Annotated in this window: 101 protein-coding genes and 2 pseudogenes (1 of these 103 running past the window's edge); 23 read left to right on the top strand and 80 right to left on the bottom strand. The window is 39.3% G+C overall.

Annotated features, from left to right (window positions below; genetic code table 11):
• The 8 genes from VRHSUH09_RS05180 to glmS all read right to left on the bottom strand — a co-directional run.
• Window positions 1-152 carry the start of a universal stress protein gene (locus VRHSUH09_RS05180; RefSeq protein WP_105081589.1) on the bottom strand. Its footprint begins 295 nt before the window's first position, so only the first 152 of its 447 coding nucleotides appear in the window; it begins with the start codon at window positions 150-152; its stop codon lies beyond the left edge, outside the window.
• Between the two features lie 170 nt (window positions 153-322).
• Window positions 323-1,594 (bottom strand): hypothetical protein, encoded by a 1,272-nt coding sequence (locus tag VRHSUH09_RS05175; RefSeq protein ID WP_105081588.1) that lies wholly within the window; start codon window positions 1,592-1,594, stop codon window positions 323-325.
• A gap of 8 nt (window positions 1,595-1,602) precedes the next feature.
• Window positions 1,603-2,361: an amino acid ABC transporter ATP-binding protein gene (locus tag VRHSUH09_RS05170; RefSeq protein ID WP_054748040.1), complete on the bottom strand. Its 759-nt coding sequence runs from the start codon at window positions 2,359-2,361 to the stop codon at window positions 1,603-1,605.
• Between the two features lie 47 nt (window positions 2,362-2,408).
• Entirely contained in the window at window positions 2,409-3,065 is a 657-nt protein-coding gene (locus VRHSUH09_RS05165; RefSeq protein ID WP_009352132.1) for an amino acid ABC transporter permease, read from the bottom strand.
• 123 nt (window positions 3,066-3,188) lie between these two features.
• The gene (locus VRHSUH09_RS05160) at window positions 3,189-4,001 is read right to left on the bottom strand and encodes an amino acid ABC transporter substrate-binding protein (protein WP_105081587.1); all 813 of its coding nucleotides are present in this window, start codon (window positions 3,999-4,001) and stop codon (window positions 3,189-3,191) included.
• Window positions 4,002-4,282: 281 nt separating this feature from the next.
• Complete coding sequence (locus tag VRHSUH09_RS05155) at window positions 4,283-4,759, bottom strand: hypothetical protein (RefSeq protein WP_105081586.1); 477 nt, start codon at window positions 4,757-4,759, stop codon at window positions 4,283-4,285.
• Between the two features lie 36 nt (window positions 4,760-4,795).
• Complete coding sequence (gene trpS / locus VRHSUH09_RS05150; protein ID WP_105081585.1) at window positions 4,796-5,782, bottom strand: tryptophan--tRNA ligase; 987 nt, start codon at window positions 5,780-5,782, stop codon at window positions 4,796-4,798.
• 58 nt (window positions 5,783-5,840) lie between these two features.
• Complete coding sequence (gene glmS / locus VRHSUH09_RS05145) at window positions 5,841-7,673, bottom strand: glutamine--fructose-6-phosphate transaminase (isomerizing) (RefSeq protein WP_105081584.1); 1,833 nt, start codon at window positions 7,671-7,673, stop codon at window positions 5,841-5,843.
• Between the two features lie 525 nt (window positions 7,674-8,198).
• Here glmS and VRHSUH09_RS05140 point away from each other — a divergent pair.
• Window positions 8,199-9,704, top strand: coding sequence for a hypothetical protein (locus VRHSUH09_RS05140; protein WP_105081583.1), 1,506 nt, complete (start codon window positions 8,199-8,201; stop codon window positions 9,702-9,704).
• 121 nt (window positions 9,705-9,825) lie between these two features.
• Here VRHSUH09_RS05140 and VRHSUH09_RS05135 read toward each other — a convergent pair.
• The 14 genes and pseudogenes from VRHSUH09_RS05135 to VRHSUH09_RS05070 all read right to left on the bottom strand — a co-directional run bounded on the left by VRHSUH09_RS05135 (window position 9,826) and on the right by VRHSUH09_RS05070 (window position 24,401).
• A pseudogene (locus VRHSUH09_RS05135) lies at window positions 9,826-10,938 on the bottom strand (tetratricopeptide repeat protein).
• A gap of 243 nt (window positions 10,939-11,181) precedes the next feature.
• Window positions 11,182-11,868 (bottom strand): aspartate/glutamate racemase family protein, encoded by a 687-nt coding sequence (locus VRHSUH09_RS05130; RefSeq protein ID WP_276329522.1) that lies wholly within the window; start codon window positions 11,866-11,868, stop codon window positions 11,182-11,184.
• 333 nt (window positions 11,869-12,201) lie between these two features.
• Entirely contained in the window at window positions 12,202-13,554 is a 1,353-nt protein-coding gene (glmM, locus tag VRHSUH09_RS05125; RefSeq protein ID WP_009351949.1) for a phosphoglucosamine mutase, read from the bottom strand.
• A 166-nt stretch (window positions 13,555-13,720) separates the two neighbouring features.
• On the bottom strand, window positions 13,721-15,319 hold the full coding sequence (locus VRHSUH09_RS05120) for an NAD(P)/FAD-dependent oxidoreductase (RefSeq protein WP_105081582.1): 1,599 nt from the start codon (window positions 15,317-15,319) through the stop codon (window positions 13,721-13,723).
• A 275-nt stretch (window positions 15,320-15,594) separates the two neighbouring features.
• Window positions 15,595-16,515: a CdaR family protein gene (locus VRHSUH09_RS05115; protein WP_054748028.1), complete on the bottom strand. Its 921-nt coding sequence runs from the start codon at window positions 16,513-16,515 to the stop codon at window positions 15,595-15,597.
• Window positions 16,512-17,324: a diadenylate cyclase CdaA gene (gene cdaA, locus VRHSUH09_RS05110; RefSeq protein WP_009352084.1), complete on the bottom strand. Its 813-nt coding sequence runs from the start codon at window positions 17,322-17,324 to the stop codon at window positions 16,512-16,514. Before cdaA ends, VRHSUH09_RS05115 begins: the two co-directional genes overlap by 4 nt.
• Before the next feature lie 190 nt (window positions 17,325-17,514).
• Window positions 17,515-17,829 carry an XdhC family protein gene (locus tag VRHSUH09_RS05105; protein WP_009351937.1) on the bottom strand — a complete coding sequence of 105 codons (315 nt, stop codon included), beginning with the start codon at window positions 17,827-17,829 and terminating at the stop codon, window positions 17,515-17,517.
• On the bottom strand, window positions 17,819-18,547 hold the full coding sequence (locus VRHSUH09_RS05100) for an XdhC family protein (protein WP_105081581.1): 729 nt from the start codon (window positions 18,545-18,547) through the stop codon (window positions 17,819-17,821). The genes VRHSUH09_RS05105 and VRHSUH09_RS05100 overlap by 11 nt, the downstream gene beginning before the upstream one ends.
• Window positions 18,531-19,343, bottom strand: coding sequence for a selenium-dependent molybdenum cofactor biosynthesis protein YqeB (gene yqeB / locus VRHSUH09_RS05095; RefSeq protein ID WP_105081580.1), 813 nt, complete (start codon window positions 19,341-19,343; stop codon window positions 18,531-18,533). Before yqeB ends, VRHSUH09_RS05100 begins: the two co-directional genes overlap by 17 nt.
• Complete coding sequence (locus tag VRHSUH09_RS05090; RefSeq protein ID WP_105081579.1) at window positions 19,340-20,062, bottom strand: nucleotidyltransferase family protein; 723 nt, start codon at window positions 20,060-20,062, stop codon at window positions 19,340-19,342. Before VRHSUH09_RS05090 ends, yqeB begins: the two co-directional genes overlap by 4 nt.
• A 6-nt stretch (window positions 20,063-20,068) precedes the next feature.
• Window positions 20,069-20,827 carry a selenium cofactor biosynthesis protein YqeC gene (gene yqeC, locus VRHSUH09_RS05085; RefSeq protein WP_105081578.1) on the bottom strand — a complete coding sequence of 253 codons (759 nt, stop codon included), beginning with the start codon at window positions 20,825-20,827 and terminating at the stop codon, window positions 20,069-20,071.
• 42 nt (window positions 20,828-20,869) lie between these two features.
• Window positions 20,870-23,164: a xanthine dehydrogenase family protein molybdopterin-binding subunit gene (locus VRHSUH09_RS05080; RefSeq protein ID WP_167386477.1), complete on the bottom strand. Its 2,295-nt coding sequence runs from the start codon at window positions 23,162-23,164 to the stop codon at window positions 20,870-20,872.
• Window positions 23,165-23,166: 2 nt separating this feature from the next.
• On the bottom strand, window positions 23,167-23,619 hold the full coding sequence (locus tag VRHSUH09_RS05075) for a (2Fe-2S)-binding protein (RefSeq protein WP_009351984.1): 453 nt from the start codon (window positions 23,617-23,619) through the stop codon (window positions 23,167-23,169).
• The gene (locus tag VRHSUH09_RS05070) at window positions 23,619-24,401 is read right to left on the bottom strand and encodes an FAD binding domain-containing protein (protein ID WP_054748019.1); all 783 of its coding nucleotides are present in this window, start codon (window positions 24,399-24,401) and stop codon (window positions 23,619-23,621) included. The genes VRHSUH09_RS05075 and VRHSUH09_RS05070 overlap by 1 nt, the downstream gene beginning before the upstream one ends.
• Before the next feature lie 166 nt (window positions 24,402-24,567).
• On the opposite strand from VRHSUH09_RS05070, the gene VRHSUH09_RS05065 reads away from it, so the two are divergent.
• Complete coding sequence (locus tag VRHSUH09_RS05065; RefSeq protein WP_105081576.1) at window positions 24,568-25,452, top strand: epoxyqueuosine reductase; 885 nt, start codon at window positions 24,568-24,570, stop codon at window positions 25,450-25,452.
• A gap of 215 nt (window positions 25,453-25,667) precedes the next feature.
• Here VRHSUH09_RS05065 and yfbR read toward each other — a convergent pair whose 3' ends face one another.
• From yfbR to VRHSUH09_RS05050, 3 genes are read right to left on the bottom strand one after another with little or no spacing between them, the layout of a single operon-like run.
• Entirely contained in the window at window positions 25,668-26,258 is a 591-nt protein-coding gene (yfbR, locus tag VRHSUH09_RS05060) for a 5'-deoxynucleotidase (protein ID WP_105081575.1), read from the bottom strand.
• A gap of 26 nt (window positions 26,259-26,284) precedes the next feature.
• Window positions 26,285-27,142 (bottom strand): D-alanyl-D-alanine carboxypeptidase family protein, encoded by an 858-nt coding sequence (locus VRHSUH09_RS05055; RefSeq protein ID WP_105081574.1) that lies wholly within the window; start codon window positions 27,140-27,142, stop codon window positions 26,285-26,287.
• A 24-nt stretch (window positions 27,143-27,166) separates the two neighbouring features.
• Window positions 27,167-28,096 (bottom strand): mechanosensitive ion channel family protein, encoded by a 930-nt coding sequence (locus VRHSUH09_RS05050; RefSeq protein ID WP_105081573.1) that lies wholly within the window; start codon window positions 28,094-28,096, stop codon window positions 27,167-27,169.
• 164 nt (window positions 28,097-28,260) lie between these two features.
• On the opposite strand from VRHSUH09_RS05050, the gene VRHSUH09_RS05045 reads away from it, so the two are divergent.
• Complete coding sequence (locus tag VRHSUH09_RS05045) at window positions 28,261-29,037, top strand: adenosylcobinamide amidohydrolase (protein WP_105081572.1); 777 nt, start codon at window positions 28,261-28,263, stop codon at window positions 29,035-29,037.
• 329 nt (window positions 29,038-29,366) lie between these two features.
• On the opposite strand, the gene VRHSUH09_RS05040 is transcribed toward VRHSUH09_RS05045, so the two are convergent.
• Genes VRHSUH09_RS05040 through VRHSUH09_RS05030 form a run of 3 tightly spaced genes read right to left on the bottom strand, consistent with a single transcriptional unit; the run spans window position 29,367 to window position 32,610 of the window.
• On the bottom strand, window positions 29,367-30,344 hold the full coding sequence (locus tag VRHSUH09_RS05040) for an asparaginase (RefSeq protein WP_054748014.1): 978 nt from the start codon (window positions 30,342-30,344) through the stop codon (window positions 29,367-29,369).
• Window positions 30,345-30,382: 38 nt separating this feature from the next.
• A complete protein-coding gene (gene nadE / locus VRHSUH09_RS05035) occupies window positions 30,383-31,150 on the bottom strand; it encodes an NAD(+) synthase (protein ID WP_105081571.1) in 768 nt (255 codons plus the stop codon).
• An 8-nt stretch (window positions 31,151-31,158) separates the two neighbouring features.
• Window positions 31,159-32,610, bottom strand: coding sequence for a nicotinate phosphoribosyltransferase (locus tag VRHSUH09_RS05030; protein WP_105081570.1), 1,452 nt, complete (start codon window positions 32,608-32,610; stop codon window positions 31,159-31,161).
• 315 nt (window positions 32,611-32,925) lie between these two features.
• Between VRHSUH09_RS05030 and VRHSUH09_RS05025 the strand changes: the two genes are divergently transcribed.
• The 4 genes from VRHSUH09_RS05025 (at window position 32,926) to VRHSUH09_RS05010 (ending at window position 37,906) form a co-directional block, all read left to right on the top strand.
• Window positions 32,926-34,374 carry an aminoacyl-histidine dipeptidase gene (locus VRHSUH09_RS05025; protein WP_043006100.1) on the top strand — a complete coding sequence of 483 codons (1,449 nt, stop codon included), beginning with the start codon at window positions 32,926-32,928 and terminating at the stop codon, window positions 34,372-34,374.
• Between the two features lie 342 nt (window positions 34,375-34,716).
• Window positions 34,717-35,586 carry a CobW family GTP-binding protein gene (locus VRHSUH09_RS05020; protein ID WP_054748012.1) on the top strand — a complete coding sequence of 290 codons (870 nt, stop codon included), beginning with the start codon at window positions 34,717-34,719 and terminating at the stop codon, window positions 35,584-35,586.
• Complete coding sequence (locus tag VRHSUH09_RS05015; protein WP_105081569.1) at window positions 35,583-37,118, top strand: permease; 1,536 nt, start codon at window positions 35,583-35,585, stop codon at window positions 37,116-37,118. The genes VRHSUH09_RS05020 and VRHSUH09_RS05015 overlap by 4 nt, the downstream gene beginning before the upstream one ends.
• A gap of 23 nt (window positions 37,119-37,141) precedes the next feature.
• Complete coding sequence (locus VRHSUH09_RS05010; protein ID WP_054748007.1) at window positions 37,142-37,906, top strand: TIGR03943 family putative permease subunit; 765 nt, start codon at window positions 37,142-37,144, stop codon at window positions 37,904-37,906.
• 185 nt (window positions 37,907-38,091) lie between these two features.
• Here the strand turns inward: VRHSUH09_RS05010 and VRHSUH09_RS05005 are convergent, their stop codons facing one another.
• Window positions 38,092-38,658 carry a biotin transporter BioY gene (locus VRHSUH09_RS05005; protein ID WP_009352175.1) on the bottom strand — a complete coding sequence of 189 codons (567 nt, stop codon included), beginning with the start codon at window positions 38,656-38,658 and terminating at the stop codon, window positions 38,092-38,094.
• A gap of 353 nt (window positions 38,659-39,011) precedes the next feature.
• On the opposite strand from VRHSUH09_RS05005, the gene VRHSUH09_RS05000 reads away from it, so the two are divergent.
• Window positions 39,012-39,599: a PepSY domain-containing protein gene (locus tag VRHSUH09_RS05000; RefSeq protein ID WP_054748005.1), complete on the top strand. Its 588-nt coding sequence runs from the start codon at window positions 39,012-39,014 to the stop codon at window positions 39,597-39,599.
• Between the two features lie 526 nt (window positions 39,600-40,125).
• On the opposite strand, the gene VRHSUH09_RS04995 is transcribed toward VRHSUH09_RS05000, so the two are convergent.
• The 11 genes from VRHSUH09_RS04995 to VRHSUH09_RS04945 all read right to left on the bottom strand — a co-directional run bounded on the left by VRHSUH09_RS04995 (window position 40,126) and on the right by VRHSUH09_RS04945 (window position 51,969).
• A complete protein-coding gene (locus VRHSUH09_RS04995) occupies window positions 40,126-41,397 on the bottom strand; it encodes an O-acetylhomoserine aminocarboxypropyltransferase/cysteine synthase family protein (RefSeq protein ID WP_009352070.1) in 1,272 nt (423 codons plus the stop codon).
• 276 nt (window positions 41,398-41,673) lie between these two features.
• On the bottom strand, window positions 41,674-42,633 hold the full coding sequence (gene metA / locus VRHSUH09_RS04990) for a homoserine O-acetyltransferase MetA (RefSeq protein ID WP_105081568.1): 960 nt from the start codon (window positions 42,631-42,633) through the stop codon (window positions 41,674-41,676).
• Between the two features lie 61 nt (window positions 42,634-42,694).
• A complete protein-coding gene (locus VRHSUH09_RS04985) occupies window positions 42,695-43,879 on the bottom strand; it encodes a MalY/PatB family protein (protein ID WP_105081567.1) in 1,185 nt (394 codons plus the stop codon).
• A gap of 10 nt (window positions 43,880-43,889) precedes the next feature.
• Window positions 43,890-45,023, bottom strand: coding sequence for a trans-sulfuration enzyme family protein (locus VRHSUH09_RS04980; protein WP_105081566.1), 1,134 nt, complete (start codon window positions 45,021-45,023; stop codon window positions 43,890-43,892).
• 151 nt (window positions 45,024-45,174) lie between these two features.
• On the bottom strand, window positions 45,175-45,678 hold the full coding sequence (locus tag VRHSUH09_RS04975; RefSeq protein WP_054747999.1) for an ECF transporter S component: 504 nt from the start codon (window positions 45,676-45,678) through the stop codon (window positions 45,175-45,177).
• Between the two features lie 58 nt (window positions 45,679-45,736).
• Window positions 45,737-46,141, bottom strand: coding sequence for a PACE efflux transporter (locus VRHSUH09_RS04970; protein ID WP_054747997.1), 405 nt, complete (start codon window positions 46,139-46,141; stop codon window positions 45,737-45,739).
• Between the two features lie 329 nt (window positions 46,142-46,470).
• A complete protein-coding gene (locus tag VRHSUH09_RS04965; protein WP_009351845.1) occupies window positions 46,471-47,937 on the bottom strand; it encodes a DASS family sodium-coupled anion symporter in 1,467 nt (488 codons plus the stop codon).
• Between the two features lie 404 nt (window positions 47,938-48,341).
• The gene (locus VRHSUH09_RS04960; protein ID WP_005384421.1) at window positions 48,342-49,166 is read right to left on the bottom strand and encodes a MetQ/NlpA family ABC transporter substrate-binding protein; all 825 of its coding nucleotides are present in this window, start codon (window positions 49,164-49,166) and stop codon (window positions 48,342-48,344) included.
• A 54-nt stretch (window positions 49,167-49,220) separates the two neighbouring features.
• Window positions 49,221-49,892, bottom strand: coding sequence for a methionine ABC transporter permease (locus VRHSUH09_RS04955; protein ID WP_105081565.1), 672 nt, complete (start codon window positions 49,890-49,892; stop codon window positions 49,221-49,223).
• The gene (locus VRHSUH09_RS04950; RefSeq protein WP_054747995.1) at window positions 49,892-50,914 is read right to left on the bottom strand and encodes a methionine ABC transporter ATP-binding protein; all 1,023 of its coding nucleotides are present in this window, start codon (window positions 50,912-50,914) and stop codon (window positions 49,892-49,894) included. Before VRHSUH09_RS04950 ends, VRHSUH09_RS04955 begins: the two co-directional genes overlap by 1 nt.
• Window positions 50,915-51,102: 188 nt before the next feature.
• On the bottom strand, window positions 51,103-51,969 hold the full coding sequence (locus VRHSUH09_RS04945; protein WP_105081598.1) for a DMT family transporter: 867 nt from the start codon (window positions 51,967-51,969) through the stop codon (window positions 51,103-51,105).
• Window positions 51,970-52,345: 376 nt separating this feature from the next.
• Between VRHSUH09_RS04945 and pflB the strand changes: the two genes are divergently transcribed.
• The 3 genes from pflB to pflA all read left to right on the top strand — a co-directional run bounded on the left by pflB (window position 52,346) and on the right by pflA (window position 55,567).
• The gene (gene pflB, locus VRHSUH09_RS04940; protein WP_105081564.1) at window positions 52,346-54,463 is read left to right on the top strand and encodes a formate C-acetyltransferase; all 2,118 of its coding nucleotides are present in this window, start codon (window positions 52,346-52,348) and stop codon (window positions 54,461-54,463) included.
• Window positions 54,464-54,538: 75 nt separating this feature from the next.
• Complete coding sequence (gene grcA3, locus VRHSUH09_RS04935; protein WP_054747994.1) at window positions 54,539-54,778, top strand: autonomous glycyl radical cofactor GrcA3; 240 nt, start codon at window positions 54,539-54,541, stop codon at window positions 54,776-54,778.
• Window positions 54,779-54,790: 12 nt separating this feature from the next.
• Window positions 54,791-55,567 carry a pyruvate formate-lyase-activating protein gene (pflA, locus tag VRHSUH09_RS04930; RefSeq protein WP_105081563.1) on the top strand — a complete coding sequence of 259 codons (777 nt, stop codon included), beginning with the start codon at window positions 54,791-54,793 and terminating at the stop codon, window positions 55,565-55,567.
• A 119-nt stretch (window positions 55,568-55,686) separates the two neighbouring features.
• Here the strand turns inward: pflA and VRHSUH09_RS04925 are convergent, their stop codons facing one another.
• Window positions 55,687-57,582: a heavy metal translocating P-type ATPase gene (locus tag VRHSUH09_RS04925; protein WP_105081562.1), complete on the bottom strand. Its 1,896-nt coding sequence runs from the start codon at window positions 57,580-57,582 to the stop codon at window positions 55,687-55,689.
• 200 nt (window positions 57,583-57,782) lie between these two features.
• Between VRHSUH09_RS04925 and VRHSUH09_RS04920 the strand changes: the two genes are divergently transcribed.
• Window positions 57,783-58,346: a TetR/AcrR family transcriptional regulator gene (locus VRHSUH09_RS04920; RefSeq protein WP_009352112.1), complete on the top strand. Its 564-nt coding sequence runs from the start codon at window positions 57,783-57,785 to the stop codon at window positions 58,344-58,346.
• A gap of 14 nt (window positions 58,347-58,360) precedes the next feature.
• On the opposite strand, the gene VRHSUH09_RS04915 is transcribed toward VRHSUH09_RS04920, so the two are convergent.
• Window positions 58,361-59,311, bottom strand: coding sequence for a 2-hydroxyacid dehydrogenase (locus VRHSUH09_RS04915; protein WP_105081561.1), 951 nt, complete (start codon window positions 59,309-59,311; stop codon window positions 58,361-58,363).
• 297 nt (window positions 59,312-59,608) lie between these two features.
• Here VRHSUH09_RS04915 and alr point away from each other — a divergent pair, with 297 nt between their 5' ends.
• Complete coding sequence (gene alr, locus VRHSUH09_RS04910) at window positions 59,609-60,721, top strand: alanine racemase (RefSeq protein WP_105081560.1); 1,113 nt, start codon at window positions 59,609-59,611, stop codon at window positions 60,719-60,721.
• 509 nt (window positions 60,722-61,230) lie between these two features.
• Here the strand turns inward: alr and VRHSUH09_RS04905 are convergent.
• From VRHSUH09_RS04905 to VRHSUH09_RS04895, 3 genes are all read right to left on the bottom strand, one after another.
• Entirely contained in the window at window positions 61,231-61,509 is a 279-nt protein-coding gene (locus VRHSUH09_RS04905) for a PepSY domain-containing protein (protein WP_054747991.1), read from the bottom strand.
• Between the two features lie 158 nt (window positions 61,510-61,667).
• Window positions 61,668-62,210, bottom strand: a complete 543-nt coding sequence (locus VRHSUH09_RS04900) for a hypothetical protein (protein WP_054747989.1) — start codon at window positions 62,208-62,210, stop codon at window positions 61,668-61,670.
• Between the two features lie 515 nt (window positions 62,211-62,725).
• The gene (locus tag VRHSUH09_RS04895) at window positions 62,726-63,289 is read right to left on the bottom strand and encodes a PepSY domain-containing protein (RefSeq protein WP_167386476.1); all 564 of its coding nucleotides are present in this window, start codon (window positions 63,287-63,289) and stop codon (window positions 62,726-62,728) included.
• A gap of 159 nt (window positions 63,290-63,448) precedes the next feature.
• On the opposite strand from VRHSUH09_RS04895, the gene fliB reads away from it, so the two are divergent.
• Window positions 63,449-64,351: a flagellin lysine-N-methylase gene (gene fliB, locus VRHSUH09_RS04890; protein ID WP_105081558.1), complete on the top strand. Its 903-nt coding sequence runs from the start codon at window positions 63,449-63,451 to the stop codon at window positions 64,349-64,351.
• Window positions 64,352-64,501: 150 nt separating this feature from the next.
• Here fliB and VRHSUH09_RS04885 read toward each other — a convergent pair whose 3' ends face one another.
• The 9 genes from VRHSUH09_RS04885 to VRHSUH09_RS04845 all read right to left on the bottom strand — a co-directional run bounded on the left by VRHSUH09_RS04885 (window position 64,502) and on the right by VRHSUH09_RS04845 (window position 71,501).
• On the bottom strand, window positions 64,502-65,110 hold the full coding sequence (locus tag VRHSUH09_RS04885; protein WP_105081557.1) for a hypothetical protein: 609 nt from the start codon (window positions 65,108-65,110) through the stop codon (window positions 64,502-64,504).
• Between the two features lie 150 nt (window positions 65,111-65,260).
• On the bottom strand, window positions 65,261-65,890 hold the full coding sequence (locus VRHSUH09_RS04880; protein ID WP_105081556.1) for a hypothetical protein: 630 nt from the start codon (window positions 65,888-65,890) through the stop codon (window positions 65,261-65,263).
• A 163-nt stretch (window positions 65,891-66,053) separates the two neighbouring features.
• Window positions 66,054-66,737 (bottom strand): hypothetical protein, encoded by a 684-nt coding sequence (locus VRHSUH09_RS04875; protein ID WP_105081555.1) that lies wholly within the window; start codon window positions 66,735-66,737, stop codon window positions 66,054-66,056.
• A gap of 182 nt (window positions 66,738-66,919) precedes the next feature.
• Complete coding sequence (locus tag VRHSUH09_RS04870; RefSeq protein ID WP_105081554.1) at window positions 66,920-67,591, bottom strand: hypothetical protein; 672 nt, start codon at window positions 67,589-67,591, stop codon at window positions 66,920-66,922.
• A gap of 51 nt (window positions 67,592-67,642) precedes the next feature.
• On the bottom strand, window positions 67,643-68,359 hold the full coding sequence (locus VRHSUH09_RS04865; RefSeq protein WP_105081553.1) for a hypothetical protein: 717 nt from the start codon (window positions 68,357-68,359) through the stop codon (window positions 67,643-67,645).
• A 171-nt stretch (window positions 68,360-68,530) separates the two neighbouring features.
• Window positions 68,531-69,100 carry a hypothetical protein gene (locus VRHSUH09_RS04860; RefSeq protein ID WP_054747975.1) on the bottom strand — a complete coding sequence of 190 codons (570 nt, stop codon included), beginning with the start codon at window positions 69,098-69,100 and terminating at the stop codon, window positions 68,531-68,533.
• Window positions 69,101-69,111: 11 nt separating this feature from the next.
• On the bottom strand, window positions 69,112-69,717 hold the full coding sequence (gene fic, locus VRHSUH09_RS04855; protein ID WP_105081552.1) for a protein adenylyltransferase Fic: 606 nt from the start codon (window positions 69,715-69,717) through the stop codon (window positions 69,112-69,114).
• A gap of 226 nt (window positions 69,718-69,943) precedes the next feature.
• Window positions 69,944-70,405 (bottom strand): IS200/IS605 family transposase, encoded by a 462-nt coding sequence (gene tnpA / locus VRHSUH09_RS04850; protein ID WP_105081551.1) that lies wholly within the window; start codon window positions 70,403-70,405, stop codon window positions 69,944-69,946.
• A gap of 190 nt (window positions 70,406-70,595) precedes the next feature.
• Window positions 70,596-71,501 carry a metal ABC transporter substrate-binding protein gene (locus VRHSUH09_RS04845; protein ID WP_105081550.1) on the bottom strand — a complete coding sequence of 302 codons (906 nt, stop codon included), beginning with the start codon at window positions 71,499-71,501 and terminating at the stop codon, window positions 70,596-70,598.
• 148 nt (window positions 71,502-71,649) lie between these two features.
• Between VRHSUH09_RS04845 and VRHSUH09_RS04840 the strand changes: the two genes are divergently transcribed.
• The 4 genes from VRHSUH09_RS04840 (at window position 71,650) to tnpA (VRHSUH09_RS04825) (ending at window position 74,454) form a co-directional block, all read left to right on the top strand.
• A complete protein-coding gene (locus VRHSUH09_RS04840; protein WP_105081549.1) occupies window positions 71,650-72,441 on the top strand; it encodes a metal ABC transporter ATP-binding protein in 792 nt (263 codons plus the stop codon).
• Window positions 72,434-73,252, top strand: a complete 819-nt coding sequence (locus VRHSUH09_RS04835) for a metal ABC transporter permease (RefSeq protein WP_054748854.1) — start codon at window positions 72,434-72,436, stop codon at window positions 73,250-73,252. The genes VRHSUH09_RS04840 and VRHSUH09_RS04835 overlap by 8 nt, the downstream gene beginning before the upstream one ends.
• Window positions 73,253-73,384: 132 nt before the next feature.
• Window positions 73,385-73,795, top strand: a complete 411-nt coding sequence (locus VRHSUH09_RS04830; RefSeq protein WP_054748852.1) for a Fur family transcriptional regulator — start codon at window positions 73,385-73,387, stop codon at window positions 73,793-73,795.
• A 194-nt stretch (window positions 73,796-73,989) separates the two neighbouring features.
• The gene (tnpA, locus tag VRHSUH09_RS04825) at window positions 73,990-74,454 is read left to right on the top strand and encodes an IS200/IS605 family transposase (RefSeq protein ID WP_038125930.1); all 465 of its coding nucleotides are present in this window, start codon (window positions 73,990-73,992) and stop codon (window positions 74,452-74,454) included.
• A gap of 184 nt (window positions 74,455-74,638) precedes the next feature.
• On the opposite strand, the gene VRHSUH09_RS04820 is transcribed toward tnpA (VRHSUH09_RS04825), so the two are convergent.
• The 4 genes from VRHSUH09_RS04820 to VRHSUH09_RS04805 form a co-directional block, all read right to left on the bottom strand.
• On the bottom strand, window positions 74,639-75,979 hold the full coding sequence (locus tag VRHSUH09_RS04820) for an anaerobic C4-dicarboxylate transporter (RefSeq protein ID WP_105081548.1): 1,341 nt from the start codon (window positions 75,977-75,979) through the stop codon (window positions 74,639-74,641).
• A gap of 250 nt (window positions 75,980-76,229) precedes the next feature.
• Entirely contained in the window at window positions 76,230-77,618 is a 1,389-nt protein-coding gene (gene bioA, locus VRHSUH09_RS04815; RefSeq protein ID WP_105081547.1) for an adenosylmethionine--8-amino-7-oxononanoate transaminase, read from the bottom strand.
• 157 nt (window positions 77,619-77,775) lie between these two features.
• Window positions 77,776-78,528: a dethiobiotin synthase gene (gene bioD, locus VRHSUH09_RS04810; protein ID WP_054748520.1), complete on the bottom strand. Its 753-nt coding sequence runs from the start codon at window positions 78,526-78,528 to the stop codon at window positions 77,776-77,778.
• Window positions 78,529-79,291: 763 nt separating this feature from the next.
• The gene (locus VRHSUH09_RS04805; protein WP_105081546.1) at window positions 79,292-79,837 is read right to left on the bottom strand and encodes a beta-class carbonic anhydrase; all 546 of its coding nucleotides are present in this window, start codon (window positions 79,835-79,837) and stop codon (window positions 79,292-79,294) included.
• Window positions 79,838-80,185: 348 nt separating this feature from the next.
• Between VRHSUH09_RS04805 and VRHSUH09_RS04800 the strand changes: the two genes are divergently transcribed.
• Window positions 80,186-81,226 (top strand): YeiH family protein, encoded by a 1,041-nt coding sequence (locus VRHSUH09_RS04800; RefSeq protein WP_105081545.1) that lies wholly within the window; start codon window positions 80,186-80,188, stop codon window positions 81,224-81,226.
• A gap of 134 nt (window positions 81,227-81,360) precedes the next feature.
• Complete coding sequence (locus tag VRHSUH09_RS04795) at window positions 81,361-81,975, top strand: LysE/ArgO family amino acid transporter (RefSeq protein WP_105081544.1); 615 nt, start codon at window positions 81,361-81,363, stop codon at window positions 81,973-81,975.
• A 67-nt stretch (window positions 81,976-82,042) separates the two neighbouring features.
• Here the strand turns inward: VRHSUH09_RS04795 and VRHSUH09_RS04790 are convergent, their stop codons facing one another.
• The 10 genes from VRHSUH09_RS04790 to VRHSUH09_RS04745 form a co-directional block, all read right to left on the bottom strand.
• Entirely contained in the window at window positions 82,043-82,927 is an 885-nt protein-coding gene (locus VRHSUH09_RS04790; protein WP_054748522.1) for a LysR family transcriptional regulator, read from the bottom strand.
• 189 nt (window positions 82,928-83,116) lie between these two features.
• Window positions 83,117-84,337, bottom strand: coding sequence for an MFS transporter (locus tag VRHSUH09_RS04785; RefSeq protein ID WP_105081543.1), 1,221 nt, complete (start codon window positions 84,335-84,337; stop codon window positions 83,117-83,119).
• 190 nt (window positions 84,338-84,527) lie between these two features.
• Window positions 84,528-85,133, bottom strand: a complete 606-nt coding sequence (locus tag VRHSUH09_RS04780) for a ferric reductase-like transmembrane domain-containing protein (protein WP_054748524.1) — start codon at window positions 85,131-85,133, stop codon at window positions 84,528-84,530.
• Between the two features lie 145 nt (window positions 85,134-85,278).
• Window positions 85,279-86,550, bottom strand: coding sequence for a putative porin (locus tag VRHSUH09_RS04775; protein ID WP_105081542.1), 1,272 nt, complete (start codon window positions 86,548-86,550; stop codon window positions 85,279-85,281).
• Between the two features lie 253 nt (window positions 86,551-86,803).
• A complete protein-coding gene (locus VRHSUH09_RS04770; protein WP_105081541.1) occupies window positions 86,804-87,406 on the bottom strand; it encodes a ferric reductase-like transmembrane domain-containing protein in 603 nt (200 codons plus the stop codon).
• A gap of 337 nt (window positions 87,407-87,743) precedes the next feature.
• Window positions 87,744-88,415 (bottom strand): respiratory nitrate reductase subunit gamma, encoded by a 672-nt coding sequence (gene narI / locus VRHSUH09_RS04765; protein WP_105081540.1) that lies wholly within the window; start codon window positions 88,413-88,415, stop codon window positions 87,744-87,746.
• Window positions 88,412-88,936, bottom strand: a complete 525-nt coding sequence (gene narJ / locus VRHSUH09_RS04760; RefSeq protein ID WP_054748527.1) for a nitrate reductase molybdenum cofactor assembly chaperone — start codon at window positions 88,934-88,936, stop codon at window positions 88,412-88,414. The genes narI and narJ overlap by 4 nt, the downstream gene beginning before the upstream one ends.
• Window positions 88,936-90,363 carry a nitrate reductase subunit beta gene (narH, locus tag VRHSUH09_RS04755; RefSeq protein ID WP_105081539.1) on the bottom strand — a complete coding sequence of 476 codons (1,428 nt, stop codon included), beginning with the start codon at window positions 90,361-90,363 and terminating at the stop codon, window positions 88,936-88,938. The genes narJ and narH overlap by 1 nt, the downstream gene beginning before the upstream one ends.
• Window positions 90,353-94,030 carry a nitrate reductase subunit alpha gene (locus VRHSUH09_RS04750; protein ID WP_105081538.1) on the bottom strand — a complete coding sequence of 1,226 codons (3,678 nt, stop codon included), beginning with the start codon at window positions 94,028-94,030 and terminating at the stop codon, window positions 90,353-90,355. The genes narH and VRHSUH09_RS04750 overlap by 11 nt, the downstream gene beginning before the upstream one ends.
• A gap of 71 nt (window positions 94,031-94,101) precedes the next feature.
• On the bottom strand, window positions 94,102-94,788 hold the full coding sequence (locus VRHSUH09_RS04745) for a Crp/Fnr family transcriptional regulator (RefSeq protein WP_105081597.1): 687 nt from the start codon (window positions 94,786-94,788) through the stop codon (window positions 94,102-94,104).
• Between the two features lie 355 nt (window positions 94,789-95,143).
• Between VRHSUH09_RS04745 and VRHSUH09_RS04740 the strand changes: the two genes are divergently transcribed.
• A complete protein-coding gene (locus VRHSUH09_RS04740) occupies window positions 95,144-96,481 on the top strand; it encodes an MFS transporter (RefSeq protein WP_054748530.1) in 1,338 nt (445 codons plus the stop codon).
• 699 nt (window positions 96,482-97,180) lie between these two features.
• Here VRHSUH09_RS04740 and hemQ read toward each other — a convergent pair.
• The 6 genes from hemQ to VRHSUH09_RS04710 all read right to left on the bottom strand — a co-directional run bounded on the left by hemQ (window position 97,181) and on the right by VRHSUH09_RS04710 (window position 105,996).
• Entirely contained in the window at window positions 97,181-97,912 is a 732-nt protein-coding gene (hemQ, locus tag VRHSUH09_RS04735) for a hydrogen peroxide-dependent heme synthase (protein WP_060923924.1), read from the bottom strand.
• A 119-nt stretch (window positions 97,913-98,031) separates the two neighbouring features.
• Window positions 98,032-99,771: a protoporphyrinogen oxidase gene (hemG, locus tag VRHSUH09_RS04730; protein WP_105081537.1), complete on the bottom strand. Its 1,740-nt coding sequence runs from the start codon at window positions 99,769-99,771 to the stop codon at window positions 98,032-98,034.
• Window positions 99,768-100,667, bottom strand: coding sequence for a ferrochelatase (gene hemH, locus VRHSUH09_RS04725; RefSeq protein WP_105081536.1), 900 nt, complete (start codon window positions 100,665-100,667; stop codon window positions 99,768-99,770). The genes hemG and hemH overlap by 4 nt, the downstream gene beginning before the upstream one ends.
• A 4-nt stretch (window positions 100,668-100,671) precedes the next feature.
• A complete protein-coding gene (gene hemE, locus VRHSUH09_RS04720) occupies window positions 100,672-101,715 on the bottom strand; it encodes a uroporphyrinogen decarboxylase (RefSeq protein WP_105081535.1) in 1,044 nt (347 codons plus the stop codon).
• Window positions 101,716-101,852: 137 nt separating this feature from the next.
• Complete coding sequence (locus VRHSUH09_RS04715) at window positions 101,853-104,735, bottom strand: ATP-binding protein (RefSeq protein ID WP_105081534.1); 2,883 nt, start codon at window positions 104,733-104,735, stop codon at window positions 101,853-101,855.
• The gene (locus VRHSUH09_RS04710; RefSeq protein WP_105081533.1) at window positions 104,725-105,996 is read right to left on the bottom strand and encodes a metallophosphoesterase family protein; all 1,272 of its coding nucleotides are present in this window, start codon (window positions 105,994-105,996) and stop codon (window positions 104,725-104,727) included. The genes VRHSUH09_RS04715 and VRHSUH09_RS04710 overlap by 11 nt, the downstream gene beginning before the upstream one ends.
• A gap of 340 nt (window positions 105,997-106,336) precedes the next feature.
• On the opposite strand from VRHSUH09_RS04710, the gene bioB reads away from it, so the two are divergent.
• Entirely contained in the window at window positions 106,337-107,365 is a 1,029-nt protein-coding gene (gene bioB / locus VRHSUH09_RS04705) for a biotin synthase BioB (protein WP_105081532.1), read from the top strand.
• Between the two features lie 123 nt (window positions 107,366-107,488).
• Here the strand turns inward: bioB and VRHSUH09_RS04700 are convergent, their stop codons facing one another.
• Both VRHSUH09_RS04700 and VRHSUH09_RS04695 read right to left on the bottom strand, forming a co-directional pair.
• Window positions 107,489-107,851: a hypothetical protein gene (locus VRHSUH09_RS04700; protein ID WP_105081531.1), complete on the bottom strand. Its 363-nt coding sequence runs from the start codon at window positions 107,849-107,851 to the stop codon at window positions 107,489-107,491.
• A 464-nt stretch (window positions 107,852-108,315) separates the two neighbouring features.
• Entirely contained in the window at window positions 108,316-108,915 is a 600-nt protein-coding gene (locus VRHSUH09_RS04695) for a TetR/AcrR family transcriptional regulator (RefSeq protein ID WP_054748534.1), read from the bottom strand.
• Between the two features lie 161 nt (window positions 108,916-109,076).
• Between VRHSUH09_RS04695 and VRHSUH09_RS04690 the strand changes: the two genes are divergently transcribed.
• Window positions 109,077-109,862, top strand: coding sequence for an MBL fold metallo-hydrolase (locus VRHSUH09_RS04690; protein ID WP_054748535.1), 786 nt, complete (start codon window positions 109,077-109,079; stop codon window positions 109,860-109,862).
• Window positions 109,863-110,030: 168 nt separating this feature from the next.
• Here the strand turns inward: VRHSUH09_RS04690 and cooS are convergent, their stop codons facing one another.
• The 4 genes and pseudogenes from cooS to VRHSUH09_RS04670 form a co-directional block, all read right to left on the bottom strand.
• Window positions 110,031-112,238 carry an anaerobic carbon-monoxide dehydrogenase catalytic subunit gene (cooS, locus tag VRHSUH09_RS04685; RefSeq protein ID WP_105081530.1) on the bottom strand — a complete coding sequence of 736 codons (2,208 nt, stop codon included), beginning with the start codon at window positions 112,236-112,238 and terminating at the stop codon, window positions 110,031-110,033.
• 389 nt (window positions 112,239-112,627) lie between these two features.
• Window positions 112,628-113,533, bottom strand: coding sequence for a LysR family transcriptional regulator (locus tag VRHSUH09_RS04680; RefSeq protein ID WP_054748537.1), 906 nt, complete (start codon window positions 113,531-113,533; stop codon window positions 112,628-112,630).
• Window positions 113,534-113,864: 331 nt separating this feature from the next.
• Entirely contained in the window at window positions 113,865-114,326 is a 462-nt protein-coding gene (gene tnpA, locus VRHSUH09_RS04675) for an IS200/IS605 family transposase (protein ID WP_105081301.1), read from the bottom strand.
• 152 nt (window positions 114,327-114,478) lie between these two features.
• Window positions 114,479-115,343: pseudogene (locus VRHSUH09_RS04670) on the bottom strand (IS1249 family transposase); the annotation flags it as partial.

The raw sequence follows: 115,343 nt of genomic DNA, 5'->3' as shown, positions 1-115,343 counted from the left end.
TCGAAATTGGAAATAGCAGATACGATATTCGCAACGTGAACAACGATCAATTCAGCTTGGTTGCGGTCTGCTACTGCAAGAGCATGCTCTAATGCACGTTTAGCATTTTCAGAACCATCAGTAGGTACGACAATAGTTTTGTAGGTAACCATAATAACCCCTCCTATTACTAATCCCTCAAAGGGGATATGATCAAAGATCGTTTAGCCTATACTAATATATTCTAGACTATCAAGGAAAACTCCTCTTTTTCCAAAAGGATTTATTACATTATAGCACAAATTATACAGAATTATACAAATAAAAGAATATTATGTGTATATTAGAGAACTTGTGAAGATTGATTAGTATTGAGAGTCGTAGTCAGCCTAAATCCATCTAGTATATCGATAAGCTCAGGTGTAGCTAAACTAACACCTGACGGACCAATCATACGCGCTACTGCTACATTGCCTTCATTACCAAGGATGATGGTAGCACCAAAGGATACTGGAGCCGCCGCCGATGTATCAGAGGTATTCGGATTTTTCATATGTCCCGCAAGATAGAACATTACATTTCCATCGATGATATGCGTTTCATAACGAGTAATGCTCGCCTTATTCACCTCAACCAGTTGTTTGAGGTAATAATCACCAAGCATTTGCTTACCCATCATCGTCGGCATCCCTGTGCTAACGGCTTGTACAGGGATTGTAAAAGACTCTACATCGAGGCGAATATTATGCTTAGTGAAAGCAATCTTACCTTTCTCGTTAAGACGAGTGAAGCCTTTTGGATACGTAAACTTGATGCCTTCTGCCACACTAATATCATTCGTTCCAGTTAAGAACTGTTTAACCCCTTTAATGGCATTAGAATTCTTTTTGTTGATTAGTTCAAAGGATGGAATCGTATGTTCCATCAAGCCAGCCTCCATGAAGTCCGCTTGAATTGGCGCATAAGTACTAACCAAATTATAGCGATGCGTAGGATCTTTATCCATAATGAATTCCGCCTCAAACACAGATTGTACCGGCTCTGTAGAGGTCATTTCTGCATAAGATTTCGGCGTTGTTTTATCCCAACGAGCAGATGTGGCACCTTTTTTACTAAAGAAACCACCTACAATATCATTATGTTCAAAGGCATTGCTATGTTGACGCCAAATGCTCAAATACTCCTCACTAGACATGCCCTTAATCGGCACACCATACCAAGTCGTATTCCATTCCTTTTGAGATACTCCATCTTGTGGTGTATTATTGCGCTTTGTGAAAGACACCGTATAAGCATCATCTTGAGTTGGACCGGCTAAGTTGAAGGAATAGCCTTGAATATGCTCGCTTTCACTACGCACATCCATATCTAGCATGACACCGTCGGCTACGCGCCAAGGAATTGTAAAAGTGTAACCATTTTTATAGTCCTTAACTACCGTGTTCATTTGAGTAGCATAGGATTTATATTGGTCTGGCAAAATAGAGGCCGAATCCTTTTGAGACTCTACAATCGCCAAAGGTGTTTCAGGCGTACCTTTTAAGCCCTCTGCCATGATAGAGGTCGTCCCCAAAGCCATAACAGCTAGTGTTGCTGCAATCAAACGTAACTTCATAGGTCCTCCTATAACATATTATCCAAGAATGCTTTTGTTCTAGCGTTCTGTGGATTGTTGAAAATCTGTTCTGGTGTTCCCTCTTCTTGAATAACACCATCTGCCATAAAGATAACGCGGTCAGATACTTCACGAGCAAAGTTCATTTCATGGGTTACGATGATCATCGTCATATGATCATCGGCTAATTGTTTTATAGTCTTAAGAACCTCACCAGTAAGCTCAGGATCAAGAGCCGATGTAGGTTCATCGAAAAGCATAATTTCAGGGTTCATTGCTAAGGCGCGAGCAATAGCTACACGTTGTTGCTGACCACCAGATAAACGGGATGGATACATATCGCGTTTTTCCCAGAGCCCTACCTTCTTAAGTAATTGCTCTGCAATCGGTAGAATATCTTCATCCTTCATGCCTTTTACCATACGCGGTGCAATCATAATGTTGTCGAGCACAGTCATATGCGGGAATAAATTGAAAGATTGGAACACCATGCCCATGCGTAATAGCAAGTCATGTTGTGTTTCTTGGCTTGCATAGTTTACAGTGCCATTAGCATCAGTACTAGCAAGAACAGTGCCATCTACGGTAATAGAGCCTCCATCAATCGTTTCCAATTGACCTAAGCAACGCAAAAATGTAGATTTACCAGAACCAGAAGGTCCGATGATAGAAACAATTTCCCCTCTATTCATTTTGAGCGATACATCGCGCAATACTGTTTGATTGTTAAAGCGTTTTTCAATACGCTCCATATTTACAAATGTCATAAGTACCTCTTACATAATTACATACGACAAACTACCATAGAAATAGATTAATCTTCATATACAGCAAATCTTCGTTCTAAGTAGTTGAAGATATTCGTCAAAATAAAGGTAAAGATCAAATAGAATATTGCTGCCACAAGGAATGCAGAAATATCAAAGTCACGTTGTACGATAGACTTCGTAATACGCAAGATATCATTCATCGCTAATACATACACAAGAGATGTATCTTTCAACAAGTTAATCGTTTCATTGGCAAGAGGTGGCAATACACGCTTAAACATTTGCGGCAAGATGATTTTTCGCATAGTTTGAGAGTACGTAAAACCAAGTACCTTTGCCCCTTCGTATTGACCACGAGAGATGGATTGAATACCACCGCGGAAAATTTCACATAAGTAAGCTGCGTAGTTTAATACAAAGGTAAGAACGGCTGCCGTCGCATCGTCCATTTGAATGGCCCCATCTGTAATGATTGGTAAAGCATAATAGACGAATAAAATTTGTAACATCAACGGTGTACCACGCATTAAGTACACGAAAGCATCTACTAGCTTATCTACTAAAGGCAATTTAGATAGACGCAACATAGCCATCAGGATGCCGCCTGGGATAGATAAAATCCATACAATACAGAATAGTGATACGGTTACCTTTAATCCATCGGCGATGGTTGGAATAATCTGCAATAAATAATCTAACATGGAATGCTCCTTCAAAACACGACTAGAGAAGAGGCATCTGGCCTCTTCTCTAGTGTACATTTCGTTCTTTAATTATCAGTTGTACCTACTGACCATAGTACTATTAGTATACCACGAATCGTACTATTTAGCATCGCTCTTATCAAGGTCTGAGCCGGAGCCTAACCATTTTTCAGCAATTTTATCAGCAGTACCGTCTTTTTTCATTTCAGCTAAGATACCATTGATTTTGTCACGCAAAGCAGTATCTTCTTTGCGGAAACCAACTGCGAAATCATCTACACCGTAATCAGTACCTTCTACGATTTTGTATTTACCAGGTTCTTTTGTCATGAGGTAACGAGCAATAACGCCATCAGCAATAACCGCATCTACACGTCCAATACCAAGATCCATGAAAGCACTTACGAAATCAGCATAGGATTTTATTTCTTTAACAGTCTTACCGCTTTCATCCTTTTGTAATGCAGCTTCACCAGTACTAGCTTGTTGTACGCCAACCACTTTACCAGCAAGATCAGCCTTACCTTTGATGGACTCATCTTCATTACGAACGATGATGTATTGTTTGTCTTTCATATATACATTGGAGAACAAAATATTTTTCTCACGTTCAGGAGATACGGTTAAACCATTCCACAATGCGTCGATTTTTTTAGATTTTAGTTCTGCTTCTTTACTGGACCAGTCGATAGCTTTGAATTCTACTTCCATGCCAGCACGTTTAGCCGCTTCTTTTGCCATGTCGATATCAAAGCCTACGATTTCACCTTTATCATCTTTAAAGCCCATTGGAGGGAAGCTATCATCTAAACCAATGACAACTTTCTTAGGCAATTCTGTATTCGCTTTTTTAGCGTCCCCACCACAACCCGTTACAAATACCATCATAGACACAGCTGCAAGGCCAACGGCCATCATCTTTTTCCAATTCATAACTATCCTCCACGGCGTTATCGCCTAATCTCTACAAACTTTTATGATTCGTACAGTTCATTTTTTGTACCTGATGATTGTATTATACTTTAGTTCGTTAAAGTTGTAAATAGTTAATTTGATGAATTTTCAAATTTTTTAGTATATGACTCTACAGTCTCATATTCACTGCATCTATATACTTAAAAATCTATTTTGTGCACAGCTATTTTTGATTTTTATAATTTGTGCACAGCTATTTATGATTTTTATAATGATTTATATAATAATTTGTCTGATAGTTATGACTGCGTATGCTTATGGATAGCCTCTATCATGGCCATTTTGTCCTTATATGGTACTTGAGTTAAATCAAGGGGGATTACATAAATACCACCATGACCGTTCATAGCCTGCAATTCACGCCACCCTTCGGTAAAACCGATGATATGATCGTAATCGACAAAGACAAAATACTCATCCCCATTAAAGAGACTGTGAAAGTATTCTTTCACAGAAAAAGGCCTTCGCTTTAACACGAGGCCCTTTTCACAGATAAAAGCTTGACTTTCACCTAATCTATGAAGGGTCCACAATATGACGAGCAACAACAGATAATACCATACGCGTTCTACCCAGTCTGAAGGCATATATTTTATGATTAACGCACATACCACAAGACCAATGATGCGACCGGTCCATTGGATTCCGCGATGTATTTCTAAGCTCTGTTGTACGGCACCTGATGAAAAGCGTTCCATCGCCTCTTGTTTCGTCATGGTTTTCCTCACAAATTGAAAGTCTACTATATGTTTTTATTTACGGCACAAGCCCATAGCTTGTTCTACCTTACGGTACATTACACTCGCTTTAGCTTGCGCCTTAGCAGCACCTTCATCGAGAATGATATCGAGTTCAGGACTTGCAATCAATTCATTATAGCGTTGTTGAATTGGTTCAAGCGTTGCTACTAAAAGATCAGCGATATCGGATTTAAACACGCCATAACCTTTACCTGCGTACATTTCTTCAATAGCTTCGTAGCTGTCTTTTGTAATAGCACGATAAATGCCCATCAAGTTAGAAATGCCAGGTTTGTTTTCTTTATCGTAACGCACTGCATTATCAGAGTCAGTTTGAGCGCGTTTCAATTTTTTCACGATCAAGTCTGGTGCATCCAAAAGACGAATCGTAGCATTTTGGTTGTCATCAGATTTACTCATTTTCTTAGTTGGCTCTTGTAAGCTCATAACGCGAGCACCACCTTCGCCTACCTTGATATCAGGTACTACGAAAGTTTCGCCAAATCTACGGTTAAAACGCTCTGCCAAATTACGAGTCAATTCAAGATGTTGTTTTTGGTCCTCACCTACTGGAACATAGTTAGTACCATATAACAAAATATCTGCCGCCATTAATGGTGGATACGTAAGCAACGCTGTAGGAATAGAGTCACCTTGCTTTTGAGACTTATCTTTGTACTGTGTCATACGCTCTAATTCGCCAACATAGCTGATAGATTGCATAACCCAACCGAGTTTAACGTGCTCAGGCACTTCGGATTGCACAAATAATGTTACCTTTTTAGAATCGAGGCCAACAGCGAGGTATAAGGCAGCCAAATTACGAGTATTTTGGAATAACTCTTTTGGATCTTGTGGTACAGTAATCGCATGTTGGTTAACGATACAATAATAACATTCATCAGTGTCTTGATAGTCTAAAAAATTACGTAAAGCCCCCAAATAGTTACCAAGTGTTAACTCCCCACTTGGTTGGATGCCGGAAAATATAACTGCCATAATAGTCTCCCTATATTGAAATAAACCAACAGTGCCGAAGCACTGTTGGTTATATATATTATTCTACGGTTACAGATTTAGCCAAGTTACGTGGTTTATCTACATCTGCGCCGCGAGTAATCGCTGCGTAGTACGCCAATAATTGCAATGGTACAACCGCAAGGATTGGAGCGATGAATTTATTTGCACGAGGCACATAGATTGTATGGTCTACGTGTTTAGATAATTCTTCGTCACCTTTCATGCCAATACCGATTACAACAGCTTCACGCGCTTTTACTTCACGGATGTTGCTAATCATCTTATCGTACACATCTTCTTGTGTAGCCAATGCGATAACAGGTACGCCTTCTTCGATAAGAGCCAATGTACCATGTTTCAACTCGCCACCAGCATATGCTTCAGCATGGATGTAAGAAATTTCTTTCAATTTCAAAGCACCTTCCATCGCTACTGCGTAGTCGATAGCACGGCCCAAGAAGAACGCATCAGATTTGAAGCCATAATGTTTTGCAAAGGCTTTCATATCTTCGTCTACTTCAAAGATTTCATGAATCAATGTAGGCAAGCTTTTAACACCGCAAAGGATTTCTTCGCCTACAGCTGGATCCATTTTACCGTTCAATTGGCCAAGGTATACAGCGAACAACAAGCCTGCTACTAATTGAGTAGTGTACGCTTTTGTAGACGCTACAGAGATTTCAGGACCAGCCCATGTGTAAACAGTGTTATCTGCTTCACGGGAAATACTGGAACCTACTACGTTTGTGATAGCTAAGGATTTAGCGCCAAGGCGTTTAGCCTCTTTCAAGGCTGCCAATGTATCGGATGTTTCACCGGATTGGCTGATAACGATACATAATGTTTTATCATCTGTCAACGGATTGCTATAACGGTACTCAGATGCAATTTCCACACTTACAGGAATGCGCGCCAAGTTTTCAATATATTGTTTTGTTACAAGACCTGCATGGTATGCAGTACCACATGCAACGATGAGGATTTTATTGAAAGCGGCTACATCGTCAGCAGTCCAGTTCAATTCCTCGAAGTGTACAGTTTTGCCATCTTCGGAGATGTGTGTACCAAATGTATCGCGAACTGCTTTAGGTTGGTCATGAATTTCTTTCAACATGAAGTGTTCATAACCGCCTTTTTCAGCAGCCTCTGCATTCCAGCTTACGTGGAATACTTCTTTATCGACAGCATTACCTTCACGGTCAAATACGGATACATTATCACGAGTTACAATCGCTAATTCGCCATCGCTCAAGATGTATGTATCACGTGTGTAGTTAATGATCGCTGGAATATCAGAGGCAACAAAGTTTTCGCCTTTGCCAAGACCGATAACCAATGGGTTTTCTTTTTTAGTACAAATGATTTTGTCTGGCTCATCAGCACAGATGATTTCAAGAGCATACGCACCGTCAACACGAGCAAGCATGCGGCGTACAGTACCTACGAAATCGCCATCGTACATATCTGCCAATAAGTGAGCTACTACTTCAGTATCAGTTTCAGATTTGAAATGGTACCCTTTTTCGATAAGCTCTTCTTTTAAAGGCATGTAGTTTTCAATGATACCGTTGTGAACAACAGCAAATTTACCATCTTCAGAGGAGTGAGGATGGGAGTTCATATCGGATGGACGACCATGAGTAGCCCAACGAGTATGACCAATACCTACAGTCCCTTCATTAGGATCTGCTTTTACAATCGCCTCAAGATTAGCTAGACGGCCAACCTTTTTTTGAATTTTGATTACATTTTCAGCACCAATAACAGCGATGCCTGCAGAGTCATAACCACGGTATTCTAATTTCGCCATACCGTCCAACAAGAAATCAGATGCTTGATTAAAGCCAATGTATCCTACGATACCGCACATAAGTATATCCTCCTATAACTGGGGGCATTCTAGCCCCAGCCAACAACTAAGGCTAACAAATTAATGTTCTAGATTAATGTTTCAATTATGTATTAATTATTACTTTAATACAATTCATTCAGATATACTTTGTCCCCATCGTTACCGATGGGATTTTTAATATCTGTTACGACATGAATGTGCCGGAAGAGCATCCGCTGATTATTCGATCACTCTTCACCTCGTCTACCCTAACGACTGCCTTCGCGGGTACTTGCGCTATTCGCCTTTACGAATTCGGTCTTCCTTTTTATGATATACGGCAGAATTAGTACAAATATGAATTATGTACTGAGCTATATTATACTAAAAAAATCGATGAAATGTAAACCTCCGAAGCTAATTCAAAGGCAATAAAAAAAGATTTTTTCTATACTTCACGATATTTTCATTGTAAGAAATTATACTGCTATCAATCTATATTTTATGCAATTAGATTTTACTATTCAACTACAATCAATTTATACAATTTAGGAGAGAAATAGTATGAATAAAACAATTATAAAAAAGAAACATAGAACACATAAAAATAACATACAATACAGAAAATTACGCCGTTGGGTGCTCCCTGCAGTATTAGGTGCCGCCTTATCTACATTGGCCTTCATTCCAACCTTTGCAGCAGAAACACAAGCGAATACTAACGTAGCTGTTGTAACCACTACAGAACAAGCTCCAACTGTACCATCTGCTCAAGGTAGCACACCACCAAATGGTGCTCCACATGGCAAAGCACCTGCAGGTCAACCGCCAGTAGGTGCTCCTAATGGAGCACCTCCAAGTGGAAGTCAAAACGGGGCACCTCCAACAGATATGCAAAACGGATCCCCTACTGGCATGGCACCACAAGCCGAAGTAGATCCTAGTACTTTCACAAGTACGTCTATAATAACAGAAAACAAATCTATCGCTCATGAATTAATTACTAACACAACATCTGACCAGAATGCTTTCATAGGCAAAAATAAAGCAGTCGTAAATATCGAAAACAGCGTTTTCGATAAAACTGGTAATACTACAAGCGATGACAACAGTAATTTCCGAGGTCAAAATGCGGTAATTCTTGGTATTGATGGCAGCCAAATTAACATTAAGGGTAGCAATATTACATCTAACTCCAATGGTTCCAATGCAGTCTTTGCTACCGGTGAAAGCTCTGTTATCAACGTAGAAAACACTAATATTCACACTAAAAGCGATTCCTCTCGTGGTCTAGATGCTACGTATAAAGGCACAGTAAATGGTAAAAATCTAACGATTACTACTGAAGGTGCTCACTCTGCTACACTTGCTACAGATCGTGGCGAAGGTACGATTACTGCGGAAGCTGCTAAACTAACAACATCTGGCGCAGGTAGCCCTGTTATCTATTCAACGGGTAATATTACAGCTAACAATGTGAACGGCGTAGCTAATAACAGTGAAATTGGCGTTGTAGAAGGCAAAAACTCCATTACCCTTACGAACTCAAACGTAACTGGCTACAAAGATAATGGATTCATGCTATATCAAAGCTTCTCTGGTGATGCTGAAAGCGGCATTGCACGCCTCAAAGCAGAAAATAACACGCTCACAACACACTCTACAGGTGCGTTCATCTATGTAAACAATACTACGGCTAAAGTAGACCTCTCTAACAATGCAATCTCTATGCCTAATACCAATACCCTCGTGAAAGTAGCGGCTGACTCCCGTTGGGGTAAAGCTGGCGAAAACGGCGGTCACCTCACACTCCGCGCATCTAACCAAGCATTAAGTGGTAACATCGTGGCTGACTCCATCAGTACTATTGCACTAGACATGACAAACGGTTCTAGCCTTGTAGGCGCTGTAAATACAAACAACTCAGCTAAAGAAGTTACACTGAAACTCAGCAAAGACTCTAGCTGGACACTTACTGGCGACAGCTATGTAAAATCCTTAACTAACGAAGACACAACTGGTGAAAACATCCACTTGAATGGATACAAACTCGTTGTAGCTAATAAATAATGACAAAAGCACTACTCTGGATTATTACAATTCAAAGTAGTGCTTTCTTCTTTTTTATTCAAATCTCATAGCAGTTCAAATACAGATATCCTTTTTGATTTATCACACAAACATAAGAGTATCAAAAGTTATGAAATAAACAGTCTATTAAGTAGCATCCATATATAGGATATAATTTTAATTCAACTACAGGCTTGTAGTTTTCATGTTTAATCTTATGTACCACAGTGCTTAAAGCTTCTAAATCATCTTCCCAGCTTTGAATATAACTTTGCTTTTCCTCTTCACTATCAAAGTCTTCAACCGCTTTTACGTCTTCGATACATTCTAGTAGTTCTGTTCGTTGTTTATCTACTTCACGGTGGAACAAGTCATGTTGATTCGTAGTCCAAAGACCAAAGTAATAAGGCCCCCCACTCAAATCACAGTCCTCTTCAGCTTTTTCACATTCCTCTAAGAATAGTTCGTATTCATCTAAAACATAATAGGCATTAAAGACTTCAAAATCATAAATCTCATCGTTACTTAAATAATATGCTACATCTGAGCCCAGCTTAATTTTCTTTAACCGATCAAGAGCTTACTTTTTATTTCCTAAATACACATCACAATAAGCTATCCCAAGTAATAATCGCATTCTATTTGGGTATTTTAATAACAACTGCTCAAAAATTGTCTTTGCTTTCTCATATTTTTTAAGCTCAAACAAACACACTGCATAGCCATAGCTTATTTCATAATCATTAGATACACTTATTCCCTTTTCAAAGGCCTGTAAGCTTTTAGTTAACGCCTCTATCGATCCATTATCTTCGTAAGATGAGAAATGATATAATGCCAAACCTCTATAGGTCTCTATATAGGGAGAATTGAGCTTTACAGCGACCGATAGATAATCATATTCTTTTATATGTCTCTCATCGTTATAATAAAAAGCCAGATTAGTGTAAACTCTTGCTTTATCCGTATCACTCAGTTCACCACTATACGTTTCGAGGAAATCTTCCAATAGTTGAATTGAGTTTTCCTCATGCCGCAACACCTGTTCAACAGTTGCTAAAGCGCATACCACATCTACATCAAGCGGATCCTCCTGCATCAAACCACGTAAGTAAGATCCAAAACGCTCTGCATATTGCATTAATACATTATAATCACTGAATATGGACACCTTATAAGCAGTTTCATATTCTGTTTTAAGATTTTCCCAATACTCTTTTATAACAAGCTTCATATTATACCTTTACTATCGAACATATTTTAGACTATATATTTATAATAACATAAGTTACTTCTTATATACGTATGTACCTATACTAACGCCGCTCATATAAATTCAAACTATACAAAAAGACTTGCTTTAGCCTCTAGCTAATTCTAATTACATAAAAATAACCCTCTATTAGATATTCTAAAAATGAATAAAAATATCTAATAGAGGGTTATGTTACTTAAACAAAAATAAAACCTAACTATATTATACTCCATCAATAGAGATCAACGCCGCATTTTTTGCATGTATCAATGTAGTATCAAATAACGGTATATCCGTATCATCCTGTTTAACAAGTAGTCCGATTTCAGTACACCCTAAAATAACACCTTGTACACCAGATTTTACCAAATCACCAATAATATCTAAGTATTGTTGTTTAGATTCATTAGAAATAACACCTAAACACAATTCATTGTATATAATATCATTTACAAGTTCAACTTGATCTTCGTTAGGGATAACAACATGAATTCCCCGATTTTCCAAGATACATTTATAAAAATCTTGTTGCATCGTGTACTTGGTACCAAGTAGACCTACCTTTGTAATACCTGATTTTTCTAACTCTACTGCAGTCATTTCCGCAATATGAAGGAGAGGGATGTGAATATGTCTTTCTATTTCATCTGCAACTTTATGCATTGTATTCGTGCATATAACAATATAATCAGCACCGGCCTTTTCAAGAGATTGAGCCGCATCGGATAAAATTTCAGCGCTTTTATTCCAATCGCCATTTGCCTGGCACTTTTCTATTTCTTCAAAATCAACGCTATATAGAATACATTTTGCCGAATGTAAGCCGCCCAAAACTTGCTTAATAGTTTCATTCAATACCTGGTAATATGTAATCGTACTTTCCCAGCTCATTCCTCCAATTAAACCTATTGTTTTAATAATGTTACCCCCTTAGATTAAAATATCCCAAAGCCAAAAGATAATTCATTAAATTATTCTAATTGATATATCACTCATATCTAAGCCTCCTATATATGTTCCTGTAGCGACTTTACGTAGGACGGAGCAAAGGGACATATATAGGAGGATAGACCTTTAATATAAAAGTTGTAGAATGGATTCACAATTATTAAAACCCATTGTTTTAATCTTAGTAGAGATGGTTCCTCGCTGTGGATTTCGCTTTCCGAAATCTTACGCTCGGAACAAAGTGATGTGTGGACTTCATCGTCGCAAGCTCCTCTGCCGCCTCACACCCTACTTTTATTCCGCTAACCCTTGTTCTCTACCGATAATATCAGCGATTTCTTGGCATAGTGCTTGTAGTTCTTCTTGGTTAGGACCTTCTGCCATTACGCGAATGAGTGGTTCAGTACCAGATGCACGAACTAGAACGCGACCTTCTACACCAAGTTCACCTTCCGCTGTTACGATGGCAGCTTTAATAATATCATTATCTTCCCAACCTGTTTTTGTAGCAACACGAACGTTGATAAGAACTTGAGGATATTTAGTCATAATGCCAGCCAATTCAGAAAGTGGTTGGTTTTTCTCTTTCATAAGAGCTGCTACTTGTACAGCTGTCAACATACCATCACCAGTTGTATTGTGATCCAAGAAGATTACATGACCAGATTGCTCACCGCCAACGGAGAGATTATGTTCACGCATATACTCTAAAACATAACGGTCACCAACAGCAGTAGCAAATGTTTTCATGCCTAATTCTTGAGCGGCTTTATGGAAGCCAATATTACTCATAACAGTACCAACTACAGTATCATCTTTGAGTTTGCCCTCTTCTTTCAATTTAAGAGCGCATAACAACATGATTTGGTCACCATCGAGGACTTGACCTTTTTCGTCAACCAATAAGCAACGGTCCGCATCGCCATCATTAGCGATACCAAGGTCTGCATTATGTTGTTGTACAGCTACTTGCAAGCCTTCGATGTGCGTAGAACCACAGTGATGGTTGATGTTTAAGCCATCTGGATTTACGTTAATGTTGATAACTTTAGCGCCAAGGCCAGCTAAAATTTCAGGGCCTACACTAGAAGCAGCACCATTAGCACCATCATAAACGATTGTCATGCCTTCCAAGGATGTATCGATTGTGTGACGTACAAAGTGAGCATAGAAATGAGCTAAGTTGCTGTTGTGCTCTATTTTGCCGATGCCGTCACCTGTAGGGCGTGGCAATTCATTATCCGCACTTTGACGAACATACTCTTCCAATTGATCTTCTACTTCATCTGGCAATTTGTAACCATTGCCATCGAAGAATTTAATACCATTATCTGGGTATGGATTATGAGATGCAGAAATAACTGCGCCCGCATCAAAACCTTGTTGACGCACTAGATATGCTACTGCTGGAGTTGGTACAACGCCTGCAATGACTACATTACCACCTACAGAGCAAATGCCTGCTGCCAATGCACTTTCAAGCATAGAACCAGAAATACGCGTATCGCGACCGATTAAGAACGTAGGATGTTCCTTTTCCTTACCAAAATGCGTAGCCGCTGCACGACCTAAATGATAGGCTAATTCAGGTGTTAAAAATTCATTAACAACACCACGTACACCATCTGTACCAAATAAACGAGCCATAATTATCCTCCTCTAGGGATTTGTGTACATCACAAGTCCTCATATATTCACTGTTGTGTATTATATCATATTATATACACCACATATATAGATACTATACAGATACAACTATATTACGGTACCAATATGAACCTATACTGTAGTTTACTTCACAATATATTACCAACTAGTTTGGTTTTGCGTATTTAGCCATACATAAAATAGCAGTTTCTGCCCCATCGAGGGCCGCACTCATAATGCCACCAGCGTAGCCAGCACCCTCGCCCATCGGGTAGAATCCACCTACAGTTGGAGAAATGCGCTCCTCGTTGCGTCCCATACGAAGTGGTGCAGAGGTGCGAGTTTCAACGCCTGTCATGCATACGGCAGGATCATCGAATCCACGAATGCGACGGCCCCAATACGGCAACGCCCGTTCTAATACGGATGTGACGAATGGCGGTAAGCAATCGTGTAAATCACAGTTCACTACGCCCGGTTCATAGCTATAGGTGCTATCTTGTACGCTAGGTGTCGGTGAAAGCCCCAAAAATTGACCTACTGTTTGCGCTGGCGCATGGAAATTAGAACCGCCCAACTCATAGGCCTTACGTTCCCATTCCCGTTGGAAAGCTACCCCATCCAGAGGATGCGTACCAAAATCATCGGGACCTACATTAACTACGATAGCACTATTCGCAACACCGCTATCACGAGCATACAAACTCATGCCATTTACAACAACGCCACCATTTTCGGACGCAGATGCTACAACTTGGCCACCTGGGCACATACAGAAGCTATACGCTGTACGTCCTGTTTCTTTATCATGGTATACGAGAGAATATTCTGCGGCCCCAAGGCCCAAGCTAGACGGTTCTACACCATATTGGGACTCATCGATTACAGCTTGATCATGTTCAATACGAACACCGATAGCAAATGGTTTTGCTGTCATTTCTACATTTCGTTTATGTAGCATTTCATACGTATCACGTGCACTATGTCCTACACCAGATAAGACAACTGTGGTATCAATGCGCTCACTACCATTAATTTCAACACCTACGATGCGGTCATTTTCGATAAATAAATCTGTAATCTTCGCACCGAAACGAACCTCACCGCCCCATTCAATAATGCGCTTACGCATGGCTTTTACCATGGTACGCAATTTATCAGTACCTACGTGAGGTTTATGTTTATATAAAATTTCCTCAGGCGCACCAAATTCAACAAAATATTTGGAGATTTCGTGCAATCTAGGATGGGTAACGCGAGTCGTCAATTTACCATCAGAGAAGGTACCTGCACCACCCTCACCGAATTGAACGTTGGACTCAGGTTTAAAGACGCCCTCTTTCCAGAATGTTTCTACGTCTTCGCTACGAGTATCTACATCTTGACCGCGCTCAAAGACGATAGGACGGTAACCTTCACGGGCAAGGTAAAATGCGGCTAACATACCTGCTGGACCAAAGCCCATAACTACGGGACGATGTGCTAATGGTACATTCCCATAAACGATAGGCTCTGGATCTTCTGCTGTAAATACAGATACATCCTTTTGTTTACTTAGTTTTTTCATAATTTGAGCTTCGTTATGAACCTCAACAAACAAAGTATAGACAAAGACAATATTTGGTTTTTTACGAGCATCTACAGCGCGTCGTACAACGTGAATCGTTTCAATAGCGCCTCGCAATTGGGGATATTTCTTTTCTACAATATCCTTTATATCCGACTTGACTGTAACAGCCACGCGGAGGTTTATTATTCTAATCATATCTTTCCTATTTTGGCTCCCTTCAGGGGCAGCTTATATCGTTATTATTTGACCTAAATCCCTAACAACTGATCTACAAGAAAATGGTTATACACTTTTATTATACAACACTACTATAAAAGCTAATAGCTAATATAGGATTAATAAAAAAGGCCCTAACAGAGTAGGTAAATAATACTCCATTAGGACCTTTAGCATCTAATTGTAATGATTGTGAAAGCTCTACCTGTACTACATTCAGCTGTACATTAAGTAGCATTCTTTTGAATTTCACATTAAGTAGCTTTCTTTTGGATTTCTACTTTTACACGCACTGTTGAGGTATTACTATTGATGCCACTCGGTAAGACTAAGTTATAGGTACCTTGAATGGTTTCTGTAGCACCAGATATATCAACCGGTTCCGTTTGAATATCAGTAATTGTATCAATCAGTTCTTCACGGCCTGTAACCGTTAACTGCGTAGGTGTAGCAGATGTAGCTTTAACTTCGTAGCCCTCTGGCACAGTACCGATGGTCGGCACAGTAATAGGAACGGCTTTATTCTTACGCAATAAGTTAAGTTCATATTGTACTTGACCTTGATTTGGATTGATATGTACATCCAATACATTGCCAGCTATATCCCAAGCCTCTAAAGTACTTACAGCACTGAAGTTCTTAGTTTGTCCGGCAACATTAACCTTCATAACAACCTTGCTCACTGTATTAACTTGTTGCTTGCGCCCAGAAACAGTTACCTCTTTCGGCACAATCGTTACTGATTTCAAAGCAATGTCATCAGAGAATTTACCGATTGGAACAATTTCAACAGGAACCTTTCTTTCAGCATACTCGTCAACATTAATAGTGATATTGTCTGGTTTTACTTCCACAAGATTCATACCTGCAGGAGGCGTAAATCCAATAGTCACATTATTTTGACCTGGTTTTACACCAGACGCATCAATATAAGCTCGAAGATTATCTGACTTCATGGAAATAATCGTATCACGAGGACCAGTCAATACAACACGTACTGTATCTGGTGCATCCTCTACGATATAGCCAGAATTGAGGTTTTGAACCTGTACAGGCACAGTATAGGTTACCTCCATCACAGGATTTTGATCCCGCATGATAAAGAACCACATGACGATAGCCGCCAGCAAGGATAAGAGCTTAGCAGGCCAGTTTCGTTTCAGATGAATCATCATTTGTTAGCCCTCCACTTCCACATACTAGTAATGGTTTGACGAGGGCGTTCCATAAAGGTGCGTAAAGCCTCCTTAATTTGATCCTCTGGTAAATGGCGATAAATATGACCGCCATAGGTATAAGAAATCGTACCTGTTTCCTCACTGACAACGACAACTACCGCATCAGTTTGTTCAGACAAACCGATAGCTGCACGGTGACGCGTACCTAGTTCAGTACTCAACGTACGGTCTTCAGTAAGCGGTAACAAACATCCAGCTGCACGAATGCGACCATCGCGAATGATAAGAGCCCCATCATGAAGCGGTGTGCTCGGAACGAAGATATTTTTAATTAATTCACGGCTCAATACAGCATCCATTAAGATACCTGTATCTACGAAGTCATTAAGACCTACTTCTCGTTCAAACACGATGAGTGCCCCCGTATGTTCACGGGACATAACGCGTGCCGCCGCCATCACTTCATTGATAGCCATATCCATTTCCTCTTCGTTTACATTTTGAGCCTTGCTGAAAATACGGCCGCGACCGAGTTGCTCAAGAGCACGGCGCAATTCAGGTTGGAACACGACTGGTAACGCAAAGAGGAGTACAGTCATACTTTGTTGCAAAATCCAGTTAATAACATATAGATTGAACAGATGACTGATCAGATTTATTATTGCTAAGAACACGATACCTTTTAAAAGAGCAACGGCTCGTGTATCTTTAAGCATCTTATATAAATAATAAATACCTATAGCAACAACGAAAATATCAAGGATATCAAGTAGCCTAAAGGTATGTATAAGTGCGTCAATATGCATAAAAATAACTCCTTATACAAAATAATAAGGTACAGTCAATTCTATGACTGTACCTTATATTTTAACTCATTTTGAGAGTACTGTAAATTTAGAAACAGATACTCCATGAGTTTATTTTCATATAAATATATATTAATCTATAAAACAGATATCTTATATATATGCATTTTAAAGCAATCCCTTTGAACGCTTAAATGTTTTGTGTTTCAATCCACACATCCATTTGACCGCCGCAAACCATACCTTCTTTGACAGCTACATCATCATCGAGTAAAACGTCGATACGACGGTGTGCTTCTTTTTTGTTCAAAGAATCAACTGCACTTAGACGAATTTCATTTTCTGCACGGCCACCACCGATAGTACCAAAGATGGAACCATCTGGGAATACAACCATAGAAGTACCTGCTTTACGAGGTGTGGATCCACGAGTATACAAAATAGTAGCAACAGCTAATGTTTCGTTTTTACGCTCCTCAAGATATTCAATAAACTCACGATTCATGGCTCACTCTACCTTTCCGCAATGAGCCGCCTTGTTTACCACGTACCACTGCCAAATATTCACTAACGATAGATAACGCAATTTCTTCCGGTGTTTGTGCACCAAGATCTAGCCCGATTGGAGCATAAACCATATCAAGCTCCTCTTGAGTCCAACCTTGCTCACGCAACACTTCAAAAGCGTAATGAATGCGCTTTTGACTCCCCATAACGCCCATATACGTAGGCAAGTAGCTACGAAGTTGTTCAAGGCATATATTATCGTACTCATGCGCACGCGTTACGATGATAAACCCATTATACTCATCAAGAGGTAAATCGTTCTTGAAGTTTTCTAAAGGCAAGCATTTACGTGTAACACGTTCATCAAAGAATTCAGGGACTACATATTCTGGACGGTCATCTACAACAGTGACACGACAGCCAATAAATAACAGTAAATCTGTAATCGCTCGGCTCACATGACCAGCACCCAATACGAGAACGGACGGATCATTTTCTACAGGTTGTACGAAACATTCTATTTCGCCTACCATACATAGAGAATTAAGTTTTGCCTTATCTACTGTAAAGCCTTCAATAGCTGTACCATATAGCACGCTACCATCTTCAGCGTAAACAGTCTTATCCCCTTGACGAGGACCAGATAAAATAGTAACCATCAAGGTAGTTTCAGTAACCTGTAGACGGTCTTTCATCACATCATAGATTGTTTCCATCTAAATTCCTTTCATAATCCCACGCAGTAACAGCCTCTAAAACGCCGCCGCCAACAGCTAGGGATTTATCTGAAATACTATAACAATGAGACTCTTCACAACGAGCATCAACATCGGCCAGTTTAAAATGGTCCGACACAATGAGTCCACTCTTTAGAATGCCTCTAAGAATACCTGTAATTTTTGCCCGTACTGGTTCTTCATCGACATAACCAATAACCTCATTAGCCTGTACAGAATCACCAATATGACGCTTTGCCGTAAATAGACCAGCCTTTGGTGAGTGTATTACACGTTCATGAGTATAGCCACCTACATTGCCAGGAATACCTGTATTCGGCTGAGCAGGACCATCATAGATACAGCGACCTAAGTAATGACCACGCATTGTTTCGATGACTACATCTACATCGTCCCCTGCGGTAAACCCAGGCCCAACACCTATGACAAGCTCTGCATCATCACGTTTTGTACCTAGATTCTTCTTACTTAAAATACTATCTACTACAATAGCTGGTTTCAGTGTATCTAATAACTCTTCGTATGAACTAGTCACAACGGGAATTATCCCTTGTGCTAAAGTATCTTTCACTTCACTAAGGGCAACATGACGGGCTACAAAGCGTTCCAAAACCATTTCACCACGATGAACGGCATTACCGTAGCATACTTCTCGGCGAATCATAGTAGGAATCGCAATTTCACTAATAACCACGGGATAGCCCGCCCGTTTCAATCTATATACAGCGCCGGAAGCGATATCTCCGCCCCCGCGCATGAGCACTAATGGTTTCATAATGCCTCACTTTCACGATGTTTTAAACGCTCAAAATCATCGGGTGTGTCGATATCGTCACCAATATCGTCACGAATCCATAATTTCAAGACATAGTCCTTGCCATCACCACGAATGATGGTCTTACCGCCTTGATCCCCTTGGATCTGTTGTAAAAAATCAAACCAATGAGAACCAAAGAGAACGGGGTTTCCCGATTGATAGTTCTCCCCATAATATGGGACAACGATAGTTTTTGAATGAAAGTTTTCACTAAATGCACTAATGACCTCATGTACGACAGCACTCGTCAGAAGAGGTTGATCCCCTACTGAGCAAAGAATACCATCTAACGGTATGGGCGATGTTTCTACTAAATGCCGTACCCCCATCGCTATGGACACACCTTGTCCTAGCTGAGGATGCTCATTTCGAATCGCTTCAAAACCATAGGATGTGACAATAGGTTCTAGTTTTTCATGATCATCACCAGTAACCGCCACAAAAGGTAGTTTACATGACATCTCAGGCACTACCGGACAACCCCATCCACATTGAAGAGCCCCACAGACCGCATCTAGAACAGTCTTGCCACGCCAGGGCAAGAGCTGCTTATTACATCCCATGCGTTTGGCTTGTCCTCCTACGAGGAGGACAATGCCAATATGCAAAGGACGACGGTCTATGGGGTCTCTCATTGTACTGAAAGCGGCATTACAATTTGCTTTCACATTAGTCATGAGTACCTACCGACATTGAATGATGCGACGGATTTCGCAACTTGCTTTATATCCATCAGCTAAGATGATAGCAGAAATATCGCTATCCACAATATGATCAATAAAATCATCGATGATGCGATGTTGCACGGTTTCATAACCAGTACAGAATAGGATTTTTTTCCCTTTGCTGTATTGGAATAAACCTTGCTTGTGTAATACAAGATCAGCCAACATACGCGGTGTTACAATAGCCCCCATATCGCGCTTTACGATATCTTGAACGAGCTCAATATTATGTACGTGCTCATCATCAAGGGGAGCCCCTAGCATTTGTAGGTTAACAAGACCAATCGTAGTCTTTGTAAGGGTTGGAATAACAGGTTCACTCGTCTTAGGCGCCTTGAGCCATTTTTCCTTTGCCCCATCTGCTTCTACCACAATTTGCCAGTTAGGATGTAACTTGGATAAACCATCGATAAGATCACAATCTAAGGAGTCTACTTTTGTTCCTGTAATCCCAGAGAACCACGCACCACAATAACCATGTAATACACGATCAGTACAATACTCATCTGCTTCATTAATATTTTGAGTATAAATCGGTTTATAATGAGCAACTTGAGATTCATAAAGTCGAGTCGTAGTCGTAACTACGATGGGCTGACCTTTCAGCCGTCCATATTCTACTAGCTTTGAAAGCACAGTCGTTTTACCGCCGGCCCCAACAAGGGCAACGATTCCCGGCTGAATCAGTCGATTCCAATAGGATGTTTGTGATGTCATAGAACCAGGCCTCCTTAGAAAGTAACAAGAAATTAAAACTCCCTATACTTTATATTTCTCGTCCATAGCCATAAATACCTTCTCAGGTGTCATAGGTAATGTACGAACATCCGCACCAACTGCATTCTTAATAGCATGTTGGATAGCTGGACAACCAGTGTTAATAACAACTTCACCAATAGATTTAGCACCAAAACCGCCAGTTGGTTCATAAGACTCTACGAAGTCTGTATGTAATTCACCGATATCTTGACGAGTTGGAATTTTATAAGTCATAAGGTTATTAGTCTCTAAGCGACCATTATTAGAATAGCGTACATCTTCATATAGCGCCATGCCGATTGCTTGTACTACACCGCCCTCAACTTGAACGCGAGCCAATTTAGGGTTAATAACAGTACCGCAGTCGATGCAGGAATAGAAGTGAAGAGGAATAACCTTACCAGTTTGTTTGTCTACTTTTACCTCTGCAATAGATGCCATAAATGGAGGTGGGGATGTATGACTGCCCCATGTAGCGAAACCAGATAATTGTTCTGCTTTAACACCTACTAATAATTTCGGAGCTAATTGATGGATATCCATAGTTTTGGAGCCATCTTTTGTTGTGGCTACAACGCCATCAAATTCAACATTTTCAACATCAGTTTCAAAGAATTCTGCGAATTTAGCGATAATTTTAGTGCGCAATTCTTCAGCAGCCATCTTAGCAGCTGTGCCAGTTACATATGTTGTACTAGATGCGTAGGAACCTGGGTCGAATGGTACGATATCTGTATCGGATTCAACAACAGTCATATATTCCATAGGACAGCCGATTACTTCGCAGGCCATTTGAGTCAATACAGTATTAGAGCCCATGCCCATTTCAGAAGAACCAGTGTACAATGTGTAGTTACCATCATCGCCAAGACGAATTTCTACAGATGCTACGTCGATATTAGCAACGCCAGAACCTTGCAACGCTAATGCCATGCCAAGACCGCCGCGATAGCGCTCATCAATATCCCAAGAATGAGGGCGTTCATCCCAACGAGCCATTTCTTTCACGCGATTTATTGTATCTTGGAATAGACCAGAGTCAAGATATTCATCTGGAGCGTATACCAAGCTTTGTTCACCTTGAGCAATCAAGTTCTTTTGACGCAATTCAGCAGGGTCAACGCCCATTTTATCCGCCAAATTATTAACAGCACACTCTAATGGCCATAACGCTTCTGTAGCACCATAACCACGGAATGCACCGCCTGGTGTATGGTTCATGTATACGCCTTCTGTACCGTAGTGGATAGCTGTCGATTTATTGTATAAAGGAATGGACTTATGCTCACCAGCTGTAGTAGTAGTGAAACAGTGAGTTGCATGAGCACCTGCATCAGTAATAGAGTCCATATCAATTACTTTGATAATTCCATCTTTTGTAGCACCTACGCGGATTTTCCATTCACGAGCATGACGTGTAGTGGAGCAAGTTTGCGATTCTGTGCGATCATATAAAAGGTAACAAGGTTTCTTCAATGTCCATGCTACAAAGGCTGTCATAATTTCTGTACAAGCCGTTTGTTTAGAGCCGAAGCCACCGCCGATACGAGGTTTTAATACGCGAACTTTAGTAGCAGGAATGCCAAGAGCACGTGCGATGTGACGACGAACATGGAATACGATTTGCGTAGAGGATACAATTACTACACGACCTAATGCATCTACATAACCAAAGCTTTGGAATGGTTCCATTGCCGTTTGGCGTGTAGCCTGGTCAAAGTAAGTACCATCTACTACATAATCACATTTTGCAAGTTCTGCTTCAACATCACCTACGCGTTTGTGATAGGATACGCAAATATTGCGTTTATAGTCTTGACCTACAGGAATATTGTTATGAATATCATCTTCAGGGTGGACTACTGTTTCATGGTCAATAGCTGCATGCATATCAAGTACAGGTTTTTGTACTTCGTATTCAACCTTGATAAGCGGCATAGCCTTTAAAGCTGTAGCCTCATCTTTAGCAACTACGAGAGCCACTTCATCACCTACATAGCGAACTACAGGATCTAAGATAAGCGCATCATAAGCAGATGGCTCTGGGTATGTTTGACCAGCCAATGTGAAACGAGTATTAGGCACATCTTCATGTGTAAAGATAGCTTCTACACCGGGGATCAATTTAGCTTTAGATGTATCAATAGATTTAATGCGCGCCTGTGCATGAGGGCTACGAAGAACCTTAATAACGAGCGCATCTTTTGGAACAAAATCGCCTGTATAGGACGGCTTACCCGTCAAAATACCTTTAGAGTCAACTTTGTCATAAGCTTTACCAATGTGCTGTTTCATTATTATAGGCCTCCTTCTAAGAATTTACGAACCCCTCGAAGTTGTGATTCATAGCCAGTACAACGGCACAAGTTACCAATGAGGTACTCGCGGATTTCATCATCACTAGCCTTTGGATTTTTGCGTTTCAAATTGATAGCGCTCATCATCATACCAGTTGTACAGAAACCACATTGGTCCCCACCTTCACTAGCGATGCAAGCTGCTAGTAATTCAGCTTCTTCTTCTAAGCCTTCTAATGTAGTGATTTTATGACCTGGTGCACGGAATGTAGGATATGCACAAGATAATACGATTTCGTCGTCTACCCATACAGTACAAAGGCCACAGTTTGTTGTATCACAGCCACAACGTACGCTATAATAACCAAGATTACGCAATGTATCCAACAACATTTCGTCAGTTGGCACATTAACTGTTACATTTTTATTATTAATATTTAGTACGAGTTCCATTATTGTGCCACCTCCTTAGCTAAGCGTTGAACCATTGCTTTCACCATTTCCATGCGGTATTCTTTAGACGCATGGGAGTTAGATTGATAAACTAATTCTTCAGATGCCAATTGACCTGCTTCTTTTGCTGCAGACAATCCTTTTTCTGAAAGCAAAGCACTTGCTTTATCTGCTAATTGAGGCACGCCAGGTCTTGTACCGATGTACACTTCAACGCCTTTGTCATCACGGCGAAGAGCACCTGTCAACACTGGGAAATCGCCACGAGAGATGCGAAGTGCTTCCACAGCTACAGGCACATCTACTTTAGGAATGCGAATTTCCATAAGAATATCACGTTCTCTATACGTCATATAGTCTTGCATGGACATGCGACCACCTTTAAAAGTAACGATGTCTGCATGGACTGCCAACAATGCAGGAATGATATCGGAGAAGCCGAATCTACTAGCTACAGAGCCGCCCATAGTAGCTGTATTACGGAATTGAACGCCAAGGATTTCCTTAACGCCTTTAACTACGGCACCACCGCAGAATTGTTGTAATGGCTCAAAACGTTCCACATCTCCTTGTGTCGCCATAGCGCCAATTACAAACTCGTTCTCCTCTTCACGAACATAACGCAAATCAAGGCTTGCCATATCGATCACTGATGGCCATGTGCGTCGACCTAAACGCAACCAGCAACCGCCAGCTAGCATTGGAGCAGTTTTGTTTTTTGTGGCTAATTCATAAGCCTCTTCCACCGTCTTCGGTTGTAATACTTTCATAAATGCTAACATAATCTGTCCTCTCAATGGTATACTAATACTAACAGAACTTAGATGATAACCATAAAAATGCAAATATCATCGAACTACAAACCTAGAAGGAACTCATTAAAATCTATAGAAATTCCTCACATTTCTTATACTTTTATTGTACCAATAATTCGCTATGAAATCTACGATGAAATATATAAATTTACAAGAAATCTGCAAAGAACTGAATATTTATGAGTTTGGTGTCGCATCTTGGCCACTACCTGAGAATGCAAAATCCATTTTATACGAAAGTAATCCATGTCCCTTTACGGCTGCCAATGTAGAGGAAAGACTATTAGGAACATCCCTTTTTACACCTAAAAGTGCAATTGTTTGTCTTTTTCCATACTATGTAGAGCATAAATCTCCTTCCAATTTATCTCGCTATACATGGGCCAAAGATTACCATCTAGTCATCAATGAATATTTAAAAAAGCTTATTGAAAAATTACAAATAATGAATACAGACGCACAGTTCTCTATTCATTGTGACACCTCCCCTTTAGCCGATCGTTACATGGCTTACTTAGCAGGTCTCGGGTTTTACGGCAAAAATAATTGCTTCATCAGCCCTAAATGGGGTTCTTATGTGGTGATTGGAACGATTTTAACAACCTTAGAACTAGAACCTAATACTCCACTAACTCAATCCTGCATGGGATGTAATCGCTGTATTACTGCCTGTTTAGGTCAATGCTTAGGACATGATGAGTTTAAATTCGACACCTGTAAAAGTTACTTAACTCAGAAAAAAGGAGAACTTACTTCAGAGGAGGAGCATATCATAGCTAAAACGCCCCTCGTATTTGGCTGTGACGTGTGCCAAGAAGTGTGCCCGCACAACAAAGATATTCCTACCACACCAATTCCAGAATTCCAATCAGTAGAACCGTACATTGATATAGATGAATTAGATTCACTAACGAACAAAGAGTTCAAAGCTAAATACGGACCTCGTGCCTTCTCATGGCGTGGCAAAAAAATACTAATGAGAAATCAAGAAATTATTGAATCTAAAAAGATGTTATAAAAACATTATTTAAGATGTAAAATGGTTATAACATCTACTAAGATGTTATAGCTATTTTCTGTTTTAAGACAAATAAGCACTACGAATACTCCAGAAGTGAATATTTTCGAGAATAAAAAAAGACGACCTCTGGTGAACTGCACCCCAAAAATTGGACACAATTTTTGGAGGTGCAGTTCATGGTCGTCTCTTTTTATTTGTTATTTAGTTAATCATTATTTTATTTCGTAATAGTTTAACTCATCTAAGCTCTTACCAAGGGCAGGCATATAGGTTTCAAGGAACATATCTACCTCGGGCATGTTGAGAGCTTTTAGTTTTACTAATATGGAGTCATGTGCTTCTTTAAACTCGTCGTTTCCTGCCTTCAGTTCGTTCACACACTTCATATACGCTGAAATAGTGTCTGCTGCCTTTACGATAGGCCACTCTTCACTTTCTTCAGCATCTACAATAAAAGGCTTATATACCCCTTGTAAACGCTCTGGCAAAGTAGATAACATTTTCTCTTGTGCCAAGGATTCAACTTCACCATAAAGCTCACGTAATTTGGGATCAAAGTACTTAATAGGTGTTGGCATATCGCCTGTAAAGATTTCACTCACCTCATGGTACATGGCAATAACCGCTACTTTATTAATATCTACATTGCCACCAAAGTATTCGTTCTTCAGAGCTGCCAAGTTATGAGCTACCATAGCCACTTCAAGGCTATGCTCTTGAATATTTTCTGTTTCTGTATTGCGCATAAGGCTCCATCGATTAATAAAGCGCATGCGTTTTAAAAAGGCAAAAAACGAACTCATATAACCCCCATTACACAATAGTTCCCCTAAATAACTCCACGAAGTTTAAAACCATAATCAAGGAATTGTACAGCTTCTTCCCAACGATTATCATCATTAAGCATAACTACAATCATAGTATGACCATTACGCGTAGCAGATGCAATTAAACATTCCCCTGCAGCATTCGTAAAGCCTGTTTTCAAACCATTGGCACCAGGATATTTGTTGCGAATGAAGTGATTCGTTGTACGAATTGTTACAGGTGCACGATTTTGGTATGGCACCTTATAGTAATCATTAGCAACCTTATCGCGGAACATTTGGTATTTCATACCATACGCAGCAATCATCGCCAAGTCACGAGCCGTAGAGTGGTGCCCCATTTGAGTTAATCCATGTGGATTTAGGAACACACTATTCTTTGCACCTGCTTTAGTAGCAATACGAGTCATATCCTTACCAAATTTTTCTACAGAGCCACTTACATTTTCTGCTACTACAACGGCCGCATCATTACCACTGGCAACCATCATGCCTTCGATAACAGCTTCTAATGTGATTTGATCACCTACACGAACGCCTAAATTAGATTCTTCCATACTCGTTGCATAACTACTAATAGTAGCTAATTCATCAAGTTGAGTACCTTTAAGCTCTAGTGCCGTTAACAAGGTAACCATTTTTGTAGTACTTGCTGGGTGCATCCATTTATCAGGGTTTTTAGCAAATAAAATTTCCTTTGTGTCCGCATCAATGAGGACTACCGCCTCACCGACCGTAGATGGCGGCGCAATATATGCAGCATGAGAAACACTAGTACCGAAAATAATAGCGCCTATAAAGGCTATCATGAAAATAAGTCGTTTCCAAACTATACAAACATTAGTTGTTAAAGATATCATATATCTCACTTTCTGTATCACATATTAACTTTCAGGGTTATCATCAATGGCAACATTCGTTCCACTTGTTTTTTTCTTAGTTCCCTTAATTTCACCAGTAGAGTTATCTACATTTTGAAGATATACAACACGTTGAGGATATGGAATGTCGATACCATATTTATCGAACGCATCTTTTACATCAGACATAATTCCATATTGCACATCTAAGAAGTCTTTCGACTTAACGCGTGCATAGGCAGCAATGCGTACAGAGTTATCGCCAAATTCAGAAATACCAATTTCCATATCTTTAGGATTGAGTACACGTTTATCAGCAGCAAAAATATTTTTTAAGATTTTAATTGCTTCATGATGATTATTGTTATAACCAATATCAAAGACGAACGGGATAACCCTTTCATGGGTATAAGCAATATTAGTTATGGCTTGGGAGGTAAGGATAGAGTTTGGTATATACACATTTTTTTGATCTTTAGTAGTGATAATAGTATACATAAATTGAACAGACTTAACACTACCTATAGTATCTCCAACTTGAATAACATGACCTGCTCTAAAAGGCTTAAATATAAGAATTAATAAGCCTGATGCCAAGTTAGATAAGTTGCTTTGTAAGGCCAAACCAATACCTAAACCAAAGGCACCAAAGGCTGCTACAAAGGATGTAGTAGGAACACCAATTTGATTTAAGCAAATCAATATTAGACCTACTAGCAATGTATAATTGATGATCTGCGTAATAAAGCTCATCGCAGCAGAGTCATAAGAGGCCTTAGTCATAATACGTACAGCAAAGGCTTTTACCCATTTAATAGCATAACGACCTACCCAAAATATAATAAGAGCTAATAATATATTGCCCGCTTGAGAAAAGAACCAATCTCGAAATTGAATCAATACATTCGCATCTTTAAACAATATTTCTGATGCAGAATAAAAAATATTGCCCATATTAAACCTCCAATAATAAAACTACATAAATGATTGAGCACATCTATTAATATGGTCATCATAAACATATATGCTATAATTTAATAAATATATTTTACACGATATAGTAAAGTTATTATATCGTTATATTACATATATAACAATCTAAATCTAGGGAGACTTACATGTTAAACAATCCATACGAAGCACCACAAGAGCTTGCTACCGGTGGCTATATAACCAAGGAGCTACACTCCGTTACAGTGCACTTTGACGATATTCACTATTCCCTGTCTAGCGGACAATTAAACGGTGGTTATCACCACACACTCGCTGTGCGCAACCAACAATTAACATATCAAATCGAAACAGAAAAAGATTTACCAGGTGGCTCGGTAGCCAACTATTTAGCACAAGAGTTCGAGCAAATCGATACGCCAGTCCATTTTAGTACAGCGCTTCTCACATCTGCTACAATGACACTACACGCCTATGCTAAGGTCGAGGAGAAAGATACTATCGTAGAGACTATCGTTACTGCAGGCTATGAGAAAACAGCCCATCGTGCAGGCACAGGGTATTGCTATGAAGAACGGGACGGGGCTTTTATAACGCCTGGCACAATCAACATCCTCGTCTTTACGAATAAGGCCTTAACTGACAGCGCCATGGTGAAAGCTATGATGACCATTACAGAGGCTAAAACTGCAGCCCTCCAAGATTGGGGCGCTGAAAGTGTGAAACTCTATCCATTTATGAACGAGGATATTCCTGATGCACTCACAAAAGAACGCAACACCACTGCTACTGGTACCTCTACAGATGGCGTCGTTCTTACCATCGATACAAATGGTGACGTCTTAACCGACGCAGGCACCTTCTCATTGTTTGGGGACACCTTAGCAAAAGCAGTTTATGTAGGTGTACAAAGAGCATTAGAAAATGCTATCGGCGCTGAATAAATATATCACACGCTCTACAAACGATATATTATTGGATGAAACGATATATCATTGGATCCATCGCTCACTCAATATATCATTTAATATACTGCTTATAAGAAAAAAGATAATACGCAAATAAAAACCGCACATCCTAGGCGATCGAGATGTGCGGTTTATTGCATATAAAACTGTTATACACAATATAACAGTTGAAAATGAATATCAAATTAAATTTTGAGATTCTATTTCAATTTCGACGAATAATTATATCAAGGCTAGTTATGGTAGACCATTTCTTCAACTATAAAGAGCTACTTTAGATATTTATTTGTCCATTTATCAATCCATTAATATTTATAGAAGAATTGTTGTAACTTTTTAAGATTTTTAGTTTTTGTAAGACCTAACATTAATAGGATGCGAGCCTTTTGTGGACTCAAGGTGTCACTTACCAGATACCCTGCCAATGTATCTTGAGGAACCGCAGATACCATACCACTGCCCGTACGAGAAGCACGCACCGTTGGGAACTTCGTATTCTGAGTAATTTGGCGTACATTTTGTGGAATTGTGCCATGACCGAGACCAGTTAAAATCAAACCATCTGGATTTGTAGCAACCACACTCATGGGCACCATATCATCCATGCCACCATAGCAAGTTAAAAGCACTACCCGTGGCAATTCTTTTAGATCCCTCACATCAAACTCAGAATCTTTAGTATGACAACGAGTGGAAGCTTTATAGTAATGAGCTATTCCATCTTGTACGATGCCAAGATGTCCTACTAATGGACTATCAAAGGTCGCTACATTTGTCGTATTACATTTAGACACATCACGTGCACCATCAATATAACCATTTAAAACGACTACTACACCTTTGCCTGCAGTTTCAGGAGTTCTTGCCACTTGAATAGCTTGTAATAGGTTAATAGGACCATCTGCACTAATAGCACCGGCTGGTCTCATAGAACCAGTAACGACAATAGGCTTATCAGTATGTACAGTAAGATTAAGGAAATATGCTGTTTCCTCCATACTATCTGTACCATGAGTAATAACAACACCGCCAATATCATCTTGATCAACTAATTGTTGCACTAGCTTAGACAAGTCTAACCAGTGTTTTACGGTAATATCGGAGCTTTCAATATTACTAAACTGAATATATGTATATGGGCCATATGGTTCTGTGCCAGGTACAGAGGCTAAGATTTCATCGAGTCCAAGTACGCCTGCTGTGTAACCTGTCAAATCTGTATCAGAAGCACCTTGCCCTGCAATCGTTCCACCAGTACCTATCAAAGCAATTCTCTTCTCCATATTACCTCCACTATATAAATATAAAGCAATTAATGTTGTTAAATGTTTGGATTAAAGGATGGCATCATTTCTAATTTATGTTTATTGATGCGGTTCAAACGATCAATACGTTCCTTCGTAGCTAAATCTTCAATTTCGCCAGTTCTAATATAGTGGTCCAACATAGCATAAGTAAAGCCTAGTTTATCTTCATCAGACTGACCACTAAGACCATCGCTAGGAACCTTATCTACTAAATATGCAGGAATATCTAAAAGCTTACCAATTTGACGTACCTCTTCTACAACGAGTCTTGCAAGAGGACTAAAATCACCTGCACTATCACCAAATTTTGTAGAATATCCAACGTAATCTTCCGAGCCATTACAAGTATTAGCTACACGAGCGCCGTTCGGCAAGTTTTGCCCCACTGCATAAAGTGTCGCCATCCGTAGTCGAGGCGGCGTATTAATAGCTGCATCTCGAGACAAATCGTTTCTACCCGTTACAACGTCATAGCCTTCACCTTGAACAATAGCTTGCGTTAAGGCTTCGTAAGCAGCACCAATATTAACCGTTATATGAGGAATACCTAAATGCTCTACTACAGCCTTGGCATCGTCGATATCGGATTGAACACCGTTAGGCATGAGAACACCTACTACTCTATCTGCCCCTAAGGCTTCTTTGCAAAGAGCGGCTACAATAGTTGAGTCCTTACCGCCTGAGATACCAACAACGGCACTACAAGTGGGGCCATTTTGACTAAAGTAATCTCGAATCCATTGAATGAGGGCATCCTTTATAGCTTGTGGATTTTCTAACATAGGCCCTCCTATTTTTTCCGATAAATACGGTTCAATAAATCAAGTTTCAATTGATAATAGCTTGGGCTCATATCAAGGTAATGACGATGAGGATTTTCAAAACGTTGTTCTTCAGGCCAAATTTCATTAGCCAATTGGTCTTTAACATATTGGCGAATTTCCTCAAGGGTTGGTAACTCTTTAATTAATTTACCGTCCTTGATGATGAGCTGTTTCATCTCTTTAAAAGTACAGTTTTCAAAGTATAATTCACGCCAAGGTTGCTCAGGGTTAATATAGCGATATGGCTCCTCTGTATCAGGTACCTCACGCAGCAAAGTCATTAAGTCTGCAATGGCACGACCTTTTTCATTGTATACGCGGTACACCTTTTTAAGACCTGGATTTGTAATTTTTTCAACGGCCTCAGAAATCTTAATACGAGGTTCCCATTTACCATCTTTCTCAATGCTTGCAATCTTATATACAGCGCCAAATACAGGATCACTCTTAGAGGTGATGAGTCTTTCACCTACCCCAAAGATATCGATAGGACCACCTTGAAGGAGGAGAGATTTTATCGTATATTCATCAAGGCTATTAGAAGCCATAATTTTACAATCTTCTAATCCTGCATCATCTAGCATACGACGTGCTTTTTTAGCCAAATACGCAAGGTCACCAGAGTCAAGACGAATACCTTTTAAGCGTTTACCCATAGGTTCTAATACATCTTTAGCAACCTGAATAGCATTTGGTACACCAGAATTTAATACATCATAAGTATCTACAAGGAATACAGCATTATCTGGATATACCTCAGCATAAGCCTTGAAAGCATCGTATTCAGAGCCGTAATACATAACCCAACTATGGGCCATAGTGCCGCTCACAGGAATACCAAATTGTTGTCCCGCTAATACCGTTGCAGTAGAGCCTACACCGCCAATATAAGCAGCGCGCGCACCATATACGGCAGCATCCACATTATGAGCTCGACGAGCCCCAAAATCGGCTACCACTCGGCCATCTGCGGCACGAACAATACGGTTAGCTTTTGTAGCAATTAAGGATTGATGGTTCATCATAGTAAGCACTGCAGTTTCTACGATTTGTGCGTCTATGAGAGGTGCTATGATAGTAATAACCGGTTCATTAGGATAAATAATAGAGCCTTCAGGGAATGCATACACGTCGCCTGTGAAGGAGAAATCTTTTAAATAGGCTAAAAATTCATCGCTAAAAATGCCTTGGTCACGCAAATAAGCAATGTCACGTTCATCAAAGTGTAAATTCAAAATGTACTCAACGATTTGCTCGAGACCACCAAAAATGGCGAAGCCACCCTTGTCTGGATTGCGTCTAAAGAAAACGTCAAATGCGACGCGATCCATTTTTTCTTGTTTCGTAAAGTAGCCGTGTGCCATGGTCATCTCATAAAAATCCATAAGCATACTGATATTGCGACTGTCATGTTGCATTAGTTCACCAACCTTCTAAAATTGAATGGATTTATTAAATCGTTAATCGTATACAATCATTATACAATATAATTCCTATATAGCTAGTCTCTGCATTAGCTATGCTAATAATCATTCTTGTGATATAACTATATATATAAACTAATTATTTATATATTCCCTATGTATGTCTATGAAAATCGTTACTATAAGAGGCTAAAACAAGCAATCTAAGTGAAGTAATCATTCACTTAAGCCCTTCTTGTATAGCACTTGTTATAAGGGCTTTTATTAGATAATACATATATGATTTACTAGAGAATGAAAGGTACCATTATGGAAACAATCGTTCAAGCAAAACGCGTATTAGAAATTTTTAAAGAAATGAGCCAAATTCCTCGCGAATCGGGCAATGAAAAAGGCATTAGCGATTACATCGTAAACTTTGCTAAAAACCTAGGTCTTGAGGTTCATCAAGACGAAATCTTAAATGTAGTTGTAAAAAAAGCTGCATCCCCAGGTTATGAAAACCGCCCTTCTATCATCCTCCAAGGTCATATCGACATGGTATGTGTAAAAGACCATGACTCCAACCATGACTTCTCTAAAGATCCAATTGCTAATATCATCGAAGGCGAATGGATGCGTGCTGATCACACCACTTTAGGTGCCGACAATGGTATGGGCGCTGCTATGATGCTCGCTATCCTAGAGGATGAAAGCCAACAACATGGCCCTATGCAATTATTGTTCACCACTAATGAAGAAACAGGTATGGACGGTGCTTTTGCCCTTAAAGAAGGTCAAGTAACTGGTGATTACCTTATCAACCTTGATACAGAGGTTGAACATGATTTTACTGTTAGCTGCGCTGGCGGTTGCCACGTACATGTAAACATTCCATTGTTACGCGATAATAACCAACCAGGCTATGATGCGGGCTTGTCCATCACTGTAACAGGCCTTAAAGGTGGTCACTCTGGTATCGAAATTAACGAGCAGCGAGCAAACTCCAACCAAGTATTAACTCGCGTACTCTACGATATTCAACAACAATATCCTGTAAGCTTGGCATCCTTCGAAGGTGGCGTTAAACATAATGCCATTCCATCTAAATCTGTAGCTGTATTATCTGTACGCTCCGAAGATGTGGCAGCCATTAAAGCATTACTTGCATACCAAGAAAAACAATACCAACATGAATATGAAATTGCAGACCCAGGTCTCAAATTCGTAGTGGAAGATGTAGCGACTCCAGAAGTAGTATACGCAGATGACACAACAGAAGCACTCATTACGTATATCTATCTTGCACAAGATGGGGTTCACTCTGTAAGTAAATCCATTCCAAACCTTGTAGAAACATCTAACAATATCGCTATTGTTCGTGAAAATGCACATACACTAGAAATACTAATTTCTATCCGCAGCTCCAACAGCAATAGCCTTGAATTCTTGGCTAAGAAAATGATGCTTCTTGCTAAAGCTCTTGGTGTATCTGCAGAGCGCACTGGCGGCTATCCTGCATGGGAATACGACAAAGGCTCTAAATTAGAAGAGCAAGCGATTTCCTTACATAACGAAATGTTTGAGACACCAGCCAATGTTAATGCTGTTCACGCGGGCCTTGAATGTGGTTTATTGAAAGGCATATTGCCAAATACACAAATGATCAGCTTTGGTCCTACAATCGTAAGCCCACATACGCCTACAGAACGCGTCCACTTACCATCTGTAGAGAATGTGTATATATACCTCAAAGCATTGTTAGAAAAATTACAATAATATAGTCTCTCTCCATCCCTCCTATAGGGCATCCAGTTGAGCTCCCCTCACGGAATAATCTATAGGAGGGATTTTTATAAATTTATCAAAATATGTAAATAAATATTTATCCAAATAGGAGTATGTTTTCATATATATTACATACGGCATACACCTTTTACTTACAAATAATTATGAATATCAACTACACTTGCCAGTATACTCATATAAAGTATATATCCCATAAATTTTAAAAGAGTCAGTTAATTCCTGATATATTCGTAATTTTATATATACCCCAGGGAGTATTTTCTGTGTTATCCTATGGGTGTATACTGTGTTTACGTTACTCAGGAGGTGTATATGATTCCAATAGTTATCATATCCGGATTTCTCGGATCTGGGAAAACAACATTCCTACAACATATACTAAAAGAACATAAATCTACAGACAAAATTCTCATCATAGAAAATGATTTTGGCGAAACCAGCCTCGATGCGGTAAATCTCGCTAAATCAGGTGCTACCGTTCGCGAAGTTACATCTGGCTGCATTTGTTGTAGCTTACAAGGTAATTTTCAACAAGCATTGCTTGATATTCTCCAAAATTACGAAATTGATATTATCTATATCGAGCCATCTGGTGTCAGCAAATTAAGTGAAATCATCCATACTTGTAAGGATGAAGAAATTGCAAAATCCGCCTATGTACACGCTTCAGTTACGACCGTTGATGCAATGCAGGCACCTATGTTTATCAAAAACTTTGGGCTCTTCTTTAAAGATCAAATTACCCATAGCGATGCGATCTTCTTGAGCCATACAGAGGATATTCAACAAACAAGTATTACAAAACGTATGATTCGTGACCTTGCACCTAATACGCCAATCCACGAAGAAGCATGGGATACCCTTTCCCTGCGGGACTACATCAAACGACTCTATCATTGTCACGACGACAACTGCTTGCATGATGAACATCTATTTATGAGTCATACCTTTAAAGATTTGCGCACTCTCAGCCTCGTACAATGGAAAACTATATTAGAAGGTATGCCAGATACAGTACTTCGTGCAAAAGGTATTGTACCAACTACAGAAGGACCTCACGAACTTCAGTATGGCACACATTACTGTTCCCTTACACCTACTGAGTCTACCGATTATAGTTTAGTCGTTATCGGCACAGATTTTAATGTACCAATGGTGCATAACGAAGTGTGTCAATCATGATACCTGTTTATATCGTTACAGGCTTCATTGGCTCTGGTAAAAGCACCTTCATTAACGAACAAATACAACACCGAAAAAAACTAGGTGGTACAGCACTTATTAGTGCCGAAGAAGGTAGTGTAGAGCTTATAAAAAAGCCGTTACAGCTCGATGCAGATACATTGAGTACTATCAGCCCTACGAATCCATCCTCTTACGACACTATAGCTAGTGAAATCGCAAACTATATAGAGCGAGTCAACCCCAAAGAAATTTGGATTGAGTGGAACGGCATGCTCGGCTTTCACCAATTGGAAACCTTGTTATATAGTGAAAAACTGAGCCATCTATTACAAATAGAAAAGGTCTTATATATTTGTACAGATCAATTTGTATCAACCATATTACCAGGTTTAGGAAATGATGTAGCAAGTCAATTGTATAGTGCAGACTGTATTATCACTGAAACGCCTACACATCACGCTTTATTGCGCACCTACAACGGCGAAGCAAAGATTGTTACACAGCCTAGCCCTGAAAAGGTAGAGCAATTATGTCGAAATTCAACATGGGGCCTAATCCCTAATCTATTAGTTATCGGTATTACCACGTATATACTATTAGTTACTGCCTTTCGACACGATATTCCTTATTCCATACACCACAGCTTTGCTATTATTACAGGCCTCGTTATCGAAGCAATTCCGTTCCTCCTACTAGGAACCGTGGGCTCAACGATCATTCGCTACTTCGTACCACAAAAAGTGTTATTAAAACTCTTGGGCGATCACTCTTGGAAAAGCTATGGTGCTGCTATGATTAGTGGTTTTGCATTACCTATTTGTGATTGTGCTATCATCCCTCTATTTAAGGCACTCGTAGATAGAGGTATTCCTCTATCTGTAGCACTCCTATTTATGCTTGCTAGTCCAATCATCAATCCCGTTACTATACTCTCTACGTGGTACGCGTTCCCAGACAATCCTATGCTTTCCCTGTGGCGTATTGTTTTAGGCCTAGGTGTGGCTTTATTAGTGGCTCTATCCTTCCGATTCTGTCCTTCATCCACAGCCATGATAAAAGCAAGAACGCCTCAGGGCCTGAGCTACGAAGAAATCGTCTTAGAGTCAGCCAAACCTAAGTATATCAATAAGAAGAGACTATTAATCCATATGGAAAAAGAGTTTTCCCAACTCTTATTCTATTTCTCCATGGCAGCTGGCGTATTATCTGTAGTCCAAGTATATGGCAAACCATGGCTACTTCAGGCAGGTTTTGCATTACCAGACTTCGCCGCCATTCCAATCTTATTAGTATTAGCCTTCTTCTTCTCTATTTGTTCTACATCGGATGCTATCATCGGCAAGTCCTTAAGCACCCTATTCCCTATTAGCTCTGTTATGGGCTTCCTCATTTTAGGGCCTATGTTAGACATCAAAAATGTGTATATATTAAAACAATATATGCCTACTGCATTTATTGTGCGACTAAGCATAACCATTGCCGTTATGTCCTATCTAGCGGCTCTAGTATATCAATTTCTTTTAAGCTAATGATTACAAAAGGAGATGATTTCATGACATTAAGACTAAAAGATCGCTTTTCCATCGTGAAAGGCTTGCTGTACCTCACATTAGGTATTTGTTGTGTGTACCTCATCATGACAGGTCGTTATTTAAACTATATCGCACCGCGTTACGAGCTTTTACTCGGAATTAGTAGCGTGGCCCTCATCTTAGGTGGTCTAGCGACGATTATTTGGGCTCCATCAAGATATTACAAACATAATTGGAAATCTGTAGTTCCTATTATTATCCCGATTGTATTGCTCATCGTTCCACCGGTACTCGTTCCATCTACAGGTGTTCACGGTGCCGTTCGTGTAAACGATGATACGAATAACTTTGACTTTACAAATGACGCTATTGGCGAAGTAATTACGGTTAATAGTGAAAGCAAACAACCTGGTATTTCCAAAGACAAAAAAGAAATCGTTTTAAACTCCGACAATTTCTATCAAACCATTGTAAAAGTCGGATCTAATGCAGAGCAATATAAAGATTACACTGTATATATGACAGGCTATGTAAATCGCGAAGATAATACATTAAAGCCTAACGAATTTACTATTTCTCGCATGGCTATGGCTTGCTGTATCGCTGACGTTGCCCCTATCGGCATGACTGCATTTAAAGCAGATGGAGATAGCTTACAAAATGAACAATGGGTATCTATCGAAGGTAAAGTTTCTACTCGAGATTTCCACGGTCGTCAACAACCATATGTAGAAATCACAAAAATCAAATCAGCAGAACCAATTTTAGGTTATGTCTACCCATAAAACAAAATTACACAAATAAAAACGAGGCTATACGCCTCGTTTTTATTAAGAATGATTACGTTCTATACAAATGTCTTAAAGTCTATATTATTAACTAAATTTAGAGACACATACTGTATGCTAATAATCATATCTATTTAATTAGAATATCTGTACAATTAAGATATTATCATCAACGCATTGCATTAGTGATGTAGTTCTTTGATGATTCTTTTACCTAAAGATGCTGCTACAGCACAAAGGAAAATATCTGGACCTACGGGAATCAAGAAGCATGTAATAATAACAGCTTCAACACCAATTGGTTTGCCTAAGTACAAGTTCATAATGAAATATAAGTAGACCATACCAAGGCCATATACAATTAATAGATTTAATATGGAACCCACTAATAATCGTTTGAAGGATAAGGTATCCATCGATTCAGCAATTCGACCTACAACATAAGCGCCAACCATAAAGCCAATCAAATAGCCAAAGGTAGGTTGCAAAATATAACCAGGACCGCCGCCAGAGGTAAAAATAGGTACCCCTATCAGGCCCAGTACAATATAAATGCCCACGCTAGCAGCGCCTAAACGACTACCTAATACAATGCCCGCCAATGTGGTAAATAAGATCTGCAATGTAAACGGACAGTTAGGTAATGGCACCCGTATGAAAGCACCTACGGCAATCAAAGCCACAAATAGTGCAGTCATTGTTAACTGACGGGTGGTAATGCGAGTTTGTTTCGATACGGTAGAACTCATGGTATACCTCCATTAATAAGACAATAACAAACTACTACTTACCTAAATTAAAGCACTTGTATTTTTAATTGTCAACTATAACGATTGACTTTTAGTTAACTATGTAGTCTAATACTATATATAACTATAAATACTATATTTTCAATCTTTTTATCTTTTTGACTATACCTTATAGTTATTATCAACAGTTCATAATAACTAAAAGATATACTCATCTTCATGCAAAAAGACATTGATTTCATCTTATATTCATATAACAAGATTAAATTATACGTAAGTAGATTGAGTAAAATCTACTTTCACAAAATCGTAAAAAACGAAAAATGATATTTTGGTATCAGGAGGCATTAATTATGAAAAATGTTAAGAAAGTATCCAAAGTTTTATGTGCATTCGGCGTTAGTACAGTATTATTAGCAGGTGTAGTTAGCGCAGCTAGCAACCATGCTTACAACAACCATAGCAACTGGAACGGTGTTGGTAGCGTAGCTCCATCCGCTCAAGCTAACTATTCTGTTGATTACATGGGCGCTGTTACAGTATTCCAACAACAATTCCCTGGCGCATCTGTTAAATCTATTTCCTACGACGCTAAACACAACCCTTACTATGAAGTAGAAGGTTACTACAACAACCGTGAAGTAGAAATTAAAGTAGACGAAGCAACTGGTCAAATCGTTGGTAAAGAAGTTAAAGGCTACACTAAAGGCAATAAAGCTATCAACGTTCAAAACATCATCATCCCTGAAGTAGCTGAAACAAAAGCTATGGAAAAAGTTGGTTCTGACTTCCAAACTGTAGAATGGACTGTTGAACGTGAAAACGGTCGTGCTGTATACGAATTCGATATGACAACTGGCGGCGGCAAAAAAGCTGAAGTAAAAGTTGACGGCATGAACGGTAAAGTGTTAAGCGCTAAAGTAAAAAGCACAAAATACTAAGATTTTAATTCATCAAGTGAACCCTATCCTAACCCACTTAGATGACACACTACACATATAACACACATACTATACACACAGTATCCACTGGATACGCTCTCTAACACAAACTAACACACAAACTCAAAGAGCCCGTAGGACTCAACACGGGCTACCTAACTCCTATCTCACACAATAGGAAATGGTCTGTGCTCACACACCACAGACCGAACGTTACACACACTATACTCCCTTTAAAAGACCTTGGATCGTTGAATCCAAGGTCTTTTTTATATATAGATATTATCCTCTATCCTCAACATGTTACACACTCTATATGAACCCCCTTCATATGCAAGATAATTTATTTTGTAATACATATAGTTGTTACAACACAAAAAGACCTCCCACGCAGGGAGGTCTTTTGTATAAGTTTTTATAGGTTTGATAGTTCTTTGTTCTATTTCTTAAGCGAGGTCTAGCTTAAGGATGTCATTTGTGTGTTCTGAAAGATAGTTCTATAGTTTTCCCAATGAGATTGGAGAGATTATGCTTTATCTAATGCTTGTGCCAAGTCTTCGATGATGTCATCTACATTTTCAAGACCGATGGACAAACGAATCATATCTGGTGTTACGCCAGCAGATTTTTGTTGTTCTTCGTTAAGTTGTGCATGTGTTGTAGATGCAGGATGAATAACGAGGGATTTAGCATCGGCTACGTTAGCAAGGTTGGAGAAGATTTCCAAAGAGTCAACAAGTTTAATACCTGCTTCTTTACCGCCTTTTACGCCGAATGTGAACACAGCACCAACGCCTTTAGAGAAGTATTTATCAGCTAATGCTTTGTATTTGTTATCTTCTAATTCTGGATAGCTTACCCACGCTACTTTTGGATGTTTGCTTAAGAAGTCTACTACTTTACGAGTATTTTCAACGTGACGTTCTACGCGCAAGGATAAGGTTTCAATACCTTGCAAGATTTGCCAAGATGCAAGCGGAGTAATGCATGCGCCTGTATCACGAAGCAATTGAGCACGGATTTTTACAGTGAATGGAATTGGCAAATCACCAAATACTAAACCATTATAGTGTTCATCACCTTCGGAGAAGCCAGGGTATTTGCCAGAACCTTTATAATCAAATTTACCGGATTCTACTACGATACCAGCCAATGTTGTACCGTGACCACCAAGGTATTTAGTAGCAGAGTGAACAACTACGTCAGCACCATGTTCTAATGGACGGAACAAGTATGGAGATGCGAATGTATTATCTACGATCAAGATGATATTGTGTTTATGAGCAATATCAGCTACTGCTTGCACGTCGATAAGGTTAATACCAGGGTTACCGATAGATTCGATATAAACAGCTTTTGTATTTTCATCGATAGCTGCTTCGAATTCTTCTAAATTATCAGGATTTACAAATTTAGTATGAATACCCAAACGTGGCAATGTAGCTGTGAACAAGTTGTAAGTACCACCGTACAAAGTGGAAGCTGCTACGATATTGTCGCCAGCATTAGCTACGTTCAAGATGGAATATGTAATCGCTGCGGAACCAGATGCTACTGCGATACCAGCTGCACCACCTTCAAGTTGTGCCACACGCGCATCTAATACATCAGTAGTAGGATTGCCAAGGCGGGAATAAATGCCACCAGGATTAGTTAAGGCAAAACGACCTGCTGCTTCTTCTGCGTCTTTAAATACGAAAGATGTAGTTTGGTAAATAGGTACTGCACGCGCACCTGTTGGATCTACCGTTTGACCGGCATGTAATTGTAATGTTTCAAATCTGTATTGTTTACTCATTATGACAACTCCTTTATATTAACTGTGAATTTAGTTCGTTATTTATACCTAGTATAGTACTATGCTTTAAAAAATATGTCTACTATTTTTTATATGAACTTCTCCATAACTTAAAACTATAGTGACCTTTAGAGGTAGCTAGACATGTTCCTAATACATCCTAAGTAAGGTAATTGTTTTATGATAAGACGTAGCAAAAAGCCCCTAATTACCTCTGCCGAACGAGCTCATAAGAGACTAACAGAAGCAATTAGGGGCATAATGACTAACAAAAGCTTAGATATAAGCACCTAAGTTTTTATCACGTTCAAATTTCATTTTTTGGATTTGTTCAATGATGTACGGTGTTTCTTGATAAACATAGTAATTTAACCAGTTCGTAAATAACAATGTACTTACAGAACGCCAGCGCACGATTGGACGTTGTTTTGGATCGTCATTAGGGAAGTAATTTTCAGGAACTGCAATATCCATACCTTTGTTGATGTCTCGCTCATATTCACGATTGAGAGTATCCCAATCATATTCAGCATGACCAAAGACAAAGATGTGTTTATTGTCTAAGCTACGAACAATAGCTGCTCCTGTTGGATCAGAGCCTGCCAATAATTCCAAATCGCGATTTTCTTTAATTTGTTGTAAAGAAACTGTTGTATGACGGGAATGCGGCATCCAGAACTTTTCATCAAAGCCACGCAAGAGCACTGGGCGATCATTGTAAATATCATGTTCATACACACCAAATAGTTTTTCATCCATAATAGATTTATTAATACCAAAGTGATGATACAAACCAGCTTGAGCACCCCAACAAATATAAAACGTGGAGCATACATGCTCTTCGCCCCAGTTCATAATTTCTACGAGCTCAGGCCAATAGTCTACCTCTTCAAAAGGCATTAACTCTACAGGGGCCCCTGTGATGATCATGCCGTCAAAGAATTGATCTTTTACTTCATCAAAGGTACGGTAGAAGGTTTCTAAATACTGTTCATCTGTATTTTTTGCTTTACGAGATGCCGTATGTATTAATGTCAAATTAACTTGTAACGGGCTATTACTGAGAGCACGTAAAATTTGAGTCTCTGTAATCTCTTTAGTAGGCATCAAATTGATTAACAGAATATTCAAAGGTCGGATTTGTTGATTTTCCGCCCGTTCAGTATCCATAACGAAAATGTTCTCTTGAGCTAATTTCGTAATGGCCGGTAAATTTTTTATTACTTTAATAGGCATATTGTCACCTCTATATATTCTACAATTTGATAACCTAATCTAAACAATTTAAATAAGCTAATTAAAAGCCTCTAGCCTCGTAGGCACGGCGCCAAGCTTCAAGGCCTTCTTCCAATGTTTTACGAGGACACGCTACATTGATACGTTCAAAGTCTTCCCCATCAACGCCAAACATGGAACCAGTATCAAGCCACAATTTAGCTTCATTGATAATCCATTCATCACGCTCTTTTGGGGTTAATGGCAACTTGGAGCAATCTAGCCACATGAGATACGTCCCTTCTGGACGATATACATGAATTTTCGGCATATAGTTTGCTACATAGTCGATGGTGAATTGAATATTATCTTGAATATATTCTTTTAACTCATCGAGCCAAGGGGCACCCACTTTGTAGGCCCCTTCACAACCAACGATGCCCATTGTATTTAACTGGCTATAACCAGCACGGTCGATTTCTTTAATAAAACGACGACGTAAGGAATCATTAGGAATGAAAATATTACTTACTTGTAAGCCGGCGATGTTGAAAGTCTTGCTCGGTGCAGTACATACGATGCAATGCTCTGCATAGCTTTCACCAAGGTCGGCAAAAACCTTATGAGTATGCCCTTTCCAAACAAAGTCAGCATGAATTTCATCGCTTACGATGAGTACATTATGTTTAATACAAATATCGCCAAGTCGTTTTAACTCATCCTCAGTCCACACGCGGCCTACTGGATTGTGGGGATTACATAATAGGAATAATGTAACATTTTCCTCAACGATAGCCCGTTCAATGCCCTCAAAATCAATGGTGTACTTATCTTCACCTTTGATTAATGGCACATTGATGAGACGACGGTCATTATCGTCGATAACCATACTAAATGGATAATACACCGGTTGATTGATGAGCACCCCTTCACCTTCCTTGGTGAAAGCGCGAACAGCCATGGCCAAAGCAAAGACGATACCTGGTGTTTTAACGAGCCATTTTCGGTCTGGCGTCCAGTTAAAGCGCGTAGTAAACCAATTTTGTAGCACTTCAAAGTATTCGTCATCGGATTCGGTATAACCAAATACACCATGGTTCACGCGGTCCAATAAGATTTGTTTCAATTCAGGTGGAATTTCAAAATCCATGTCTGCCACCCAGAATGGCAACACATCGGCTGGTTTACCGCGTTTGACAGCAAAATCGTATTTCAAGGATTTTGTGTGAGTTCTATCTAAAATTTGATCAAAATTATATTGTCCCATAGGAACTCCTTTATTTATTGAAAGCTTGTTCCAAGTCCGCAATCAAGTCATCAGTATCTTCAATACCTACAGATAGACGCAATAAGCGACGTGTAATACCTTTGCGCTCAGCATCTTCTGGTTTTAAATCTGGATGTGTTTGCGTTACAGGGTAGGTCAACAAGGACTCTGTACCACCAAGACTTTCAGCAAATTGAATTAGCTCAATGCCTTCTAATACTGTTTTAGCCGTTTCTTCGCTATCTACTTCAAAAGATAACATGCCACCAAAACCAGTCGTTTGGGCTTTATTAATTTCATAGCCTGGATGTTCAGGAAGACCTGGGAACAATACTTTAGTAACCTTAGGTTGTGTTTTGAGCCATTCAGCAAGAGCAATGGCATTCTTTTGATGTTGCTCCATACGAAGGGCCAATGTTTTGACGCCGCGAATTACGAGCCAGCTATCCATTGCAGATAAGCAAGCACCTACGGTTTTGTAAGTTAGACACAATTTCGCAGCCAACTCATCGTCTTTCACAATAGTGAAACCAGAAATTACATCGTGATGACCACCGATGAATTTTGTACCACTATGAACGACAATATCTGCCCCCAACGTTAAAGGTTTTTGGAAATATGGGCTCAAGAATGTATTGTCGATGATTACAAGCGCATTACGCTCATGAGCCAACGCGCAGAGAGCGCGAATATCGGTAATCTCCATCATAGGATTTGTTGGTGTTTCAATATAAACAGCCTTTGTATTCGGTTTGAAAGCAGCTTTCACCGCATCAAGATCAGATGTACCTACATAGGTAAACTCGATGCCATTTTGTTCGTAAATATTTGTGAACATACGGATAGAGCCACCATATAAATCATCGCCTAAAATGATATGGTCTCCAGGGGAAAATAGATGGAATACGGCATCCACTGCGGCCATACCAGAAGAGAATGCTAATGCATCCGTACCTTCTTCAAGGCCTGCTATCAATTGTTCCAAGCGGTCGCGCGTCGGATTAGACTCACGCGTATATTGGTAACCTGTCGTATCACCCAACTGTGGATGAGAAAATGTACTAGACATATAAATTGCAGGGGAAATTGCACCAGTACTATCTGGCTTGCCACTGCCGTGAACACATTTTGTATTAAATTTCATTCCAATCAACTCCTCATATTTGTATACAATATGTTAATTGTAAAGTAGACAATGATTAAGGTCAATAAAAATGGGCACTCATACTATATGAGTGCCCTTAAAAAGTCATATCTATTTTGAATGGCTTGTCATAACTATAAGTTAAGTTAGACTAATTTTTAGTGCGTTTTGTAATAAGTAGAGCCAAAATAATACCTAAAGAAGATGTTACCAATTGAGGCCAACTAGATACAAATAACATAGTGTTTACAATCTTTGGTGGGAATTGGAACAGTGAAAAGAACAAAGAATAACCACCAAAAAGAACACCCGCTTTTACCAAGGCCGCCACGACAATAAGTAAAGCCTTTGGTTTATGTTGCAACCAATGGGCTACGAATACATAGGCTGTCGTGCCAAGGGCGGTAATCAAAATAAACGGTGGCAACGGCAACATGCCTTGTAAATGTGCTACTACTGGTGCAATCCAAGCAATAACAAGACCATTCTTCCATCCATAGCGCCATGTGGCGAGTACAAAGGTTGCAGATGTAATAGAACCGATGAGGAACATACTCACCTGGTTAGGAATAAATGGGAAAATGAGACGCAAGCTTTGCGCCAATAAGGCTACGGCCAACAATAGACCTGTGCCCGTAATAGACTTTGTGGACATAAGAACCTCCTACTATATGATATAGATTTTACAAGAGGTACCTACCTCATATTTCAAATTAAGCCTCTACAAAATATAGACGCGCCCGATCATATACCCAATTATATACATATGTATAACCTAAAATAGCTAATGTCATAGATATATCCGTCATAAAAGCCATCCAAAAGGTCATCTGCATCATGTACATAATAATTGGCACCGTTGCAATCATAAATAAGCCTTCAAATAACACAGCATGAACCGTACGAATGATTGGGCCTCGCGCTAATCGATCACCTGGTACTAGTTTATCAAAAATCCAGTTAAACACAAAATTCCAAACCATAGCTAGTAAGGAAAAAATAACCATTAATACAAAAGGCTGCCCCTCATGCGGAACAAACTGCATTACCAAACAACCAATTAAAATACAACCAAGCTCATATAAAACTGACTGTACAACTCGCTCCGAAGTAGACATAATAATAAACACCTCCAGTAAAAACCCCAGACAAGTAATTTACCATCACACCACTATTATAGTAATTTTCTTGCATTTGTCGAGCTTTGTTAAATATTGCCATTTCAGGATAAAAAGAAGCCGCATTGTATCTACTAAGCGACTTGCTCTCTTGAAGTGAGCTATGCCATTTTAAGATAGAAGAAGCCGCCATATGTCAATCCAGCGACTTGCCCTCTTGAAGTGAGCTATGCCATTTTCGGATATAAGGAAAGCCCCTCGTAGCGTTCAGTAAGCTCGACTTGCAAGGGATGGAGAGCGAGCAGAATGCTACGAGGGGCTCTATTTAATTATCCTAAAAGTGGCATTACGAACTGAATCCATGGAATCCCCACCACGATAAAGATCGCGAGGTAGATAATCCCAAAGATAGCGCCCAATTTCCAGAATTCAGGGCCTTTATTATAGCCACTAGCAAACCAGATTGGGCTATGACCAGTACCATATGGTGTAAGGATACCCATAATCCCCATAGGTACTAACAGAATCAACATAACTTGCGCTGGATCAACGCCAGGAATTTGAAGAATTAAAGTAGCAAACAAGCCTACCATAGCTGTTACATAAGCAGTACCAGATGCAAAGAAGTAACGAAGCAAGCAGAATGCTAATAACAAACCAAGAACTGCCATTGTAGGATCTAAAGAAACCAAAGAACCACCAGCAGATTTAGCAAGCCAATCTAAGAAGCCTACATTTTTAAGGCCAGAAGCCATAGGTACGAGTGTAGCAAACCAAGTCAAAACATTCCATGCTGGTTTATTAGCAAGGAAGTCTTGCCATGTCATAATCTTAGTGAAAATCATCAAAATAATAACAATCAAAGCTGTTGTTGTAGGGTTTACTTTGAATGTAGAAGCACCAATCCACAACACAAGAGCCAATACAGAAATTAAGGCCATGAAGATTTCACTGCGTGTCATAGAGCCTAGTTTCTTATACTCATCCTTTGCCCAGGCTGCAATTTCAGGAGAACCTTTCACCTCTGGCTTGCAGAATACATAGGTCAACAATGGAGTGATGATGAACAAGATAAGACCTACTGGCAAGAATGCTAGGAACCATGTGCCCCAGTTCGCCGCTACGATACCAGATTTAGCTGACAATTCTAGAGCCAATGGGTTTGGCGCTGCACCAGTCAAAAAGATAGAGCTAGATACACATGTAGTTGCCAACGCTACCCAGTTCAAATAGGAGCCAATTTTACGAGGGTTCTTATCTGGATAGGAATCAAACATTGGACAAATACTAGATACGATTGGATAAATGGTACCACCAGAACGAGCCGCATTACTTGGGATGAACGGCGCCAATACAAGGTCCGTAATAGCGATAGCATAACCAAGACCTAAAGAGGACTTGCCAAGCTTTGCTACGAGGAACAAAGCAATACGACGACCAAGGCCAGAGTTTTCATAACCAATACCAATCATGAAAGCGGCAAAGATCAACCATACGATGGCATTAGAGAAACCACTAAGACCCCAGCTGATAGCTTGCGCATCAGTAATCGCCTTAGCGACACCGGTTGCTTTATCTACCACAGGGGCAGGACCAACCTTAAACAACATAGACACGGTAACAGCAATGATACCGATAAAAGCTGGTGGCATTGGTTCTAAAATCAACCCTACCACGAGGCCTGCGAAAATACTTACATAAATCCAAGAATTTGCGCTAAGACCTTCAGGAGCACCGATGAGCCATACAATAATAGCTACTACAAGCGGTGCGAATAATTTCCAATTCAACTTCATTAGAAACTCTCCTTACTACTTCAAAACAAAAATTGCAAAAATTGCCTATTTAGTATATCAAAAATTTTAATAAAATGATATAAACTCAATCATAATACTTATTAATTGATAATAAACTTTTAGTAATAAATTTCATCCTACTAGTAGTAGAAAACGGCACAATTGTGGAACAAGGGACACATCACGAACTGATAGAGCGTGGTGGTAACTACAAAGAACTCTATGAAAACTATGCGGCGGGCATGACAGTATAAGTCAATCTACCAAAGCCCCCCCTTGTATCAGCCTATAATATCCTCATGTTATCTCATATAAATAGAACCCCTAATAAGTAAAAACTTATTAAGGGTTCTTTTATTCATTCCTATATAGCTGTTCGTGCCTATATAATACATTATTATATTCTATTCACCTTTTGGTACGAACCATAGGCCATTGTTATTTTTTTCCATGTAGTCTTTGAATTCTTGAGAGTGGTAAGCTGCTACGATGTCTTTTGCCCATTGTGCATCTTTGTTTTTCTCATTAACTACGAGTTGTAATAACCATTGTGGCAATACGTCTTCATTTGCCAATGCAGATTTAGGATCGATTTTTGCATTATAGATAATAGCGCCTGTAATAACGATATAATCGAAGTCAGTACGTACAGAAGGAATTGTAAGGGATTTCATTTCTGTAAATTTAAGATGTTTAGGATTTTCAATAATATCTGCTTGAGTTACTGTTGCTAAATCTTTGTTAGGATCAAGCTTAATCCAACCAATTTTTTGCAATAACGCATAAGCACGAGCCATGTTGGATGCATCATTAGGTACAGCAATAGTGTCGCCATCTGCCACTTGATCTAAAGATGTTTTAGAACCACTAAAGATACCTGCTGGTACTGTTGGAATTGGTGTTAATGCTACAAGATGACCATTTTGTTTTTCGTTAAAATTTTTCATGTATGCTGTATGTTGTTCAACGTTAAAGTCAACCTCACCATCACTTAACACTTGGTCAGCTTGTACCAAATCAGACATATCTACGCCTTTAAAGGTATAGCCTTGTTTCTCCAAAATTGGTTTTACACCTTTTTCAAATAATTCAGAGTAAGGGCCTTGAGATTTACTGTAGGTTAACTCTTTTTTTGCACCATTATCGCTATTATTAGAACCGCAGCCTGCGATAAAAGCTACGCTAAATACTAATGCCGCACCAAGGGCAAGAAGCTTTTTAAATTTCATAGTATTTTCTCCTATACTTTCACAATCAATATAACTAAAATCTATTTCATCAAACTAGGAACGACGCGCACGACGTGCAAAGTAGTTACCTATTGTTTGAATAATTTGAACAAAAATAATCAAAATAACAACGGTAAATAACATCAATGGGAAGTTCAACCGTTCATAACCATAGGTGAGAGCCAAGTCACCTACACCACCTGCACCAATGGCACCAGCCATAGCAGTAGCACCGATTAGACCTATAGTACCTGTTGTAATAGATAAAATAAGCGAACCCTTTGCCTCTGGTAAAAGGAAGTGCCAAATCACCTCAAAATGAGAGGCCCCCATCGACTGTGCAGCCTCGATAATGCCTTTATTAACCTCTAAAATAGAGTTCTCAAAGAGTCGAGCAAGATAAGGGGCAATGAATATAACAAGTGGTACAATAGCCGCTGTTGTACCAACACGCGTACCTACAATCATCTTAGTTAACGGTAATATAAACACCATCAAAATAATAAATGGCACAGAACGCACAATATTAACAATTGTATTTGTAATGGTATAAACAATACTGTTTTTAACAATACCATTCGGATTGGTCACTACTAAGGTAACGGCTATAACTAGCCCCAATACCGTACCGATAAAGAGCGATAAAAATACCATGTATAAGGTTTGCTCTGCGGCCAATAATAATTGGGAGCCAGGAACGCCTAATTCTTGCATAAAGAAATCCATTAAATAGTCACCTCCTGCCATTCGAGGCCTTGTGTTACAAGATATTCTTTTACCTTGCCCACCTCAAGATCATCACCAATAAACTGAACTATGAATATACCAAGTACAGTATGTTCTAACTCTGTTACCGTAGCAAATAATACACTCGTTTCTAAATCAAAGGTTTTATTAATATGATATAAAACATTATCGGTCGTATTATTTCCTAAAAAATGCATTTTAAGAATGGTATATGGTCTTTTATCACAAGCTAATGTATGTTTCACTGTTGATGGAATTTCATCAGGAATGACAGTTCTAACAAATCGTTTCGTCGTTTCGTGTTTAGGTTTACTAAACACCTCAAGTACAGAACCGTTCTCTATAAGTTTTCCATGCTCCATAACTACAACGCGATTACATATTTTCTGAATTACATCAATCTCATGAGTTACGATAACTACTGTTACACCCAGTTCACGATTAACACGTTCTAGTAATTGTAATATAGATTCTGTTGTATCTGGATCTAGGGCGCTAGTTGCTTCATCACAAAGCAATATGGATGGATCTGTAGCCAACGCACGGGCAATACCAACGCGCTGCTTTTGACCACCAGACAATTCTCCAGGATAGGCATTTGCTTTATTGCCTAAATCAACAAAGTCTAATAAGGTTTTAACCTTTTTATCAATGTCGGATTTTGGCACCTTATTAAGAATTAGCGGGATAGCCACATTATCATACACAGATTTAGCATTCAACAAATTAAACTGTTGAAAAACCATGCCGATGCGCTTACGAACCTTTCTAAGCTCATTAAAACTTAAACCATTGATATTCACACCATCTATTTCAACATGACCAGAGGTAGGTACCTCTAAGGCATTAATCATGCGAAGCAGTGTAGATTTACCAGCTCCACTGAAGCCAATAATGCCAAATATATCGCCTTTTTCTATGGTAAAGTTTACATCAGATAATGCAGTAACCTTTTGCTTATTAACGTCAAACTCTTTCGTTACGTTTCGTATAGCAATCACTGTACCACCTCTTTCCCTACGCATTAGTAGGAATTAATATTTTTCTAAAACATATCTTTAAGGTATGTTTTAATTGTATACTTAGATTACTACAATTTATAATGACTGTCAAACACAAAAAGGACCTCAACAGAAATGTTGAGGTTCTTTTCGTATCTATATACTTTTGGTCCTTTACATCAAACCTATCATCTATATCGATTAAATAAGAACAATGATCCTAGTATAATGGGCGCTCCAATATAGAGTCCCATATTAGGATATTCTCCTAATAAAAAGGCTGCTACTACGGCTGCCACAATTGGCGAGATATACATAAAATTGGTTACATCCGAAACTTTTTCAGCATGTTCAAAGGCATAGCTCCAGAATACGAATCCTAATGCACTGGAAAAGAATGCTAGGTATATCATAGCAAGCTTCGCAGTAATTGGTGCAGCTCCAATCATTTCAATAGCATGATCTGCAAAAGGTAGTGCCATAATGGCACCTGTGAACATGGACCACATAGCGATAGTAATAGAGTCATAACCTTTCAGACTAAGCCCGCGATTTAGAATATTATAAACCGCAAACAGTATCATACCAATCAACGTCCATATGGCCCCCATTGGAATGGTCAGAGTGGAATTCCAAAGGATAATGATGGCTACCCCTACAAAAGCAGTTATAGTGAAGAGCCAACCTATAGGGCGTATTCTATCCTTATAGACTACCAATGCCATCAGTGCTGTTGTCATTGGTGTTAAAGCCATAATAATACTAGATGTAGCGGCCGGTATTGTTCGCAATCCCTCATTAAACACAATTTGATAAACGAAGTTACCTGTAGCGCCTAACAAAATGTATATCCCCCATTCACGCCAAGATGTAGGGATGTGTAATCCCTTAAATACACCAATAATTAGCATGAGTATAGCACCACCTACAACCCTCGCTACCGAGAGTGTCAATGCATCTACTGATTGCAATGCTACTTTACCAAAAGGAAACGCCGTAGCCCAAACGGCAATGGTGGCAGATGCTCCTAAGATAGCTTTCATTCGATTTGTCATTAGCATCTACCTTTCTACGTAATTCCATAATCAATACTATCTAAATATTACCATAATAAGCCCCTACAATTCCAAGAAGATACATCACAACATATCGAACACTCTCTATTTATTGATATAAATTTTCATTATTTAAAGATAATATAATAATTGATTCTTCAAAACCCAAACTCAAATAAATCAAGTAATTAGTTATACTTTCAATGTATTTATATAGTGTTTTCAATATTATTAAATTACAAATAACATCCATTCTTACGAAAATCGCATAGTATGTATTGAAAATATATATCATTTAAAATTTGTTAAATCGTGACAAACATTGTACACTATAGGCATAGAAATCTATAGTTATATCCTTTTATGGAGGTGCAAAATGCAACATACTGCATGGAAAGAATTTAACACAGGTGTGTGGGATAAAGCCGTTGATGTACGCGACTTTATCCAAAGAAACTATATTCCCTATGAAGGGGACGATTCCTTCCTTGCTGGTCCTACAGAAAGAACGACAAAATTATGGGACCAAGTAATGAAGCTTTATGAAGAAGAACGTGAAAAAGGCGGCATGCTCGATGCCGATACTTCCGTGGCCACACACATTACTGCCCATGCGCCAGGATATATCGACAAAGACCTTGAAACGATCGTTGGTTTGCAAACTGACAAACCATTAAAACGCGCTATGTTCCCTTATGGTGGCTTGCGTACTGCGAAATCCGCTATTGAAGAATACGGCTTCAAAATGGATCCTCAAACAGAAGACTTCTTCAAAAAGCATCGTAAAACTCACAATGACGGCGTATTTGATGTATATACACCAGAAATGCGTGCCGCTCGTACAGCTCATATCGTAACTGGTTTGCCTGACGCTTACAGCCGTGGCCGTATCATTGGCGACTATCGTCGTATCGCGTTGTATGGTATTGATTACCTTATCGAAGACAAAAAAGAACAATTTAGCATCACAATGGGCGATATGCTTGAAGAGGTAATTCGTGACCGCGAAGAAATTCAAGAGCAGATTCGTTCCTTGAAAGAATTGAAGGAAATGGCTGCGTCCTATGGTTACGATATTTCCGAGCCAGCTAAAGACGTTAAAGAAGCTATGCAATGGATTTACTTCGGCTACCTTGGCGCTATTAAAGAACAAAACGGTGCTGCTATGTCCATCGGCCGTAACTCTACATTCCTAGACATCTACGCTGAACGTGACCTTCGCAATGGCACATACACAGAAGAGCAAATCCAAGAATTCGTAGATCATTTCATCATGAAATTGCGTATGGTTCGCTTCGCACGTATTCACGAATACAACAACTTGTTCACAGGCGATCCTGTGTGGACTACTGAGTCCATCGGTGGTATGGGTACTGACGGCCGTACATTGGTCTCAAAAATGTCCTTCCGTTACCTACATACATTGACTAACCTTGGTCCTGCGCCAGAACCAAACCTCACTGTATTGTGGTCCCCTCGCATGCCAATCGGCTTCCGCCGCTTCTGTGCAAAACTATCTATTGAAACATCTTCCATCCAATACGAAAACGACGACTTAATGCGTCCTAACTCTGGTGATGACTACGCTATCGCATGCTGTGTATCTCCAATGCGTATTGGTAAAGAAATGCAATTCTTCGGCGCTCGTTCCAACTTGGCAAAATGCTTGCTTTATGCAATCAATGGCGGCGTTGACGAAAAATTGAAAAAACAAATTGGTCCTAAATACCGCCCTATCACTTCCGAATACTTAGAATTCGACGAAGTATGGGAAAAATTCGACGACATGATGGAATGGTTGGCAGGCGTATATGTAAACGCATTGAATATCATTCACTACATGCACGACAAATATGCTTATGAAAAACTAGAAATGGCATTGCATGACCGCAAGGTAACTCGTTGGTTTGCAACTGGTATTGCTGGTTTATCCGTAGTAGCTGACTCCTTGTCTGCTATTAAATATGCTAAGGTAAAACCTATTCGCGACGAAAACGGCATTGCTGTTGATTTCGAAATCGAAGGTGACTTCCCTAAATACGGTAACGATGACGATCGTGTAGATAGCTTGGCAGCAAAAGTTGTTTCCACATTTATGAACAAGATTCGTAAACATCCTACATATCGTCAATCCGTTCCTACTATGAGCTTGTTAACAATTACTTCCAACGTAGTATATGGTACTGCAACAGGTTCCACTCCAGATGGTCGTAAAGCGGGTGAAGCTTTCGCTCCTGGTGCTAACCCAATGCATGGTCGTGATACTCACGGTGCTATTTCTTCGTTGGCATCCGTAGCAAAAATGCCATGGCGTGATAGCTCCGATGGTATTTCCAATACCTTCTCTATCATTCCTGACGCATTAGGTAAATCTGGTGAAACATTTGTGTCCGTCAGCGATTTTGATATCGAGTTAGATCCATCTCAATTACCTAACTCCAATACAAACTTCGCATGTAGCGAACCGAATGTTACTATAAAGGAAGATAAATAAGATCTTCCATAGTATCGGACTGCTTTCACCGGCACCGATACGAGTGTTAGTCTTGGTTGAAAGGAGGCAATACCCATGAGCAACCAACAACAAGTTGATAACTTGGTAGAGTTATTGGATGGCTACTCCCAAAAAGGCGGTCATCATTTGAACGTTAACGTGTTCACGCGTGAAACATTGTTAGACGCTCAAAAACATCCTGAGTTGTACCCTCAATTGACTGTTCGTGTGTCTGGTTACGCAGTACACTTCAGCAAATTGACTAAAGCACAACAGGACGAAGTTATTTCCCGTACATTCCATCAACAAATCTAATCGAGGTTTCCTATGACAGGACGTATTCATTCGATCGAAACGATGGGTACGGTTGATGGTCCAGGCATGCGCATGGTGGTCTTTCTCCAAGGATGCCCCATGCGTTGTGCTTATTGCCACAATCCTGACACATGGAATGAAATTAGTGATGATGCTAAGTTCATGACTGTTGAGGAGTTGTGGGACCAGTACGAACGTAACCGCCAATTTTATACTAATGGTGGTATCACCGTCACAGGTGGGGAAGCTCTTATGCAAATTGACTTTGTTACTGAGCTTTTCACATATTTCCGTGAAAGAAACGTCCATACCTGTTTAGATACAAGTGGAATTTGTTTTGATCCCCACCAAGAGGTGGCCTACCGTAAGCTACTCAGTGTTACTAGTCTCGTCATCCTAGACCTTAAAGAAATTGATCCTGATAAACATCTGTGGTTAACTGGCAAATCGTTAGAGCCTATTCTCGGCTTTGCTCGATTGACAGCAGACGTAGAAGTTCCCATTTGGGTTCGTCACGTTGTAGTTCCTACGATTACAGATAATGCAGATCATCACTATCGTCTAGGCTTTTTCCTAGGATCTCTGAAAAACTTACAAGCCGTTGATTGCTTACCATATCACGTTATGGGTACTGCTAAATATAAGGAGTTAGGAATTACCTATCGCCTAGAGGGCATACCGGCCGCAACAAAAGATTTAGCGGCCAAAGCGACAAGAACCGTGGTGGAAGGCATCAAGGCCTATCGACGCCATTGGTGGAGTCCCATCAAAACACAACATCAATCATAATCAAGTTTGAGGATAACTACCTCCCTTGATATATATACATATATATACCAAGACTTGATCTATGATAGCCCTAATCAATAGAGCCGCCCCCACACAACCGGGGACGGCTCTTATTGTGTTTAAATAAACTTTCTATCATACAAACGGGCTGCAATGAGGACAACCAAACAGGACCCCACATTATGAACTAACGCACCAGTAGTAGGTGTCAAAACCTCAAGTAATGAGAGAATAATAGCGATACAGTTAATGGCCATTGATAAAGCAATACTAAATTTAATAGTTCTAATCGTAGCATCTGATAGTCGCTTAATATAAGGAATTTTGCTAAGATCTTCACTCATCAACGCAATATCAGCTGTTTCTATGGCAATATCACTACCGATACTCCCCATTGCAATACTCACATCAGCAGTCTTCATAGCTGGTGCATCATTAATTCCATCACCAACCATACAAACCTTGTGGTGTTTTCCTTGCAACTCTTCAATAATTCTCATTTTTTCGCCAGGTAAAAGCTCCGCATGTATTTCAGAAATACCTGCTTTTTTGCCAATATATGTAGCCGTTTCTTTACTATCCCCCGTAAGAAGTACTGTTTTCATAGCTAGGCTAGAGACTGCAGACAACATATCTGCCGTATCTCGTCGCATTGTATCAGATAAAGCAATAATACCTATAATATGATCTTTATCTGCAATAATGATGGATACCTTTCCTTCACTTCGATATGTATTAACGTTTTGTTGAACCCTTTCATCAACAATAATATTATTTTCCTCAAGAAAACGTTCATGACCACAATATAATGTAACACCGTTTATTACGGCAATAATGCCCCTTCCTACGGACATTGTAAACGAAGTAGTAGCAAGTATTTGTAAATCTTGATGTATGGCATGAGAAACGATAGCCTTGCCAATAGGATGCTCGCTCTTAGCCTCTGCAGATGCTGCTAATTGAAGAATATCGACCTCACTATAATCTGTATCAACGACCAAAATAGATTGAACCGATAACTGACCATGTGTTAATGTGCCGGTTTTATCAAATGCCATGGTATCCACTTTACCCATAGTTTCAAGAATTTCACCAGATTTAATAATAACGCCATGTTTAGTAGCTTGACCAATAGCGGCCATAACCGCAGTAGGTGTGGCAAGCACCAATGCACAAGGACAAAATACTACCAATACAGTAACACCGACGATGATATTTCCAGTTACTAGGTAGCCTATACATGCAATCATCAATGCAATAGGCACCAATCGACTAGCAACAGTATCAGCTATGCGCTGAATCGGAGCCTGTTTCTGTTCTGCATTTCGAATAAGCTGAATCATTTTTTGAATAGAACTATCTTCGCCCACTTTAGTAGCTATAATATCTATGGCACCAAAACAGTTAATAGTTCCACCAAATACATCATCATCAATTGTTTTATCAACAGGTATAGACTCTCCTGTCATAATGGATTGATCTACCGTTGTTTCACCGTTAATGATTCGCCCATCTACAGGTATTGTTTCGCCTGGAAGGATTCGCAAGTAATCACCACTTTGTATAGACTCTACGGAAATCATTATTTCTTTGTTATCTTGTATTTTACGACCCTTAACAGGTGCTAATGAAATTAACTTTTTTAACCCCTTTTTTGCTCGCTCGGTAGTTGATTCTTCAAGGAGAGCGCCTAAAGCCATAATAAACGCTACCTCACCGGCCGCAAATATATCTCCGATGGCTATGGCTGCAAACATAGCCATGGAAATCAATAGAGCCGATGAGATTTTACTAATTCCCTTATTATATACAATTCTTCGAATAGATAAATACACAAGAGGAAAACCACAAATAATAACGGTAACCCAAGAAGGCTCAAAAGGGAATATATTTTGAAACGGACTCTGTCCACCAAACTCTTCTATCAAATGCGGAATCCCATCAAGCAGTAAAAATAGCCCCGCTAAAATCGTCATATATAAACCAGATAATATATCATGTATACGATGTACCATACAGCAATCCCCTTATAAAACTTTCACTATCAATATGAATTGAATTATGACTACACTTACAGTACAATAATTACGATAGCGAACACTTTGTTCACTTTAATTGTATCAACCTATGGTTTTAATACAATATATAAAACATCATATATGTTCATTACTGAACATATATGATGTTTTGTACTAAATGTATGACAGGAGTTAATATGGATCGTAGACAGAAAAGAACTCGCAAAGCCATATTTATAGCTTTTAACGAATTATTATCTAAAAAGGCGTATGACAAAATCACCGTTCAAGAAGTCATTAGTGCCGCAGATATTGGCCGCACCACATTTTATGCTCATTTCGACACAAAAGAGGCATTGCTAGAAGCCCTCTGCGAAGACTTATTTTTACATATAAAAGATAGTATTAATCATTTACCTCATGCTCATGGGCTTTATCAACAAAGTATTTACCCAGTCTCAGTATTTGGTCATTTATTACAACATTTACAGCAAAATGAAAATAAAATCCTCGAACTACTAGCTAGTGATAATAACGAAATCTTTTTGCGCTATTTTAGAGATCATCTAAATGAGTTGGTGCAAGGATATTTCATCAATCAAGACCGTAAAGCAAATACAAATCTACCGGATGACTTTATCATCAATCATATTTCAGGTAGTTTTGTCGAAATGGTGTTATGGTGGGTAAAAAACGGCATGAAAGAATCGCCTACAAAATTAGACCATTACTTCCATGCCGTTATAGAACCTATTATATAATTATTTAAATTCTATCAAGATACAACATTAATTGGTTCGCCCTTAAAAAAGGCCTGTACATTGTCACGAATGATGCCTACCAAGCGTTGACGTGTTTCAAGGCCTTTCCAGCCCATATGAGGTGTGATAATAACATTATCCAATGTATAGAGTGGGCTATCCTCTGCTGGAGGTTCTACCTCTTGTACATCAAGACCTGCACCTGCAATGCGTTTAGCCGCTAATGCTTCACAAAGATCTGCTTCATTAATGAGAGGACCACGGCCAGTATTTACAATGACTGCACTAGGTTTCATTTTACCGATGGCTTCTTTATTAATGATATGCTTAGTTTGGTCATTCAATGGGCAATGCAATGTAATATAATCACTATTTTCTAGCAATTCATCAAGACTTACATAACGAATGCCGTCACCATCAGCCTTTGGTGTGCGCGTATGAACTAAGATATTCATACCGAGTGCTTTTGCTACTTTGATCACTTCCATACCAATGTGACCAGCACCGACAACACCTAATGTTTTACCATTCACTTCTGTGTGGCTCACTTGTAAATGTTGTGTAAAATTACTGCGATCACCTTTAGCAAGCATACCGATTTGTTTCTGCATGGTAGACGCAAAATTGAGGATCATCATGATTACCGTATGTGCTACGCGTTCTGTACTATATGCGGGAATATTACACACTGTAATGCCTCTTTCCTTAGCACCCTTGAGGTCAATATTATTATAACCTGTCCCCGCTTCTACGATGAGCTTTACAGTATCTGGGAATTGTGAAAGCAAATCAGCCCCTACTGGTAATTCTTTTGTAACTACAACGCGAGCCCCTTGAATACGTTCAATAAGCTCTGCATTTGTACTATCATCGTAAACCTGTACATCACTAGATAATACAGAGAAATCTAATGCTTGGTCGTAATTCATTTTACTTGCATTTACCACTACTACACGTTCGCTCATGAGAACCTCCTACATAGCTATTAAATTTTATAGAGTATACGTAATGTCCAAATCTAGGGGGTACATACACCTATTAAGGAAAATACTTCTACATAAATTATACTATTATTTATATGAATTTATACTATTAATATCTCAGAGAACTATATTAGTTAGTATACTTTCACATTTATTGTATATAATATATGTATAAAAATCATAAAAATAGAATTTCTGTATAAAACTTTCACAAAAGTATTGTGTAATTCCCCAAAAGTTATAAAATAAAAGTAATGTTATATAGAATTGAGGAATACCATGAGACCCACCTATTTGACCATAAATACAAGTCTCGTTCGTGAGAACTTGCGCAAAATTAAAGATAGTTTACCGGAATGGAGCACATCTACCGCTGTTATCAAGGCCAATGGCTATGGCCACGGCAGTGTTATGATGGGCCGTATTGCCGTAGAGGAAGGTTACGAATCCTTAGCGGTTGCCATTCCCGAGGAGTCCGTACCTCTTCGCAACGCAGGTATTATGGTGCCAATTTATTTATTAGGCCTCACTAGACCTCAGTCCTTTGAGCTCGTAGCAGATACGAATTCCATCCCTGCCGTCTGCGAGTCTACCGATTTAGACGCCCTCGATAAAGTGGCTGACAATCACGATATGATTATCCGCGTTGCCGTAGCAGTCGATACGGGCATGCATCGTATTGGTATCAAACCTGAGGATGCTGTAGAGTTTATCAAACGTGTTGAGTCCTACGAAAATCTTGAAGTAGACGGTTTCTTCTCTCATATGAGTAATGCGGATGCTGCAGATCAGACGCACGCTCATAGCCAAGCTATGAAATTTCATCGCATGGTAGATGAAATAAAGGCATTCCGCCCTGATGCAGATTACCGCTTCTCCCTCGCCAATAGTGCTGGTTTATTATCTGTAAAAGATAGCTTGTTCACCGACGCTCGCCCTGGCATCATTCAATACGGTATTATGCCGTCTTTAGATGTGCCAAATCGCTTAGGCCTAAAACCTGTTCTATCCTTCCATAGCGAAGTCGTTCACGTCCAACACGTTCCGGCAGGCGAAGGCATTGGCTATGGTTCTACGTATGTTACGCCTGAGCCTATGACAATTGCTACAATTCCTGTAGGCTATGCTGACGGATATCCTCGTAGCTTATCCAATCGAGGCACCGTGTTGATCCATGGTACACGCTGCCCTGTAGTAGGCCGCATCTGTATGGACCAATTCATGGTAGCCGTTCCAGATACGATTACGGTAAAACCTGGTGACAAGGTTGTTCTCTTAGGTTCTCAAGGCCATGAAAGCATCTCGGCACTCGAGATTGCCGCCCTTGCGTCTACGATTCCTTACGAGATTTTCTGTGGCTTCTCTGAGCGCGTACCTCGCCAATATATTTAAAATACTGAGTATAAATACTAAATTTAAAGACTCCATATAAGCAAAAGCGCAGATATACATTATAATATCTGCGCTTTTTGCATTTTCAACACTTGTGAAACTTACATCATATGTAGTTATATTAAGTTATATCGAAAAAAGCCCGTAACACATGCAGCGGTCTACATGTATTACGGACTTTTCTGCTCCCCTATACCTAGCGTACTGTAAAGCAGTTACGTTCTTATTGTGAGAGAGAGTATTATATACCAAGTATATAATCTTATGATTGGGAGGGAACCTCAATTCATAAGGGGCCCTCTGAACGACAGACGGCATAGGAGAGAGTCAATGTTTGTCTATCCAATCCAGAGGGCTGCGTGTGTGTAATTGTTTATTGTGTGTGTATTGTGTATGTGTGTGTAAGTGTATTTATGTTTTGTGTGTATAGTTTTGTGTATATAGTTTTGGGTGTTTAGTGTTCGTGTTAAAAGGGTTTGCTTTACAGTGGTATAGGAATAAGGTTTTACTTATTTTACTGCCATACCTGTTTTTGCATCTAATACGATGGATACAGGTTTATTTTGTGCATCATGGAACTCTACGTTGTATACAGGTATACCATTTTGATTAGCTACAGACCAAGAGTTAATACCCGTTGCTACGTTGCCAGTCTGTGCGAAGGCTGCATTGATTGCCACATGTGGAGGTAACACAGTACCAGCATCAATAGCACTAGCTTCCATAGATGCATCATACGCTTTAGGAGTACCTTCAGTTACATTGCCAGTCGCTACATCAAGGGTCATAGAATGAGCGCCGTTGGCATTGAAACCAGCTACTTCATAGATAGCAGTTTTATCTGCTGCTTTGAAGGATACATTCGTAATCTTAGAGTCACCAAATTTACTTTCAAATTGGTCAATTAGATAATTAGCACCAATTACGAAAATACTATTTTGATCGACTACGCCTGTGGGTTGACTTGTTGTGCTAGGTTGTGATTTTCTACTTTTAGAGTTTTTTTTTCCTCTTTTGTAGTTTCTTTTTTATCAGCCTTTTTCTCTTCTTTTACAGCTTTTGCTTTAGGAGCTTTGTCTGCATGTGCTTTTTTATTGTTTTTTACTGCTTTTTTAGCTTTTGCAGAAGGCTCTGTTTTTTTATCTCCAACGCGTACTACTTTAGTTTCACTAGGAGCTTTTACTACAGCTGCTGTTTCAATAGTAGGAACTGCTGCCGCAGGATTTGCTTCGCTAGGAACTACAGTTTCTTGAGCTACTGGAGTTTTAATATCTTGAGCAGCAGTTGGAACCGGAGTAGTGTCTTGAGCTACTTCAATTACAGGAACTGCTTGATCTGCAACAGGTTGTGCTACAGGAGCTGCTGTTACGGCTACTTCTTGTGCTACAGGAACTGGAGTTGCTTGTTCAGCCGCTGTTACTGCTACAGTAGCACCGAATACGCCAGCTACAGCTAAAGCAATACTGCTTTTAAGAATAGATTTTTTCATAATATCCTCCTTGATAATTCATATATATGTAGTATTTCACATATATATTTTTAACCAACTCGGTGTTATCGATATAGTTCCAAAACATATATCTAGCGTGGACTGTAGATATATAGTCTGGAAAATCCGATATATTTGAGTTTCGTCCTTGGACTGGTACACATACTATCGATAATCTATGAACTCAAAATGTAGAACCGTGCTAAAAACCTCGTTTTGGAGTGAGTCTAAAATGAATTTACATATATTTAAAATGAAAATCTATAGCTTTCGATTTTTATTTAAATATTCTATGAATACCATAACAAAAGCCGTTCATCCCATGTATAAAGGACGAACGGCATATAATTATAAGTCTCATTATCTTTAGATTTGCATTCATGAGTAAACTTTCACAAAAAACGCCCCAATACTAGCAATTTTCTATGAAAAAACTAGTATTGAGGCATTTAATTATTATATTCAAAATTAATTAACTAGGAATTATTAAGCTATAATTACTAGTCAATCATACATTAGTCATCAAACTTAACAGATAGTAATGTACCATTTATAGCATCTATGCGTACATCAACCTCTTTGTCCCCTTCGGTACCAAAGGTAACTTTGTAAATAATCTTACCTTTTTCATGATGTACAGACCATTCATTAAGGCTCGTAGCTTTGTCTTGTGTTTGAGCATAAGCAAAATTAACTACTGCTGCTGGAGGTAAAATCTCACGAGGATCAAAAGATTTTTTCTTCAAGGATTTATGATAATCCCCTTCACGTTTTTCAAAGATTTGATTCGTTGCATAGATATAAGTTAACTCATACTTGCCGCTTTCATCAACGCCTTCAACCTCATACTTAATTTGACCACCGTCAGCATCAAAGGCAATTTCAGTAATAACCGCAGTAGGATGATTTTGAATGAATGCATTTAATAAACCATTAGCACCGACAATCGCTGCATGGTTGCCATCAACAACTGCAACAGTTGGCTCTACGGCTACTAAAGGGGCGGCACTCGCGTTAGGCATGCCAAACACTGCTGCTAACGCCAATACAAGGCTACCTTTTATAAGTAATGATTTCATAGGCTCCTCCATCTCTCAAACAGGACCATATAGTATATATACAATTATACACTAAATCAATAAGCTTTATGAATCTTTATTTATAATATTAGTGCATGGACCTACGCCCTATGATACAATGCACGTAGAATAATTTTTGTAACTACAAGTGAGCTGACTATGATTTCAATTTATCCGACAATATATCACGAATTTCAGTGCAAAGCTGATCGCTGTGAAAATACATGCTGCCAGCTTTGGACCATCGATATCGATGAACCGACGGCTGAGTGTTATCACACTATGACGGGACCTCTTGGTAAAAGCTTGCGCCAAGCGATTACCATTGATGAGGAAGGCAGCCATTTCGTATTCTCTAAAGAACAACCTATGTGCCCTTTACTCAATGAAAAAGGGCTTTGCAAAGTAGTACTCGAATTAGGCGAAGAAGGCCTTTGCGACACCTGTCATATGCACCCTCGATTTTATAAATACATTGAAGATCTAGAACTATGTGGTGTTGGTTTATCCTGTGAAGCATCCGTGGAACTACTAGCAAAAGATGATAATAATAGAGAATTAGTGTTTACTATTGAGGATGATAATAATGAATTTAGTCCTGATGAGCGTCTAAAGCTAGAAAATGTATTTCAACTATTAGCCTTTGATTTAGAGCCTGCTCTATTCCAATATACACCAAGCCCTAGCGGAGAATATTATAAACAGCTATTAGATCTCTACAAGACTACGGAACCTATAGATGAGGCCTGGACTACACAAGTCAATGCATTGTCTAAGGATATAGACCAGGTCGTTACCTCTGTTAAAAGTTATGTACATCAACAAGATATGAGCATTTTTAATAAGGTCTACCAATATATCTTGTATCGCCAAATCGATATGTTAGCAGACTATTCCTTAGAAGCTATCATCGCCTATGCAAAGGATGGCACTGAGTACATGCTCATGACGAGCGCCATCGAAGGAACCCCTTTAAAACAAATTGCTCGATGGTCTCAACAAATTGAATACGACGAAGACAATGTAGAGCTATTATTACAACATTATGAAACACTCCAATAGGAAGCTAATATATAATAATATATAGGCATTACTATAAGCATAGCTATTAGCATCAATGTAAGCATAAGCTTGCTTAACCTAATAGAGATAAAGACATAATAAAACCTCCTAGCTAATGCTAGGAGGTTTTATTACACTTACTCATTCTATTTACGCAAAGAGTATACGCATTATCCAGTTATATAAAAGGTTGATAATAAATAAGACCACATAAACGGCCCCTACTGTAAGAGGCTCTACTTTCATAAGACGAGATAAAAGCATAACGGCAACGTAAATAACGGCCCCCACGTAAGCTAACCCCAATGGAACTAAAAGGACCATCAAAATAGGAGCAAGGTAAATACAAATAATAGATACTAAGATTAATGCTAAGCCCAATACCCCTGTATATCCTTCGATATAAGCTGTTCCCATTAATACTTGTTTGAAGTCAAACTCTCGATCAAGTAGTACACTCAGTAGTTTCCACAAAATAAAACTACCTACAAACCAATATATACCAAGACCAATGACCTCACGTAAGATGGAAAATATACCATATACAGCAGGTATAAAGCCTAATAAAAAGCCTCCAAAAGCGGCGACCAAAGGTAATAATACAATACCTAAGGCAAAGCCTAACATATGGGTAGCGCACCAACCGGCGAGCCCTGCTTTGATACCCTTCTCTAAAGTACCAAACCAGAAAATTTCATCTATCCCCTTCTTTGGTGAACGCACCAATAGGGATAGCTCTCGTAAAAATGTCGTATCCATAACTAACTCCGCTCTCAACTACACTCTAAAATTAATTATATCATAAATTCCAATATTTAAATTATATATAATTAATTTTAATATAAATTAAAACATAGAAAAACCGCAAGACTTTCATCTTACGGTTATATAGAGCTATATTAAAGCTGTTTACTTGACCAAAGTATGGAAAAACCGAATCCATTGAGGTAAAACGGATACGGACAGTAAAGCTACAATGAACATTACAATATAGGTCTTAACAATACCAAGACCTACATAGCGTCGCATAAGTTGAGCACAGATAAATACAGCATAATACTGACTAAACATAGTAACTAAATACGCTATATCCGCTACGTATTTTTGCTGTGATATGGCAAATAAAATAAGACCAAGAATATGAACAAATACTATTACAACTGTGCGAAGTGCATTCGTATAGGCTAATCCATATATATAATTGCACATAACCCCTCTATATGTACCACTACCACCTAATAAAATAAGTAAGCGCCATATAACAAAGGCTCCTATGAGAATCTGAAAAATTAAAAAAGATGCATTAGCAACAGCACTGATCATATCAAAATGTGCAAAGCCTGTCATACGCTTTATGCCAAGCATAGGGGCTATTGCTTTCACCAGCAATGGTAAGGCATAGGTCATGCCATACAATACAATAGTAGAAACTACTAAATTAGTCACTGCTCTCGCTATAGTGCCGTATGCAAGAATATTGTGAAAAGATTGCTCACTCAACCTTGTAAACAAGTGCAATATATCCTTATACCAATTCATAGATACTCCTTATATTTAACCTATATTTTAGGGAATCCGTAATAATTAATACTAAGTGGGCCGACGTTATATATGGCTAATAGCAGCACAATAGAAAAGTAGAAATCATCGAGCCATACAAAAAGGACGAGGCGTACCTCGTCCTAACTATAGTATATGTATTTTATCGAGTCAACATATAAAGACCTTCACACAAAAGTGATACAAGAATAGCCACGAGCATAACGCTCAAACCTTCATAGGTAGTTCCACTAATGCAAGCCCCTGTAATACGTCCCATCGTTTGTAACAGTAACCCTGTACTTAAAACACATAAGACAATCATACAGAATCCGATAACGGCCTGTAGTAATAATGGTACAGTTGTAAGAATCAACATGATACCTGCTGTAAATGTATACAAAGCAACTACCAGTTGAGTAAAGGCCATCATATGCAACACACCTGTCGCTATAGCACGTACGTAAAACTTACGCTTTTGTATCATTGCATAACCAACAATGATTCCAGCCATAAGAATACCTTTTACAATTACCCACGTAAAGCGCCCTGCATTCCAAAACTCTCGTGGCTTTCCTAGCTGATCAAAGAAAACTTGTATTTCATGTTGATCAACTGGAAGGGAAAATAATTGCCACTTCACTAATAAAGAAGAATTGCGTATAAACGCACGTATAGCATCTATATATACACCTTCACCAACGATGGTAAATTGATAGCATATGAGTGACAATAACAGCATTCCTATTAATTGTCCATAAGCAATATCAAAGTGATACATGCGTGGACTTTTTTCTTCAATGGGGTTTAATAAGCGATACACAAACTCTACTAAACCAACCATCATATCGCTCACCACCTTTTACACAATAAGAATAAGCACCACCCAAATTTGGATGATGCAGCACACAACACAAAGATTACGAATTTAAATAATGAGTTTATTATTAATTCATTTTCTGTTCATTATTATAGCACAAAAGCAAGGTACATTCATACCTTGCTTTCATTATTTTCATAACTATTTAATTATCTGGAACTAGCTAGTGCGATTAAGGCGAAGAAGCTCACGATAACAATTACTGGAATTAAACTAGTTAAACAAGAAATGCCAAAAGTAGCTAGACGGGATTTATTAATTTGGCGACTTAACATTGTTAAGCATACCCAAAATGTAAAGATTGCAAATGCAATTGATGCAAATATAATCATAGTTATCCATACAATACCTAAAACAGTAGAATCAGGATTAAATCCTAATATCACTATAAACGGTACTGATAATAATAGGATACCCAAGAAATAGAATAGCCCCATAATCTGGTTATAAGCTTGTTCATACCACATGATTTTCAACACAGATTCATAGGTAGTATGAGCATCAAACTTGTTAGCCACCCAAGAGAAAATAGCCGAATAAATAGCAATACCAATAAACGCAAATAGCAAGCCAAATGCAAGGCCTAATATGCCAATACCAGATAACGCTGCCGCACCAGTGAGAGCAACCTCAAGTTTATCTGCAAATATCATACTTACAAGAGATGGTAGGATATTTGAAAATAAGAAGGACACCAATGCAAAAGCTGCTGTAGCATAGAAGCCCTTTTTACAAGAACCATGCTCCACTATCTGCGGAATACCACGTTTAAATGGAGCCACTATAAGGGCCCCCATATCTGAATACCAAGTTGTTTCCATACAACCTCCAAAACTATCGTTCTACAACACATTAAGTACAAATATAATTACTTAAAATAACCCACTAGAATATCTCATGTTCATTACTGTAAAAACTATGAACGCCATAATAGCACTTATGATAACAAATGGAATGAGACCAGCCAATAGGCTAATACCAAATGTTGAGAGTTTAGGTTTATTAATTTGTTGGCTTAATAAATTTAGACTTACCCACCAAGTCCACAGAGAAATCCCCATTAGGATAAAGAAAGAGATAAGTACATATAGAATAATCGACAAAGGTAAGTCGAGTGGATCTTGTAAAGGCCCGAAATTATCAATATTAATAAAGAAATAGATGCTAGCAGGCATTATCAAAAGCCCACCAATAAGCGCCAGTAATTGTCCATACGCGTAGGAATACCAATTCACCTTTAGCACTTCCTGCGGAGTCGTCTGAGCATCAAATTTATTAGCCACCCAAGAAACTAAATAGGCATTAAGAGATAAACCTAAAAAGGTAAGAAATAGATTAAAGGCTAATTGCATAGCAACGCCACCATTGGCACTCATTACAAAAATACGACCATAAAATGTATGATGCAACTGCATCATCGATATAATAAGAGCCGGTATAAACGTGGTGAGCAGTGAGCCTACAACACTGACTGCTGCAGCCCCGTAAAAGCCTTTCATACAGGATCCATACGTTACAATTTGGGGGATTCCCGTCTTAAAGGGAGATATACACAACTCCTTAAAATCTGAATACCATTTTGTTTCCATAAGCCCTCCTTCAAACGCAAACAACACATATATATGTTTTTCATTGTATCACAAGACACTTTTAAAATAAATATAAATTTACTTTAAATTAATTGACGACCATGATTAGAAAATAAAAAAAGTTGGTAGCTGCCTTAACAGAATCTACCAACCTTTCAATTACATATGTATTTAAGTTGTCATGAATAACATAATACCACCAACGCCAAAGATGAAAGATACTATATAAAAGGAAATCCCCGTTATCCAAGGATTTACTCCAAATTGCTTAGACATAAGCTGGGCCATAACAAAGACATTAAAGAGCTCCATCGTACTTAATCCGCCCGTACCACCTCGAATACGTAAGTCTAACAAGAGATAAGTAGGCGCAGCAACAAGTACAAATATCAAATGAATCCAGCTGGCAATACAGCTATTTAAAAGCAAGTCTGCCACTAGTTGCTTATAGGTAACTTGCCCCTTAAACACCTTAAAAACACCATATAAAATACCAGAGGCTACAAGAATAAATACTGCAATTCCAAGTACATAACCAATAATAGCAACTGCCTCAAGTTCTACAGGACTGATAACCTCCCAAATAAGAGTTTTAAAAAATGGACTCTTTGGGAAAAGCAACATCAATATGTATAAACCTAAATCAGTTATAATTAGAGATCCAATAGCTAGTAATAACATATTTTTAATGGTCACAAAATGCATCCATTTTTCTATATAAGGACCAAACAAACCATTCATAATACTCTACCTTATAACTCCTCACTCTTAAACAATTGATATCCTTCAAAATAATAACTATGATCAAGGCCCTTCATAAATAGTTCCCGATTATTGATATCGTCAGTAAGCGCCTCCGCCAATACAGCTTTAATTTCTAAATCATTTACAGGGCTGCGCTCCATAGCAGATAAATATGTTTCCTTATCAATTTGACTCCAATCAATAGTTTTTTGTAGTTCAACACAAAGCATATGATCAAGCCACAAACGCATACTACGTCCATTACCCTCTCTAAAAGGATGAGCCACATTCATTTCTACATACTTCTCTACAATTTCATCAAATGAATTTTGTGGCATACTTTCAATAGTTTTAACCGCTTCAGATAGATACATAACAGGAACAAAACGGAAATTCCCTTTAGAAATATTTACAGTACGTAGCTCACCAGCAAAATCATATATATCTTGAAATAATTCCTTATGGATGTCTTGTAACGTAGTCCAAGTACCACTAGACATGTTATTAAGTAGGTTCTGCTCAAATAATCTAGCCGCAGACTTTTTACTTATTCGCTCTTCTTCCCTAGCCAAAGTGGGAGAATCAGTAATGCCTAATTTATTAGTGATAACCATATTGGACCTCCTTTTTATTTTATCTCGTAATATATATTATACTATATTCGTTAAACTTTAGTTGAAACTAACATACCATACCAAATCAGAACCACCCGTAAAACGGGTGGTTTGCTCACGGGCTATAAGCCCGTAGTACTAGGCCAGCGTCTAAAGGCGCTGGCTTTCACTACGTTCAAGCCGCATAGCCATTGACTCGTAACGCTCCCCTTAAAGGGGATATGTATTACTTGCTACCCTTAAAAGGGTCCTCATATTCTTTTACACTAAGTTTATCTTTCATTTGGTCATGTAACTCTTGCTCACGTATATATTTTTTTACGGTAGCTTCATTTAATCCTACTGTACTTACATAATATCCCTCGGACCAAAAGTGTCTATTTCCAAATTTATACTTTAAGTTTGCGTATTTATCGAACATCATTAGCGCACTTTTACCCTTTAGATATCCCATAAAAGATGAAACTGATATTTTAGGTGGAATTAACACTAGCATATGCACATGATCTGCCATAAGCTCCCCCTCTATAATCTTGACGCCCTTATATTCACATAAACGTCTCAGTATTTCACGTAAACTATTTCTGTATTGATTATATATAACTTTACGTCTATACTTAGGTGTAAATACTATGTGGTATTTGCATAACCATTTTGTGTGCGCAAGGCTCTGTGTCTTTGTTGCCATATAAAATCACCTTTCTTTTGTATATAATGCGGCTTGAACACCTACATTATACTTAAGCAAGGTGATTTTTTTGTATAACTTTCGTTGCCGCACCCGCATAGCGGGTGGTTTTATAATTCGCGACTACGTCGCGAACCAGTCTAAAGACAATAATAAAAAAGCAGCCCATTAGGGCTGCCTTTCATTTATCTTATTTCAAAGATTCTGCAATTTTTGCAAGGTTTTCGTCCATACGTTGTAGGTATGTTTTGTCGTCTTCTTTGCTTTCAATAGTGTAAATAGTTTCTACCTTAGCACCCACTTCTTTTGCCAAAGTTTTAGATACTTCTGGGCTAGCCATTTCTTCTGCAAAGATAGTAGTGATGTTATTTTCTTTAACATATTCGATGAGTTTAGCTAATTGCGCTGCGTTTGGTTCACCTTCAGCAAATACATCTTCTACGCTGTTTTGTTCCAAACCAAAGTCACGGCTTAAGTAAGCGAATGCGGCATGGCCTGTAACAAAGTTTTTATGAGGAGCTTTAGCAAATTGCTCTTCATACTTTTTAATCATTGCATCTAGTTTACCAACATATTCAGTGTAGTTCTTTTCGTAGTAGTCCTTGTTAGCTGGGTCAGCTTTTACAAGAGCATCTTTGATGTTTTTCACTTCAATTTTAGCGTCTTTTAAAGATAACCATGCGTGAGGATCTTCTGCACCATGTTCCTTAATTTCTTCAGGATCAGTATTTTTAATAGCTTCTACGCCTTTAGTCGCTACAACAGTTACGAGCTTATCATTTTTAGCTGCTTCGATAGCTTGTTGTGCCCAAGGCTCCATACCAAAACCGTTATACACGAATACTTGAGCTGTTGCCAATTGTTTCATATTTTCTGGTTTCAACTCGAAATCATGAGGCTCAACGCCATCTGGAATAATAGTAGATACCTCTACCTTGTCACCGCCAATAGCCTTTGTAAATTCAGCCATCGCATTAAAACTTGTTACCACTTGGATCTTTTTACTTGCTTGTTCCTTCGGTGCATCATTACCACAGCCTGCAAATAGAGCAGCCATCATAATGCCTACAACTAACAAAACCAGTTTCTTGACCATCGTAGTCCTCCTTTTGTTAATCCTGAACGCTATGCCTCCATAGAATACTGCTTATTCTTTTGTTGCAGTTGCGACTCAGTTGCATTTGTAATATAGTTATAGTATAAACTTACTCAGAATTTTGTCAATTAGAAATGTGGTTTTTTATATGTTATCCATAGAACATCTTTATTTTTCCTATCAAGGTCAGCCACCTTACGTGTTAAACGACCTAAATCTACATATTCACAGCGGTGACTATATATCCATCGTCGGGGACAATGGGTCTGGTAAAAGTACCCTGCTACGCCTTATTTTAGGTTTTCTTACCCCTGTGAAAGGCTCAATCAAACTACATAGCAACAACATTCGCTATGTATCACAGAAAAATGATTTCTCCCATGCAGGCTTTCCTATTACGGTAACAGAAATCCTCGATTCCTACCGCAAGCTTTTAAAACTAAAAGATAAAAACGAAGTTAATCGCGTATTAGAGCTCACTCATATGACGGAATTTAAAGACCGCCTCATCAGTAAGCTCTCTGGTGGTCAGGCACAGCGAGTATCTATCGCCCGAGCCCTTATCGGCAGCCCTGACCTCATCATCCTCGATGAACCATCCACAGGCATCGACAGAAAAAGCCAAGAAGGCATCTACACACTTCTTCGCGATTTAAACCAAAAGCATCATATTACGATAATCTCTGTTGAACATAACTTGGAAATGGCAATCGCTAATTCTACCAACATCTACCATATCTCAAATGGCCACGGCCACCTTTGCTCACCTGAGCAATACGCTTGCGAAATCATGCATAATACAGGTCGTAACCCTGTAGATCACGAAAATTGTTCTTGCTTCACAGATGTAACAACTCAGGCTCAGGCTCAGGCTCAGGCTCAGGCTCAGGCTCAGGCTCAGGCTGATGATACTACAACTGAGGAGGTGCGCAATGTTTAGTTATGACTTTATGCAAAATGCCTTCTTCGTAGCCATCTGCATATCACTATTATGCCCATGTATCGGTATTTTCATGGTATTACGCCGGTCCAGTATGATTGGCGATACCATGAGCCACGCATCCCTGGCAGGTATCACTCTAGGCTTGTTAACAAGTACAAACCCTATCTTAGGGGCTTTCATCTTTACCGCCATCTGTGGTGCCCTCATCGAGTTTTTGCGAAAATACTTCTCCCACCATCTCGATTTAATTCTTACCATCATCTTATCCCTCAGTATTGGTACTGCCATTACGCTTATTAGTTCAGGTAAACTGAAAGCTAATGCCAATGTATTTTTCTTCGGTAGCATTTTAACAGTAAATGCGGCTGATATGATTAGCATTGCGGTCCTTACTATTTTGTCAGTATTAACGCTATACTTCTTATATAACTCCTTACTCTACATCGCTTACGATGAAGAAGCAGCTCGCGTAGCCGGTGTTAAGGTAGATTTTATTAACTATATCTTTGCCATCCTAATGGCTGCAGCCGTGTCTATTTCCATTAAAATCGTTGGCGTCCTCGTATTAAGTGCTATGATTGCCTTACCTGTAGCATCGGCACTACAACTAGAAAAAGGATTTAGAACGACCTTACTATGCTCCATTGGATTTAGTTTACTCGCCATGATTATTGGCCTATTCGGATCATACTATCTCAATGTAGCTCCTGGTGGCTTTGTATCTCTAACATCGGTAGGAATCTTGCTAGTGGTGTTAGTCATTAAAAATATTCGGGCGGTCATAAGACGAATGCAATTTAGCAAATAACAAAATAATAGTTAATATATTTAAACAGCTACATTATATTCATAGTAAGGCATCTAATTATTAGCCATATAAGACATCTAGTTATACAAGTGTATAGCACGTTTAGTATTAAAATAGAACTGAAAGAGAATTATGAACACAACAACTTGGCCAGAAGGCATAAAAAAGACCAAACAGCGCGAAGCCATTTGGTCTGTGTTAACAACAGCGGATAAACCTATGACAGCTATTGAGATTGCTGAAAAATTAGGCGATAGCGATACTACGTGGATGTCTACTATCTACCGCACCCTAGAATTACTAGAAACAAAGGGAATCGTTACCCGTACAACACTCATGGGTAGCGATATGGCCTACTATGAAATTACGCCGCATACACACCGCCACTATGCGGTATGTACTAGCTGTGGCACTATGGTTCCACTCCATACTTGCCCTGTTGTAGAGATGCCCAAAGAGCTCTTCGATGTAGGTTTTACCGTCACAGAACATCATCTAGAAATTGCAGGTCTCTGTAAGAAATGTAATGGCAAAAACAAATAATACATACGCAAACCAAAAGGACGTAACCTTTAAAGTTACGTCCTTTTCTGATTGTACGCCGAATAGGCATGACTAAACCCCCAGTTAAACTGGGGGTCGGTAAAAAATTCTTAGAGAAAAGGAAAGAACCTCCTAGTGATAGAATGAAGTTGGTCTGGCAACCACAACATTTCAACATAGGAGGTTCAATGTCAATGAATGACGTAAAAAGCTTATCACATAGTAAATGGAGATGTAAATATCATATTGTTTTTGCTCCAAAGTATAGAAGACAAATAATTTATGGTCGGATAAAAGCTGATGTAGGTAAAATCTTACGAGATTTATGTAAGAGGAAAAATGTAGAGATTATAGAAGCGGAATGCTGTCCGGATCATATTCATATGCTAGTAACGATACCACCACATTTAAGCGTATCGAGTTTTATGGGATATTTAAAAAGCAAAAGTAGCCTCATGATATTCGATAAACACGCAAATTTAAAATATAAGTATGGAAATAGACATTTCTGGTGTAGAGGATATTATGTGGATACGGTAGGACGATATGAAGGAGCGATAAAAGAGTATATTCGCAATCAACTACAAGAGGATATAGCGCAAGATACATTAAACTTTAAAGAATACACCGACCCGTTTACGGGTGAGCCAGTAAAATAGGCAAAATAAAAGCCCCCGAGTAGGGGGCAGCCAGTGGTAATAGAGTGGTTGTCAGATCATTCAATGCCCTCTTTAGAGGGCCACCACTAGAGAAAGACCCTTATAGGGTCAGAGCAAACCACCCGTTCTACGGGTGGTTATGATTTTAATATATTTTGTATTAACCTTATTTAGCTTTCACCAATTACAGCATCAATGGAGCTACTACGAAGCCAAGTGCTACTGCGATAGCAATGGATAGTACGCCAGGGATAAAGAACGGATGGTTAAATACGAGTTTACCGATTCGTGTAGAGCCGGTATCATCCATTTGTACAGCCCCCAAGAGTGTTGGATATGTAGGCAATACGAAGAGTGCAGATACAGCTGCGAAGGATGCGATAATAATGTATACGGATCCTGGGTTCTCTGGAGTAATACCGAGAGCTAGAATTACAGCAGGTACCAATGCTTGTGTAGTTGCCGCTTGGCTATACAACAATGTACTTGCAAAGAAGAATGCTACGGCTAACAAGAACGGATATGCCGTTACCATGCTAGAAGCAAGAGCTTTGATTTCAGGAATATGACCTTTTACGAAAGTATCACCCAACCATGCTACACCTAGTACGCAGACACATGCGGATAAACCGGATTTGAATGTGCTAGTATTAACAAGTTGTGCTGTATCAATCTTACAGAAGTAAGTGATTGCTGCTGCAATAATCATCATGAAGCCGATGATAGCATCATTTCGACCAAAAATAACTGGTTTAACAAGACCAATGTTTTTGGAGATTGCAGTTGCATAGAATACGATACAAATAATACCAATTAAGAAAATCAATACAGAAGTTTTTGCACCTGGTTTCAAAGCGAAATCTGTATTTTTTTCACGAGGCGGTGCCACATGACCTGCTGCCAAACGTTCTTGGTAAACTGGATCAGAAGACAAGTCATTATTCGCAAAGGTAGACATGATAAACGCTGTAATCATAACCGCTACGAATGTTGTAGAAATACAGATAGCAAGCAATGTAGGGTAGTTTACGCCATATGGCTCAAGGAAACCACTCATTGCAACAACTGCTGCGGATACTGGACTCGCTGTAATACCGATTTGACTCGCTACAACGGCGATGGATAATGGTACAGATGGCTTAATGTTTTCACTTTTCGCCACCTCTACAATTACCGGAATCATAGAGAATGCTGTATGACCAGTACCAGCTAATAGAGTTAAGAAATACGTTACTGTTGGTGCCAAATAGTTGATGTGTTTAGGGTTTTTGCGCAAAATATTTTCCGCAATACGCACCAAATAATCAAGACCGCCAGCTAACTGTAAGGCACAGATGGCTGCGATAGCAGACATGATGATGAGAATTACATCCCACGGAATCTGACCTGGGAACATACCCATACCAAGGCTTAACAATACAACCCCAAGGCCGCCAGCGTAACCGATGCCCATACCACCGAGGCGAACACCGAGGAAGATGGCACCAAATAAAATAAGAACTTGCATAATTACATAAATGTCCATACGATGACCTCCTTTATACATATATAGTATCATAGATATGCTAATTAATCATCGAATTTTGAGAATGTATAGAATATATTTTAAAAATTTCATGAAAATATCGATTTCTTCATATAAAAAAGCTACACCTAACGGCTTTTACACAGGCGTAAAGAAGCAATAGGTGTAGCTATTTTCATTACATATGCTTAATAGATGGATAGAATAAACTCTATACCTTACATTTCAATAGTAAGGTGCGCCTTATCATTTACAAAATAATTGGACGTAAATCTTCCAGTAAGCCTTCTTCTTCGGTAGCACGTTGGATACTTTCACCAACGATACGAACCATATCCTCTAATTGTTCTACAGTGGATGCCAATGGAGGCATAAGGATAACTACGTCACCGATAGGACGGCAGATGAGACCTTGTTCACGAGCAAGGATGGCTACCTTAGCACCAACCGCATCATTTGGACGATATGCTTCGTGCGTAGCCACGTCTTTTTCAAGCTCAATACCTACGATGAGGCCCCGTTGACGAACCTCTTTAACATGCTTTAAGGACTTAATAGGTTCTAAGGCCTTTGTGAAAGCATCCACTTTCGCAGGTAATTGATCGATAACCTTTTCATCGCGGAAAACTTTCAAGGAAGCCAATGCAACGGCACACGCCAAGGCATTCCCTGTATAGGAGTGACCATGATAGAAGGTTTTCTTTTCTTCAAAGGTACCAAGGAATGCATCAAACACGCGTTTTGTAGTCAAAGTCGCCGCCAACGGCATGTAACCGCCCGTAATGCCTTTAGACAAGGTCATGAAGTCTGGAGATACGCCTTCATGTTCACAAGCAAAGAATTTACCAGTCCGACCAAAGCCTGTCGCTACTTCGTCGACGATGAGGAATACATCATGCGCTTCTGTCAACTCACGAACTCGTTTCAAATAGCCGTGAGGCATTACAAGCATGCCTGCTGCAGCTTGTACTAATGGTTCCATAACGAGCGCTGTAATTTCATCGCCTTCTTCGTTAAGGATACGCTCCAATTCAGCCAAAGATTCTTCAAAGGCTTTATCTCGATCGGCTACATCTGCGTATACGCCAGGGCTTGGCAAAGTTAATGGTTTGAATAATAGATTGTGGAATACTTGATGGAACAACTGAATACCACCTACCGATACAGTACCTAATGTATCCCCATGATAGCCAGCATTGAGGGCGATAAACTTAGTCTTTTTCGTTTGTCCTACTTGTTGACGGTATTGATACGCCATCTTAATAGCTACCTCGATAGCCGTACTGCCATCATCAGATAGGAATACTTTATCTAAGCCTTCTGGAGCAAGTTCTACAAGTTCTTTACACAATTGTGCAGATGGAGGACTCACTAACCCCAATAAAGTACTATGAGCAATCTTATCGATTTGATCTTTCAACGCTTGGTTTAACATAGGATGATTATGACCGTGAATATTAACCCACAAGGAGGAAACGCCATCATAATACTTTTTACCGTTCTCATCGATGAGGAAAACCCCCTCACCGCGTTCGATTACTACCGGCTCTTGTGCTAGCCAATCTTGCATTTGTGTAAATGGATGCCATACAAACTCATGGTCCCATTGTGCTGCTTGTGAAAGCTGTTTTTCTGCCATTTTATCACCTCATACTTAACAAGTATTACAAACTATAACTCTCTATTACATAACTAATTAATTTATACAAAATTGTAGATCTAATCTATATAGAACTGTAGATCTAATCTATACAGAACTATAGAGCTAATCTATACAAAATCATTCTATCTAAGCTTTATAGACCTATAACTGTATTCCATAACTTTTTAGAATCAATAAACGAGCGAGCCCAACCAAGTTGTACCTTATGAATATCTGGTCCTTGGTATGGCGGTACAACAGCTAGGACAGGAATCCCTGTATAACGTTCCATGTCAGCTACATTTGTTTTCAACAAGAATGGATCTACGGCAGTCGTATCATTTACGATGATAGCTTTCACCTCAATACCATGCATCTTTGCATATTCACAAGTCAAAATAGCACGGTTAATAGAGCCAAGTCGACCATCTGCTACGACAACAGCTGGTAATTTTATATCCTTCATAAAATCGGTGAAAGTTTTATCGCCATACAGAGGAGTCGTGATACCACCTGCTCCCTCTACAAAGGTTAGATCATAGCGGTTCACCACATCTAAAGTATGCTGTACAACACTATCATAATCGATTTCTATGCCTGCTAGTTCCGCTGCAAGACGAGGAGAAAAATCTCCAGCAATCGCATAAGGATTCACTTCATGACGACGGGACTCAGGAATACCTGCAGCACGCATTAAATGCGTAGCATCCTTACTTTCAAGGCCTACATTATAATTATCCTCATCCATCGTTACGCACTCAGGGAAAGGTACCGCACTAGAAGATACGGGTTTCACCATACCAACGGCAAAACCATCATCTACAGCCATAGCCCCTAACAAGCCTGTTACAAACGTCTTGCCTACATCCGTATCCGTACCAATTATAGAAATACCTAACTGCTTCATACATGGCTCCTCTCAAGCGAATACTCACCGCTGCATAGGTTAACTAACTTATGTGATTAAGTTTACAATCTAACTACAATATACAGCGAAAAGGAATATATAGTCAACCTATTATTACGCTTAAGGTTTACCGTAATAGGACTATATGGGGCCCCGACACATTAGTGAGAGCCTTGTTAAAAATCACAGAACCTAGCTCATCGCTCCAAAGCGAGCTAAGTCGCTCTTTACTAGGTTCTGTGATTTTTATGGCTGTACTTATGTAACAGTCCCATATAGTCCTATCTACACCCTTAAATGCGAGAATAATAGGTTGGTGTATGGGGAAAGAGAAAGGACGCGAACTTTTTTGCCCCTTACTTATTTGATACAGTGAATTTCGTTTTATTGATTTATGAATAGACTCGATGGGACTAGTTCATAAATGATGGGACTAATTCATAGGTACAGTAGGAAAAAGGACGAGAACTAACCGATTAGCGACTTAGCTCGCTTTGGAGCGTAGAGGTTAGTCATCACTCTTTTTTACCTAAATGTAGTTATGTAAAGGGGCCCCATTAACTTCTCCCCCCTCTCGATACGGCGAAATTACGCTAAGTCGTTAATGGACATTCAGATTTGATGGGACTAATTCATAGGTACAGTAGGAAAAAGGACGCGAACTAACCGATTAGCGACTTAGCTCGCTTTGGAGCGTAGAGGTTAGTTCGCGTCCTTTTTCACTTAAATGTACCAATCAACTTGGGCCCCATCAAATCTCGGATTATATTTCGAGGTAGCGGAATTTGCCTGTATCAGGATCCATCATCCCTCCATAGAATCCCATTCCTTTCGGGAATAGTGGATGGTGGCGCAAAAAGTTTACTGTATAGATTACATTATCTTCAGAGATATGGAACCGGTCCATCCAGTCGATAAGTCCTGGTTCGATCATGCGAATTGCATCTTCGCTGATACCTTTGGCTTTCATAGATTCCATAAATGTTGTAGCAGAAAAATCTATCATGCCGCAGTTTTCATGACCGATGATTAGTACGTCTTCAATTTCCATCCCATAGGTGGCTACGAGTAGACTTTGTACGATATTGTCGATAGGTTGTGTTACGCTGTTACCTGCAGTTTTAATAACGATGATTTCACCGCGATCAAAACCTAATGCGTCTTCTAACATACATACTAAACGTGTGTCCATACATGTTACGATGCCAAGCTTCTTAGTAGGGTGGCTTGTTAACCCAGCCTTAGGTAGTTCAGGGTGTTGTTTCACATATTCTTTATTAGTTTCTATTATTTTTGCAATGTCAATCATAAGGCACCTCACTATATGTGTTCTATTTCCACTTGAAATAGATTCTACTCATTATATACACCGTATTCATCACAAAACAAGTTAAATTTATCATTCATAAATAATTATTATAATCTATCAAACTCATAAAAAGACCATTAATTACATAATAATTCTATACTCATCATTAATATTCATGCTAATATCCATCAATATACAATATATTCATAAAAATGAATATATTGTATATTTCTTACATAAATAGTAGATTAAAAAACCACTCCTGTGGTACTATTAATACTATAGAAAACAAACGCCACATGATACCGCATATGACGTAAACTGTATGTACAGTAAGGAGGTTTTATAATGGGTATTAATCAAAAAACGTTGCCAGGCATTTTGCTCTGTGCCGTTCTCGCTATTCCTTGTTGGCTACTAGGACAGCAGTTTCATCTAGTAGGTAGTCCAATCTTTGCCATCATTTTAGGTATAATTATTGGCACTATCTTCACCTCTTGGAAACGAGAAAAAACAGGTGCTGGCATTGGATTTACATCCAAAAAGATTTTACAATGGGCCGTTATCTTATTAGGCTTTGGGCTTAACATTACACAGATTTTACATGTAGGTTGGATTTCTTTACCTGTCATTATCTCTACCATCGCTACATCCTTAATCGTGGCTTATGTTATCTATCGCCTAACCCACATCGATTCCAATACGGCCGTTCTTATCGGTGTAGGTTCTTCCATCTGCGGTGGCTCCGCTATCGCTGCGGCAGCACCAGTTATTAAGGCAGAAGATCAAGATATTGCACAAGCGATTTCTGTTGTATTCTTCTTCAATGTAGTAGCCGCTTTCGTTTTCCCTCAATTTGGCGATGCTATCGGTCTTTCCAACATGGGTTTTGGCTTATTCGCAGGTACTGCTGTAAACGATACATCCTCTGTAACTGCAACTGCTGCTGTATGGGATAGTATGAAAGGCACTGGTACACAAGTACTAGAATATGCAACAATCGTTAAATTAACTCGTACCCTTGCTATTATTCCTATTTGTTTAGGTCTTGCTAGTTACCAAGTATACAAAGCAAAACAAAATGCAGCTCAAACAGATGGATCTAGCGTAAGCGTTGCGAAAATCTTCCCTAAATTCGTTCTCTACTTTGTAATTTGCTCCCTTATTACAACAGCATTATCCTATGCTAATGTAGATATCGGATTCTTAAGTATCTTCAAAACAATTTCCAAATACTTTATTACAATGGCCATGGTGGCAATCGGCCTTAATACTAATATTGTGAAATTATTGAAATCTGGTGGCTCTGCCCTTGCATTAGGTGCTTGTTGCTGGATTGCTATCACGGCCGTAAGCCTTGTAACACAACATATGATCGATTTATGGTAAAAATGTACATACTTTATATAGTATGATATAATTGTATATAGTTAGAATAGTAATAACCCCTCCAGTAATGGAGGGGTTTCGTGCTACTATTCACCTTATTAGTACTTTATCATACCATAGTCAGGAGGGTTAATATGTACTTCTTACAAGGACTTCTTGTCGGCCTCGCTACGTTTGCCCCTGTTGGCATGCAAAACCTATTTATTATTAATACAGCGTTAGTTCAGCCTGTACGGCGTATTATATTGACGCTAGCTATTCTAGCGCTTTTTGATATGAGTCTTAGTGCTGCCGCCTTTTACGGTATAGGTGCCGTATTAGAAATGTGGCCGATTATGAAGCTCATTGTTATCCTATTCGGTAGCTTACTTATCATATATATGGGTTCCAATATCTTTAGAACAGAACCCGACATGCGCAATCTAAATACACACATTCCCATTCGTAAACTCATCATGTCTGCCATTGCCGTGTCTTGGGGAAATCCTCAAGCTGTTCTTGATGCAACCATGCTACTTGGAGCGTTCCAAGCGAATATTCCAAAAGAGGAAATTTACTATTTCTTTGGTGGTTTCCTTGCGATGACACCAATTTGGTTTGGTTCTCTAGCCACAGTTATGCATCTATTAGCTAAGAAAATCAAAATCAGTCATATGGTATGGATCAATCGCTTCTGTGGTACGGTCCTTACTATTTATGGTATTAAATTATTCATCGATGGTGTTACGATGTTACTAGAGTTCTTCTAATATAAAAGCCGTTAGCAATGCTAACGGCTTTTATATTTGGTTTTAGAATTCAAATTTTAATTCGCATTTAGAATTCATCTAATACTTGTATAAACATATCCTTAAAGGCTTCTACATAGGTGTTATCCTGACTCCTTTGAGATACGAAATAATAATGACGTTCCATGGTCTTACCATGATTCGTAAGAGCCTTTCTCTCTATTCCTGGTAGCGCATCTGTTAGGTATTTAAAGCGATCTAACAATAGCAAACCTTGTTGTCCAGCCACTAAATATCGAGCCTCTTCTAAAGTTCGGGCATACGCAAAAGCACCACTATAGCCCATTGCCTTTCGATAATGGTCTTCTTCCGTCAAAGTATATTTACCGCGACACACTAAAATCAGTGGCAAATCATCAATGGTCTTCAGCTCCACACTACCTGCATCCGTGTAGCCTTGTGGAACCTCGATGATAGTAGTGGCTTTATCGATCAACTGGCTTTCATAATCATCAGATAAAACTTGCCATTGATCATTAAATACTACATCTACACGACGATCTTGTAACATACCATATAATTCTTCATGACTGCCGCTATACATGCGAATATCTAGATTCCTATAGCGCTTTGCCATACGAATTACAGTCTGTTGCATCGCAATACCACTATATCGATTCAAATAGCCAATGCGCAAACTCACTCGCGCATCAGTACCAATGCGTGTCGTTTCTACCTTAACATCATGAAACCGTTCGAGTAACTTTTTACCAGATCGATATAAATATTGCCCTGCAGGTGTTAGGTGAAAGCTGCGTTTCTCCCGTACCATCAATTCAACACCAAGACTATTTTCAAGCGCTTTAATTTGTTGTGAAATTGCGGACTGGGACACATACTGCTCAGTTGCCGCTTGGGTAAAACTATTATTGTCTACTACACACACAAAATACTCTAACTGTTTTAATAGCATAACTATACACTCTCATCTCTCAACATCGTACGGACAACCACCGTACAACCACAACACAAACCAACCCCTCTCATCGGCTTCTGTTACCTATATTACTAATTATATTGAATTGTATGTAATTATGAAAGCCCCCAGACTACGCTCCATTGCTTTCACTAAGAATCACTTAATTGCGGTCCATTGCTTTCACTAAGAATCACTTAATTGCGATACATCACTTTCACTAGGAATCACTAAATTACGATAAATAAATAGCGCTGCTACAAAGAATATGGCTGCCGTAGTCCAGAATACAGCACCATAACCAAAAGTACGAGCAATCATACCACTAATAACAGGACCCAACACATTGCCCATCATAGCTACACTCGATACCGCACCAAACACAATGCCTCGTCGCTCAACAGGAACCGCCTTAGATATGAGTGTATTAGCAATAGGGGTAACGAACCCCATGAAGAAGCCTGCAATAGCACGGAATATACCAAGGCCCCATATACTAGGCATCATATATTGAAGTATAAACAAGGTCCCCACCGCCCACGTAGCAGTAAATACTATACGAGGCATAGTCACACACCTGGTTACCTTACTAATTGAAATCGATGCTAAGGCACTGAATAAACCGGCACCGAAGATAATAATACCTACGATAGTCGCCACAAACTCGTCGCTCATATGCATATAGTGCTTAATATATAGCGGTAAAATAGGACCTATACCGGTAATACCAAAATTACATAGGAATAGCATTCCTACTAGGAGTCGTACACGAGGTATAGATAAAAAATATTTGATCAGCGAAATTTCTGATACACTTTCATCCACCTTATGTTTGAACTGTAAATTGGGCATTAAGAAATAAATCCCTAACATACAAATCCCAGTCAATGCAGCAAATACGAAAAATGGTGCCCGATAACCCAAGAAGTCAGCCACAAGACCACCCATGAGCGGTCCAAAGACGAGCCCCATAACCATAGACGCTTGGTATAAGCCCATCGCCCAAGGCACTTTATTCTCAGGTGTTATAAGGACAATAATAGCTAATCCTATGGGCACATAACCACCCACAACACCTTGCAAAATACGTAGAATCAATAATTGCATGGGCGTCTGTGTAAAAGCACAAGCTCCAACAGTAATCATCAAAATAAACAATATGAGCATCATCACCTTACGAGGGCCCCATTGATTTGCCTTACGAGACCAATAAGGTGCACTAAGTGCTACCATTAAAGGTGTAACCCCAGATACGATCCCTGCCCACATAGCCGCCTGTCCTTGATCATGAAGTCCTAGCTCAGCCAAAAACAATGGAATAAACGAAACTACCCCTATAATGGTTATACCGCCACCAACCTGTATGGTACAGATTAAATATATAATTCGTTTCCAAGAAGAATCCATAATGACCTTCTTTCTTAACAATAACAAACAGCATATACTTACACAAATCCGTAGAATATATACTTATAGTCCTATTGTATCTCAAACAATAAAAAAAGACCATCTCTTCCTTGCAATAAGGTTTAGATATGGTCTTCTTACAACATAATATGATTACTTTTACTAAAGGAAAGATAAATTATACAGCCTATTATTTTTGTTTAAACATCCAATAGATATAATAAATCACTACAGCATAGGTAAATACATCAATAGCAGGCATAAATGGAACCATTTTAGCGAGTCGACCAAAGCTATGGATATGAAGATTGGCTGCCACGATAGCCACTAAATTTAAACGATGAATCCAAATCTTAGTATTACGAGAAACGGATTTAGACATGTTACCAATCCAAGTAGTTAGATATAAAACCCCAAATACTAATGCGATGAGCATCGCTGCCGTAGATACATAACCAGTCCAGAATGTCATTGGTTTGTTTAAGGCCTTAAGGAAATAGACGTACCAATGAATACAAACCATCACAACGCTAACAATACCGACAATACGATGCACTTGGTACATCTCCGCAGGATTATATCGTTTTATAAACCATTTTGGTCTAGTCGCGATATACGTTAGCACCAGCCAAGATATATAAGGTACGAGTCCAAGATGACGTTTCCAGAGCCAATGACCTTTACCAATGCTTAAATAACCGTATTCAAGCATCCCCATAAAGGCTAAGGACAATACCGCAATCCATATTAAAATATGGTATTTACTCTTAAACTGTTTTTTTACTACTTCTGCCATATAAACCTCACTATTTCTTATACAAACTACCAGTATATATCTAGTTGGCCTAATGTAGCATGCTAACAATTTCAATCCACATAGCATTCTACTTAGAACTTAAAACTAATTAGTTATTAAATCCAGATCCATCCTAAAATTAGAACTAGAATTTGAAGTTGAGGTCTGCACGGTAGTAATCATTTACACGATTACCATCTTGTGTTTTAGCATTGAAGCCATAGTATGCATTAATACCAATATTTTTCTCTGGAGCATAGGATGCACCTAATTGCCATGCTTTATAACCTTCATACCGTGTTTTCTTCAATAAATCATTAGATTCATATTTTTGCGTTTTAAATACAGGTGCATTTTTAGCTTGATCAAAGTAATCTAAGCGGATAACCCAAGAGTTCTTCTTGTTAATTTTATAATCGCCCCATTTAACGCCTACGTTCCAAACATCGGAATCACTCAAGCCAGATGCTTTTACCCACTCGCCATCAATACCGAATTTACCAACATTATATTTAGCATTAAAGCCATATACATTATCGAATTCGTTATTTGTCTTGCCATTACCCATACGTACATTTGTTGTACCTACACGAGCAAACATACCGCCAAAGCTAAAGCGATCATTAACAGCTACATTGGCATTAATAAGACCTACATCACCATTATCAGCTTTACTAGTCTTAGCAAAACGGCCTGCAGTCATATAACCATAAGCACCATTTAATGTAACCTTTTTACCTAGCTTCGCTGTAGCGCCTACACCATCAAAGTTAGAGTTGTAAATAAGACCGCCACCAAATTTTTGAGTGTAACGACCTGCATCTACTACAAAATTTTTACCAAATTTATGCTCTACATAAACTAGATCCCAATTAGGCTCTACCGCTTTAGCACTATCGCCTAACTCAATAGAACCTGTCGTAATACGAGCTTTTACAGATGTATTTTTATTAACCTTTGCATCTAATCCTAAACGTACACGAGCTGTAAGTTTATCTTCGTAATCATAACCATCGATACCCTCTTTACCGATGTAGTTGATACGAGCATCACCAGTAACTTTAACATTGCCTACGCGATCTTCTAATTTTGCAACACGTACACCAAGTGTATTCAACTCATTAGAAAATTCCTCTGCCAAACGATTCAACAATGCTTGTTGTTCAGCATTTGCACGATCTTGATTGGCCATGCCTTTTGCAATCATTTGAGCCATTTCGTAACGAGTAATGTTATTTTGACCTTTGAAAGTACCATCTGGATAACCATTGATAATACCAGCTGTAGCCAATTGATCTACAGCTTGGTAAGCCCAGCTATCGGACGGAACATCGGAAAACGGGTTAACAGCAAAGGCTGTAGCTACACCCATCACGGCTGCTACTGCAAAAGCACTAGTCATTTTACGTTTCATCATAATAAACCTCACACACTAAAAATAATAAAAAATAAAATGAGTAGATAATGAATATATGAACTTAATTATCATTATCAAACATAACATAGAAATAATAACAACTTTCATTAACAGAGTAAAGAGAAAATGTATATCAATCTCACAATTATATATACCTTTAACTAATAATATGGCCTATTTAATTTCCTAAACAATAAAAATATAACGAAAAAATCCCTTCTGTATAATACAGAAGGGATTTGTATGTATCTTATTATTTCTTTTTAAACATCAAGTAGATGCAGTAGATAACAAGGCCATATGTAATGATATCAAACACCGGAAGGAATGGTACCATTTTGGAGATACGTTTAAAGCCATGAATATGAACGGAAGCAGCTACCAATGCAACTAAGTTGAAACGATGCAGCCAAATACCAACATTACGGCTAGATGCAGTTACTTTTCTAAGTTTTGGAGTTAAAAATGCAAGGCCCGAGATTGTACCAATACTGAAGGAAGTAAGGGCTACATAGCCACCCCACCAACCGAGAACGGATTTAGCAGCTTTACCAAAATAGAGATATAAATGGAACGCAATAACAGCTACAGAAGCAATACCTAATGCACGGTGAATCTTGAACATTTCACCTAAGTTATAACGACTAGTAAACCATTTAGGGCGCGTTGCCAAATAAGTCATCACAATCCACGCGCACCAAGGTACAAGGCCTGTATATACTTTATAGTTACCAAAGGCACGACCACTCTCAATGTACCCCCATTCCAACAAACCGATCATAATTAAAGAAAATACTGCAATCCATATAAAGATATGGTAAATACTCTTATACTGTTTCGTTTCCACTTGATTCATCATAAACCTCTCTAACATAATTCCTGAAACGCCAAATTTACTTATTATATTTTATCATTTAAATCGAGATTTGTAGACTACTTTTATTAGATAGGTAGCATTCATTATAAGAATAATTCTAATTTAGTCTTTTATTCTTACTATATAAACAACTCCAAAGTGTTTCGGTAAAAGATAGGTAATTCAATCAGAAATAATGTTATAGTATCTAAACTCCGCTAAGCAAAATTGGCAAATAAAAGCCCCTTGTATTGCTTAGCATAAACTAATATCAATACAAGGGGCTTAGATTAATTTGTCATATCATGAAGGGCATACAAATCAATCATCATCCTAATTATTTTTCGTCACGTTTACGATATACAATGAACGGACGTGTTAAGTAGTTGAGTGGAACACTCAAGCAGTGTACCAAACGGCTGAATGGGAAGATAATAGCTACCACCATCCACGCTAACATGTGGAATTTAAACATGAATGGTACGCCTTCCATCAAGGATGGATCAGGCATAAAGGATAGTAAGCTACGGAACCAAGGACCGATAGATACGCGGTAATCAAAGAAACCAGATGCATTAAGCAATGTACCAGCCATACCGCTGAAAATGGCTAATGTTAAGAACAAATATAACCATTTATCAAGACCAGATGTATTAACTTTCATAGCAGGCACAGTAAAGCGACGTTTCATCAAAAGCAAGAAGCCTACGATAAAGATAATACCAGCTACAGCACCCATGTATAAAGCACCTTCATGGTACAAATGGTCATTAATACCGATTGCAGCAGTCCAAGTTTTAGGGATTAACACACCTACTACGTGACCACCGATAACGCAAAGCAAGCCAAAGTGGAACAATGGATTGGCAATGCGCAATTGTTTTTTCTCTAAAAATTCACTCGATTTTGTAGTCCAGTTTCTTTCAAAGTAGAAGAAACGAACCAAAGTACCTACGATTAAGAAGGTGAAAGCGATGTAAGGCAAAGCGCCCCAAAGGAATAGATTCATCGTGCACCGTCCTCCAATCCATTTGCAACAGACAAGATAATATCAAACAAGAATGCATAAGGCAATTTAGCCTCAATGAAGCGTTCTCTAATGTATTCCAATTTTGGCTTACAATAGTCGTAAATTTCTTTTGCTTTTTCATCATCGATAACGGCACATAATTCAAGAAGTGCTGGAACATAGTCTGGCATTTCTTTTGGCAAATCATAGTCGTTTTCTAGGAAGAAAGCTTTAAATTTAACGAGTTCTTCTGCTTGTTCCCCAGTACCTTGTAATTCATAAGTCGACAAATACATTGTTGTATTTTGACTAAAATCAAAGGTACGAACATATTGGTCTTCAAATTCTTTTTTATCGGATTCCTCTACATAGTCGAAGAATTCTAATAAACCTTGGCGAAGTTGAGGATGCCCAACGGATTGGGCGTCCTCTCTCCATTCAGGTAATTCGTTATACCATTGTTCATCAGGATAGCGTAGAAGAAATGACGCAATAAGAGCGATTTTCTGAGCATCCTTCATTATTGACATCCCCCTGTAGGGCAAGCAAAACCGCGATTATGTTGCATTTCCAGGCGACCTTCGCGAGATACTTTTACATCAGATGGAATAACAAAGCGATCATTGTATTTGGACAATGCCAACAATTTGTACATACCGTACATTTGATCCTCTGTTAAATCAACTTTGTGATCGATAGGACCGTCACCGGTTTCACGACGACGCATGTATTCACGCATGTCGAGAACACGTTGCAATGTACGAGCTAAGATTTCTGTATTACCTGCTGTAAACAAGTTAGCAAGGTATTGTACAGGTACGCGCATTTCATGTGCATCTGGCAAGTATACATCAGATGTTACACGTTGCAAGATTGGGCTGAGTGGTGGTACATACCAAACCATTGGCAATGTGCGATACTCAGGATGCAATGGCAATGCCACGCCCCACTCTTTTACAAGTTTGTATACAGGAGATTTTTGAGCTGCTTTAATCCATGCTTCAGAGATGCCTTCAGCACGAGCCGCTTTGATAACCTCTGGATCATGAGGATCCAAAATCAAATCTAATGTATTTTCGTAAATGTCTTGTTCATTTTTTGTAGCTGCCATTTCTTCAACTTTGTCCATGTCGTAGAATACAACGCCAACATAGCGCATACGACCTACACAAGTTTCAGCACAGATTTGAGGCAAGCCATTTTCTAAGCGTGGGTAACAGAATACGCATTTTTCAGCTTTATTAGTTTCCCAGTTATAGAAGATTTTTTTGTATGGACAAGATGGAACGCAATGTCTCCAACCACGGCATACATCTTGAGATACGAGAACCACACCATCTTCGTCGCGTTTATAAATCGCGCCGGATGGACATGCAGCTACACATGCAGGGTTCAAGCAGTGGTTACAAAGACGAGGCAAATAACGCATGAATACTTCTTCGTAGTCAAACACGATATCTTGGCCCATCTTAGTTAAGTTCACATCAGAGCGAGCATGTTGACCACCTGCTAAATCATCATCCCAGTTAGGACCCCAAGTAACTTCCATTTTTTGTTTCGTTACAAGGGAACGAGGACGAGCAACTGGTTGGTTATTTTTACGACCACCATGAATCAATGTTTCATAGTCGTAAGTCCAAGGTTCGAAATAATCCTTCAACTCTGGTTGTTCAGGATGGAAGAATAATTTCATCAAACGATTTGTTTTAGAACCTGTAGAAAGAGCTAATTTACCAGAGTTATCTAGCGTCCAGCCGCCCTTCCATTTTTCTTGGTCTTCCCAATTACGTGGATAGCCTACACCTGGGCGAGTCTCCACGTTATTAAAGTACATATATTCCGCGCCTTCGCGGTTCGTCCATGTATTTTTACAAGTGATAGAGCATGTATGACAGCCTAAACACTTATCCAAATTTAGGACCATGGATACTTGAGCTTTAATCTTCAAGCCAATCCACCTCCTTCAACTTACGAGCCACAATTGTCATATCACGTTGGTTACCAGTTGGGCCATAGTAGTTAAAGCCATAGCTCAATTGACCATAACCGCCAATCATGTGTGTTGGTTTCATGTGAATATGAGTTGGTGCGTTGTGTGTACCACCGCGACGGTCTTTCTTAACTTGCGTACCAGGAACGTTGATGTGACGATCTTGAGAGTGATGCATATAGGAAATGCCACGAGGAATACGTGGAGATACAACTGCACGAGCTGCAACTACACCATTTTTATTGAAAGCTTCTACCCAGTCATTATCTTTAACGCCAATTTCTGCTGCATCATCTTCGTTGAGCCAAATAGTTTGACCACCACGGAACAATGTCAACATTTGTTGGCTATCGAAGTACATACTATGAGTAGACCACTTATTATGTGGTGTTAAGTATTTCAATGTAATTTCTGGAATACCTTCTTGTTTGTAGTCACCTTGTACTGGTTTGTAGGACAATACAGGTTTGTACAACGCCATAGCTTCACCGTAATCGCGCATCATTTCATGATCGCAATAGAAGGATTGACGACCTGTTACGGTACGGAATGGTACTTTATCTTCTGTAGATGTTGTGAATGGGGAATAACGACGGTTTTTATCGTTTTTACCAGTACTTGTTACAGAGCTAATAATGAAGCGTGGTTGGCGAACCATGTCATCAAAGGTAATTTTTTCTTGTTCACGACCTTTTGCATTCTTTTCAAGATTAGAAAGACCAGTTTTTTCTTCCATTGCCTTCCAAGAACGAACAGCCAATTTACCATTTGTACAAGAAGACAATGTCAATACAGCATTACAAGCTTCTTTACATTCGTAAATGCTTGGACGGCCATGAGAAATGAATTCTGGATTATCGATTGTACCATTTTGTGCGTACAATGTTTGATATTCATCAGATACATCCCAAGCCAAGCCATGAGCACCCATTTTGTTTTCGATGTTAGGTCCCAAAGCAATGAATTTTTCAAAGATTTGGCCATAGTTGCGTTTTACATGAACGAGGTTAGGCATTGTTTTACCAGGAATTGGTTCACATTCGCCTTTGCTCCAGTCGAGAACCTTACCTTCTGGTTGAGCCACTTCACCTGGGCTGTCATGACCAAGAGGCAATGCTACGATGTCTTCGTATTCTGTGAAGCCAGACTCTTTTGCTACGCGAGATACTGTTTCTGCAAGGGTACGGAATGTATCCCAGTCAGATTTAGTTTCCCATGCGCAATCAACAGCAGCTTGGAATACGTGTACATATGGATGCATATCTGTAGAAGACAAGTCTTCTTTTTCATACCATGTAGCTGCAGGGAATACGATATCAGAGTACAAGCCTGTAGAAGCCATACGGAAGTCGATGTCGATTAAGAGGTCAAGTTTACCTGCCCCATCAGCTTCACGCCATTTGATTTCTTCTGGACGTGTAGGTGCATCGTCATCTTCTAATACCGCATTTTTAGTACCTAATAAATGTTTCAAGAAGTATTCATGGCCTTTAGAAGAGGAACCAATAAGGTTCGCACGCCATACAAACAAGTTGCGTGGATGGTTTTCTTTAGCCGCAGGATCTTCTACGCAGAATTGTAATTCTTTATTTTTCAACGCTTGCGCCACATATTGATTAATTTCTGCTTCTGTACCAGCACCAGCTGCACGAGCATCGTTAATCAAGTCTTGGCTGCCTTTATTGAAAGTAGGATATGATGGCAACCAACCTAAACGAGCCGCTAATACGTTGTAATCGCCAGGGTGACGATAACGAGGCTTAGCTAATTTAGATACGCGGTCTGCCAAGTCGATGCAATCAGAACGATATTGTTCTGTAGCAAAGTAGAACCAAGATGTACCATTTTGCAAACGAGGAGCTTTACTCCAGTCGTTAGCTGTCATGATACCGCCCCAGCCTTCAATAGGACGAAGTTTTTCTTGACCTACGTAGTGAGCCCAGCCACCACCGTTAACACCTTCTGTACCACAGAACATGATAAGGTTCAAGATTGTACGGTAAATCACGTCAGCATGGTACCAGTGGTTGATACCACCGCCCATGATAATCATGGAACGACCTTTAGTTTTTTCTGCATTGTCTGCAAACTCACGAGCTGTGGCAATAGCGATATCTGCTTTTACGCCAGTAATTTTTTCTTGCCATGTAGGTGTGTAAGGAGTGTCATCTGTATAAGATGTTGCCACTTCACCACCGATACCACGATCGATACCATAGTTAGCAAGAATAAGATCATATACAGTAGTTACTTTTACAGGACCATCTACAGTTTGTACTGTAATTGTAGGAATAGCACGTTCAATTACGCCTTCGTGCTCTTCATCTCCAAAGTATGGCAACTTAACAACAGTCACATCTTCACGTTGATCAAACACGGATAAGCGAGGGTCGATTTTAGCCCCTGTATCGCGATTTTCAAGGCGTAAGTTCCATTTTTGTGGATTTGTATGACGTTCGCCCATTGTACCATTAGGAACAACGATTTCATTAGTTGTATCATCGATTAATACCATTTGGAAGTTAGCGCCTTCCTCTTGGCGACCCAAATCCTTAGCATTCAAGAAGCGGCCTGGTTGTACAGTGCCGTTGATTTCTTCAACGCGTACAAGGAATGGCATATCTGTGAACTCTTTAGCATACTCTTTGAAGTATGGAGTTTCTTTATCGATGTAGTATTCTTTTAAGATTACGTGGCCCATTGCCATAGCAAGAGCCGCATCAGTACCGGCTTTTACATTGAGCCAAGCATCAGAAGAAGTTGTAGATTCCGCATAGTCAGGGGATACGGATACTACTTTAGTACCTTTGTAACGAACCTCTGTTAAGAAGTGAGCATCTGGCGTACGAGTCAATGGTACGTTAGAACCCCAAGTCATGATGTAACCAGCATTGTACCAGTCACCAGATTCAGGTGTATCAGTTTGTTCACCCCAAACTTGAGGGCTAGAAGGTGGTAAATCGGCATACCAGTCATAGAAGGACAATGGTGAACCACCCATTAAGTTAAGGAAACGAGCACCTGCTGCATAGGACAACATGGACATCGCTGGAATTACAGAGAAGCCTGCGTTGCGGTCAGGGCCGTATGTTTTTGCAGTATATAATAAGGATGCAGCAGTAATTTCTGTCGCTTCATCCCATGTGGAGCGCACAAAGCCACCCATACCACGGGCAGATTTGTATTTCTTCGCTTTTTCAGGATCTTCTACGATAGATTTCCAAGCTTCGATTGGGTTCTTAGCATTCTTTTTAGCTTCTCTCCAAAGCTCAGCCAATTCGCCGCGCACATATGGATATTTTACGCGCAATGGGCTATAGAGATACCAAGAGAATGTTGCACCACGAGGGCACCCACGTGGTTCGTAATCCGGCATATCATCTGGTGTTTCAGGGTAATCAGTAGCCTGATTTTCCCACGCTACAACACCATTCTTAACGTAGATATTCCAGCTACAAGAACCAGTACAGTTTACGCCATGCGTTGTGCGGACAACTTTATCGTAAGACCAACGGTCACGATAAAAATTTTCCCACTCGCGACCGCCATCTTCAGTTATTTGATGGCCGCTTGGAGATACGTTCTTCTTGCGAAGAAACTTAAACTTTTGAGACAACAAGCTCATCTCGTGTCCTCCTTCAAAACTACAAAAAAATCCTTTGTGCTAGCTGAGCTAACACAAAGGAGAAAATACTGTTATTCGATATTACTAATATTAGGGTCTATATTATCAACCTCTAAATCAAGCAATCCGATTAAAGCATCAAAATCACAGATTACTAGATGGTGTTTGTCATAGGCTACATAGCCCAACTTACGCAACTCACTTAGCATGCGATTTAAACTTTCTCTTGATGTGGCAGCAAATTCAGCCAACTCTTGATTTGTTAGGGCGATATCGATAAAGATACCATCCTCGCGCTCTACACCATAACTATTGGCTAAGCGCAACAAGGTAGAATAAAATGCTCCCTTCTTGCCATATAGTAGCAAGTCTCGGTATTTTGCCTGTTGACGACGCATATGTAATGTGTAGATTTGCATCATCGCAATAGCCAATGAATGATCTTTTGCAATAGCTGACTCTAACACATCATAGCGAATGGAATAAACAGAGCAATCCTCCCGAGCGATGGCGTTGAACACATACGTTCTTGTGTTCTCCTCATACAACGGAACCTCACCAATTACATTATTCGGACCTACTAGACGCAACGCAAAAATGTGCCCACTAGATTCGAATTTCTTAATGCTCATTCTACCTTTTAACACTACGTAAAAGTGTTCTGCCTTGTCCCCCTCGTGGAAGAGAAAATCACCTTTTTTAAGATGGAGTTCCTCGCCCGGCAAAGCAAGTAATTGGTTAATTAAATTTTTATCCATACCTTCACCACTCCATTGTACTTTTAAAATAAAATCCATTAGTTATACTAATCTATTTATAGTAAAAGTACATGTATTATATACTTTTTTGTATATATAAGATTATTATAACTTATTAATTTCAGAATATGTGTGTTTTATGTCACATTCACAAAAATTTTTACAATATATAATATATTTGTGATATAAGACATTGCAAATTTTGTTGATACAATAATTATAACTCAGTTCTCTAAGTAATTCGAATACTTTCTATAGAAATTCTATAGATTGCAATATTCATATACATTGACTGATAATTGTATCCTCCATGTCTTCATTGCATGTATAGTTTTTCAGTAAGGAGAAGTTCAAAATGAGCGAACTAAAAATGCCTCAAGTAGGGGCAAGCCGTAGCGAAATTGTGGCTAATTGGCAACCAGAAAATCCAGAATTTTGGGAAAAGTTTGGTAAAAAAATTGCTAAACAAAACTTGGTTATATCCACAATCGCATTAACCCTTTCATTCTGTGTATGGTACTTGTGGGCAACCATTGCAGCGCAACTCAACGGCGCAGGCTTTAATTTCACAACCGATCAATTATTTACATTAGCCGCATTACCAGGTCTTGTAGGTGCTACATTACGTTTTGTATATACCTACATGCCAGCCTTAATCGGTGGTAAAAACTGGACATTTATTTCCACACTTATTCTATTAGTTCCTGTTGTATGGCTCGGCTTTGCCGTTCAAGATACAACAACTTCTTATACGACATTCATGATCTTAACTGCCCTCATCGGTTTAGCGGGTGGCAACTTCTCGTCCTCCATGGCGTACATTGGCAACTTCTTCCCTAAATCCGAAAAAGGTACTGCTCTTGGTATCAACGGCGGTGTTGGTAACCTTGGTATTTCTGTAATCTACTTCTTGGCTCCATTCGCTATGGGTTCCGCTGCATTAGGTAGCGTATTTGGTGTAACACCAGCTATCATCAAAGGTAACGCAGTATACCTTGCCAATGCGGCTTTCATGTGGATTGTACCACTTGTTGTTATCCTTGCACTTATGACACGTTTCATGGATAACTTACCACTAGAAAAACCAAATCCTAAAAATCTTGTACAAATCTTTGGGAACAAACACACTTGGGCACTTACATTGCTATACACTTGTTCCTTCGGTGCTTTCTCTGGTTATGCGGCAGCACTTGGCTTATTAGTAGGTAAAGAATTCCCTGAAGTTCCATTTGCGTCTATCGCATTTGTTGGTCCTCTTGTATCAGGTGCCCTTCGTCCTGTAGGCGGTTGGTTAGCAGATAAGATCAATAGCGGTACAAAAGTTACCTTTGTAAGCCTTCTCGGTCTATGTGCAACAACAGCGCTAATTGCAGTTGGCGTAGATATGCACAACTTCCCATTCTTCTTTGCTATGTCCGTGTTGACATTCGTATGCTGTGGCTTCGCAACTGGTGCTACATTCCGTATGATTCCTCACGTATTTGGCAATCCATTGCTTTCCTCTTTAATTACAGGTTTCGTTGCTGCCGTAGCTGCATACGGTGCCTTTATTACACCTAAAATCTTCGGCTTTGTATATTCCACATTTGGTAATATCCATCCAGCCTTTGCTGTACTATTAGCCTTCAACATCGTAACTGTAGCAGTATGCTACTGGTTCTATGTGCGTAAAAGCGCAAACATGAACGTATAATTTTCTGGAAACAGAAAATTTACGTTCACTCCACAGTACAATAAAATATAATTCACTTTTCTAAACTAAGTGATAAAAGAAACCCCGCATCTCTCCTCCATACTTATCAGGTCTGCGGCCTAGGGCCTTGACCTCGTAAGTCGGATCGATGCGGGGTTCTCTTTTATGAAAATATAGTTATGAGTACAGTGCTCATACATTGTGAATTATATTTTACAGAGTATACGTGTGTATACCAAATTTTCTGTTCAAAATTATAGCCTTCATATTAAGGAAAGAAAAAGGGACTGCTCAGCAGTCCATTCATTCTAATTTGACGATATATATCTTTATCTCTATAATATAAATAGATAGTCAGACGAGTAGGAACGTCAGGCGCATCTCAAAAACAAAACATATAGGAAATGGCCTTTCTGTTTAGCTAATTACACTTGGTAACGGAGGGCTATTTGCTTTTTGTGAGGCAAATAAGCGCTATAAGTGCACCAAAGGAAACAACTAATGTTAATACTCCAATGATAACTGTAATAAGTTCAAAGTCACTCATAAGCTCACCCCCTTCTATAACGAAGAGAGACCCAACCTCGCTGACTACCTTAATAGTATTATAATCTGAACAAATATACGATACAATAAGCAGTTATTTATCTATATATATGAATTAAATAATAAAAGAGCCTGCTCTAGCAGGCTCTTTTATTATCCAAAGATTTCTTCTAGTAGTGCATCGTCGATGATGGTACCAACGTAGAAGTCGCTGAAGATGCCGTATTTTGCACTGGCTACTTCAAAGCGCATATCATATACGATTTTTTTGAATTGGATGTCGTCATTACTAAAGATTGTAATGCCCCATTCCCAGTCGTCTAGGCCACAGCCACCTGTTGTAAATTCGGATAAAACGTCTAAGTATGTTTTACCAAGTTCACCGTGAGATTTCATCAACATTCCTCGTTCTTGTGGTGGTAGCATGAACCAGTTGTCATCACCTTCACGTTTTTTACTCATGTTATAGAAGCAGATGTATTTGTCACGAGGTACATGAGGGTATAATTTTTGGTTAACTTCTTCTGTATCGAGTTTAGCTTTAACGTACGCACTTACTTCTGTTACAGATGTATAGGAATATGTTTGAACTAATACGCTTGCAATCGCAAGGCGACGGAATTTGCGTTCTACTTGCGCCAAGTATTCAAGGGATGGACCAAGAATCCATAGGATTAAGTCCCCTTTTGCGCCATTGCAATCATAGAATGCATAGCTACCTTCTTTAGCTTGATGTTTAGCTTCAAGATCCGCTAAAAATGCTTTTAATTCGTTGCGTGCTTCTGCTTTTTCTTCAGCTGTAAAGCAGTTCCATGCGCTGAAATCCATGGCAAATACCATGTGTTGACTATGCCAACCTTCTACTGTAGGGATTGCTTTTCCCATTATGATCACTCCTATCTATGGTGATTCTATTAAAATGATATAGTTTTATTACAATAGGAATCGAAAAGACTCCATATACTATTATAGCATATGGAGTCTTTTCAAGTTAGTTTTCGATTTCACTTCTCATTTACAAGCATTTGCACTAATTCTTTTGCTTGTTTTACACCATCTGGAATACCGATGCCATCAAATGGCGTACCGATGAGGTGTAAATTTGGATAATTTTCAGCTACATGTTCACGTACAGCCTTGATACCTGCACGATGCCCTACATTATATTGCGGCATGCAGTGAATGAGTCGATTGATGCGTACCCATTCAGGTTTAGCAGAGAAACGCATAATGTGTTGAATTTCTTCGACTGCTAATTCTGAAAGTTCTTCATCACTATATTGTTCTACCACATCATTGCCTGGCTTACCGATAAAGACGCGCAATACCACTTTATCATCAGGCGTTGTTTGCGGCCATTTTTGATTTAGAATGGTGCACGCTGTAAGCGGTGTGTCTGTCTTACGAGTAATCAACAGTCCAGAGCCCTTTAAGTCGCCATCAAAGGTACTTTTATCAAAGGCCATAATAGCAATAGCACAGCTTGATTGCTCCATAGAACGCAAGAAATCAAACCCCGGGTCATCCTTAAACCATTGCGTATATGTTGCAGGCGGTGTCGCGATAATCACATGATCCGCCATAGCAGGAGCTTTATCAAGAAGTACCTCTATAGCTGAATCTGTAGTAGCCCCGCTAGCTCCACCCTTATTATCAGCATTAATAGAATCAGTATTAATAGAAGAAGTTTTAATGGAATTAGCATTAGATTGACAGCCACAAGTATCGTTTCCAGAGTTCTCCACATCAATAGCATACATACCTTCAACATATCGAATATTAGAAACTAGCGTACCTGTATACAAGTGCACATTACTAGGCATAGCATCAACAATAGCGGTAATCACGCTTTCAAGACCACCTGTTAACTGGCGGAACATACCAGATTGAGCAGCAGTCCCCTTACGGCTCGCCATATCCGCTTGAACCTTACTAGTTTGTCGGTGTGGACTAGTATTTGTGGCATGGCCAGAAGTGTTTGAACTAGTATTCGTAGATGCAGTTTGACTAGACTTTGCTTCATGGTTTTCAAATTGACGGTCTGTCATGATACCTTTACCAGCGCGTGGCACATCGCCTTCTGCTACGGCACCTTTGGCAGCCTTAGATACGCCCGCCTTTGAGTGTCCCATCTTAGCCGCCATCATCCCTTTTACCATGTTCCCATATTTTTGTTCTACTTGAATAAAATGAGGGAATGTAGACAATAGGCTGATTTTATAGATATCACCACCATAGATACCAGCTAATAGTGGTTCGATAAGCTTATCCATCATTTCTTGACCTAAATGGTATTGAAAGAAATGACCAATAGATACATCACCATTTTCATCGAGCTCATACGGCTTTTTGAAATAATCTAAGCCAGCACGCAATTTGCCAGACCAAGAAATGAGCGTTGCTTTCACAAAAGGCATCATTTCCGTAGGGATGCCCATGATAGAGCCCCCTGGGATTGGATGAATTGATCCCTCATCATATACAAAGGCTTGCCCCGTCTCATTAGATACAAGGGTATCACCTAAACCTAAATCGTGTACTAGATCTGTCATTTCAGTTTTACGGCCCAAATAAGAATCTGGACCGAGTTCTACAACGAAATCATCAACTCGTTGTGTTTGTATTTTCCCACCAAATCGTGGTGCTTGTTCGTAAAGAGTGATATTCCACTCTGGCTTAGCATGGCCTAGATAATAAGCCGCTGTTAGCCCTGTTAGGCCACCGCCCACAATTGTTACGTTCACGAATGAATCCTTTCTACTATTGCACTCGCCATAGCTTGTAAGAATGTTTCATTACAATTCGGCATCTGTGCCCGCAAATACATTGCGCCCCCATTTTCAACAAGCTCTTTACACTCTACATCATTATCGTATAGGACCTCAACATGATTACTTACAAAGCCAAAAGGCACGAAAGCAATGTGTGTGGCACCAGTATGTAAAGCTTGGTCGATAGCCTCTTCCACTGTAGGGCCTAACCATTGACCGTGAGGAGCCGCACTCTGCCACGCCACTGTCCGCTTAGATAACTTACAATGCTCTGCAATCTCTTTGGCACTTTCATGTAAGGCAAATGCATAAGAATCACCGCCGTGATTATCGATAAGAGGTATGCTATGAGCGCTAAAAATAACGAATATATCTTTAGTCGCATTCACACAATCTGCGACTGCTTTTTTCCAGTATTCTGTAAAAGCCGGTTGGTCCCACCAAGAACGAATAAAATCGAATGTTACAGCCCCATGCTTACCAATGGCTGCTTGCACTTGTTTTTCATAGGCACCAGTACCAAGAGATGTAAAAAACGGAGCCGTCACAATAGCGATAATATGCTCCACCCCTTGGTGGACTAAAGAGTCTACCGCCTCAGCAATAGATGGTTTCATGTGTAAGTAACCAATAGCTGATGGCATAGTTGGCAATAAAGTCATCAACGTTTTATATTGATTCTCTGCCATCTTCTGCAACTCTAGATTAGACCATTGATCTATCACGTCATAGCGACGAGTAAGATTTGCAATCTCCCCTTCTGTGGGCACGCGGCCATGACGAATACTCGTCATATACGGCACCAAATCTTCCTTACTTGAAGGGCTTCCATAGGATAGAAATAATAATCCTTTTTTCTCTACTTTCACCAGCTTAACCCTCTTGAGCCCACAGCTCACGACTACGTTCATGGACATAGTCCGTTAACCAATGGAGTTTTTTAGGATCTGCCTCAGGGAATACACCATGACCTAAGTTGAAGATATGGCGACCATAACGAATGCCTTCGAGCAAGATACGGTCCACTTCACGAGCCAATGTTTTTTCATCTCCGAATAGATATGCTGGGTCAAGGTTACCTTGTACCGTTTGTGTTACGCCACGCTCGTTCGCCATAACGATGGAGCTACGCCAATCTAAAGCAATAACATCAAGGGGCAAATGAGACCAAATAGATACTAAATGGTCTGTACCAACACCATTCATAGCCATAGGCAAATGAGGGTATTTTGCTTTCACCGTCTTGATAATGCGTTCCATATGAGGGTAAATTCCTTGTTTATATTGATCCGCATTAACAGCACCTACCCAAGAGTCAAAGATTTGCAACGCATTAGCACCTGCCTCGGCTTGCATGACTAAGTACGCAATAGACATGTCAGCCAATTTTGTCATCAACGCATCCCATACATCGGGTGCACCGATGAGCATGCCCCGAGTTTTATTATAGTTCTTCGTCGGACCCCCTTCGATGAGGTAGGACGCAATCGTAAACGGTGCACCGCAGAAACCAATGAGCGGTACGTCAAGCATGCCAGATGTTAACAACGTAATCGTCTTTGCAATATAGTCGACCTTTGTAGGATCAAAGGCTTCTAATTTATCTACATCAGCCATGGAGCGAATAGGCGTGCTAAATACAGGCCCTACGCCAGCTTTTAGTTCTACATTTACATTCATCGCCACCATAGGGCTCATGATGTCCTTGTAAAGGATAGCCGCATCAACGCCGTATTCCTTAACAGGTAACTCCGTAACGCGAGCACATAATTCAGGTTCTTTTGTAATTTCAAATAAAGTGTATTTTTCTTTAATTTTGCGGTATTCCGCTTGGCTACGACCAGCTTGTCGCATATACCACACAGGCGTCACACCAGGGTTCTTCCCTTGGATCATGTCCAAATATGCTGTATTCAAGTGTTCAACCCCTTTCTTTCTAAATGTATACTAACACAGTTACATAACTAAAACAGTTATTTTAGTTACAACCTCTTACATGATTTTATTCTTTACTAGTCCCTGTGAAAGCTAAAAGCTTCCACAGGGATTTTAAGTTAACTGCGACTTAATCTATGCCGATCAATACCAGTAATAGATTGAGCCATATCATATACAGTACGTTGGCAAGTAAATAACCAGATTTGTTGGTTCTTACCAATTTCAGCCAATAGTTCCAAAGCACTACGTTGACGATTTTCGTCAAAACGTACAAGAATATCGTCTAAGATAATCGGCAAGGACTCAACTTGGTATGAGAATACCTTTGCCAGTGCCAAGCGCAACGCTAGGTATACTTGGTCAGCTAAGCCACTAGACCAGAACTTAAGCTCTAATCGCTCCCCATTGCCGTTAACAAGAGCAACCCCTTCGTTGATACCGAGTATATCAAAGGTATAGATACCACCAGTCAAACGTTCTATATAAGAGGATGCTAGTTCAAGCATGTGAGGCTGTTTTTCTTGCTCGTAAGATTGTTGCGCTTTATCCATGCAGTGACTCATCAAAACTTGTGTAGCCCAATCTTCCAAGGCAGTCTCTAATTCGCTTTGAAGAGCTTCGCGCTCTTGCAACATTTGCTGTTGCTCTTGGTCAGATCCAAGAGCACGCATAGCCTCCACAATTTGACCACGACGCTCGTACAAGGTAGCTAATTTATCTTCGATAGATGCCATCTCCCGTTCGGAATGAGCCAATTCATCAAGCCAATTATCTTTGTTGCCTTCTCGCAAACGACGGTAGAACAAGTCTTTATTCTCCGCATCAGGTGCTAATAAATCTAGTTGTACCTGACTTTGCTTGTAAATGGTTTGCCACTGTTTATATTGGTCCTCATCAATAAGATGTTGACGGTACTCGTTAGAGCTTTCCATACCAGCTTTATGAAGTAATTCTTTTTGGCGAAGGAGTAATTCTTTTTCCTTTCGATGCCAATTATCGTATTCGTTGCGGAAGCTTTTGCGTTGTGCTTCCTTTTGTTCCCATACAATTTTATTTTGTTGGAAGTTTTTATATTGGTTGTAAATGCGTTTAAGCTCGGTTGGAGATACAGGCGCCTCTACACCAAGGTTATACCACAAGGTCATCGCTTGGTCTTCAATAACGCGTAAGCCCTCTTTATGTTCTGCTAAACGCTTCTCGTAACCTTCAATGGTCCGCAACTGTTCATGGTATTGATCATACTCTTGCTTGAGGCCGAAGAAATCATCTTCTGTAAGGCTCTTCGCCGCCCCTTGAGGCAACCAATTCTGCCAAGCTGCAAGGGCTTCATCATAAATACCTTGCAATGTATGGCCTTCTTGAATCCATCGATCAAGGTGAGCTGCCCCTTCTAAAGTTGGCACAGGGCTAATGACTGGTGTAGCTGCCTTAATCAACGCTTCTAACTGATGTTCTACATCAGATCTACGAGAGGATAAGATTTGTAACTCATAGTTCAATTTAGATACATCGGAGTTACCATTATGAGCTCTCCACGTAGCATACCAGAATAGCGCCATAGACAGAATCAATAAGATAAAGCCCCCAATAGTATAGAGCACAGATTCAAGAACTAATAATCCTGCTAACACAAGCAATACGCCAATAACAGCACCTATGCCACTAATGCGTTGTAACCATTTTGGTAAATTCGTCGGTTGAGCATCTGGACCATAACTATCTCGTTTTGCAGTCACTCGATCTATATCCATTAAGATTAACTCAAACTCACGTTCGAGATGTTCTTTTTTCGCCAACTCTTCTTCGCTATAATTTGGCAAAGAGGCCCCTTCAAGGTTAGCTGTTGGGAGGTCATCAGAAGCCTCTGCTGGCTTGCGGTCCTGCCAATGCAACAATTGGTCTTTAGCAGTGCGCAAGCGACTTGCTAAGCGTTCACCTTCAAACCAGTTAACATCCTCAGCCATCGGCTCATCATCACGCCATGCCGAATACATCTTGCGAGAGTACTCTAGTTGCTCGCGTACCTTATGAATGTACGCATCCCCTTCTTCGCACTCGCGGCGTAATTGTTCCCACTTAGCACCTTGTTGAATGAGGTCTTCAATATCTTGACCATAGGTGCCAAACGGACTATCTGGGCTAAAGTTAGCTGGCATTAACGCCGCTTCCTTTTCTTGCCATAATTGCATATTGTCACGAGCTCGTTTGATATCCTCATCGATCGTAAGGAACTCATCGCGGCTCAAAGCGAGTTCACTGTTGTACTGCTGCATGTGCATACGCGCCTCCTCACTACGGCGATACGTATCCCATGCGCGCAACACTACATCTACGCCATCACGGTATTCCTTCCACTCCTGAAGCTGACCTTGTAACTCACCTTCCGTCTGTTCCGTACTGTGAAAGGCTTTCTGCAACTCCACATATTGTGCTTCGTGCTCTGCCAATTGACTTAGCTTTTGGCGATTCTCCTTCAGCTCATCCATCAATACATTAATACGACGTTTGCCGTTTGAGGATGCTACGAGTAAATCAGTTGCTCCTTTTTCCACATCCTTTACGACAGAGCCTAAATGCTCGCCCCCTTCAGCACCAAAGAAACGAGACCGAACCTCTACCTCTTGCAATACATCAAGACCTTGCAAGTCTTCTAAGGTCAATGCAAAGATGCGATTATAGGTCTTTTTATCAATTCCATGCCACCAATACTGAGCAGGCTCTTCATGGATAGCAGGATTTCCAGGACTGTAAAAGTCTAACTGTTTGCCTTTGCGGCCAATATAGTAGCTTTCACCATTGCGTTCCACATCGAGAGCGCCAGTCATAGGACCATAGGCCTTATGAGTGCCCCCAAATAATAAGGTACGCATCCCTTCGAGCAGCGATGTTTTACCGCTTTCATTAGGGCCATACATGAGCTGAACCCCATTGTTACCCGTTGTGAAAGACCAATCACGATACGGGCCAAATTCATCAAATCGTATGCGTTTAATGTTCATCATTAGCCCCCATCAATACAGTAACACCTTCTATTTCACAACGTTTCAAAGCACGCATTAATAATTCATCGCTCAATACATCCGTATATACGCCTAATCGTTTAAATTCAGGACGATCAGCCAAAATTTGGCGTACTGTCTGTACAGCATTCCCCTCCACCATATCGTCATAAGCACGCAAATAGTCGCCTACTACATCGGATAATAAACGGCGTTCCGCTAAATTAATGCTAGGGCGCGTATTAGAAATGATGCGATAAGGCATGACAAACACAGATTTACTTTTTTCTTCACTTTGAGACTCTTGAAGCCACAAATTGCGCACGCCCTCTTGTGTACATAGGCGATGTAACGGGCCAGTACCACTGAGAACAATGGATAGTAAAATATTTTTCTTGTGCTGTTTACGCAAGTTTTCTTTTTTATGGCGCAAAATTTCCAATAAATCAGATTCATTTTGCATACCAGCAATATCGATTTTGATTTCCTCAAATCGAATAGCACTAGTTTCAATAAATCTCGGTTCACAATGACCATTGTGAGATACAGAAACTAAATAGCACCCTTTAGGACCTATTTCTTTACGATGTAAGCCCTGAGGATTGCCGGCATATGCAACGAGAGGTTCCTCGCTGAGAATTTGGGATTTATGAATATGACCTAAAGCCCAATAATCCATTGCGGCCTCAGCTAAATCCGTCAAATTGCACGGACCAGTCACATTGTGATTTTCGGCGCCTACACTAGAACCTACCGTGCCATGCATGACAGCCAAAGAAAATTCATCCCGTTCAAAAGCACGATATTGACGAGCATAATTTTCGTTTTCATTACCATGACCACAACTGATACCATAAACGCCACCAATTTCAATATTGTTAACGATGAGCGGGAAGCGTTGTACTTGTTCACTAGAAAATACATTTACATTATCTGGCATTTGTAGTTGCGCCTTCCAGCTTTCAGCAGGATCATGATTACCTTGCACCATATAGACTGCAATGCGATGCTCTGCCAAACGATATATACCGCGCACAAAGCGCACTTGAGCCTCTAAATTATGGTCTTCGCTATTATAAATATCACCAGCTATGACAACGGCATGAACATGCTCGTCAATAGCAGTGTCAATGATTGTATCAAAGGCTACATAGGTAGCTTCGCTCACGGCACGATCAACGGCGCGGCTAATACCTGTAGCATATTGAAAGGGTGCCCCTAAATGCAGATCACCACAGTGTATAAATCGAAACGGCTGCATCTATATCCACTCCTTGTATTAGTACTTTTTATTATAGTTATATATAGTAATTACAATAGTCTATTATACTACAAAACGTTAAAGATAAGTTAAAAATAGCTATCAATTAGCCCAAAAAAGATATAGTTAAAATAAATTTCTCCTAATCATTAATAAATATAAATTATAGGATAATCACATATTTTTCTCATAAAAGGAGATTCAAAGTAAATTTATAGCACCCTAGATCTAACTATGTTAACCAATAAATACATTAGGTTGACAATTTATGCACGAAGGTTTACAATCAGATTGTCAATATTTTATGTTTTTATTAAGTTAACAATTCTTGGAGGCTATTATGGCTTTGCCTACAGACCAACAACCATCCCAAGTGGGTACATACGAAAAAATCCTTACTATTGCAAACCGCATTATGAACGGCGGCGAAATCACTAAGGAAGAAGCAATCGAGCTGATTCATACGTCAGACGATGACACCATGATTTTACTTGCTATGGCTGATAAAATTCGCCAGCATTTCAATGACAATTCAGTGGATGTATGCGCCATTGTAAATGCACGATCTGGCAAATGTCCTGAAAACTGTAAATTCTGTGCCCAATCTGCCCATCACGAAACAGGTGTTCAAGTATATCCGTTCATGGATGATGAAAGCATACTCGATGCGGCGCGCAAAGCTAAAGAAGCAGGCGCTATTCGTTTTTCTATCGTAACGAGTGGTCGTAATACTAATAACCCAGATGAATTTAACCAAATCATTCGCGTATTAGACCGTATCAAAAACGAAATTGGCCTCGAAATCTGCTGTTCTCTTGGTTTGTTAACTTACGAACAAGCTCTCAAATTAAAAGAAGTGGGTGTAACTCGATACCACTCCAATATCGAAACAGCGCCTAGTCACTTCCCAGATATTTGTACAACCCATTCCTACGAAGATAAAATGTCTACTATCGATAATGCTCAAAAAGCAGGTATTCGCGTTTGCTCTGGCGGCATCCTCGGTCTCAACGAAACATTAGAACAACGTGTAGAAATGGCATTCGAGCTTAAACGTTTGCATATTGACTCTGTACCACTCAACATTTTAAATCCTGTTAAAGGTACACCATTTGAAAGTAATAAAGCATTACGTCCTCTAGATATTTTACGTACCTTCGCTGTATTCCGCTTCATCTTGCCAAACGCATTGATTCGTACTGCTGGCGGTCGTGAAGTAAATCTACGAGACTTACAAGCTTACGCTTTAAAAGGTGGCCTAAACGGCATCATGGTTGGTGGCTACTTAACAACGGGCGGTCGCTCTCCTAAGGACGATCTTCAAATGATTCAAGACTTAGAATTGAGCCGTAATTCTGCCCAAGTTTAATCACTTCATGTATATACCATTCTCAGTATTTTGAGAATGTAGTATATAAATAATATTCCTAAGGATTTATAAATATTTTACACATAAAAAGAACCATCTAGTTTGCTGTGCTAGATGGTTCTTTTAATTCCATAATAAATTGTAAATAGCATACCCATTAGTATTACCCTCAATAGGCTCAGGGTTTTCATTAAATTCTACATTTTCATACGGCGTCCCGTCTGCCATGTACGCATCAACCTTCAATGTTTCCATGGTTCTATTATATCTACTGATATAAACTTTGTACCGCAATTCGTCGCCACCCAGTTCATTGACTCGCAGCCACAAAAGTGCATCATAATCACTCTTTTGTACACTGTCGTTGTCAATAAATAATTGGTTTCCTGATGCATCTGGTCCAACATAGTACCAGTCCGTTGCGTAAGCAGTCCCCCCTATACTGAGTAGCCACAAAAGCGATAATATGGTTAATATTTTACTCATATGACTGCTCCTCTCATGCTATAGAGCTGTATACTTTATAAAAGCTTAATGGCATTAAACCTTTATAAAATATACAACTTCTCCTTTATATATAATACCAAAATTGCCCCATATTTATCAACAATAATTAAACTAAATTACGAAGTTTTTTAGAAATATAAGAAATTTAAAGCAATTTATTAAATATCTTCATTTTTAACTCATTTATTGTTTTTATAATAACTACATCAAATGATAAATAGAGGTAACAATTCCCTGGTTACCATACGTGTATTTATCTCCCGACAAGTAATACTAACCCCAAACCTACTACTTGTTTAAATACATGGTTCATTTGATATTAATACTAACACTCCCCTTACATGAAAAAAGGACTCCATATGGAGTCCTTTTTTCGTTGTCTAAAAACTTCATAGAATACTAAAACATAGGGTTATAGGACAAAACATATACGAGTATGAATTCTATTTGCTTTGTAAACCACGATAAACGAGTTCAAAAATAACTTTCTGAGCTTCTAACCACTCATCACTCTGAGTCCACTTATATTCTTTATTAATAGCATATAATCCGTGTACTAAAAATACAAAAACGGATACACCTACATCAAACGAAATCCCAAGTGCTTCTGCCATAACGAGCCCTTGCCGATCTTTTTCACTCCGGATAATGCGTTGTAATACATATTCTGAAATTTGTTCATCTAAAAATAAAGGTAAATACTTTTTATGTCGTATAATACGCTGACATAATGGCAGTCTATCAAAAATAGAATCGTATGCTTCTCTCAACGAAATAGAATTAGAAGCAGCTGATAAGGTGTTAGCTATAATTTGTAAATTATTATTATCTACCATTCCTGGCTTTGAATAAGCGATTGCATCATCCACTAAATCATCAACAATTTCCATGATATTGCTATAGTGTAAATAAAAAGTAGAACGAGTTATACCTGAAGCTTTACACAACAATGTGACTGTTACAGACTCAAAAGAATTGTTTGCTAAACAACTAAGCAAGCCTTCTTTTAACAACATACGTGTCATTTCTTTTCGAGTTATCATATAACCTCCAATATAGACACTTTTATACAATGTGTCTATTAATAAACATAGTGTTAATTATTGTTGAGACTAGTATAACAAAACAAGGTATACTAGTTCTAGAAATTACAAATAATAATCTATTCAATTAAATCGACAATAATTTAATTAAGGAGATAACTATGACACAATATACTCACATTCGAAATGCCACAGGAAAATTAACAATAAAAAATACAACATTCCTTATTGATCCGTTTTTAGCACCAAAAGATACGTATCCTGGCTTTGAAGGAACATTTAACTATCAACAAAGAATGCCTATGGTTGATTTACCTCTATCAATGGACAATCTATTGAGCAATGTAACTGCAGTGGTAGTTACACACACACATCTCGACCATTGGGATGAAACGGCAATTAATGCTATTCCAAAATCACTTCCTATTTTTGTACAAAATACAGCGGACAAAGAACTTATTACTTCACAAGGCTTTAATGATGTACGCATCATTTTTGAAAGTCTGGAGTTTAATGGTATCACATTAAGAAAAACAGGTGGCTCCCACGGCACGGTAGAAATGTATGCAAATCCAGTTCTCGCACCATTAGCAGGCGATGCGATGGGCGTTATTTTTGAAGCAGCAGACGAACCAACTGTGTACCTTGTAGGCGATACAGTTTGGACAAGTGATGTAGAGAAGGCCCTCCTTCGCTTCGATCCTAACGTTATTATTATGAACACTGGATATGCTCAAGTTTTAGGCTTTGAAGATAGTATTATTATGGGTACAAAAGATATTGGCCGCATGGTGGTACGCAAACCAGAGGCTAAAATCATTGCGGTTCACATGGATACAGTTAATCATACTGCAACAAGTCGTAAGGATGTGCGCAAATTTATCAAAGGCAACAACATTGAAAGCCATGTAGCAGTGCCTGAAGACGGCGAAACCATCGCACTTTAATAGTCCTAAAATAATTAGCATACTAGGCTACAGCTAATATAACACTACTAAAAATCTATCAACAAACAATAAAAAACACCCTCTAAAGTCTAATAGTCACAATAACTATAAGATCTATAGAGGGTGTTTTTATACGTAACTACAAATTATAATCTATCAAAAGATAAACTATTTTACTTCAGCCCAACCTAAAGCAGCACGTTTAGCATCGATATCTGCTAAGATTTTTTCAGCTACTTTAGCAGGATCAGTATTTACATACATAACAGAACCTAAGATGTCCTTAGTGTCTTCTTTAAGCCATTTTGTAACAGCATCAGAACCTTGTGTAGGTGGCTCAACGCAGTGGTAAGAGTTGATACCCATCAAGCGGAAGCCAAGGGATGCATCGATACCTTTTTCGTTAGACCATTCAGGGCTAGACATTGCAAATGGCATTTGTGGTAAGTTAAGACCTAATTCACCTGCAATACCAGCAAAGATACCGGAAGAACGAGCATTATCTACACATTCGCCAACATGCCATACTGGCGGTTGATCATCGCCCAAGAACTCTTGCAATGCAGGGCTACATTTCTTAATAGCATCTGTATTACAGTAACCAAGTTTCATCAATGGGAAGGACGCACAACCATTTGTTGTGATGATACAGCCATTTTTGATAAGTGTATCAACGATATCTACAGTTGCTTTCTCGTAGATAACGCGAGGGTTGGAACAACCTACTACGTTTACGATACCACGAACTTTACCAGATTTTAAAGCCTCTGCCAATGGTTTGAAGGAACCATAATGTTTAACAGTGGATTCTGGAGAGAAACCAACCTCTGCAGTGATTTCGTATGGCGGAATGAATACAGGCATACCTTTGCGCAATTCATGCGCTTCAAGGGCACGATCCAAGATTTTACGAGCCAATTCTTTAGTTTCAGACAAGTTTGTATGGTGATGATCGTAACCGATATGTTCTGCACCTGGTAAACGAGCTGCATCAGATGTAGTAATAACTTTTGTGTTGAAGCAACGTGCTACGTCCATGATAGCAGGATATACGTCTTGAACGTCTGCTACCCAGCAATCGAGTGCACCAGTACCAAGTACAAGCTCAGCACCGATAGCATTACACAATGGAATAACATTTTCATAGCGGTACATGCTGGACAAACCAGAGCAGCAGATACCGTAGAATTGGATACCTTTAGCACCGATAGCTTTTGCTTTTTCTAAGTACTCTTCAGAGGCACCAATTGTACAAATTTGGGATACTAATGTTGGCAAGTGACCATGAACAGCGATGTTAACATAACCTTTTTTCAAAGCACCGATGTTAACTTTGGATGTACGACGACCACCTAGACCGAACAAGGCATCTGTTGCGATGTCCGCTGCCACTACGCCAGTAAATGTGAAAGCAAGACCACAACGCAAAAATTGTTTCATGTTGCTTTCCCAATCGCCATCTGTACCTACGCATGTACGATGGTATGCATCAAAGGCTTCATTGTACGCGGAAATAGGCAAGATATCTAGGTTTTTCCAAACTTCACGGCGTTCAGCTGGAGCTAACGCTGTAATTGTTTTATATTCGCCAGGCAATGCACGGCTCAAATCTTCTAATAGAACGTCTGCCAAGTCATTTGCCACTTCTTTTAAGGAACGGCCTTCTTCAGGGATGTTGAAAGCTTTACATACTGTGCGAATTTTTTCTTCCCCTAAAATTGGAATATCCAATTGATCATTAGCAGCAGCTTTCAAAGAAATCAAGATTTCGCGAGCATGTGCACCATGTTGAGTCAAGCCACCTGCAGCAGCACGTGTCATATTACGAGCTACGATAAGGTCAGCATCAGCACCGCAGACACCACGAGGGCTCTTAGGTGTAATTTTACATGGACCCATGAAGCAGATACGGCAGCATACGCCAGCAATACCGAAAGTACATTGTGGTTGTTGTTTGTCGAAACGATCAAACACTGTATCACAACCGATTTGCTCCATGCGAAGAATCATTTCACGTACCGCAGGATCTGGTGTTTGTTCAATTACATCTTGTTTTGTAGGCCATGTTTTACGATACTCAGCAACGGCTTTCATGTAATCGTTTACGCCATGTTCATGAGGTACCCCTGGTTCATGAGTGTGTGGCACCCATTTATCCGTCGGCATAGCCTTTGCATGATTATGGTCATGACCATGTTCATGATCGTGGTCATGATGATGATCGTGGTCGTGATGATGATCATGGTCGTGACCATGATGGTGATGATGACCGCCACAATGGCAATGATGGTCATGATGATGGTCATGATGATGTTCATGATGATGTTCACCATGGCTATGGTCATGGGTATTTTTATTTTCCACGTCTTTACTCATAATAAACCTCCTAGGGGCCTACGTAGGCCAGCTGACAATAATAAGAAAACATATTCTACATTTATTTCAAGTTAATTCCACCATAATGAGGGGCTTTAAATCCTATCTCCAAAATATGTTTTAAACTACTATAAGTATATTTTTTGAAAGGACATTTGTCAATTAAATTTTGAGAAATTTTTTACCCATTTATGGTTATAAATCATTATAATAACTACATTTATTAAATTCGATACTTTCAGATTTTTTTCATAAAGCAAAAGAGGTTAATTCCTGTAACATACGGGAATTAACCTCTTTTATCTATAGAATACTATATTTAGATACTATTTTACATAAATTATTATTCGTAAGTAGTACTAAATACGCTAACACTCCATCTGTATAGTTTATAAGAATTTCTGCATAATATTTGCTACTTCCGGCAAATGGAATCGTTTTGCTCTATCTGATCTCGCCACAAGAACTAATTGACGGAAACAAAGTTTTGACGCAAGGGGATAAAATTTAACTTTATCATCATCACCTTTACTATTGAGTGTACTCGGCAAGAAAGTAATTCCATAATCATCTTCTACTAAAGAACGGCAAGTATCCAATGTTTCTGATGCAATGACCGCTTTAGGCACAAAGGACTCCGCTTGGCATAATCGATTTACCAAAGACCGTAGCTTTAAGCCCTCTCGCAAAAGAATAAACGGAAACGGCCCAAACGGTGCGATTTCTCGAATACCATCAGGCGTCATGAGAGAGTCCGCAATAGCGATGGCTTTTTTATTTTCTACGCTAATGGCTAGCAAGATTTGCTCATCTAGTACGGGATAGCTTTCAAGAGCTTGAGAATAAATAGGTGTCGGGAATAGTCCTACGTCAACTAAACCATCACAAATTTGTTGCTCCAAGAAGTGAGATTCACCTTCTACCACATGGAACTCCCAAGATGGTTCAATTTCTTGAAAGCTCTTTAGCGTTTTACCTAACATATGATGACCATAAAACTGGGACAAACCAATTCGCACATGATATGCCACATCCGTACCTTGGTTAATGATAGACTGTGTTAAAGCCTCTACTTTATGAACTAATGGCATCCCTTCTTTTGCAATTTGTAACGCTGCTGCCGTCGGCACAACCTTAGTACGATCACGAGCAAACATAGGAACACCTAACTCTGCTTCGATACGACGAATACTTTGACTCAACGCAGGCTGAGAAATATATAGTTTTTTAGACGCTTTAGAGAACGATGCCATCTCAACGATAGTACTTATGTATTTAATATCTTTTATATCCATAGAAACACCTTATAACAAAACATTATGATTTTATTATAACTATATATTACCAAAATACAAGATATATAATGTAATTTAAAAGTCTATTATTTATAAAACAATACTTCTAATCTAATCTTAACTATTCTATCCTAATCTATCTAAGCTAAACTAAACTGAGCCATAGTAATATAATATTACTTACGCACAATCAGAACCACCCGTAAAACGGGTGGTTTGCTCACGGGCTATAAGCCCGTAGTACTAGGCCAGCGTCTAAAGGCGCTGGCTTTCACTACGTTCAAGCCGCATAGCCATTGACTCGTAACGCTCCCCTTAAAGGGGATATGTATTACTTGCTACCCTTAAAAGGGTCCTCATATTCTTTTACACTAAGTTTATCTTTCATTTGGTCATGTAACTCTTGCTCACGTATATATTTTTTTACGGTAGCTTCATTTAATCCTACTGTACTTACATAATATCCCTCGGACCAAAAGTGTCTATTTCCAAATTTATACTTTAAGTTTGCGTATTTATCGAACATCATTAGCGCACTTTTACCCTTTAGATATCCCATAAAAGATGAAACTGATATTTTAGGTGGAATTAACACTAGCATATGCACATGATCTGCCATAAGCTCCCCCTCTATAATCTTGACGCCCTTATATTCACATAAACGTCTCAGTATTTCACGTAAACTATTTCTGTATTGATTATATATAACTTTACGTCTATACTTAGGTGTAAATACTATGTGGTATTTGCATAACCATTTTGTGTGCGCAAGGCTCTGTGTCTTTGATGCCATATAAAATCACCTTTCTTTTGTATATAATGCGGCTTGAACACCTACATTATACTTAAGCAAGGTGATTTTTTTGTATAACTTTCGTTGCCGCACCCGCATAGCGGGTGGTTTTATGATTCGCGACTACGTCGCGAACCAGTCTAAAGACAATAAATAGAAAGCGGTCTTGGTGAGTGCATATAGCACCACCAATAGACCGCTTTTAGTCTTCTTTCAAGTGAAAGGCCCCTATGAGATCGTAACATACTTCTTAGTTGAGCATTTACTCCACCTTCAATACGATTATTTGTTGTAGGTACTGTAATATCAATACATTCCAAAAATGTAAATAAAGTTTGTTGCCTAATCAGACGCCATAATGATGATTCGGCTTTAAGCAAACGCTCATGTGTAGAGCGTTTGTTTCCGAATTCATCAATCGTCATTTCTCGTAAAAAATCAGAATATGTCATTCGCCACGCTGAAAGTTCATTAATCCATACAAGAGCTTGATCCATTGTTTTCACATTAAATAAATCTTTAGCCAGAGTATAAAGATCCTTTCCTGCTAACGTTTTAGGTCTACTTGTCGTATATCGTCTAACCTGACAAAAAATGTGAAACAAGCATCTTTGGTGACTGCTATGAGGCCAAACTTTACGTAATGCTTTAGGCAAACCATTAGCACCATCAGACACAACAACTTTAGGTTCGGCAATCCGTTCCATTAAACACTGCCAAGCTCTAGCATGCTCATAACGACAGACATACCATCCTAGAACATGAGTATCATTGCAACAAATCAACACACATAAATTCCTAGCTAAGTAAATTCCATCAAGATATACCACATCATGTACTTCTTCCACTTTTGGTGGCAATGGCCATATGGACCAAAATTTAGCGGTTTTACGCCTGAATGTACGACCTTTACCAGGCATATCAGCTTGAATATTGGTGCTGAATAACCAATTCAAGAATAGGCTTAACTCTTTACTTAAATTATTAATTTTAACGGTAAATGCCACCTTACAATGT

The organism is Veillonella rogosae JCM 15642 (genome assembly GCF_002959775.1).
Lineage (GTDB): Bacteria > Bacillota > Negativicutes > Veillonellales > Veillonellaceae > Veillonella > Veillonella rogosae.
Note: the sequence above shows the minus strand (reverse complement) of the source record. Positions and strands in the feature narration are given on the sequence as shown.

What these genes read in the sequence shown, in the direction of transcription:
- VRHSUH09_RS04700 (WP_105081531.1), bottom strand. Translation starts at nt 107,851, where the DNA reads ATGAGTAAAATATTAACCATATTATCGCTTTTGTGGCTACTCAGTATA.
- VRHSUH09_RS05120 (WP_105081582.1), bottom strand. Translation starts at nt 15,319, where the DNA reads ATGATTAGAATAATAAACCTCCGCGTGGCTGTTACAGTCAAGTCGGAT.
- VRHSUH09_RS04845 (WP_105081550.1), bottom strand. Translation starts at nt 71,501, where the DNA reads ATGGTCAAGAAACTGGTTTTGTTAGTTGTAGGCATTATGATGGCTGCT.
- VRHSUH09_RS05165 (WP_009352132.1), bottom strand. Translation starts at nt 3,065, where the DNA reads ATGTTAGATTATTTATTGCAGATTATTCCAACCATCGCCGATGGATTA.
- nadE (WP_105081571.1), bottom strand. Translation starts at nt 31,150, where the DNA reads ATGTTAGAAAATCCACAAGCTATAAAGGATGCCCTCATTCAATGGATT.
- VRHSUH09_RS04870 (WP_105081554.1), bottom strand. Translation starts at nt 67,591, where the DNA reads ATGGAAACAACTTGGTATTCAGATATGGGGGCCCTTATAGTGGCTCCA.
- VRHSUH09_RS04740 (WP_054748530.1), top strand. Translation starts at nt 95,144, where the DNA reads ATGAGCGAACTAAAAATGCCTCAAGTAGGGGCAAGCCGTAGCGAAATT.
- tnpA (WP_105081551.1), bottom strand. Translation starts at nt 70,405, where the DNA reads ATGGCAACAAAGACACAGAGCCTTGCGCACACAAAATGGTTATGCAAA.
- grcA3 (WP_054747994.1), top strand. Translation starts at nt 54,539, where the DNA reads ATGAGCAACCAACAACAAGTTGATAACTTGGTAGAGTTATTGGATGGC.
- glmS (WP_105081584.1), bottom strand. Translation starts at nt 7,673, where the DNA reads ATGTGCGGTATCGTAGGATACATTGGCTTTAATCAAGCATCTGATTTC.
- VRHSUH09_RS04995 (WP_009352070.1), bottom strand. Translation starts at nt 41,397, where the DNA reads ATGAGTAAACAATACAGATTTGAAACATTACAATTACATGCCGGTCAA.
- VRHSUH09_RS05170 (WP_054748040.1), bottom strand. Translation starts at nt 2,361, where the DNA reads ATGACATTTGTAAATATGGAGCGTATTGAAAAACGCTTTAACAATCAA.
- yqeB (WP_105081580.1), bottom strand. Translation starts at nt 19,343, where the DNA reads ATGAAACCATTAGTGCTCATGCGCGGGGGCGGAGATATCGCTTCCGGC.
- VRHSUH09_RS04805 (WP_105081546.1), bottom strand. Translation starts at nt 79,837, where the DNA reads ATGATTGACATTGCAAAAATAATAGAAACTAATAAAGAATATGTGAAA.
- pflB (WP_105081564.1), top strand. Translation starts at nt 52,346, where the DNA reads ATGCAACATACTGCATGGAAAGAATTTAACACAGGTGTGTGGGATAAA.
- yqeC (WP_105081578.1), bottom strand. Translation starts at nt 20,827, where the DNA reads ATGACATCACAAACATCCTATTGGAATCGACTGATTCAGCCGGGAATC.
- bioA (WP_105081547.1), bottom strand. Translation starts at nt 77,618, where the DNA reads ATGGCAGAAAAACAGCTTTCACAAGCAGCACAATGGGACCATGAGTTT.
- VRHSUH09_RS05115 (WP_054748028.1), bottom strand. Translation starts at nt 16,515, where the DNA reads ATGATGATTCATCTGAAACGAAACTGGCCTGCTAAGCTCTTATCCTTG.
- VRHSUH09_RS04785 (WP_105081543.1), bottom strand. Translation starts at nt 84,337, where the DNA reads ATGGATTCTTCTTGGAAACGAATTATATATTTAATCTGTACCATACAG.
- tnpA (WP_038125930.1), top strand. Translation starts at nt 73,990, where the DNA reads ATGAATGACGTAAAAAGCTTATCACATAGTAAATGGAGATGTAAATAT.
- fliB (WP_105081558.1), top strand. Translation starts at nt 63,449, where the DNA reads ATGATTTCAATTTATCCGACAATATATCACGAATTTCAGTGCAAAGCT.
- VRHSUH09_RS04945 (WP_105081598.1), bottom strand. Translation starts at nt 51,969, where the DNA reads ATGACAAATCGAATGAAAGCTATCTTAGGAGCATCTGCCACCATTGCC.
- hemQ (WP_060923924.1), bottom strand. Translation starts at nt 97,912, where the DNA reads ATGGGAAAAGCAATCCCTACAGTAGAAGGTTGGCATAGTCAACACATG.
- VRHSUH09_RS04895 (WP_167386476.1), bottom strand. Translation starts at nt 63,289, where the DNA reads ATGAAATCATTACTTATAAAAGGTAGCCTTGTATTGGCGTTAGCAGCA.
- narJ (WP_054748527.1), bottom strand. Translation starts at nt 88,936, where the DNA reads ATGAAGGATGCTCAGAAAATCGCTCTTATTGCGTCATTTCTTCTACGC.
- VRHSUH09_RS04860 (WP_054747975.1), bottom strand. Translation starts at nt 69,100, where the DNA reads ATGAATGGTTTGTTTGGTCCTTATATAGAAAAATGGATGCATTTTGTG.
- bioB (WP_105081532.1), top strand. Translation starts at nt 106,337, where the DNA reads ATGGCTTTGCCTACAGACCAACAACCATCCCAAGTGGGTACATACGAA.
- VRHSUH09_RS05065 (WP_105081576.1), top strand. Translation starts at nt 24,568, where the DNA reads ATGAAATATATAAATTTACAAGAAATCTGCAAAGAACTGAATATTTAT.
- VRHSUH09_RS05090 (WP_105081579.1), bottom strand. Translation starts at nt 20,062, where the DNA reads ATGACTAATGTGAAAGCAAATTGTAATGCCGCTTTCAGTACAATGAGA.
- VRHSUH09_RS05100 (WP_105081581.1), bottom strand. Translation starts at nt 18,547, where the DNA reads ATGGAAACAATCTATGATGTGATGAAAGACCGTCTACAGGTTACTGAA.
- VRHSUH09_RS05070 (WP_054748019.1), bottom strand. Translation starts at nt 24,401, where the DNA reads ATGTTAGCATTTATGAAAGTATTACAACCGAAGACGGTGGAAGAGGCT.
- trpS (WP_105081585.1), bottom strand. Translation starts at nt 5,782, where the DNA reads ATGGCAGTTATATTTTCCGGCATCCAACCAAGTGGGGAGTTAACACTT.
- VRHSUH09_RS04975 (WP_054747999.1), bottom strand. Translation starts at nt 45,678, where the DNA reads ATGTCCACAAAGTCTATTACGGGCACAGGTCTATTGTTGGCCGTAGCC.
- VRHSUH09_RS04780 (WP_054748524.1), bottom strand. Translation starts at nt 85,133, where the DNA reads ATGGCAGAAGTAGTAAAAAAACAGTTTAAGAGTAAATACCATATTTTA.
- VRHSUH09_RS04795 (WP_105081544.1), top strand. Translation starts at nt 81,361, where the DNA reads ATGTACTTCTTACAAGGACTTCTTGTCGGCCTCGCTACGTTTGCCCCT.
- VRHSUH09_RS04775 (WP_105081542.1), bottom strand. Translation starts at nt 86,550, where the DNA reads ATGATGAAACGTAAAATGACTAGTGCTTTTGCAGTAGCAGCCGTGATG.
- VRHSUH09_RS05175 (WP_105081588.1), bottom strand. Translation starts at nt 1,594, where the DNA reads ATGAAGTTACGTTTGATTGCAGCAACACTAGCTGTTATGGCTTTGGGG.
- VRHSUH09_RS05000 (WP_054748005.1), top strand. Translation starts at nt 39,012, where the DNA reads ATGAAAAATGTTAAGAAAGTATCCAAAGTTTTATGTGCATTCGGCGTT.
- VRHSUH09_RS04970 (WP_054747997.1), bottom strand. Translation starts at nt 46,141, where the DNA reads ATGTCTACTTCGGAGCGAGTTGTACAGTCAGTTTTATATGAGCTTGGT.
- VRHSUH09_RS05055 (WP_105081574.1), bottom strand. Translation starts at nt 27,142, where the DNA reads ATGATATCTTTAACAACTAATGTTTGTATAGTTTGGAAACGACTTATT.
- VRHSUH09_RS05105 (WP_009351937.1), bottom strand. Translation starts at nt 17,829, where the DNA reads ATGAATCGTGAGTTTATTGAATATCTTGAGGAGCGTAAAAACGAAACA.
- VRHSUH09_RS05030 (WP_105081570.1), bottom strand. Translation starts at nt 32,610, where the DNA reads ATGCAACATGACAGTCGCAATATCAGTATGCTTATGGATTTTTATGAG.
- VRHSUH09_RS04900 (WP_054747989.1), bottom strand. Translation starts at nt 62,210, where the DNA reads ATGAAAAAATCTATTCTTAAAAGCAGTATTGCTTTAGCTGTAGCTGGC.
- VRHSUH09_RS04800 (WP_105081545.1), top strand. Translation starts at nt 80,186, where the DNA reads ATGGGTATTAATCAAAAAACGTTGCCAGGCATTTTGCTCTGTGCCGTT.
- VRHSUH09_RS05155 (WP_105081586.1), bottom strand. Translation starts at nt 4,759, where the DNA reads ATGACGAAACAAGAGGCGATGGAACGCTTTTCATCAGGTGCCGTACAA.
- VRHSUH09_RS05160 (WP_105081587.1), bottom strand. Translation starts at nt 4,001, where the DNA reads ATGAATTGGAAAAAGATGATGGCCGTTGGCCTTGCAGCTGTGTCTATG.
- VRHSUH09_RS05010 (WP_054748007.1), top strand. Translation starts at nt 37,142, where the DNA reads ATGACATTAAGACTAAAAGATCGCTTTTCCATCGTGAAAGGCTTGCTG.
- VRHSUH09_RS04750 (WP_105081538.1), bottom strand. Translation starts at nt 94,030, where the DNA reads ATGAGCTTGTTGTCTCAAAAGTTTAAGTTTCTTCGCAAGAAGAACGTA.
- VRHSUH09_RS04960 (WP_005384421.1), bottom strand. Translation starts at nt 49,166, where the DNA reads ATGAAATTTAAAAAGCTTCTTGCCCTTGGTGCGGCATTAGTATTTAGC.
- cooS (WP_105081530.1), bottom strand. Translation starts at nt 112,238, where the DNA reads ATGAGTAAAGACGTGGAAAATAAAAATACCCATGACCATAGCCATGGT.
- VRHSUH09_RS04840 (WP_105081549.1), top strand. Translation starts at nt 71,650, where the DNA reads ATGTTATCCATAGAACATCTTTATTTTTCCTATCAAGGTCAGCCACCT.
- VRHSUH09_RS05050 (WP_105081573.1), bottom strand. Translation starts at nt 28,096, where the DNA reads ATGGGCAATATTTTTTATTCTGCATCAGAAATATTGTTTAAAGATGCG.
- VRHSUH09_RS04905 (WP_054747991.1), bottom strand. Translation starts at nt 61,509, where the DNA reads ATGACCCTTGATGTAGCGACTGGCAATGTAACTGAAGGTACTCCTAAA.
- VRHSUH09_RS04885 (WP_105081557.1), bottom strand. Translation starts at nt 65,110, where the DNA reads ATGGATACGACATTTTTACGAGAGCTATCCCTATTGGTGCGTTCACCA.
- VRHSUH09_RS05080 (WP_167386477.1), bottom strand. Translation starts at nt 23,164, where the DNA reads ATGAAACAGCACATTGGTAAAGCTTATGACAAAGTTGACTCTAAAGGT.
- VRHSUH09_RS04710 (WP_105081533.1), bottom strand. Translation starts at nt 105,996, where the DNA reads ATGCAGCCGTTTCGATTTATACACTGTGGTGATCTGCATTTAGGGGCA.
- VRHSUH09_RS04715 (WP_105081534.1), bottom strand. Translation starts at nt 104,735, where the DNA reads ATGAACATTAAACGCATACGATTTGATGAATTTGGCCCGTATCGTGAT.
- VRHSUH09_RS04680 (WP_054748537.1), bottom strand. Translation starts at nt 113,533, where the DNA reads ATGGATATAAAAGATATTAAATACATAAGTACTATCGTTGAGATGGCA.
- VRHSUH09_RS04985 (WP_105081567.1), bottom strand. Translation starts at nt 43,879, where the DNA reads ATGGGACAATATAATTTTGATCAAATTTTAGATAGAACTCACACAAAA.
- VRHSUH09_RS04980 (WP_105081566.1), bottom strand. Translation starts at nt 45,023, where the DNA reads ATGAAATTTAATACAAAATGTGTTCACGGCAGTGGCAAGCCAGATAGT.
- VRHSUH09_RS05020 (WP_054748012.1), top strand. Translation starts at nt 34,717, where the DNA reads ATGATTCCAATAGTTATCATATCCGGATTTCTCGGATCTGGGAAAACA.
- VRHSUH09_RS04920 (WP_009352112.1), top strand. Translation starts at nt 57,783, where the DNA reads ATGGATCGTAGACAGAAAAGAACTCGCAAAGCCATATTTATAGCTTTT.
- narI (WP_105081540.1), bottom strand. Translation starts at nt 88,415, where the DNA reads ATGAATCTATTCCTTTGGGGCGCTTTGCCTTACATCGCTTTCACCTTC.
- VRHSUH09_RS05025 (WP_043006100.1), top strand. Translation starts at nt 32,926, where the DNA reads ATGGAAACAATCGTTCAAGCAAAACGCGTATTAGAAATTTTTAAAGAA.
- VRHSUH09_RS05140 (WP_105081583.1), top strand. Translation starts at nt 8,199, where the DNA reads ATGAATAAAACAATTATAAAAAAGAAACATAGAACACATAAAAATAAC.
- yfbR (WP_105081575.1), bottom strand. Translation starts at nt 26,258, where the DNA reads ATGAGTTCGTTTTTTGCCTTTTTAAAACGCATGCGCTTTATTAATCGA.
- VRHSUH09_RS04835 (WP_054748854.1), top strand. Translation starts at nt 72,434, where the DNA reads ATGTTTAGTTATGACTTTATGCAAAATGCCTTCTTCGTAGCCATCTGC.
- VRHSUH09_RS05040 (WP_054748014.1), bottom strand. Translation starts at nt 30,344, where the DNA reads ATGGAGAAGAGAATTGCTTTGATAGGTACTGGTGGAACGATTGCAGGG.
- VRHSUH09_RS05005 (WP_009352175.1), bottom strand. Translation starts at nt 38,658, where the DNA reads ATGAGTTCTACCGTATCGAAACAAACTCGCATTACCACCCGTCAGTTA.
- VRHSUH09_RS04965 (WP_009351845.1), bottom strand. Translation starts at nt 47,937, where the DNA reads ATGAAGTTGAATTGGAAATTATTCGCACCGCTTGTAGTAGCTATTATT.
- VRHSUH09_RS04770 (WP_105081541.1), bottom strand. Translation starts at nt 87,406, where the DNA reads ATGAATCAAGTGGAAACGAAACAGTATAAGAGTATTTACCATATCTTT.
- bioD (WP_054748520.1), bottom strand. Translation starts at nt 78,528, where the DNA reads ATGAAGCAGTTAGGTATTTCTATAATTGGTACGGATACGGATGTAGGC.
- VRHSUH09_RS04790 (WP_054748522.1), bottom strand. Translation starts at nt 82,927, where the DNA reads ATGCTATTAAAACAGTTAGAGTATTTTGTGTGTGTAGTAGACAATAAT.
- metA (WP_105081568.1), bottom strand. Translation starts at nt 42,633, where the DNA reads ATGCCTATTAAAGTAATAAAAAATTTACCGGCCATTACGAAATTAGCT.
- alr (WP_105081560.1), top strand. Translation starts at nt 59,609, where the DNA reads ATGAGACCCACCTATTTGACCATAAATACAAGTCTCGTTCGTGAGAAC.
- pflA (WP_105081563.1), top strand. Translation starts at nt 54,791, where the DNA reads ATGACAGGACGTATTCATTCGATCGAAACGATGGGTACGGTTGATGGT.
- VRHSUH09_RS04925 (WP_105081562.1), bottom strand. Translation starts at nt 57,582, where the DNA reads ATGGTACATCGTATACATGATATATTATCTGGTTTATATATGACGATT.
- VRHSUH09_RS04820 (WP_105081548.1), bottom strand. Translation starts at nt 75,979, where the DNA reads ATGGACATTTATGTAATTATGCAAGTTCTTATTTTATTTGGTGCCATC.
- VRHSUH09_RS05075 (WP_009351984.1), bottom strand. Translation starts at nt 23,619, where the DNA reads ATGGAACTCGTACTAAATATTAATAATAAAAATGTAACAGTTAATGTG.
- glmM (WP_009351949.1), bottom strand. Translation starts at nt 13,554, where the DNA reads ATGGCTCGTTTATTTGGTACAGATGGTGTACGTGGTGTTGTTAATGAA.
- VRHSUH09_RS04745 (WP_105081597.1), bottom strand. Translation starts at nt 94,788, where the DNA reads ATGGATAAAAATTTAATTAACCAATTACTTGCTTTGCCGGGCGAGGAA.
- VRHSUH09_RS04690 (WP_054748535.1), top strand. Translation starts at nt 109,077, where the DNA reads ATGACACAATATACTCACATTCGAAATGCCACAGGAAAATTAACAATA.
- VRHSUH09_RS04880 (WP_105081556.1), bottom strand. Translation starts at nt 65,890, where the DNA reads ATGAATTGGTATAAGGATATATTGCACTTGTTTACAAGGTTGAGTGAG.
- VRHSUH09_RS04875 (WP_105081555.1), bottom strand. Translation starts at nt 66,737, where the DNA reads ATGATGGTTGGTTTAGTAGAGTTTGTGTATCGCTTATTAAACCCCATT.
- VRHSUH09_RS05015 (WP_105081569.1), top strand. Translation starts at nt 35,583, where the DNA reads ATGATACCTGTTTATATCGTTACAGGCTTCATTGGCTCTGGTAAAAGC.
- cdaA (WP_009352084.1), bottom strand. Translation starts at nt 17,324, where the DNA reads ATGCATATTGACGCACTTATACATACCTTTAGGCTACTTGATATCCTT.
- VRHSUH09_RS05045 (WP_105081572.1), top strand. Translation starts at nt 28,261, where the DNA reads ATGTTAAACAATCCATACGAAGCACCACAAGAGCTTGCTACCGGTGGC.
- fic (WP_105081552.1), bottom strand. Translation starts at nt 69,717, where the DNA reads ATGGTTATCACTAATAAATTAGGCATTACTGATTCTCCCACTTTGGCT.
- VRHSUH09_RS04955 (WP_105081565.1), bottom strand. Translation starts at nt 49,892, where the DNA reads ATGGATTTCTTTATGCAAGAATTAGGCGTTCCTGGCTCCCAATTATTA.
- VRHSUH09_RS04830 (WP_054748852.1), top strand. Translation starts at nt 73,385, where the DNA reads ATGAACACAACAACTTGGCCAGAAGGCATAAAAAAGACCAAACAGCGC.
- tnpA (WP_105081301.1), bottom strand. Translation starts at nt 114,326, where the DNA reads ATGGCATCAAAGACACAGAGCCTTGCGCACACAAAATGGTTATGCAAA.
- VRHSUH09_RS04695 (WP_054748534.1), bottom strand. Translation starts at nt 108,915, where the DNA reads ATGATAACTCGAAAAGAAATGACACGTATGTTGTTAAAAGAAGGCTTG.
- VRHSUH09_RS04915 (WP_105081561.1), bottom strand. Translation starts at nt 59,311, where the DNA reads ATGAGCGAACGTGTAGTAGTGGTAAATGCAAGTAAAATGAATTACGAC.
- VRHSUH09_RS04865 (WP_105081553.1), bottom strand. Translation starts at nt 68,359, where the DNA reads ATGGAAACAAAATGGTATTCAGATTTTAAGGAGTTGTGTATATCTCCC.